Source organism: Micromonospora sp. NPDC053740 (assembly GCF_040677775.1).
Lineage (GTDB): Bacteria > Actinomycetota > Actinomycetes > Mycobacteriales > Micromonosporaceae > Micromonospora > Micromonospora alfalfae.
Genome location: NZ_JBFASO010000002.1, coordinates 543048 through 654579, shown reverse-complemented (window position 1 = coordinate 654579; position 111532 = coordinate 543048). Strand labels below are relative to the sequence as shown.

The following is a 111532-nucleotide window of genomic DNA, read 5'->3' as shown; positions in this document are numbered from 1 at the left end:
AGCACGCCCAGCCCGGCGGCGATCAACGTCAGCGGGGTGCCCTGGCCGAGGAAATTCAGCACCCGGGCGACCCAGTACGCGGCGGCCGGCCGGTGCCCGTCGGCCCAGTCGGCGACCGCCCGGTCCAACCCGAAGAGCTGCTCGGCGGCGAGCGCCACAGTCAATCCGGCCAGGCCGACCAGCAGGAGCGCGTCGAACCACCAGCCGGCCGGGCGGACGGGCCGTAGCCGCAGGTCACGTCGTACCGCTGTGGGTTTGAGCACGCGACCACGCTACCGGCCCGACGCGACGCCGGGGTGTGCGGCGCTGTGGGCCCAACCACGATCAGGAGCGGATGCGGGGGCGACCAGTCATGCTTGTGCCCGTGCGGATCACCTCTGCCCTCGTGGACCCGGCGCTGCTCGACCTGCCCTGGTCGACACCGCTGGAGGAGTGGCCTGCCCAACACCTGGTGGCGCTGCCGCAGGGCATCTCCCGGCACATCGTCCGGTTCGTCCGGTTGGGCGACTACGTGTACGCGTTCAAGGAGACCCGCGAGAGGATCGCCGAGCGGGAGTACGACCTGCTCCGGGCCCTGGAGCGGATCGACTTCCCCTCGGTCGAGGCGGTCGCTGTCGTCGCCGACCGGCAGACCGAGGACGGGGAGCCGCTCGAATCGGTGCTGATCACCCGGCACCTGCAGTTCTCGCTGCCGTACCGGGCGCTCTTCTCGCACACCCTTCGGCCGGAGACGATGAGCAGGCTGCTCGACGCGCTCGCCGCCCTGATCGTGCGGATGCACCTGACCGGCTTCTTCTGGGGCGACTGCTCGCTGTCGAACACGCTGTTCCGGCGGGACGCGGGCGCCTTCGCCGCCTACCTGGTCGACGCGGAGACGGGTGCCCTGCACAACAAGCTCTCCAACGGCCAACGCGGTGAGGACCTGGAGATCGCCCGGGTGAACATCTTCGGTGAGGCGCTGGACCTGCAGGCCGCCGGCCTGCTGCACGAGTCCATCGACCCGGAGGTGGTGTGCGAGGAGGTCGTGCAGCGCTACGAGCGGCTCTGGCACGAGATCACCTATGAGCAGGCGATCGAGCGGGAGGCCCGGCACGACATCGAGGGCCGGATCCGCCGCCTCAACGAGCTGGGCTTCGACGTCGCCGAGGTGGCCATGTCGTCAATCGACGACGGGCGGTTCCTGGTCCGGCCGAAGGTCGTCGACGCCGGCTACCACACCCGCCGGCTGCTGCGGCTGACCGGACTGGACGCCGAGGAGAACCAGGCCCGCAAGCTGCTCAACGACCTGGACGCCTACCGCGCGGAGAGCGACCTGATCGACGAGCAGCAGGCCGCCCACCGCTGGCTCACCGAGGTCTTCGAGCCGGTGGTCCGGGCCGTCCCCGCGCACCTGCGCCGCAAGCTGGAGCCGCAGGAGCTGTTCGCCCAGATCATCGAGCACAAGTGGCTGCTCTCCGAGCAGGCCGGTCGGGACGTCGGGATGCGCCACGCGGTCCAGTCGTACCTGTCCGATGTGCTGGTGCACCGCCCCGACGAGCAGGCCGTCCTCGGCGTGGAAGTCCCCAGCCTGAGCTGAGACCCAGACTGGTTTCTGGGCGTCACTCCACCCAGGAGCCTGCGCGTAGCACCCGCACCACGTTCAGGTCGTCGTCGAGCACCACCAGGTCGGCGCGGAGGCCCACCTGGAGGGACCCGACCCGGTCGCCCAGGCCGATGGCCCGCGCCGGGGTGGTGGCCACCATCCGTGCGGCGTCGGCGATCGGGATTCCGGCGTTCACCGCGTGCCGCAGCGCGGCGTCCATGGTCAGTGTGCTGCCGGCGATAGCGCCGTCGCGGGCGAGTCGGGCCACCCCGTCGGCGACGGTGACGGCCTGGCCACCCAACTCGTACTCGCCGTCGGGCATTCCGGCGGCGGCCATCGCGTCGGTGATCAGCGCGGCCCGGTCCGGCCCTGCTGTCGCCGTGACGTAGGTCAGCATGCCGTCGTGCAGGTGCACCCCGTCGGCGACCAGCTCGCAGATCACGGTGGGCGCGTCGAGCAGGGCCACCACCGGGCCCGGCTCGCGGTGGTGCACCGGGCGCATCCCGTTGAACAGGTGGGTGCCGACGCTGGCGCCGGCGGCGACCGCGGCGCAGGTCTGCTCGTACGTGGCGTCGGTGTGGCCCACAGCGGCCACCACCCGCCGCGCGGTGAGCAGCTTGATCGCCTCCAGCGCGCCGTCACGCTCCGGGGCGAGGGTGACCATCCGGATCGCGCCCCGGCCCAGCTCGATCAGCTCGGTCAGCTCGTCGGTCGACGGGTCACGCAGGTACTCCGGGTTCTGTGCGCCGCAGCGGGCCGCCGACAGGTACGGGCCTTCGAAGTGGACTCCCGCCAACACGCCCTCCTCGACCAACGGGGCGAACGCCTCGGTGGCCGTACGCATCAGCGGAAAAGGCGCGCTGACCAGGCTGGCCAGCAGGGTGGTGGTGCCGTGGGCGAGGTGGAAGTCGGCCGCCTTGCGGGCCTCGTCGGCGTCCCCGGTGGTGAAGGTGTGCCCGCCACCGCCGTGCGTGTGCATGTCGACGAAGCCGGGCAGGATCCAGTGCCCGTCGCGCACCGACGGATACTCGGCCACCGCTGTGATCCGATCACCGTCCCACTCGACGCAGCCCTGTCGGACGACTCCGGTCGGGGTCACCACTCGGCCGTTCACCCGTACGGTCATCGCTTCTCCTGATGGTCACGGACACCCACGGCGTCCAGGGCGAGCAGAGCGGCACCGAGACAACCGGCCTCGTCGCCGAGGGCTGCCGCGACCAGTTGCGGCTCCCTGTGGAAGGTCATCCGTTCGTGCAGCGCCGCCCGCAGCGGGGTCAGCAGCCGGTCCCCGGCCTGGGCCAGGCCGCCGCCGAGCACCATCGTCGCCACGTCGAACAGCGCCTGCCCGCTGGCGAGGCCATCGGCGAGCGCCTCGATCGCCTCCTGCCAGACCTGGCCGGCGAGCGGTTCGCCGGCCGCGGCCCGTTCGGCCACCTCGGCAGCCGTCACCGGGGCGTCCGCGGTGTCGCCAGCGAGGTCGGCGTAGCGGCGGCCGATCGCGGCGGCTGACGCGACCGCCTCCAGGCAGCCGGGGCGGCCGCAGCCGCAGCGCGGACCGTCGGGCCGGACCAGGATGTGGCCGATCTCCCCGGCGGCACCGTGGGCCCCCACCGCGGCCGTGCCGTCCACGACGTGCGCGGCGGCGATGCCAGTGCCGATGGCCACGAACAGCACGTGCCCGGTGCCGCGGCCGGCACCCAGGCGGGCCTCGGCGAGACCACCGACACGCACGTCGTGGCCGAGCGCCGTCGGCAGGCCGAGCCGCCGCACCGTCAGGTCCCGCAGGGGTACGTCCCGGAAGCCCACGTTCGCCGACCAGACCGCGACGCCACGCGCCTCGTCGACCACCCCGGGCACGGCGATGCCGACCGCGATCGGGGTGAGCCCGTCGGCGCGGGCCTTGTCGGCCAGCCCACCGGCCACGTCGAGGATGGTGCCGACCACGGCGGCCGGGCCGCGCGCGGCGTCGGTGGGGTGCCGTTCGGTGCGCACCACGACGCCGTCCGGTCGGACCAGCGCGCACTTCATGCCGGTGCCGCCGACGTCAAGCGCAACGACAACCTGGCCGTCGCTCACGGCGCCATCTCGGTTCGCGACTGCGGCGCTCGCAACCCCGGCTCACTCCTCGCGCTCACGCCAACACCACGGACCGGGTGAGGTGGCGGGGCGCGTCCGGGTCGAGGCCCCGGCTGGTGGCCAGCGCGACAGCGAAGCGTTGGGCCAGGATGAGGTCGGCCATCGGATCGACCGGGGTACGGCCGGCGGACCAGCTGCCCAGCACCGTGCGCCAGCCGTGCGTGCGGCTGTGCACGAAGGCCGCGCCGGTGGCGGCCACATCCTCGGGTAGCCCGTCGGGCAGCTCACCGAACGCCCAGACCAGCCGGCCCGGCGCGGCGACCGAGATGGGCCCGTGCCGGTAGTCCATCGCCGGGTACGCCTCGGCCCAGAACGTGGCCGCCTCGCGGCACTTCAGCGCCGCTTCCTGGGCCAGCCCGACAGTCCACCCCCGACCGAGGAAGGTGACCTGCCCGATGGTGGCCGGGTCGATCGGCAGCGGGGATCGCACCGCCACCTCGGCGTCGGCGGCGAGCGCTGTCACCGGGTCGCCGAGCTGGGCCCGGAGCAGGGCCAGCGCTGTGGTCGCGAAGCGGGTCTGCACCACCGACCGTTCGTCGGCGAAGGGCAGGGCCACGGTGGCCGTGGCCAGCGCGACCGCCGGGGACGCCGGATCACCGACGATGACGGTGGTAGGTGTCTGCCCGCGCAGCGCGGCGAGCAGCTCCAACACCTCGGTGGTGGTGCCGGAACGGGTGATCGCGATCAGCCGGTCGTAGCGGCGGCCGGCGGGAAACTCGGACGCCTGGAACGCGTCGGTCTCACCCTGGCCGGCCTGTTCGCGGCGGGTCGCGTACGCCATCGCCATGAACCACGACGTGCCGCAACCGACGACGGCGACCCGCTCCCCGGGGCGCGGCAGGTCACCGCGTACCACCTCGACCAGCCCGGCCGCCTCCCGCCAGCAGTCGGGTTGGCTCGCGATCTCCGCGTCCACGTACGCCATGGGAAACTCCTCGCAGGGCCGATCGGTGCGCAATACGGCTCGTTAGACCCGCATTTCGCGCGTTATTCTGCGCGAACGCAGGTGACCATGGCAACCGGCCGACCGATCGCGCAGGTCAGTCTTTTGCGCCAGCCTAGTTTCGCGCACTAGTGTGCACGCAATCAATCACCGTCCGTGCAGTTGCTGGGAGGGCCCCCGCGGTGGACCGGTACGCCAGATGGAACGCCCTGCTCGAAATGCTGACCGACAACGGCCGGGTCAGCGTCGAGGCGGCAGCCGAGCGGCTGGACGTCTCCCAGGCCACCATCCGGCGTGACTTCGACCAGCTCGCGCAGCAGCAAATGATCACGAGGACCCGGGGCGGCGCGGTCGCCAACGGCGTGTCGTACGACCTGCCTCTGCGCTACAAGACGGCCAAGCACTCGGCCGAGAAGCAGCGGATCGGGGCGGCCGCCGCCGCGCTCGTCACGCCGGGCACAGTGGTCGGCCTGAACGGCGGCACCACCAGCACCGAGGTGGCCAGGGCGCTCGCCGTGCGACCAGATCTGAACACCAGCGCCGAGGGTGCCCAGCTCACAGTGGTGACGAACGCGCTGAACATCGCCAACGAGCTGCTGGTCCGATCCCGGATGAAGGTGGTGGTGGCCGGCGGCGTGGTGCGCCCGAAGTCGTTCGAGCTGGTCGGCCCGCTGGGCGGGGCGCTGCTGCGCGAGGTCACCCTGGACATCGCCCTGCTCGGCGTGGACGCGATCGACCCGCAGCTCGGCGCCGCCGCCCACCACGAGGGGGAGGCGGCGATGAACAACCTGATGGTGGCCCGCGCCAAGCGCGTGGTGATCATCGCGGACTCGTCCAAGCTGGGCGGTCACGCCTTCGCCCGGATCTGCCCGGTCGAGCGGGTGGAGACGCTGGTGACCGACTCCGGTGCCCCGCCGGAGGTGGTGGACGCGTTCCGCGCTGCCGGCGTGCAGGTCATCTGCGCCTGAGTGGTCACGTTCCGTCGATGAACTAGCCCGATCGGCGCGTCGATGCATACCGCGTATTGCGCGCCGCTGCATACCGCGTATGGTGTCGGCTGTCACGCCCACCCATCGGGGGAGGTGCAGCTTGCCAGCTGTCCTGGAGATCGAAGGTCTACGTAAGACGTACAAGAGTCGTCGACGCGGCACCCGCAACGCGCTCGACGGCTTCGACATGCGGGTCGACGCGGGGCAGGTGCACGGCTTCCTTGGCCCCAACGGGTCCGGCAAGACCACCACGCTGCGTACCCTGCTCGGCCTGATCCGACCCGACGGCGGCCGGATGGCGCTGCTCGGGCACGAGGTTCCCGACGCGCTGCCCACTGTCGCCGGTCAGGTCGGCGCGATCGTGGAGAGCCCGCAGTTCTTTCCGCACTTCACGGCCCGGGACACGCTGTCCCTGCTCGCGGGGGCGGGCGAGGTGCCGGCCGTCCGGGTCGACGAGGTGCTGGAACTGGTCGGGCTACGCGACCGGTCCGGCGAGCGGGTCAAGACGTACTCGTTGGGCATGAAGCAGCGGCTCGCCGTGGCCTCGGCCCTGCTGAAGAACCCGAAGCTGCTCATCCTCGACGAGCCGGCCAACGGCCTCGACCCGGGCGGCATCCGGGAGATGCGCACGCTGATGCGCACCCTCGCCGAATCCGGAATGACAGTGGTGCTGTCCAGCCACATCCTCGGTGAGATCCAGCTGATCTGCGACTCGGTCACCATCATCTCGCTCGGCCGCCGGGTCGCGTTCGGCCCGGTCGACGAGGTGCTCGCGCAGCACTCGTCCGGCGCGGTCCGGATCCGGCTGGAGGCGGTCAGCGACCTGCCGCTGGCCACCGAGACGCTTACCCAGGCCGGGATCCGGGTCACCGGTCACCCGGACCACCTGATGCTGGCCGGCGTCGACAAGCCGGCGTCGGTGACCCGGCTGCTCGCCGAGAAGAACCTCTACGTCAGTGAGTTGGCGCCGATCGCCGTCGACCTGGAGAGCGTCTTCCTCGAACTGACCGCCACCGCGCCGGTACCCGGGCAGCACCGGCAGGTCGACGAGTCCATGAAGGTCGGTGGGACGGGTCAGCCCGGCCCCGCCGGAGGAGGGTGGGGCGCGTGAGCCTCTTTCGTACCGAGCTGCGCCGGCTCAGCAAGCGGCGTTTCACCCGATACATGACACTGCTCGGCCTGCTGGTGCTGGCCGCGGTGGTGGTCGGGGTGTTCTTCACCAACCAGAAGATCGACGCCGGCCAGCTCGCCCAGGCCGAGCGTCAGGCCGACCAGCAGTACCAGGAGCAGGTGCGCTGGAGCGAGCAGGAGCGCGCCGCGTGTGAGCAGGCCAAGACGGCCGGCACGGCGACCGACGGCCGGTACCCGGACGACTGCTCGATGATTACGGCCCCGTCCCGGGACCAGATCGAGGCGAGTTGGTTCCTGCCGTCGACGTTCGACTTCAAGGAGACGTTCGCCGAGACCCTGATCCCGTTCGCGGCGATCCTCGCCCTGGTCGGGTTCGTCATCGGCGCGTCCTTCGTCGGCGCCGAGTGGAGCACCGGCGGCATGATGAACCTGCTGCTCTGGCGGCCGAAGCGGCTCACCGTGCTGCTCACCAAGCTGGCCGCGCTGCTCACCGGCATCCTGGCGGTGACGCTTCCAGCCGCGGTGCTGTGGTTCGCCGGGTTCTGGGCGGTCGCCAACTTCCGGGGCAGCACCGAGAAGATGACCTCGGGGGTCTGGCAGTCGTTCCTGCTGACCGGTGTACGCGGGGTGGTGCTGGTGTTGGTGCTCACCACCATCGGCTTCGCCCTCGCCTCGCTGGGTCGGCACACCGCGATGGCCCTCGGCGGCGTGGTGGCGGTGATGGTGGTCGGCCAGTTCGGCCTGGGCATCCTGTTGTCCATGGCGAGCGTGCGGTTCGCCGAGGCCTGGCTGTTGCCGACCTACGCGCTGGCCTGGATGACGAAGACGGTCACCTTGCAGGACTGGAACTCCTGCAACGCGACCTACTACGGGGAGTGCAAGCCGGCCACGATGGACATCACCTGGCAGCAGTCCTCGATCCTGCTCTCGGTCGGGGTGGTGGTGGTCCTCGGGGCGGCGCTCTGGGCGATGCGTCGCCGCGACATCTCCTGACCCCAATGCTCGACGCGAAGGCCCCTGGCTCAGGCCGGGGGCCTTCGTGCGTGCGTGGGCGCAACCATCCGCCTCAAGTGGGTCCTTTGCTCTGCTTCCACCCGAGCGACAGTGCGACCCAGGCAGCGTTGCCTGGGTTGAAGCAGAGCAAAGGTGGCCTGTGGCTACCCTTCCGCGACCTTCGCGCTGCCAGCCGCGCCGGCTGGTGCGACCCAGGTCGTCCCTGGCTAGGCTGAGTGCCATGTCCGCCGACGCCGCCCCGGCCACGCCCGAGCCGTCCACTGACGCTCGTCGAGGTGATGTCGAGGGCACTGTCGGGCCGGCGGTCCCGACTCCGCGGCCGGTGCCGCCAATCGAGACCACAGGTGATCCCGAACCGGACGATGGAGCGGGCGTTGAGCCCAGCGGCCCGGCAGCCGGGCTGACCGAACGGGAGCGGGCGATCCTCGCCTTCGAGCAGCAGTGGTGGCGGCACGCCGGTGCCAAGGAGCAGGCCGTCCGGGACACCTTCGGGATCTCCTCGACCCGGTACTACCAACTGCTCAACGGCCTGCTGGACAATCCGGCCGCCCTCGCCGCCGACCCCGTGCTGATCAGCCGACTCCGCCGGTTGCGCTCGTCGCGCGCCCGCAACCGCCGCCGCTGAACACCCCTCACCCTCACCCCTCACCCCTCACCCCGCCGAGCCCTCGCCCCCGCGATCTTGCACTTCCTGTCGTCGTTTCGCGGCTTTTGAGCACCTGTGTCGGGGCACGAAGTGCAAGATCGCCGGGTCAGGCGGCGCAGCCGCATGCAGGCTTGCCAGGCGGGCAGGCGGGTAGGCGGGAGGCGCCTCGAGGTCGCTTGCGACCTCGGGCCCAGGAAGGGAGCGGGTTATGACGTCAACGAACCAGAGCGGCAGAGGACAGCAGGCCCGCCAGGAGGCCTCGCGCGTCGGCCAGCAGGCCACGCAGGCCGGGGGTCAGGTTGCCCACACCGCAGCTGAGCAGGGCGGGCAGGTGGCCGCAGAGGCGCGGCGGCAGGCCCAGCAGTTGACAGGTGAGGCCACTGGACAGCTTCGAGATCAGGCGCAGACACAGCAGCGGCGGGCCGCCACGGGCCTGCGTGATTTGGGCCAGAACCTCAGTTCGATGGCCGAACGGGACGGCGATTCCGGGCTGGCCGGTCAAGTGGTGCGCAAGGCGGCCGACGCCGCCCAGCAGGCCGCCGGTTGGCTCGATGAGCGCGAACCCGGCGAGGTGCTCGACGAGGTTCGCAGGTACGCGCGGCACCATCCGACGACGTTCCTCGCGGGAGCGGCGGTAGCCGGGCTGCTGGTCGGACGGCTCACACGTGGCCTGACCGCGCCGGCCTCGGGTAACGGTCAGGGTGCCAGCGCGTCCGGTGCTCCGTCATCGGCGCAGGGCACACCGGCGGGCGGCGATCAGCAGCCGTACGTGGGGACGGCACGGGCGCAGAACGTTTCGCCCGCTGGCGAACCAGCGCGGAACCTGCCCGGCGGGGTGGCACCGTGAGCGCCCCGGAGAAGGAGCGGACCCAGGCCTCTGTCGGCGAGCTGATCGGCGATGTGACCCGGGACATGTCCACCCTGGTGCGCAAGGAGGTCGAGCTGGCCAAGGCCGAGCTGCGCGAGGAGGTCAGCCAGGCGGGCAAGGCCGGCGGTATGTTCGGCGGTGCCGGGCTGGCCGGGTTCCTGGCGGTCCTCTTCGTGTCGTACGCCCTCTGGTGGGGGCTGTCCAACACGATGGACCAGGGGTGGGCGGCGCTGATCGTCGCGGTCCTCTGGGCCGCCGTGGCCGGTGGCCTCTTCATCAACGCCCGGACCCAGCTGAAGCGGGCACGCGCGGTACTGCCCCGGACGAAGCAGACTGCCCGGGAGCTGCCGGACGCCCTGCGGGGTCGGTGAACGAGTCGGGAGGGAACAGGTCATGTCCAGTGATCCGGATCAGATCCGGCGGGAGATCGAGACCACCCGCAACGAGTTGAGCAGTGACGTCGACGCGCTGACCGACAAGGTCAATCCGCGTCGGATCGCCGGTGACCGCGTCGGGCAGGCCCGCGGGGCGTTCACCCGAGCGAAGGAGAAGATGATGGGCAGCTCGAACCACCTGGGCCAGGAGGCTGGCCAACGGATGTCGTACGCGGCCGGTTCGGTACGCGACGAAACCCGTTCACTCGGGCAGCACTCCCGCGAGCAGGCTCAGGGCAACCCGATGGCCGCCGGCCTGGTCGCGTTCGGAGTCGGTCTGCTGGCCGCCTCCCTGATCCCGCCGAGCGGACGTGAGCGGCAACTCGCCGGACGCGCGCGGAACATGGTGAGTGAGCACTCCGGTGAGCTGCGCGAGCAGGCGAGCCAGGTTGGCCACCAGATGCAGGACAACCTGCGGGAGCCTGCGCAGCAGGCGGCGCAGTCGGTCCGGTCCAGCGCCCAGCAGGGCGTGTCCGCGGTACGCGACCAGGGCCGTTCGGCGGCCGGTCAGGTGCAGGGAGAAACGCATGCGGCCGTCGACGACCTTCGACAGCGCTGACCCGACCGGTGTGCCGGGGCCGGCGCCGGTGATGCGGGTGCGCTCCGCGTCCGCGCCGGCCCCGGGCCGGCCGGTCAACGAGGATCTGGTCTTCCGGTTCGGCCCGCTGGTCGGTGTCCTGGACGGCGCCACGGTGCCGGACGGCTTCGACACCGGCTGCGTGCACGGGCCCGAGTGGTACGTCCGGCACCTGGCGGCCCGGATCGGCGTCGCCGAGGCGGTGCGCCCGGCCGCCCGGCTCACCAGCAACCTGGCCGCGGCCATCCTCGCGGTGCGCGCCGACCACGGCGGGCAGTGCGACCTCGACCACCCGGGCACCCCGTCCAGCACTGTGTGCCTGCTGCGGGACTGCGGCGACCAGGTCGACTACCTGGTGCTCTGCGACAGCCCGCTGGTCCTCGACATCGGCGGGCAGGTCAGCGTGGTCACCGACAACCGGCTGGACGCGGCGATGGCGGAGCTGCGGGAGACCGTGGCGCTCGTGCCGGGCGGCGCGGCGGACCCGGTCACCCGGTTCCGGCATGCCGTGGGTGTGCAGCGGGAGCGGATGAACCGCACCCACGGCTACTGGGTGGCGGCCTCCGACCCGGACGCGGCCTTCCACGCGGTCACCGGGACCGCGCCCCGGCGTGGTCCGGGGGCGCTACGGCGGGCGGCGCTGCTCAGTGACGGCGCGTCCAGCGCGGTGGAGCAGTTCGCGCTCACCGACTGGGCTGGTCTGCTCGATCTGCTGAGCGCCGACGGTCCGGGCGCGTTGATCGACCGGGTGCGGGACGCCGAGCGCGACCACCCCGACCGACTGCGCCGACACAAGTCGACCGACGACGCCTCGGTGGTGTTCTGCGAGTTCGGGTAGGCGTTTGGGCCGTTGACACCCGGTCGGGTGACAACGGAGCGTGATGTGGAACACCCAATCCGCCCGACCGGCCGGTACCGCTGTCCGGACCGCCAGTGGATGGCCAATGGGGTGGACTTCGGCCGATGAGGGCGGCAGACTGCGGCACGTGGCGGGTGCGGTCCGGCTGGAGCCGGTGGACGAACGGAACCTGGAGCCGTTGCTCTCCGTAGCGGCTGCGGAGGCGGAGCCGGGTGATGTGATGCCCCCGGTCGAGGCGCCCGCCGGCTGGTCGCTCGCCCGTCGCGAGGCGTTCCGCGAATTCCACCGGGCGAGCTTCGGCGGGCTGGACGGCCCGACCGGTTCGCAGATGTACGCCATCCTCGTCGGCGGCGAGGTGATGGGCATGGTCCGGATGACGCGCTGTGACGAGCCGCGAACTGTGGAGACCGGGATGTGGCTCGGCCGGTCGGCGCGCGGGCAGGGAATCGGGGCGGCCGCCCTCCGGGAACTGCTGAACGCCGCCGCTCGGGCGGGCATGCGGGCAGTGGTGGCCGAGACGACCCCGGACAACATCGGCGCTGTGGCGGTCCTACAGAAGTGCGGCGCGAAACTGCGCGAGGACGACGGCAAGGTACGCGCCGAGATCTGCCTCGATTCGACGCCGCCCGCCTTCTGAGCTTGCCGGCGGGGCCGGCGGCGACCACAGGGATCGCCGCCGACCGCCTGGGTCAGGCCGGCAGCCGAACGATGTCGTAGTCGGTGCTCGGCGTGGACTCCACGTCGAACCGGCCGTTCACCACGTACAACGCGGAGCCGAGCAGGTCGCCGGTGGCCGGCGAACGCAGCTGCGGGCCGGTGATCTCCCGCTGCACCACGCCGGCTGTGTAGCCGGCGTTCATCCGGACCACTGCGACGACGTTGGTCAGGTTCCGGATCACGTAGAGGGTGTGACCGCGCAGCACCAGCCCGTCGGCGCGCTCCACCGAGTAGCCACCGAGGTCGACGAGTCGGCTCCCGCCGGTACGCGGGTCGACGCGCACCAACTGGCCGGACAGCATCTGCGCGACCAGCAGATCGCCGTCCGGCAGCGCCACGATCCCGTTGTGGTAGACGTCCGGGGTGGCGGCCGGACCGCTGAGTTGCAGCACCCGGACGGCGGTGGGGGCCGGAAGTCGGCCACCTGGGCCGAGGGGCACCACGTAGAGCACCTGGCGTGCGGAATCCGTGAAGTAGACCGCCCGTTGGGTGATCACCAGGTCGTTGACGTAGCTGCCCGGCACATCGGTGAACTGGTAGTGGGCAAGCTTGGCACCGGTGTCGGCGTCGTACACGCTCGCGCCGCCGCCGGAGAAGTCGGCGGTCCAGAGCCGGCCGCGCGGGTCGAGCTTGATGCCCGCCTTGTCGGTGCCCGGTGTGCCGGGGATCAGCACCGAGCCGTGACCGGTGCGTAAGTCGCCGCGCCACACCGCGCCATCCAGGATGGAACTCACGAACACAGTGGTGCCCCGACCGATCGTCAACCCTTCCGGGGTGAACCCGTTCGGCAGCGCGATCCGGGTGGGGAAGGGCTTCGCTGGATGAGCCGCCGCCGGTGCGCCGACCGAGACCAGTGTCGCCGCCGCCAGCAGGGGGACGAGGAGGAGTGAGAGCCGCTTACGCAAGGAACACCACCTGACGTCGCAGTGGATGACTCCACTGAGGAATGTGACGTACTAGGAACGCCCTGGCCGCGACGAAAGGTTGTGCTGGTGTGATCACTCCCGGTTGGCGGCGTACGCGGACAGCCAGGCGACCTGGGCCGGGTCCAGCGACGGTCGTACCCGGGCCCGTGCGGCCGACACGTGCTCGGCGGTGACAGTGGCGGCGGCGAGCGACTCCCGCATGGCGGCCAGCGCCGCCTCGCGGACCAGCGCGGCGCAGTCCGCGGCGGAGAAGCCGGTCAGCTCGTCGCCGAGGGCGGACAGATCGACGTCAGGCGCCAACGGCACCTGTCGGGACGAGGCCCGCAGGATCTCCGCGCGGGCCGGCCCGTCCGGCGGTGGCACGTAGACAAGCCGCTCCAACCGGCCCGGCCGCAGCAGCGCGGGGTCGATCAGGTCCGGCCGGTTCGTCGCGCCGACCACCACCACGTTGCGCAGCGTCTCCACACCGTCCAGCTCGGTGAGCAGGGCGGCGACCACCCGATCCGTGGTGCCACCGTCGGTGGCCTGGCCGCGGACCGGCGCGAGCGCGTCCACCTCGTCCAGGAAGATCAGGGTGGGGGCCGCCTCCCGGGCCCGACGGAACAACTCGCGGACCGCGCGTTCGCTCTCACCGACCCACTTGGAGAGCAGCTCCGCGCCCTTCACCGACAGCACGTTGGCCCGCCCCGACCCGGCCAGCGCGGTGACGAGGTAGGTCTTGCCGCAGCCCGGCGGCCCGTAGAGCAGCACGCCGCGCGGCGGCTGCACGCCGAGCCGGGCGAAGGTGTCCGGGTAGGTCAGCGGCCACAGCACCGACTCGGTGAGCGTCTGTTTGACCTCGTCCAGGCCACCCACGTCGTCCAGGGTCACCGAGGCCAGATCCAGTGTCGACGCCGCCATCGTGGTGGGCCGGACCACCTCCCGGGCGGCGGTGAAGTCGGCCATCGACACCGTCGGCGTCTCGGCGGACTTCTGCCGCAACGCCGCGCGTACCCCGGCCTCCCGGACCAGTGCTGCCAGGTCCGCCGCGACGAACCCGGGGGTACGCGCGGCCACCTCGTCCAGCCGGACGTCGTCGGCCAGCGGCACCTGCCGGGTCAGCACGGTGAGCTGTTCGCGGCGCAGCGCCTGATCCGGGAGTGGGACGCTGATCCGCAGCGACAGCAGGTCGGGCGCGCGCAGTACGGGGTCTACCGCCTCCGGTCGGCCGGTGGTGCAGACCACTGCGACTCCAGCGCGGATGCTCTCCGCGAGCACCTGACGGAACACCGTCGCCACCGGACCGGGATCGTCAGCGGGTGCGAGCGCCTCGACGTCGGTGAACAGCAGTACGGCAGGCCCTTCGGCCCGGGCCGCCGCTGCCGCGACGCGTAACCGCTCGGCGGCGGCCTGGCTGGCCAACGCGGCCACCTCGGGCGCCCAGAGCGGGTGAACACGGGCACCGACCCGGGCGGCCACGGCCCGGACCAGCGCCGACTTCCCGGACCCCGCCGGGCCGACGAGCAACACCCCCAACGAGATCGTGGTGCCGAGTCGACCCAGCACCTCCCGGTGGTGGAAGCCGAGGTCCAGCAGCTCGGTCAACTCCTCGGCCTGGGCCCGCAGCCCGGGCAGCTCGTCCACGTCGGGCGCGTCCTCCGCCGCAACGGCGTCGGCGCTCGTACCCGGCCGGGCCGACGCGGCGCCGGCCGGGGCGGGCCCGCCGTGGGTCGTCGTACCGTGTTCCCACGCGACCGAAGTGCCCATGGTGACCAGCGCGCCGGCCGCCGGCTCGACAGCGACAACGCTGAGCAGGGTGCTGGTCCAGGCGAAACCGACGGTGTTGGCGAGGCTGTGTCGCGCCGCCTCGACCAGGCTGCGGACCGAGGCGTCCGGCAGCACGTCCTGCGGCAGCAGCGACACGTCGTCGCCTGCGGTGAGCACCTTGCCCAGCAGGGCGAGCCGGAGCATCTCCGGGCTGACCGCCGCGACGACCCCCACCGGCCCGGCCAGGACGACCCGGCTCGCCGACACCAACGGCACCGGGCTCACCCACACCTGACCGCCGTCGCGCAGACCCAGGTTGCCCAACGTCAGGTCGTCGGCGTACAGCAGGGCGCTGCTCGCGCCCGGCCCGGCCGCCGCCGCGATCCCGGCCGTCTCCCGGCGGCCGACAAGGCGGACCGGGTCGCCGGGGCGCAGCCCCAGCGCTGTCAGCGCCTCCGGGTGCAGGCGCACGATGCCCCGTCGGGCGTCCAGCGCCGCCGGCCGCAGGCTCGCCGTCAAGGTCAGGTCGGGTTGCGCCACTGCCCGACCGTAGCCGCCGGCAGCCAGCCCTGCCGGTCAGCGCCGCGGATCGAGCTCGTCCAACAGCGTCGGGTCGCTTCGGATCAGCTCGGCCAACCGGGCCGCCGGGTCCGGCGTCAACCCGTCCGGACCGGGTGCCCAGGCGGGCACCGTCCGACCGGAGAGCGGCCAGGCCGGCGGGGGTTCCACAGGCGTCGGCGGGGGAACCGGCCCGACCGTGACGGCAGGCCCGTCCCAGGAGACCCGCATCGGGTACGTCCGCCCGGCGTGCTCCACCTGCACGGTCACCGCCAGCCCAGGGTAGGCCCCGACGACCTGGCGGACCACCTCGGCCACCTCCTCGACCGGGCCCCATCCGGCCACCTCGCTCGGCGTCTCCACCCCCGCGTGCCGGCCCGACCGGGCGTTGCGGGTGTCGCCGCCGAGGCCGGGCGGGCTCGACGGTGCGGTGGTGTCGTCACGGTCGGCGGCCCGACGACGCGACGCCTCCTCACGTCGGGCCAGCCGGGCCAGCGTCTCGTCCAGGTCGCCCCTCACCAGATCACCTCTTCCCGCCACGGCCGGAGCTGGTCGGCTCAGGCCCTCCTGTCCCGGGTAGCGCGGTCCAGCGCGCGGTCCAGGACGACAAGTAGTGCGTCCCGCACCGAGAGCCGGTCGCGGGCATCGAACTGCACCAGAGGTACATGATCACCGATCGCCAGCGCCCAACGGATCTCGCCGAGCTCCAGGGCCAGTCGCCCGTCGAACGCGTTGACTCCGACGACGAACGGCAGCCCGGCCCGCTCGAAGAAGTCGATGGCCGGGAAGCAGTCGTCCAGCCGGGCGCTGTCCACCACCACCAGCGCACCGAGCGCTCCCCGGGCCAGGTCGTCCCACATGAAGCCGAACCGGGTCTGCCCCGGCGTGCCGAACAGGTACAGCTTCAGGCTGCGGTCGATCGTCACGCAGCCGAAATCCATCGCCACCGTGGTGGTGGTCTTGGTGGACCGGGCACCCGGGTCGTCCACGCCGATCCCGGCGGTGGTCATCTCGGCCTCGGTGGTCAGCGGCGCGATCTCGGAGATCGCACCAACGGTGGTCGTCTTGCCCACCCCGAACCCACCCGCCACCAGAATCTTGACCGGGATCGGCGGTGCGGTCGGCTTCCCTGACGAAGGCATCGAGCCGGCACCGGACGAGGGCCGGTACGGAGGCGGCGCTGTCGGCGGTGGGCCGGCCCGCCCGACTATCGGCCCGGTGCCCGGGGACATGCCGTAACGGGCGGCGGCGCTGTTCGCGGCGACCCCGCCGAGCGGGGCGACCGGCCATTCAGGAGATCGCACGGAGTCCATCAATCACTCGCAGGATGAGATCGGGGTCGACAGCGTCGTCGGTGTCGGTCACGTGCACGTCCAGGTGCCCGGCGGCGCGTAGATCGCCGACCAGGACCCGCGTCACGCCGAAGTGCAGGCGGGCGCGAGCCGAGATCTCGGCCACCGAGATCGGCTCGACGCAGAGCGCGATGATCGTCTGAAGTTCCGGTGCCAGCAGGGCGCCGGGTGGGCCGGCCCACCAGCCGCTGTCCATGCGGGCTGTCACCTGGGTCTCCAGCCCGATCGCCGGGTCGGCACCCGCAACCCGCCCGGAGGTGAGCACGAACGGACGGGGACCGGCCGGCTGGTCCCCGTCCGGCTCCGGCTCGGGCAGCGCCGGTGTCGCCGCCGGGCCCACCCCGGACGGGGGTGACGTGCGCAGGTACGGCCGGATCCGAACCCTCGGATCCGGGTCCGGATCCTCGCCGGCGACGTCGGGGGTCACTGCTGAACGGCGTTCTTCAACTCGACGATCAGTCGCGGGGTCAGGGCGCCACCGGCCCGCCCGGCGAAGAGCGTCATCTCGTACGCGACGGTGCCCAGGTTCGCCGAACGGTCGGCGACCACCCCGAGCACGGAACCGCTGCTGATCGCGCTGATCAGCAGGTAACCGTCGGCCATGTCGACGATCACCCGGTTCAGGCCGCCGAGGGCGTACCAACTGGCGGCCCCACCGGCGAGGCTGGTCATCCCGGACACGACGGCGGCCAACCGCTCCGCGTTGGATCGGTCCTTGATCGCCGACATGGCCATCAGCAGACCGTCCGAGGAGACCGCGATCGCCTCCAGGACCCCGGCGGTGCTGGACGTGAAGGAGTCCAGCAGCCAGTTGAACGTACGGGCCTCCGGGCTGAGGTCCCCATTGGCGCCGGGCTGACTCTGGTCGACATTGTCGTGCAGGAAGGGGCTGGTCACCGTGATGATCCTTCTTCGTTCCGGTGGTCGGGGCTGACTTCGCGGAGAGCGCGGGCGACGCCCGCCTCGAACTCGCTGATGAGGTCGCGTACCTCGGCCGGGTCACCGAGGTCGGTGCTGGGCGGTTGGCAGGCCGGGATGGCGGTGAGGTTCGCTCCCGGCACCCGTCGGCTCAACGTGGGCCGCTCCGGTGCGGCATCGGTCGAGCCACCACCACGCGGCACCGTGGGGCCGGCGCCTCCCGGGGTGCTGGGCAGGTCGACGGTCGTGCCCAAGTCCACCACGGCCGCCCCGGCGCCGGCCGACGGGTCGCTGGCAGTCCGTGTCGACGCGCCGTCGAGGCCCGGTGCCACGTGCAGCTCGGCGCGGCGTACACCGGCTTGGAAGGCCTCGACCAGCGCGCGGGCGGCAGCGGGGTCCGCGCCGGTGGCGTCCACCGGCCGGGTTGTCGGGGCGGCGGCGTGCAGCGTCGCCCCGGGCACCCGCTGCCGCACCCGTGGCCCGCCCGGCTTGCCCACCGGTTCCGGGCTCTGGGGTTCGGGAGCGGCCTGCTCCGGCTGGCCCCGACCGAACGCGTTCCAGGACGGGCCGGCGTCCAGGCTGAGGGTGGCCCGGCTCAGCAGGTCCGAGTCGAAGCGGGCCGGCGCGGCGACGGCCACCGCGCTGGGCCGCGCTTCGAGCTCGGGGCTGGGCGTCGCCGTCGTACGCCGGTCCCGATCCGGCACCGCGGCGCGGGCCACCGTGGCCCCGGCGCGGTCGGCGCGGCGCAGCACCAGCGACGTCGACGGGATCTCCAACTGCGCGGTGACCCCTCCGCCGCCGGTGGCGGCCAGGGCGACCTGCCAGCCGTGTCGACGGGCCAACCGGCCCACCACGAAGAGACCGAGCACCTCGGTCGGGGCCAGGTCGAGCCGTTCCCGGCGGGTGAGCCGGGCGTTCTCCGCAGCCAGGCGTTGCTCGCTCATGCCGATGCCGTGGTCCACCACTGTGAGGCGTGCCCCGAGGCCGGACGTCTCGGCGGCCACCAGCACCCGGGTGTGCGGCGGGGAGAAGACTGTGGCGTTCTCCATCAGCTCGGCCAGCGCCAGGACGAGGTCACCGACCACCGCCGGGGCGGCCGAGACGCCGACCGGAACCTGCACCTCCACCCGGGTGTAGTCCTCGATCTCGCCGAGCGCCAACCGGACCACGTCGGCCAGCGGCACCGGCGCCGTGTGCGCGTCGGCGCCGGCCGAGCCGGAGAGCACCACGAGGCTGCCGGCGTTGCGCCGCAACCGGCTGGAGATGTGGTCGAGCCGGTACAGGTGCTCCAGGCGGCCCGGGTCGGCCTCCTGCTGCTCCAGCCGGTCGATGAGCGCGATCTGCCGACCCACCAGGTTCTGCGTACGCCGTCCGACGTGGCCGAACATCTGCGCCACGTTGCGTCGGCCGGCGACCTGCCGCTCGACCAGTTGCGCAGCGGTGTTCTGCACCCGGTCGAAGGCCCGCGCCAGATCGCCGATCTCGTCGTTGGCGCGGATGTCCACCGGCTCCAACCGGACCGCTTGAGGTCTCTCCGCCTCGTCGTCGGTGACCCGGACCAGCTCCGCCTCGGCGACCCGGGCGACCCGGTCGGCCGAGCGGGTGAGTCGGGTCAGCGGTCGGGCCACCGTCCGTGCCACCGCCACGCTGAGCAGCACCACCAGCGTCAGGATCAACGCCGCAGCGGCACCGACCAGGTACGCGGCGGTCAGCGCGCGCCGCTGCTCGGCGGTCACCTCGGCGAGCACGTCGGCGACAAGCTTCTTCTCGACGAACTGACCGAGCCGGATCATCGTGCGGACGGCTGGGAAGAGCGCCTCCATCGGCACGTTGCGGACCGCGGCGGCCGGATCCCGGGCGCTCCTGACCAGGAAGTCGGGGCTGGTACGCGCGGCCACGGCGGCGTCGTTGAGCTGGGCTACCTTGAGCTGCTCGGGCGTGATCAGGCTACGGAAGCGCGAGTTGTCGACCATGAGCGCGGCGATGCACGCCACGTACCCGGCGGTGGTGTCCGGGGTGCCGATCGCCTTTACCAGCAGGCTCAGGGTGGCGCAGGTGCCCAGGCCCTCGTCGGAGCGGAGCAGCCCGTCGAGGGCGAGCACCTGACGGCCCGGCAACGTGTCGGTGTCCACCCCGACCACCAGCCGCAGCGACTCGATGATCCCCTTGTTGACCGGGCCGAACGCGTCCATGACCTGACCCGGGTTGGCGGCCCGGGCCAGGACGGCCGTGCGCAGCTCGACGAGGCTGGACACGCCGTCGAGGGCGTCGTCGACCTGCTCGGTCAGCGCGTCACTCCGCGCCGCCCGCAGGTCGGCCACCCGATCGTCCACGTCCGCGGACTTACGGACCAGCTCACTGCGTTCGACCCGGCCGAGCAGGAAACCGACGGAGAGGATGCGTTCCTGCTGGAGGTCCTGAACGAGGCTGCCGACCCGGCTGGCGAGCCGGACCCGTTCGGCGGTGTCGCCGGCCCGCTGTGCCGCGGCGACCCGGTCGAGCATCACCGGCACGGCCAGGCCGACCATGCTGAGCAGCGGAATCACCACGAGCAGCGCGAGCTTGCCGCGGATCCGGAGCCTACCGAGCAGCATCGAATGCCCCCCACTGTGCGATCTCCGGGTCCTGGGCCGCGCCGACCGGTTGCAGCGCACGCGGCTCGTCGGCCGGCGGTTGCCACGGGTCGCGCAGCGGCGGGGTGTCGGGACTCTCCGCGTGGGTCGCGGCCAGGGCGGCCCGCCGTTGTGCCCGGCGACCAGCGGCGACCAGCAGCGCGGCGAGCCAGCTCAGCAGCAGGACGGCGATGACACCCGCCCCGGCGGTCAGCCAGCGGTCCCCGTCGAGCCGATCGATGCGCTCGGCGAGCAGGGAGTCCAGTTCGGTGAGGATGACCGGCTGAAGTTGGCGGGCGGAGCGCTGCGAGCTGACCGCGGCGGCACTCAACTGGCCCGGGTCGACCACGCCGGTCTCCTTGTCCGGCAGGGAGTACCCGGCGAGCGCCTCCACCGAACGCTGGTAGGTGTCCAGCGGGGTCAGCACGTTGGCGCCGAGGTCGGTGCTCTCCGAGCCGTCCACGGCCGAGCGCAGGTTGTCGACGAGGTCCGCGGCGGGGGCCAGGGCGGAAACCCGCAGACCGGTCAGCTCCAGCAGGCCGCGCGGCTGCTCGGCGGCCGGGCGGCGGGAGACGAGCGTGGCCAGGTCGGCCAGCCGACCGGCGCCAACCACGGCCTCGGGCAGTTCCTGGCCGGCGCTGTCCTGGAGGAAGAACGAGTCGGCCTCGGGGTCACGGACCAGCCCGGAACTCTCCCGGACCTTCCGGTGCAGGGCCAGCAGCAGGTCGGAGACCTCGCCGTATGCGGTGTAGGCGGCCTCGGGGTCGGTGGCGCTGCGGCCGCGCAGCGCCTCCAGCTTGGCGCGTACGCCGGCCCAACGTTCCTGGCTGAGCAGCTCCCCGCCGATGCGGGCGTCCACAGCGGCGACCTTCTCGACCGCCCCGTTCAACGCGTCCCGGGCGACAGGGCGACCGTTGACCGCGTTGGACTGGGCCTCCACGAGGGCGTCGGTGACCGCCGCCAGCGCGGTGAGGTACTGCACGCCGAGCCGTTCCCGGGCGGCGAGGTCCCGGTCGTCGGTGACCTGCCGCCAGTTCGACGTGACGAGCAGGCCCAAGGGTGCCAGCAGTGCTCCGATGAGCAGCAGGGGCAGCAGCCGGCCCAGCGTGGACGGCCGTCGACGGGCCCGCGGCGCGGGGGTTGTCATGTGTGTCTCCTCCGGCGTGGGGCGCTGATCGGCGCGGCGTCGGGCTGGCCGACAAGTCCCGTGCACCGGACCGGAAAACTAATCGAACCCCCGCCTGGTCAGACCTCACTCGGCGAGTCAGGTTCGCGTCACTTCGAGCCATGTCACCATTTGTCCGCGTTACCGCCACGCTCTGTGTCCGCTGTGGGTGTGACATGGAGGGATCGATGTGGATATCTGCGGAAGATCGGAATTCACGGGATCCGAACTCAACTCGCTGTGCCGCGTCGGACGGTGCGCGCTCGCACCCCACCGCGCACCGATCGGAGCAACCGGACGGACGTACGGCGGATCTCAGCCAACGCTCAGGCTGCGGGCCGTACCGTGTGCCGCATGACATCGCCGTCGCCGGCCGCGTGGTTCCGGCGTGCCCTGCCCACCCGCCGCCGGGCGATCACCACCGCGGTGGTCGTCGTGCTGCTGGCCTCCGCCGTGACCTGGGCGGTGTGGCCACAGGGACCGGGCGTACGCACCGAGAGCGCGATGCTCACCGTCCGCTCCGGACCGTCCGGTGACCAACCGGTGGACCTGGACACCACCCTTTACCTGCCGGACGACGCCTCGTCCGATCGGAAGGTGCCGGCGGTGCTGCTGGCGCACGGGTTCGGCGGCACGAAGGAATCGGTGCGCTCCGACGCGGAGGAGTTCGCCGGGCGCGGCTACGCGGTTCTCACCTGGACGGCGCGGGGTTTCGGTCGCAGCGGCGGTGAGATCCACCTGGACAACCCGGACTACGAGGTACGCGACGCTGAGCGCCTGCTGGACTGGCTGGCCACGCGGCCGGAGGTACGCACCGACGCGGCCGGCGACCCGAAGGTCGGTGTGGTCGGCGGCTCGTACGGCGGCGGGTTGGCCCTGCTGTTGGCCGCCCAGGACCGTCGGGTCGACGCGATCGTACCCATGATCACTTGGAACGACCTGTCCCGCGCGTTCCTGCCGGAGAGCACCGGCGGAGCGCCGACCGAGGGCGTGTTCAAGAAGGGCTGGGCCGGCCTCTTCTTCGGCGGCGGCGGAAACGTGGGCTCCGGCCCGGCTGGGCTCTCCGGCGCGACCGCCGCCCAGCCACAGGGCGCACCGGCGTCGGCCGGCCCGCCCAGCCCCGGGCCGGGCGCCGGCCCCGGCACCGGTCCCGGTGGCGCCCCGGCCGGTGCCGCCGACCCGTCCTGCGGTCGGTTCGCCGCCGACGTGTGCGCCGCCTACCTCCGGATCGCCACCACCGGCCAGGCCGATCAGGCCGCCGTGGACCTGCTGCGCCGCTCCAGCCCGGCCGGCGTGCTGGACCGGATCAAGGCCCCCACCCTGCTGGTGCAGGGCGAGGCGGACACCCTCTTCCCGCTCGGTGAGGCGGACGCCAACGCCAAGGGCATCGCCGCCACCGGCACCCCGGTACGGGTCGCCTGGTTCACCGGCGGGCACGACGGTGGCAGCGGACCCCGGTCGGACTCCGACCGGGTGAAGTTCCTGACCGTCCAGTGGCTGGACCACTACGTGAAGGGCGAGGGCGACGCCCCCGGAGACGACTTCACCTGGTCGCGGATCGCCGGCTTCGACGCCCTCGACCGGGGCCTCGTCGCCACCGGGTTCCGCCGCGCCGACTACCCGGGCCTGGCCGGCAACGCCCGCCGGGAGGTGACTGTCGCCGGCCCGGCACAGCCGATCGCGAACCCGCCGAACGGCAACCCGGCCGCCATCTCCTCCATCCCGTTCGCGGGCGGGCTCGCCTCGCTGCTGGACGGCGTGGCCGGTGACGTACCCGGCCAGCACGCCCAGTTCGAGTCCACCCCGCTGACCGAGGCCGTGGACGTGGCCGGTTCGCCCACCGTCACAGTGCGGGCAGCGTCGCCGACCGGCGAGGCGGTGCTCTTCGTCAAGCTCTACGACGTCGACCCGGACGGGGCGGCCACCCTGCCGAACGGCCTGGTCGCCCCGATCCGACTCACCGGCCTCCCGCAGCAGGTGCAGGACGCCCGCCCGGTCACCGTGACGCTGCCCGGGATCGTCCGCCGGGTGGAGGCCGGGCACCGGCTGCGACTGGTGGTGGCCACCTCCGACCAGGCGTACACCACACCGGCCACGCCGACCGTCTACACGGTGGCCGTGGACGGTGCGGTCAGCCTGCCCACCGTCAGCGGTGAGCCCATCCCCACCGCGGCCACGATCTGGCGCTGGGTGCTCGCCGGCCTGCTCGCCGCCATCGTGATCGGGCTCGTCGTGGTCGTCGCTCTGGTCCGCCGCCGGCACCGCCGCCAGGACCGGTCGGTGCATCCGGAGTACGCGGACACACCGCTGGCCGTGCGCGCTCTGCGCAAGGAGTACGCGGACGGCTTCGTCGCCGTGTCGAACGTGGACTTCGAGGTGCACCCCGGTCAGGTAGTGGGTCTGCTCGGGCCGAACGGCGCCGGCAAGACCACCACCCTGCGGGTGCTGATGGGGCTGACCCAGCCGACCGCCGGGGAGATCTACGTCTTCGGTCGTCGGCTGGTGCCCGGCTCACCGGTGCTGTCCCGGATCGGGGCGCTGGTGGAGGGGCCGGGCTTCCTGCCGCACCTGTCGGGTCTCGACAACCTGAAGGCGTACTGGCGGGCCACCGGGCGGCCGTGGGAGGACGCACAGTTCGACGCGGCGCTGGAGATCGCCGGGTTGGGCGACTCGGTGCACCGGAGGATCAAGAACTACAGCCACGGGATGCGCCAGCGGCTCGCCATCGCCCAGGCCATGCTCGGTCTCCCCGAACTGCTGGTGTTGGACGAGCCGACCGACGGGCTCGACCCGCCACAGATCGCCGAGATGCGCCGGGTGCTCCAGCGGTACGCCACCGACGGCCGGGCGGTGCTGGTCTCCAGCCACCTGCTGGCCGAGGTGGAGCAGACGTGCACACACGCGGTGGTGGTGAACAAGGGCCGGATCGTGGCGTCCGGGCCGGTGGAGGAGATCGTGGGCGAGTCGCCGAGCGTGCTCTTCGACGTCACCGACCCGGTGGCGGCGCGGGCGGTGCTGGACCGGCTGCACGGGGTCCGTGTGTTGCCGGAGAGCGACGGCCAACTGGTGGTCGACACCAACGGCACGGCCCGCAGCGAGGTGGTGGCGGAGCTGGTGCGCGCCGGCATCGGAGTGGACCGGGTGGTGCCTCGGCGGCGCCTGGAGGACGCGTTCCTCGCCCTGGTGGGCGAGAACTCTCGGGGAAGCGGTGACCGGTGATGGCTGTTACTGACGCGGGTGAGGCCCGTGGCTACCGGCCGTCGGCCACCATGCCGTTCGCGGCGGAGTTCCGTCGGCAGGCGTCCCGGCGACGGACCCAGTTGGCTCTCGGGTTCATGGTGTTGCTGCCACTGATCATCCTGATCGCGTTCCAGTTCGACTCGGGCGGTGACGACGACAACGGTCGCAACGAGTTCGCCAGCCTGGTCGAGCTGGCCACCTCGGGCGGGCTCAACTTCACCCTGTTCTCGATCTTCGTGTCGGCGTCGTTCCTGCTGGTGGTGGTCGTCGCGCTGTTCTGCGGCGACACGGTGGCCAGCGAGGCGAGCTGGGGCAGCCTGCGGTACCTGCTGGCGATCCCGGTGCCCCGGGCGCGGTTGTTGACTGTGAAGCTGGTGGTCGCGCTCGCGTACTCGGGACTGGCCCTGCTGCTGTTGGCCGGCACCGCGTTGCTGGCCGGCACCCTGCGCTACGGCTGGTCGCCGCTGCGCAGCACCGTCGCCGCCGAGCTGGAACCCACCGAGGGGTTGCTGCGGTTGCTGGCCGTGCTGGGCTACCTGGCTGTCGTACTGCTGGTGGTGGCCGGCCTGGCGTTCCTGCTGTCGGTGATCACGGACGCCGCGCTGGGCGCTGTCGGTGGCGCGGTTCTGCTCTGGATCCTGTCCAGCATCCTGGACCAGATCACCGCCCTGGGCGCGCTGCGCGACTTCCTGCCCACCCACTTCAGCACCGCCTGGCTGGGTCTGCTGTCGACTCCGGTGCAGACCGACGACGTGGTGCGCGGCTGCATCTCGGCGATCAGTTACGCGACGCTGTTCTGGGGTTTGGCGTTCTGGCGCTTCACCCGCAAGGACATCACGTCCTAGCGGATCGGCTCACAGCCGGCTGTCGGGCGGGCTCACCGACGACGGCACCGCGCTCGGCGCCGGCGGCGGGGCCGGCCGGGACGGCACCGGCGTGGACGGGTCGGCCTTCTTCCAGGCGCTGACGCCGATCCGGCCGGTGTTGCCGAGGTCGATCGGCCCGTCCGGGTCGACCTCTTCGGCCGGCTGCCCGGCGGCCGGCGCCACAGTCAGGAACTCGCCGTTGGTGGCGACCACCGTCGAGTCGGTGACCAGGTTGCGCCAGAGCACCACGGCGGTGGCCCGCTCCCCGGCGGCGAGGGTGACCTGCCGGGGTGGTTGGTCGAAGCCCGAGGTGATCTCCTTGGCGCCGTTGACCACCCGCAGCATGATCGGCTCGCGTTCCTCGTCGAACACATGCAGGACCGGATAGCCGTTGAGCTGGTAGGGGTGCTCGCCGCAGTTGACCAGCTCGATGCCGAGGGCGCGCAGGCCCGAGGCGGCGTCCCCGCCGGTCGCCCGGATCCGGACGCCGGTCGGCGGGCACTCGGCCGTCGGCTCGGTGCTGGCGGTCGGGCCCGCCTCCGCCCTCGACGCGGGGGGCGGTTGGCCCGGGTCTCCGGACTGGCCGCGATGGTCGCGGGTGCAGCCGGCAAGCACGAGAGCCATCGCGACAGTCGCTGTGATGCGTCGCTGTGCTGCCGTGTCGCGGGAGATCATCTGTTGATCCTCGCCCACCTGCGCAACACACCACCGCCCAGCCCCGGCCTCGCCGGCTCTCTCTGCGCCGCCACACGAACTGGTGCGGAACCCCTCCCGGTATCCCTTTGGAGCTGAATCGTTTGCGACATCACGGGGGAGGGGTGCGGGCAGCCCTGGTTCACACCGTTTTCAGGAGGGATTTTCCCACCAGCAAGGAACTTATGATTTTCGATGCCCACGTGCCCCAGGATCGATGGGACCCATTCACTCTCCTCGATGGAGGTGCCATGAACGTCTCTCGGCTCGGCGGGCCGACCCTGTCCCTGTTCCGCATCGTGATCGGCCTGCTGTTCACGTTGCACGGACTGTCCTCGGTGTTCGGGTTGTTCGGCGGCAACCCGATGACTGGTAAGGCGGTACCGCTCGGCACCTGGCCGGGCTGGTGGGCTGCCTTGATTCAACTGGTCTGCGGCGTACTGGTGCTGGTCGGGTTCTTCACCAGACCCGCCGCGCTGCTCGCCTCCGGCTCGATGGCGTACGCCTACTTCGTTGTGCATCAGCCGGACGCTCTGCTGCCGCTGCACAACGGAGGCGAGCGGGCAGCGCTCTTCTGCTGGGCGTTCCTGCTGGTCGCGGCTCTCGGTCCGGGTGCCTGGGCGCTCGACACGCTGCTCGCGCGTCGCCGCGACATTCAGTCCGCGCCGGTGGCGTCGATGGCCGAAAGCAGCTCGATCGTCGTCTGACCGCACCCGTACCGCGTCGCCGGGGCCTCGACGAGGCGGCCCCGGCGACGCGCCGGCCAGAAATCGCCCCCCGCAGTGCTCCGCGAGGGCCGCGCGCCGGCTCCCGGCGCTGCGCTGATGTCGTAAACGATTCAGCTCCACAGCGTGCGCGAGTGGCAGGTCTCACCCGCCCCGCGGCCGTGACCGGCGGCGACGCGGCGTAAGGGCCGAAGCGAAAGGGTCAGGCCGGCGGGCGGTGGGTGAGGACCGCGTCCAGCAGGCCGGGGTAGAGCTTGTCCAGCTCGTCCCTGCGGAGCCGGACCAGTCGACTGGTGCCGGCGGCCCGGGTCCGGGTCAGGCCCGCCTCGCGCAGCACCTTGAGGTGGTGACTGCGGGTCGCCTTGGAGACGCCGAAGTCGAAGCTGCCGCAGGCGGCCTCGCCGCCCTCGGCGAGCGCCCGGACGATCTGCAGCCGCACGTCGTCGGCGAGTGCGGCAAGCACGTTGGTCACCGGGACAGCGGTCAGGTCGGGTTCGTGCGGCTCCATGTGACCAGTGTAACCCTTGTTCGACAATGATCGAACAACACCCTAATGTCGGTGCCGTTGGTTCGACGATACTCGAACATTGGAGTTGCTGATGCGATCCCGCGCCACCGCGTACCCACTGGTCGCCGTGCTCGGTTGGGGCGTGATGTTCCCGATCCTGGCCAGCGCGCTCAACCGGGTCGACCCGCTCAACCTGACCACAGCGCGCTACCTGCTGGCCGCCGTCGTCCTGGTCGCCATCCTGTTGCTCCGCGAGGGTGCCGGCGCGTTTCGGCACGGAGGTCGGGCGCTGGAGGTGGTGGTGCTCGGAGTGGTCGGCTTCGCGGGCTTCAACCTGCTCACCAACCTGGCGCTCGAACACGCAGCCCCGCAGCAGATCTCGCTCTTCGTGGCCACCACGCCGGTGATCACCCAACTCGTGCGCTGGGCCCGCGACGGCGTACGCCCGAAGCCGCTGCTGCTGGCCCTCTCCCTGGTGGCGCTCCTCGGAGTCGGACTGGTGATCACCCGCGGCAGCCTGGCCGGGCTCGGCCAGTTCGGGCTCGGCGGGCTGATGATGGTCGGCGCGGTGCTGGGCTGGGGCATCTACACCCACGGTGCCAGCCGGTTCGGCGAATGGTCCCCGCTGCGCTTCACCACCCTCACCGCGCTCGCTGGCACCGCCGCCATGCTCGTCCTGAGCATCGGCGCCGACGCCGTCGGCTGGCAACACGCGCCGGCCGCCGCCGACCTCGCGGCGGTCGCCCCGCAGTTGGCGTACGCCGTGCTGGTGGGCGCGGTGATCGCGGTCCTGGCCTGGAACACCGGCGTACAGCGACTCGGCGCCGCCAACGCGGCGCTGTTCATGAACCTGGTCCCGGTGACCACCTTCGCTGTGCAGATCGCCCGCGGCTACCGCCCCGAGCCCGTCGAACTGGTCGGGGCTGCCATCACGATCGCCGCCCTGATCGCCGCGAACCTCGCTGCCCGGCCCCGGACCACGCCGCTGCCCCGACCGACAGCTGTGACGGACCCGATCGCGGTTACCGACCCCGTGGCCGTGAGCGGCCGCTGACCCACTTCCTGGGATCTGCCCTGGAGGCCGCGCCCAGCTTTGCCTAGACTCGACCCCACAACTGAATACCTCATCCAGAGGGGCTGAGGGATACGGCCCGACGACGCCCCGGCAACCACCCCGCGCGCTCACCGCTGAGCGACCCGCGGGGCAGGTGCCAATTCCGTCCCCGCCGCACCGTGCGATGCGGGGAAAGATGAGAGGACTCTCGACATGACGTCGACGCTCGTCACCTCCGGCATCGACACCGCCGCCAGCCCCGCCCGCGCCCTGGTCTGCCGTGCCTGCTCGGCCCGCTACCCGCTCGTCGCCCAGCACGCCTGTTACGAGTGTTTCGGCCCGCTGGAAGTCGACTACGACACGGCCGCGCTGGCCACCGTCACCCGCGAGCAGATCGAGGCCGGCCCGAACAACATCTGGCGGTACGCCGCCCTGCTCCCCGCCGGTCAGGACCCGGCCAGCCGGGTCACCCTCGACCCGGGGCTGACTCCGCTGGTGGCGGCCCCGCACCTCGCCGCCGAGCTGGGCATCACCGCGCCGCTCTGGGTCAAGGACGACAGCGCCAACCCCACCCACTCGTTCAAGGACCGGGTCGTCTCGGTGGCGCTCACCGCCGCCAAGGCGCTCGGGTTCACCCGGTTCGCCTGCGCGTCGACCGGCAACCTGGCCAACTCGGTGGCCGCCCACGCGGCCCGCGCCGGGGCGCCCTCGGTGGTCTTCATCCCCAGTGACCTGGAGCAGGGCAAGGTCATCACCACCGCCGTCTACGGCGGCGAACTGGTCGCGATCGACGGCTCGTACGACGACGTCAACAGGCTCTGCGGTGAACTGGTGGAGACCGACGAATTCGAGGACACCGCGTTCGTCAACGTGAACGTCCGGCCGTACTACGCGGAGGGCTCCAAGACCCTCGGCTACGAGGTGGCCGAGCAGCTCGGCTGGCGGATCCCGGCGCAGGTGGTCATCCCGATGGCCAGCGGCGAGCTGCTCACCAAGATTGACAAGGCGTTCTCCGAGCTGGTGGAGATCGGCCTGGTCGAGGCGCCCGCCGACGGCTGGAAGGTCTTCGGCGCGCAGTCCGCCGGCTGCAACCCGATCGCCGTCGCCCTGCACGCCGAGACCGACACGATCGTCCCGGTCAAGCCCACCGGCATCGCCAAGTCGCTGAACATCGGCGACCCGGCGGCCGGCCTCTACGCCCTGGAAGCGGTCCGCCGCACCGGCGGGTGGATGGAGTACGTCGACGACGACGAGATCCGCGCCGGCATCCGCGATCTGGCCCGCACCACAGGGGTCTTCGCCGAAACCGCGGGTGGGGTCACGGTGGCCGTGCTGCGCAAGCTGGTCGAGTCCGGTCGGCTCGACCCGACGGCCGAGACCGTCGTGTTCAACACCGGCGAGGGCCTGAAGACCATCGACGCGGTGGCCGGCCAGGTCGGCCCGACCCACCACATCAAGCCCTCGCTGCGCGCCGCTCGCGACGCCGGTCTCCTCGGCTGACCCGGGCGGCCAAGTGGATCAGTCGGTAACTGGGTTTTCGCTGTGAGTGTGGAAAACCCGCCGCTACGGACTTGACGGCAGGAACCGGACGGCGCAAGATGCTCCGTGCGGGAGGGCATTTCGCCGAAGACTTTTGAAGTTCTTGCGACCCAACGCCGGAGGCGTTGTGCGAGTGTCCCTCCCGACCAACGTTCGATCGGGCCAGCGAGTAATTCGCTGGCCCGATCGCTTTTGTACCGTGCACGCTCACCGGCATGAGCATCACCATCGCGTCGTTCGACGGCGCCGACCGGGCCTCCGTCGACGAGGCGTACCGGATCGGGTCGGCGGCCAACGACGCCGATCTCCCGGACTTCCCGCCCTTCTGCCGGCGCCGCTTCGACGCGCTGTTCCACACTCCGATGCCCGGCACCCTGTCGCTCTGGGCGCTGGCCCGACTGGATGGCGTCCCGGCCGGCTACCTTCAACTGGACCTGCCGCAGCTCGACAACACCGACAACGCCACCGCCGAGCTGCAGGTGCATCCGCAGCTGCGGCGCCGGGGCGTCGGCCGGGCCCTGCACGAGTACGGGCTGCGCCTGCTCCGCGAGCACGGCCGCAAGCGGGTGGTGGCGATGGCCGTCTCCGCGCTGCCCGACGGGCCGCCCCGAAGTGTGGCCGGTGACGCGTTCGCCGCCGCGACAGGCGCCCAGCCCGCACTCACCGAGGTGCGTCGCCGGCTCGACGTCGGCGAGATCGACCGGGCCGCCCTGCGCGCGGCGCTCGCCGAGGCCCAACCGCGAGCCGAGGGCTATCACTCGGTCTGCTGGCAGGGCTCCACCCCGCAGGAGTACGTGGCGGACATCGCCTACCTGGACGGCCGGTTGCTCATGGACGCGCCAATGGGCGACGTGCAGTGGGAGCCGGAGCAGGTGGACGCCGAGCGCATCCGCGGCAACGAACGGGCACTGGACGCCCGGGGCCGGCGGCGCTACCACCTCGGGATGCGGCACGAGGCGTCCGGCCGGCTGGTCGCCTGGACGCTGCTGGACCTGGGCGCCACCGTCGACTGGCACGCGTTCCAGCAGATCACCATCGTCGACCCGGCCCACCGTGGGCACCGGCTCGGCCTCATCGCCAAGGCGGAGAACCTGCACCACCTGCTCACCCACGAGCCGGCGGTACGGGTGATCGACACCTTCAACGCGGCCAGCAACAGCTACATGGTGGCGATCAACGAACAGCTCGGCTTCCGCCCGGTGGACTCCTGGACCGACTGGCAGCTCACCCTCTGACCGGGATCGGCGCTACTGCTCGTGGACCTGACTCAGGCATGCGTCGCTGCCGGGCATTCGCGCTACTGCTCGTGGACCTGACTCAGGCATGCGTCGCTGCCGGGCATTCGCGCTACTGCTCGCGGACCTGACTCAGGCATGATGGCGGGCATGACGGAGACCCCGCATCCCCTGTACGACAGGCACGCCGACACCCTCAACCGTGCGCTGACCGCGATCACGGAGCGGGGTTACTGGTCCGCCTATCCCGAATCCCCCAGCCCTCGGGTCTACGGCGAGACCGCCGCCGCCGACGGAAAGGCCGCCTTCGAGGCGTACCTCGGTGGTGATTTTCCGCTCGACCAGCCTGGCAGCGGCGCTCGGGTCGCCACCGAGACGAGCCCGTTCGGGGTGGAGCTGGCGGTGCGCTACCCGCACGCCGGCCCCGGCGAGCTGGTCAGCGCCGCCTCCGCCGCGCTGCCGGCGTGGCGCGACGCCGGCCCGCAGGCCCGGGTGGGCGTCTGCCTGGAGATCCTCGACCGGCTGCACAAGCACATCTTCGAGCTGGCCAACGCGGTGCAGTTCACCAGCGGGCAGGCGTTCGTGATGGCCTTCCAGGCCGGTGGCGCGCACGCGTTGGACCGGGCGCTGGAAGCGCTGGCGTACGCGTACGCCGAGATGACCCGACACCCGGGCACGGCGGGCTGGGAGAAGGCCGCCGGCAAGGGTGACCCGCTGCGGATGACCAAGACGTTCCACGTGGTGCCGCGTGGGGTGGCGCTGGTGATCGGCTGCAACACCTTCCCGACCTGGAACTCGTACCCCGGGCTGTTCGCCTCGCTGGTGACCGGCAACCCGGTGATCGTCAAGCCGCACCCGCGCGCGGTGCTGCCGCTGGCCATCACAGTGAAGTACGCCCGGGAGGTGCTCGCCGAGGCCGGGTTCGACCCGAACCTGATCATGCTGGCGGCCGAGGCGCCCGGCGAGAAACTCGCCAGCGACCTGGCCCTGCATCGCGCCGTCAAGATCGTCGACTTCACCGGCTCCACGGAGTACGGCGACTGGCTGGAGACGCACGCGCGGCAGGCATCGGTCTACACCGAGAAGGCCGGCCTCAACACAGTCGTCATCGACTCCACCGACGACTTCGCCGGCCTGTGCCGCAACCTCGGGTTCACGCTGACCCTCTACAGCGGGCAGATGTGCACCACCTCACAGAACATCCTCATCCCGGCCGGGGGCATCGAGACCGACCAGGGGCACAAGAGCTTCGACGAGGTGGCCGGCGGCATCGCCGCCGCCGTCGGCAAGCTCACCGCGGACCCGGCCCGAGGCGTGGAGCTGACCGGCGCCATCGTCAACGACGGGGTGCTGGAGCGTCTGGCCGAGGTGACGAAGGTCGGCGAGCCGGTGCTGGAGTCGCGGACCGTGGCCCACCCGTCGTATGCCGACGCTGTGGTGCGTACCCCGACGATCGTGAAGCTGAGCGCGGACGACACGGAGACGTACGGCCGGGAATGGTTCGGGCCGATCTCGTTCGCCATCGCGACCGACTCCACAGCGCACAGCCTGGAGCTGCTGCGCCGGACCGTCGGCGAGAAGGGCGCGCTCACCGCCGGGGTCTACTCGACCGACGAGGCCGTGCTGGACGCGGCCGAGGCGGTGGCTGTCGAGGTCGGGGTGCACCTGTCCTGCAACCTCACCGGCGGTGTCTTCGTCAACCAGTCGGCGGCGTTCTCCGACTTCCACGGCAGCGGAGCCAACGCGGCGGCCAACTCGGCGCTGACCGACGGGGCTTATGTGGCCAACCGGTTCCGGATCGTTCAGTCTCGGCGTCACGTGTAGTGGTTGCGGTGGGGGTTTCCGGGGCAGCCCGACCCGCTCCGGGCGGTCAGGCTTGATCCCTGCGCGGGTCGGGCTGCCCCGGAAACCCTTTGTGGGCACGCCGGTGGCGTCGCTGCCGGCTTCTTAAGGGCATCAGAGTGGCTCTGCCTGGGGAATTAGTTCTCTGTTAGGCGGGTCGGCGCATCTGTAGCTCGTTCAGGGCTGGGATGTTCGGGTGGGGGACCCGTACGCCGGTGTCCTTGAAGCCCAGGCGCTGGTAGGCGCGGTAGGCGCGGTCGTTGCCGACCACCACCTCCAGCAGCAACTCCGGTCGGCCGCAGGCCCGGGACCAGGCGGCCACCCCGTCGACCAGCTCGCCGAGCAGGCCACTGCCACGCCAGGCCGGCGTGACGTACACGGCGTAGATCACGGTCAGCCCTGGTTCGTTCGGGTGGGTCGTGCCACCGGCGTGCCCGACCAGCCGGCCGCCCGGGTCGGCGATGAACTGCGCGTTGCGGGAACCAGCCGAGGTGTACGCGACGCGCGCGGCGTACTCGTTGTGCGGTCGGGCCGCCGCGTCCGCCAGGGTCTCCAGGAAGGCCAACGGCGCGTCGGCCAGCATCTCCAGGCGCAGCGCCCGCATCCGGGCGGCGTCCTCCGGCCGGACCCGGCGGATCTCCGCGAGCCGCAGGGCCGGCGAGCCCATGTCGGTGGTCATGTCCGCATGCCTATCACAGGGCAGGGACGGCGTTTCGCGAGCTGGGCCCGATCCCGGCACGTCGGGGGATGCCTCCCTCCAATCGCAATGACGCTGGCGAATCCGGTGGCTCACGAGCCCTGCCGGTCAGCGCGGTCGGGACGCCCCGAAGTGTGTCTGATTTGTGGCCGTGCGCGGTCGTCACTCCTCGTGTAGCGTGCGATTTCGGTCACCTGCTTCAATGGCGGTCATCGATCGCTGAGTCGGTGGTCCGGGGCGCCCGGCCGTGCCGTGCGCCGAGTCAGGCAACGCCGCGCAGAGTGAGGGAAGTGCACCGTGGCACAGGGCTCCGTGAAGTGGTTCAACGCCGAAAAGGGCTACGGCTTCATCGCCGTCGACGGCGGTCAGGACGTGTTCGTCCACTTCTCCGCGATCGAGATGGACGGCTACAAGGCGCTGGACGACGGTCAGCGGGTCGAGTTCGAGATCACCCAGGGCCAGAAGGGCCCACAGGCGGAGCACGTGCGCGTCATCGGCTGAGCTTCCTGGCCGATCGGCCCGCGAGTCGGGGCTGCGGCAGGGGCACGCAGCCGGGAAGATCGTGAACCGTTCCAGCCGATGCTGAGGAGCGTTCATGACTGACCAGCCACCCCCGCCCACTCCGCCCTCCGGGTCGGGGGAGCCGGACCCGTCCTCGCCCTCCGGCCCCGCCGGTCCGCCGCCCGGCTGGGGGCCGGGCATGCCCCCGGCCGGCCCGCCCTCCGGCCCCGCCGGTCCGCAGCCCGGCTGGGATCCCGCGCAGGGCGCCTGGGGTGTGGCCCCGCCACCGCAGGGCTGGGCGTTCCCGCCCACCGGGGGCTACCCGCCCGGGTCGGGTCCCTACGGCGGGCAGCCGGGGTACCCGGGGCCGCCGGTCGGCTGGTACCCGCCGGGTTACGGGTTCGATCCGAACGACGCCCTGGTCACGCCGCCCGGTGCCGGTGTCGAGGGCTGGTTCAACCGGTGCGGGGGAGCGCTGCGCCGGGGCTGGCGGCAGTTGGTGCCGATCATGCTGCTCACCCAGGTGCTGCCGGCGGCGGTGCTCTCGGTGGTCTCCCTCGGGCTGGACCCGTCGGCGAAGTGGGCCGCCCAGGCCGAATCGACGTCGGCCCCCACCCTGCCGGACAATTTCGCCGCCGAACTGCTGAGTCTCCTGGTCCTGCTGGTCGGCGGCAGCCTGGTGGTCGGGTTGGTGCAGTCTGTCGGGTGGGCCGCCGGCACCTGGGTGATCACCAAGCAGGCGGCCGGTCAGCCGGCCAGCCTGGAGTCTGCGCTGCGCTACGGCCTGCGTCGGGCGCTCGGGCTGTGGGGCTGGACCCTGTTGGTCAGTCTGCTCATCGGCGTCGGTGTCTGTTTCTGCCTGCTGCCGGGCATCTACCTTGCCTTCGCGCTGAGCATGGCCGGCCCGGTCTATCTCTTCGAACGGCACAACCCGATCGGTCGATCGTTCCGGATGTTCCACGACCGACTCGGCCTGCTGCTCGGACGGGTGGCCCTGGTGGCCGTGGCGGTGATCGTCGGCACCCTGATCCCCGGTGGCCTGGAAGGGTTCGGCACCTCCACGCTCGGAACGGATCCGTTCTCCTCGGCAGGTACCGCCGCCGTGGCGGTGGTGGTGATCGGGATCACCGCCGTGCTGGCCCTGCCGGCCCACCTCGCGCAGATGATCGGTCTGCTGGTGACGTACGCCGAGCAGCGCGCCCATGAGGGGCCGGTAAACACCGCTGGACTGGCCGCGGAACTCGGCTGAGCGGCGGCATCGTGCTTGCACTCGGCAGGTGAGAGTGCTAAACAAGTCATTGGCACTCGCATACCGTGAGTGCCAATGGTCGGGACGGTGGGGCCAGGTTGCACCGGCGTGGAGACGCCGGGGCGGCACATGGCCGGTCGTCGCGGGCTATCCGGCCCGGCCGAAGGACGTCGTCGTCGCCAGGTGGCGACGTCCCAAGGTGCGTACACCAGGCGGCCCATCCGGGGCACACATCTCGGGTGGCCCGTGAGTGTCCAGGAGGACAACGCCGTATGGCCAAGATGATCGCGTTCGACGAAGAGGCGCGCCGCGGCCTCGAGCGGGGCATGAACCAGCTCGCCGACGCCGTAAAGGTGACCCTCGGCCCCAAGGGCCGCAACGTCGTGCTCGAGAAGAAGTGGGGTGCCCCCACCATCACCAACGATGGTGTGAGCATCGCCAAGGAGATCGAGCTCGAGGACCCGTACGAGAAGATCGGCGCTGAGCTGGTCAAGGAGGTCGCCAAGAAGACCGACGACGTTGCCGGTGACGGCACGACGACGGCGACCGTCCTGGCCCAGGCCCTGGTTCGCGAGGGCCTGCGCAACGTGGCCGCTGGCGCCAACCCGATGGCCCTGAAGCGGGGCATCGAGGCTGCTGTCGCGAGCGTCTCGGAGGAGCTGTCCAAGCTCGCCAAGGACGTCGAGACCAAGGAGCAGATCGCCTCCACCGCCTCCATCTCCGCTGGCGACAGCACCGTCGGCGAGATCATCGCCGAGGCGATGGACAAGGTCGGCAAGGAAGGCGTCATCACCGTCGAGGAGAGCAACACCTTCGGGCTGGAGCTGGAGCTCACCGAGGGTATGCGCTTCGACAAGGGCTACATCTCGGCCTACTTCATGACCGACCCGGAGCGTATGGAGGCCGTCTTCGACGACCCGTACATCCTGATCGCCAACAGCAAGATCTCGTCGGTGAAGGACCTGCTCCCGATCCTGGAGAAGGTCATGCAGTCGGGCAAGCCGCTGCTGATCATCGCCGAGGACCTGGAGGGCGAGGCCCTCGCCACCCTGGTGGTCAACAAGGTCCGTGGCACCTTCAAGTCGGTCGCCGTCAAGGCGCCGGGCTTCGGTGACCGCCGCAAGGCCATGCTGACCGACATCGCCATCCTCGCCGGTGGCCAGGTCATCAGCGAGGAGGTCGGCCTCAAGCTCGACGCCGCCAGCCTCGACATGCTGGGCCGCGCCCGCAAGGTCGTGGTGACCAAGGACGAGACCACCATCGTCGACGGTGCCGGTGACGCCGAGCAGATCCAGGGCCGGGTCAACCAGATCCGGGCCGAGATCGACAAGAGCGACTCCGACTACGACCGCGAGAAGCTGCAGGAGCGGCTGGCCAAGCTGGCCGGCGGCGTTGCGGTGATCAAGGTCGGCGCGGCCACCGAGGTCGAGCTCAAGGAGCGCAAGCACCGCATCGAGGACGCCGTTCGCAACGCGAAGGCCGCCGTCGAGGAGGGCATCGTCCCGGGTGGTGGCGTCGCGCTGGTTCAGGCCGGCAAGACCGCCTTCGACAAGCTCGACCTGGTCGGCGACGAGGCGACCGGTGCGAACATCGTCAAGGTCGCGCTCGACGCCCCGCTGCGGCAGATCGCCGTCAACGCCGGCCTTGAGGGCGGCGTCGTGGTGGAGAAGGTCCGTAACCTCGAAGCGGGTCACGGTCTGAACGCCGCCAACGGCGAGTACGTCGACCTGCTGGCCGCGGGCATCATCGACCCGGCCAAGGTGACGCGTTCGGCGCTGCAGAACGCCGCTTCCATCGCGGCGCTCTTCCTCACCACCGAGGCCGTTGTCGCGGACAAGCCGGAGAAGAACCCGGCTGCCCCGGCTGGCCCGGGTGGCGGGGACATGGACTTCTGAGTCCAGTCCGACACCGAACGGGGCGGGCCGCTGACGCGGTCCGCCCCGTTCGTCGTCAGGTCGGTAGTGGGCGCTGGTTGCGCCGTTTCTGCGCCCGGTTGTACGGCGGAAGCAGCTGGATCGGCGCGTCCACCATCTCCTGCGGCTCCTCGGCCGCCGACGGCTCACCGTCGGTGGTCATCTCGGCCAGTTGCTCGGCGTCGCCGTAGTCGAGCCTGTCGAACGGCAGTTGGCCGGGGAGTTCACCCACCGGTTTCCAGGTGATCGGCGGGCCGTCCTCGGTCTGGTTGTCATCCGCGGTCATGGCTGCCTCCTCTACCGAAACGGTAGGGGGCGTCGATGGCCGGTGCGGGCGAATGGATCTATGTCCTGTTTGCCCCGGTTACGCCCTGGGCAGGGTTCGCCGGTACAGGAAGAAGACCCGCTCGATCCACGCACCCGCGCTGCCCGAATAGAACGGCACAGGCCCTACCCAGCCGATCTGTGCCCGATCCAGCCCCGCCGCCCGCTGGTCGCGCAGGCAGCGCCGCAACAGCACCCCACCGATGCCCGAGCCCTCCGCGGCCGGCGCGGTGCCCATCGGCCCGAACCAACTCGGCCGGGACGACCCGTACGCGGCGAAGCCGAGCACCTCGCCGTCCCGCTCCGCCAGGTGGCAACCGGCGTCGGCGCGCCCGACCGACCCGGCCAGCTCTCCGTCCCACGTTCCGCCGAAGGTGGACCTGGCGAACGCGACAAGCGCCGGCAGATCCGCCGGCTCCGCCCGGCGTACCGTGACGCCCTGATCGGCCAGCCGCCGCTCCGTCGCCTCCGTGGACCGCAGTGCCGGCGACCCGTCGTACGACAGGTCCGCTGTCATGTTCCATGCGGTCCGGTCCTGCTGGTAGCTGAGCGCGAGGGCGGCGCAGACGGCCGGCGTGTAGCGGACGTCGATTCCCGGCCACGCGTAGTACGGCGGGTTTCCGGCCAGCAGCACCTCGGTCACCCCACGCTCGGCGAGCACCCGCTCGGCCCGCTGGAGCAGTGCCCGGCCGACGCCCCGACGCCGCTGGTCCGGAAGGACAGCGACCAGGTCCACGTGCCCGATCCCCGGCTCGGTCGATGACACCGAACAGATCAGCACCCCCACCAGGTCCGCACCTCGGTACGCGCCGAGCCCGACCACCGGCCGGTCGGTGGTGGCCCGGGTCCAGAGCACGTCCACTATGGAAGCCGCTTCGGCGGAGTCCTCGGGCAGGTCGAGCGACTGCTGGCAGAGCTGTACGACGCTGGTGACCAGGTCGGCGGTCAGCTCGGTGACGGTGATCTCGGCGTCCATGGTCGCCGACCCTAGATCACCGAATGTCGTGTCGCACCCCCGGCACGGCGCTTCAGTAAGGAGACCTGCCTATTGCTGGGCGGCCTGAACGGCGGCGTAGGCGTCGACCTCGCCGGCGCCGGTGACGTTCGACGGTGCGCCGCAGGCGTCGGACGGGCTGTCGGAGCGATAGGTCGGCGTCGCCGCAGTGGCGGTGTCCCGGAGGATCTGCCGGGTCCGGGTCACGTCACCGACAAGCGCCGGGTTCGCCGACCACATCAGCGCGACCACGCCGGCCACCTGCGGGGTCGCCATCGACGTGCCGTCCAGCGCGGCGTACGTGCCGCCCGGCATGGCCGACACCACCCCCACCCCCGGTGCCAGCACGTCCGGTTTACCCGAGCCACCCGGCACCGGCCCGCGCGAGGAGAACTCGGCGACCCGCCGCTTGGCGTCCACCGCGCCCACTGTCAGCACGTCCGGGTACGGGGCGGGCGGATCGTCGATCGACGCGCACCACGGGCCGGTGTTGCCGGCCGCAGCGACAACGAAGATCCCGGCGGCGTCGAGGGCCGCGGTGGCCGGCCGCAGAACGCGCTGGTCGCAACCCTCGATGGGCGGGCAACCCCACGAGTTGGTCAGCACCTGCGGGGCGCGCTCCGGACGGCCGTCGGTGAACGGGTCACCGCCGGCCGGGAAGGGCGCCAACATGAACTGGAGACAGTCCAGGTAGTGCGCGGGGCTGCCGAGGTTGCGGTCCAGGTTGACGCAGCCCACCCACTGCGCGTCCGGCGCCACCCCGATGCCGTCCCGCCCGACCGCGCTGCCCACCGTGTGGGTGCCGTGCCCGCCCTGGTCGGTCGGGCTCCGGGTGTCGTTCCACGGGTCGTACCAGGAGTCGTCCCCACCACGGAACCCGGCCCGTAACGCCGGATGGGTGCCGTCCACCCCCGAGTCGGAGCTGCCGACCACGATGCCCGTGCCGGTGGCCCGGAGCTGGGACCACACCCGGTCGGCGCCGATCTGGCGGATGTTCCACTGCGGGCCGGTGGGCTTGGGCAGGGCGCCCCGGCTCTGCCCGGCCGGGGCCGGCAGTGGCCGCAGGCGCTGGCTGACCAGCACCCGCGCCACCTCCGGTCGGCGGGCGATCCAGGCCCGCACCGCCGGGCCGCCGTCCACCTCGACCGCGTTGACCAGGTAGTACGACACCGGGTCGAGGCGCAGCCGGTTCAACCCCCGGAGCAGGCTGCCCTGGCTCTGCTCGGCGGTCGTCACCAGCCGCCGGTAGACCTCCGCCGCGCGGGCGTCCCGCCCGGCCCGACCCGGCGCGGCGGCCGGCAGACCGCTCAGGTCGGCCTGCGTACGCAGCACCACGAACAGCCGCTCGCCGTACAGGCCCGGCTGGCCGGGGCCGAGGTCGACAGCCCCGAACGCCACCAGCAGCGCCACTGCCGCCACCGCGGCGACCCGCCTGTTCGGGGTGCGTGCCGTCGGCCGGGCGAGCAGCACCGCGTACCCGATGGCGACCAGTACCGCGACGGCGAGCCCGACGCCGGCGGCGGCCGCCACCCAGAACGGGACGTCCCGGGTGCCGACCAGCAGCAGGCTGATCTCTTCCGGGTCGGTGAAGGCCAGCGGGCCGAGCGCGGCGAGGCCCACGAGCCAGCCGGTCGCCGTTCGGCCGGCGCGGGTGGCCTCGGCCGGATCGGCGTCGGGCCGCCAGGTCGCCGCCCAGAGCGCGGCCAGCGCGAAACCCACCGGCGGCACTGTCAGCAGCGCGGGCAACTGCGCGCCGGACTGGCCGGTCCCGGCCGCGAGCAGCAGCAGCGCCACCCCGGCGACCAGGCCGCCGACCAGCACCAGCCGTGCCGGCCGGGGCGGTCGCCCAACCGCGAACGCGGCCCAGAAGGGGGCATCCAGCACAGTCGCGGCGAGCACCCCGAGCGCGGCGGCCGCCAGCAGCGCGAGCGCGGTCTCCAGGAGACCGCCGAGCGCGCCCAGCCAGGCCCACGGCAGCAGCAGCGCCAACCCGGCGGCGACCGCGAGCAGCGGCACCGGGCCGGGCGACCCCCGCCGCAGCCCGACCAGCTGCGGACCCCCGCCGACCGTCGCGGCGGTGTCGGCGTTCGGCCCCGGGTTGCTGGCGGCCCCGGCGCGGGCGGTGTCGGCGTTGGGCCCGGGGTTGCCGACGGTTCCGGCGTGGGCGGTGTCGGCGTTGGGCCCGGGGTTGCCGGCGGCTTCGGCGCGGGCGGTGTCGGCGTTGGGCCCGGGGTTGCCGGCGGCTTCGGCGTTCAGGGGCGCGCCAGCGACGGCCGTCGACGCGGTGGCGTCGGGCGCGGTGCCGACATGCGAACGAGACGCTCGTCGCATCGACCAGCGCACGGTGAGCGCGCTGAGCAGCGCCGCGCCGGCCAGCGCGGCGAGATACGCCTCGTGGTGCACCTGCGGCACGACCCGCAGCAGTGTGAGCACGCCGAGCGCGAGTGCCCCGATCAGCCAGGCCCGCCCAGTGGCCCGGACCGCGCCCGATCGGGGCAGGAGGGCCAGCAGCAGGGCGGGCGTACCGGCCAGCACGACGGTGGCCAGGCCGAGCACCGGCCAGAGCCAGCCGAGCCGGTCCCGCCCGAAGCCCAGCAGCACCTGATCGGTGAGCCAGCCACCGGTCTGGGTGCCCACTGTGACCGCGACCGTCCAGCAGCCGACCAGCACTGCCGCGACCACCGGCCACGGGGAATTGCGAGCGCTGACTCCGGGGTGCCCAGGCTGACCTTGCATTCCGAGAACCTTACGACCACGGTGAACCGTTTCGAACCGACTGCCTCATCGAAGAGTTGAGGAGATCTTGGACAGTTTCCGTTAACCACTAACGGAAACTGTCCAAATCTCCGATTTCTGCTGGCCGTTGATCAGATCAAGCGGCTCGCGTCGACGGCAGCGGGACGTCATCGTCGGCGAGACGTGAAGGTCGCCCGGCGCGGGCGGCAAATGTCGACACGGTGGCCCGACGGTTACGGTGGACAGGTGCGTGACCCCAATATCTCCCGATCCGTCGCCGGTCAGCTCTCACCGGTCCGCCGTGCGTCCGACCTGCGTCGACTGCGTGCCGAGCGCTTCGACGTGCTGGTCATCGGGGGCGGGGTGACCGGAGCCGGTGCCGCCCTGGACGCGGCGTCCCGTGGCCTGAAGGTGGCGCTGGTCGAGGCGCGTGATCTTGCCGCCGGGACGTCCAGCCGCTCCAGCAAGCTCATCCACGGTGGCCTGCGTTACCTGGAGCAGTTGGAGTTCCACCTGGTCCACGAGGCGCTCACCGAGCGCGGCCTGCTGGCCACCCGGCTCGCGCCGCATCTGGTCCGCCCGGTGCCGATCATGGTGCCGCTGCCGGCTGGACGGGGCCTGCGGGATCTGCCGGCCCGGGTCTTCCGCCGCTCGTACTACGGCGCCGGAGTGGCCGCGTACGACGCCTTCGCCGGGGTCTTCGGCGGAGGGCGGGGCATGCCCCTGCACCGTCACCTGACCCGGGAGGGTGCCCGGCGGATCTTCCCGAGTCTGCGGGCCGACGCGCTGGCCGGTGCGATCCGCTACTACGACGGGCAGGTCGACGACGCCCGGCTGGTGGTCACCCTGGCCCGCACCGCTGCCAGCCTCGGCGCCACTGTGGTGAGCAGTGCCCGCGCCGTCGGGTTGATCCGGCAGGCGCGCGAGGTGACCGGCGTCCGCGTCCGGGACCTGGAGGCGCCGCCGGGGTCGCCGGACGCGGAGTTCGAGGTGCAGGCCCGCACCGTCATCGCCGCGACCGGCGTGTGGAGCGACGACATGTCCCGGATGCTCAACGACGTTGGCCTGCGGCCCGGCGTTCGGGTGCGCGCCTCCAAGGGGGTGCACCTGGTGGTGCCCCGCTCGGCGATCACCGGTGAGACGGGGCTCATCCTGCGTACGGCGAGTTCGGTGCTCTTCGTCATCCCGTGGGGCGGGCACTGGATCATCGGCACCACTGACACCGACTGGCGACTGGACCGTTCCCACCCGGCCGCCTCGGCCCGCGACATCGACTACCTCCTTCAGCAGGTGAACACAGTGCTGGAACGGCCGCTCACCACCGCCGACATCGAGGGGGTGTACGCGGGGCTGCGGCCGCTGCTGGCCGGCGAGGCCGACTCGACCTCGAAGCTTTCCCGTGAGCACGCGGTCTTCGAGCCGATGCTCGGGCTGCTGCTGGTAGCCGGCGGCAAGTACACGACGTACCGGGTGATGGCGTCCGACGTGGTCGACCGGGCCGCTCGCCGACTCGGTGGCGCTCGCTCGTCGCGCACCGCCGACCTGCCGCTGCTCGGCGCCGACGGGTACCCGGCCATGTGGCGGGACCGGGCCGACCTGGCACGCCGGCACGGTGTGCCGGTGGGCGTGGTGGAGCACCTGCTGGAGCGGTACGGCACCCTCACCCTGGACCTGCTGGCGCTGGTCGACGCCGATCCTCTGCTGGCGTCCCCGCTGGCTGGTGCTCCGGAGTATCTGGCGGCGGAGGTCGCGTACGCGGCGCGGGCCGAGGGCGCGCTGCACCTGGAGGACGTGTTGACCCGGCGGACCCGGATCTCGTTCGAGACCAGCCACCGGGGGCTGGAGTCGGCGGAGCACACCGCCGAGTTGATGGGCGCGGTGCTCGGTTGGGACGCGGCCACCCGGGCACGCGAGGTCGAGCACTACCGGGCCCGGGTGGAGGCGGAGCGGCAGTCCCAGTTGATGCCGGACGACGCGGCGGCGGACGCTGCCCGCCTCGGCGCTCCGGACGTCCGGGGTTACGCGGCCGACCGGGGCGACGACGATCAGGCGGAGCTGCGCCCGTCCGCTCGATGACGAATTGCGACGTTACCGATGGGTAACCATCGATACCGGCCCGGATGGTGGTTTCGGACGCTACCTACGGTGGGGTAGGTTTCCGCGCGTGCTACCCCGCGCGCGCCCTCGCCTGCTCGTAACCCTGCTCGCCGTCGCGCTCGTCGGCGCCCTGACCGGGTGCTCCCTCTTCGAGGACGACAAGCCGAGCACCCCGGTGGCGCAACCGACAGCCGGCACGGCCGGTGGCGGATCGCAGTTGGAGATCCCCACCACTGTCGCCGCCGGTCAGGTCAGCCTGCTCCAGCGGCTCGGCGAAGACGGGCCGATGCGCACCCTGAGCGTGGAGCGCAACGGCGCGTGGCAGTGCGTCGACTGCGCCGGCGACGGCGTGACCTCCCGGGGCACCCTCGCACCGGAGTTGACCGAACGGCTCCAGGTGCTGCTCGCCAACCCGAGGCTGGCCGACGAGACCGATCAGGCCCGGCGGTACCGGACGACCTGTATCGACGCGCTGACGTCCAGCCTCATCACCTCCACCGGGCTGATCACCTCGCAGGACTGCCCGGGTGAGGAGCTCACGCCGGTCGCCGGGGAGATCCTGCTGCTGCTCACCCAGGCGACCCCGGCCGAGGTCAAGGGCTGACCACAGCCGGTCAGAGCACCTTGCCCGGGTTGAGCAGGCCGGCCGGGTCGAGCGCCGACTTGATCGCCTGATGCACCCGGACACCGACCGGCCCGATTTCCCGGGCCAGCCAGTCCCGCTTGAGCAGCCCCACCCCGTGCTCGCCGGTGCACGTGCCGCCCAGGTCCAGGCCGAGCCGCATGATCTCGTCGAAGGCCCGTCGGCCCCGCTGCACGCTCGCCGGGTCGGCCCGGTCGACCACGATGTTCGGGTGCATGTTGCCGTCCCCGGCGTGCCCCACCACGCCGATCGGCACCTCACACTCGGCCGCGATCCGGGCGACTCCGTCCAGGAGCGCGGCGAGCGCGCCGCGCGGCACCGCCACATCGTCGATCACCAGACCGCCGTTGCCGCCCGGGTAGGCGTCCGCCGCGAACTTCTCCATCGCCGGGTGGGCCAGCCGGCGAGCCTGGAGCAGAGCCGCCGCCTCCACCGCGTCGGTGGCCGCGTAGACCTCGTCGGCGCCGACGGCCTCGCACACCTCGGCCAGCGCTGCCAGGTCGTCCGCCGCCCGGGAGCCGGTGTCGACGGCGGCCAGCAACAGGGCCTGCGCGTCGGTCCGCAACCCCATCGGCTGGTACGCCTCGATCGCCCGCAGGTGGGTCTGGTCCAGCAACTCCAGCAGGCTGGGGGTGAGCCCGCGAGCCGCGATCTCGGCCACCGCCGCGCCGGCCGTGGCGGTGGATCCGAAGACCGCCACCAGCGTCAGCGAGTCGGCTGGGGCGGGCCGCAGCGCGACGGTCACCTCGGTGATCACGCCGAGGGTGCCCTCCGAACCGACGAACAGTCGGGTCAGGTCGTAGCCGGCCACCCCCTTCGCCGTACGCCGGCCGGTGCGCAGCACCTCGCCGGAGGCGAGCACCACCTCCAGGCCGAGCACGTACTCGGTGGTCACTCCGTACTTCACACAGCACATGCCGCCGGCGTTGGTGGCCACGTTGCCGCCGATGGTGGACGACTCCCAGGAGCCGGGGTCCGGCGGGTACCAGAGGCCCTGTTTGGCCACCGCCCCGGCCAGCGCCGCGTTGACCACCCCCGGCTGGACCACGGCGATCCGGCTCACCGGATCGATCTCCCGGATCTCGTTCATCGCGACGGTGCTGAGCACCACCGCGCCGTCCACCGCGTTCGCCGCGCCGGCCAGCCCGGTCCGCGCGCCCTGCGGCACCACCGGTACGCCGTGCCGCGCCGCCGCCTGGATCACGGCGACCACCTGCTCGGTGTCGCGTGGGCGGGTCACCACGAACGGGACGCCCGCGGCGCACAGGTCGGCCTCGTCGCGCTGGTGCATGCGCAGCAGGTCCGGGTCGGTGAGCACGGCGTCGTCACCGAGCGCGGCGCGCAGGTCGTCGAGGAGCGCGGTGGAAGCCATGCAGCCGAGGCTAAGGCGTGTGTCAAAGCCCATGGCCGGCCTGCGGCGGGCCCAGACGACGACCGGTCGCGTTGGGAATCGGCCCGGATACGACACCGGTATCCGGGCCGATTCCCGCCTTGCCGGACCGCCGCCTGGACTCCGCCTCGGCTCGACCGAGGCTTTGACACACGCCTTGGGTCGCCGACCGGCGATCATCAACATGATCGACTGGGCGGGATAACTTGGGCACCATGCTCTACCTGGACCGGCCGGCCTGGCCGTGGCGCGGTCGGCTCTGGTCGCACCTGATCAGTGACGTCTCGTACGCCGAGCTGCACGCCTTCGCCGAGGCGCTGGGTGCGCCCCGGCGCGGCTTCGACAGGGACCACTACGACATTCCGGCCGACCGGTTCGCGGCGGCGGTGTGGCTCGGTGCCCAGGTGGTGCCGAGCCGGGAGCTGGTCCGGTTGCTCCGCGCCGCCGACCTGCGTCGGCCGAAGCACCTGGTCAACGGGCGTTCCCCGGTGACCCGGTGAGGGTGGCCAGCTCCCGGCGCACATTGTCCCGGGCGGGCTCCTCCCACCGGCTCGCCAGCCGTGGCGACCGGAACAGCGCGGGCAGCGACAGTAGGCCGGTCAACACGGCGGCCCGCCCAACCCGGAAGGCCGGCTCCGGCACATGGGCGTACTCCCGGCGGATCGCCGCCGCGTAACGCTCGTAGCGGGCCGGCGGCGCGGCCAGCACGGACAGGTCCGCATCGCAGAGCAGCACGCCGTCCCGGTCGCCCGGTGCCACAGCGTGCCCGGCGGTGAGCAGCACCAGCCGGCGCACCTCGGACACAGTGGGCGCCGGCACCCCGAGCCCGGTGAGCATGTTCTCGGCCAGCGCGGCGCTGTCCCGTTCGTTGGCGTCGCCGGCGGCCCGGGGGTCGTAGACCGCGTCGTGGAACCAGGCCGCCAGCCGGATCGCGTCGGCCCGAGTGGCCAGGTCGGCGTGCTGGTCCACCACATCGAGCACCGCCGTCAGGTGGGCCAGCGTGTGGTAGTGCCGGTGCGGCTCCCGCCACCGGACGATCAACTGCTCGCCGACCCGGGTGGTACCCGGATCGGGTCTCGCGCCGGCACCCCGGGCCGCCGCCCGCCATCGGTCCAACAGATCAACCACCGCCCGAGTTTGCCGCATCCTCCCTCGACGCGCCCGAAGGGAGGGTTCAGCGGGCCCACCACGGGTAGTCGCGCCCATGGCCGTGGCCCGGGACAAGCGACAGCCGGTGGTGCGCCGTACCGCGCTGCGCGACGGTTTGGTGGACATCGACGGCGCGCGGATCGCCGAGGCCACCGAACAGCTGCGCCACCGCAGCCGGGCCACCCTGCACGATCGGCTGCACCGGGTACGGATGGCCGGCGGACTCGCCGTGCAGGCCGGGCTGGCCGCCGGGCTCGCGTACCTGATCTCGCACAAGGTGCTCGGCAACCCGCAACCGGTCTTCGCGCCGATCTCCGCGGTCGGCACCCTTGCCGCGTCGGTCGGTCAGCGGTTCCGCCGGACGGTGGAGCTGATCGTCGGGGTGGGGGTCGGGGTGGCCGTCGGTGACCTCCTGATCTACCTGCTCGGCACCGGGGCGTGGCAGCTCGGCCTGGTGGTCACAGTGGCGATCCTGCTCACCATCTTCGCCGGAGCGAGCGTGGCCATCGTCATCCAGGCGGCGGCCACGGCGGTGCTGATCGTGACGCTGAGCCCGTCGACCCAGAACCTGGAGATCCCCCGCTTCGTCGACGCGTTCCTCGGCGGTGGGATCGCGCTGCTGGTCACGGCTGTGTTGCTGCCACTGAACCCGCTCCGAGTGATCAACCGGGCCGCCCGCCCCGCCCTGGACCTGCTCGCCGCCCAGCTCGACGCCACAGCCGACGGGCTGCGCAACCGGGACCGCGCCACCATCCAGGGCGCACTGGAGAGGCTGCGCAACAACAAGGAGGAGTTGGCCACGTTGGGCGAGGCCATCGAGGGAGCGAAGGAGACGGCCACCCTCTCGCCGGCTCGCTGGCACCGCCGCGACGAACTGACCCACTACGCCGAGGCGGCCGACCCGATCGACCGGGCGATGCGCAACAGCGGCACGCTGATCCGCCGGTCCGTCACGTTGGTCGAGGACGAGGAACCGGTGCCCGATCCGATGCCGGACGCGATCGGTCACCTCGCCGAGTCGGTCCGGCTGCTCAAGCACGAGTTCGCCGCCGGTGAGGAGCCGGAGAAGGCCCGGGAACGGTCGCTGCGGGCGGTCAGCGAGGCCGGCCGGGCGTACGGCGACGGGGTGGGCTTCTCCGGCAGCGTGGTGATCGCCCAGATCCGCACCACAGCGAGCGATCTGCTGGTCGCCTCCGGGATCGAGCAGGAGGAGGCTAACCGGTGGATCCGCACCGCCTTCGGTGAGCAGGAGCGCCCGGTCGGTGAGCCCGCCGAGCCCGGCGAGGCACCGAAGCCACCCACCGCCCCGCCGGTCGGCTGAGCGGCGACCATCGCCGCGCGGCCTCAGCCCAACTCGGCCAGGGCCGCGAGCAACCGGTCCACCTGAGCGGCGGTGCTGCCCAGCCCGATGCTGGCACGCAGCGCGGTGGGCGGCAGGTCCCGACGGCCGGTACGACCCGCCGCCTCGCCGAGCAGACGCCGGGCCAGCGGGTGGGCGCAGAACAACCCGTCCCGTACGCCGATGTGGTGCTCGGCGGCCAGCCGCGTGGCCACCTCGGTGGAGTCCCGGCCGGCGACCACGAACGAGACGATGCCGACCCGGGGGGCGTCCGGGCCGAAGGTGCGCAGCTCGACGACGTGCGGCAGGGCGGCGAGGCCGGCCCGTAGCCGGGTCAGCAGGGCCTGCTCGTGGGCGGCCAGCGCGCCCTGGTCCGCCTCGTCGAGCGCCCTGCACACCGCCGCCAGCGCAACCGCTCCGAGCAGGTTCGGGGTGCCGCCCTCGTGGCGGGCCGGGCCGGTCGCCCAGGTCACGTCGTGGGTGGCCGGCCCGACGTGGCTGGTGGCCCCGCCACCGGCCAGGTAGGGCGGGGCGGCGTCCAGCCAGTCGGCCCGACCGATCAGCACGCCCGCGCCGAACGGCGCGTACAGCTTGTGGCCGGACACGGCCAGGTAGTCGACGTCGAGCGCGAGCAGGTCGACCGGGGCGTGCGGGGCGAGCTGCGCGGCGTCGAGCACGATCCGGGCACCGTGCCGGTGGGCCACCCGCGCCAGTTCGGCGACCGGCCACCGCTCACCTGTCACGTTGCTCGCACCGGTCACCGCCACCAGCACCGGCAACGCCGGGCTGCTGCCCCGGCGCAGCTCGGTGAGGGCGGCGGCGAGATCGCGTACCGCCCCGTCGCTGTCGCTGGGCACCGGCAGCCGCACCGACCCGCGCGGCCAGGGCAGCAGGTTGGCATGGTGTTCGGAGGCGAACGTGACAACAGTGGTGCCGGCCGGCACGGCCCGCGCCAGCAGGTTGAGCGCGTCGGTGGTGTTGCGGGTGAAGATCACATGATCGTCGGCGCGAGCGCCGAAGTGGTCGCCGATCGTCTGCCTTGCCTGCTCGTACGCGAGGGTGCAACGCCGCGACAGCGCTCCCGCTCCGCGATGCACGCTGGCGTACCAGGGCAGCAGCTCGGCCACCGCGTCGGCGGCGGCCCGCGCGCACGGCGCACTGGCCGCGTAGTCCAGGTTGATCTCGCCGGGCACGCCGAGGACGTCGAGCGGCGCGGACGGCACCGACGGCACGGTGGGCAGCGAGGAGACGAGTGTGACGGACACGCCGGAACCTCCGGGGTCAGGGACCCCGGGTGTGACATCGGGACGGGGTCCGCGCTTGCCCAGCACACCGATCGGGCTGGGCCCGGTCATCACCCGGGGCACCCCACCGCGAACTCGACGAGGGTTGCCGGCCAGCAAGCCGGGGCTTGACGCTGGCGCTCGTGACCTGCCGGCAGCATAGCTGCTACCGATGCGACCGAACCAGCCGGCGGCGGATGGCTACGCTGACCGCATGGCCGACACCCCGCCCGGTTCACCGCTGCCGCCGTCGCCCGCCGACCCGCCTGCGCCAGCCGTCCCGCCCATGGGTGAGACGCCCCGGATGCCGCTGCGCCGACTGGGCTGGCGGCGGTTCCTGGCGCTGGCCGGGGTGGTGCTGTTGATCGCGGCGTGCGCGGTCTTCATGGTCTTCACGCTCGGCCAGTCGCTCGGTGTGCAGGCCCTGCTGGTCGGGGTGCTCGCCGCCATCCTGCCGGTGCCGGTGCTGGTCGCCTGCTTCCTCTGGCTGGACCGGTACGAACCGGAGCCGTTGAAGTATCTGATCTTCTGCTTCGCCTGGGGGGCGTTCGTCTCCACCGCCGCCTCGCTCACGGTCAACGACTTCGCGGCCAATCGCTTCGCCGACTGGGGTCTGCCCTCCGCGCTCACCGGGGTGCTGGTGGCACCGTTCATCGAGGAGCTGACCAAGGCGCTGGGCCCGATCCTGCTGCTGGTGTTCCGCCGCCGCGAGTGGTCCGGTATCACCGACGGCCTGGTCTACTGCGGGCTCTCCGCGGTCGGTTTCGCGATGGTGGAGAACATCCTCTACCTGGGCGGGTTGGGGTACGCGGCCGGCGCCGACCGGTACGGCCCGGCCACCGGCATCCAGCAGGTCATCGCGATCTTCATTCTGCGGATCCTGCTGTTCGGGTTCGCCCATCCCCTTTTCACCTCGATGACCGGTGTGGGGTTGGGTATCGCCTCCCGGACGGCGGACCGGCGCATCCGGGTGCTCGCCCCGATCGCCGGTCTGCTGCTGGCGATGATGCTGCACGGCACGTGGAACCTGCTGCCCACGCTGACCCAGGCCACCGGCGAAGCCATGATCATGCTGTACGGCTTCCTGGGGCTCATGGTGCCGGTCTTCTTCGGCACCGTGGGGCTGGCGCTGTGGCTGCGCGCCTGGGAGGGGCGGCTCACCGAGCGGGTCCTGCCCGACTACGTACGCGCCGGCTGGCTCAGCCCGCCCGAGGTGGCAGCCCTGAGCAGTCTCGGCCGACGGCACGCCGCCCGCAGTTGGGCGCGGCGGGTGGCCGGCGACGCCGGGGTGCGGGCGATGCGGGGTTACCAGTCCGCCGCGACCCGGCTGGCCCTGCTGCGCGACGGGGCGCTGCGTGGCCTGGACCGCAAACCCGCCGACCAGGAGCGGACCGCCCGGGAGGAGCGGGAGCTGCTGGAGGCGATCACCCATTACCGGTCGTTCTTCGTGGGTCGGGACCCGCAGGCCCCGGCGGGGGTCTGGGACGGCAGCCGCTACCACCTGCGCTTCCCGGACGGCACGCAGCGCGCGGTGGACGCGCCGGACGAGCCGGTGGTGCCGATCCCGGTGGTGCTGGCTCCCGCCCCGGCTCCGGTGGGGTACGCCCCGCCCGGCTGGCCCGCCCTGCGCCCGGCGTCGCCCTGGCCGCCGACGCACCAGTGAGAGCTACGGCTGACGGCTGACCAGGAGTGCGGCTCAGGTCATCAGCGAGGTGAGGAAGTCACCGAGGCCCTGGAACATCGCGATCAGCGCGGCCCCGACCGCCCGGAACATCTGCGCGGCGCCGTCCGGCCGAAAGGCCATGAAGTAGATCAGGAACGCGACACTGCCCCAGGTCAACAGCTTCTTCACGAATACCGGCATCGTCCCTCCCCAGGGCCACGGTCGCCGGATGGCTTCCCGTCGTGCGGCTGGGCAAACGGTGCGCGACGGGGCCTGGTGGCCGGGGGAGGTGCGTCAGAGGTAGAGGCCGGTCGAGTCGTTCTCGATCCGCTCGGCGGCCACGGCGTGTACGTCCCGCTCCCGCAGCAGCACGTAACCGCGGCCGTGCAACTCGACCTCGGAGCGCTCGTCCGGGTCGAAGAGCACCCGGTCGCCGGAGACGATGGCGCGGACGTTCGGCCCCACGCCTACCGCTGTGGCCCAGGCGAGGCGCTTGCCGACGGCGGCGGTCGCCGGGATGACGATGCCAGCGGTGGAGCGGCGTTCGCCCTCGCTGCCCTCCATCCGCACCAGCACGCGGTCGTGCAGCAGGCGGATCGGCAGGCCGGCGTCGAGATCGTTGTCGGCGGTCACGTCGCAGACGCTACCGTGTGGCCGATGGTGCCCGGCCGGTGGTTACGCCGGAGGTGGTCGGGGCATTGTGTGGCGGAACCGCCCTACGGTGTCGGGAACGGACGTATGCTGTCCGACCTGTCGCCGTCGGCGGGCCGGGTTTTCTGCCAGGAGGTGCGCTTGAGCCGCTTCGAGCGGGTACGCGGGCGGCTTCGCCGCGCCTACCAGTCACGACAGGCGTCGGCGCGCGCCGACGAGGGCGTCTCCAGTGATGCGTTGAACGACACGTCGGAGGCGGCCCGGGTGGCGTCGCCGGCCGTGCCGGGGCCGACCGCGCCGGCGAGCGCCACTGTCTACGGCGCGGAACCTCCGGTGGACCTGCACAGCTCCACCTCCAGCCGGGACGACGCCGACGTCCCGCACGGGCTGCGGATCGCCGCCGCGTGGTGTTGGAGACTGATCGTGATCGGCGTGGTGGCCTGGGCGCTGCTGCGGATCGTCGGCACGGTCAAGATCGTGATCATTCCGCTGGCTATCGCGCTGCTGCTCTCCGCCCTGCTCGCCCCGGCGGTGGGCTGGTTGCTGCGGATCCGGTTCCCCCGGTCGCTGGCGACGGCGGTGGTGCTTGTCGGCGGTCTGGCAGCGGTGATCGGCACGCTGACGCTTGTGGTCAACGAGTTCATTCGCGGCGTACCGGAGCTGAGCGAGAAGTCGTCGGAGGGCGTCCGGCAGATCCAGAACTGGCTGAAGACGGGCCCGCTGCATCTCTCCGACACCCAACTCGACAGGTACATCGACGAGGCGCAGGCCTGGATCAACAACAACACCTCAAGGTTCACCAGCGGCGCGCTGAGCACCGCCGCGACCCTGGCCGAGGTGCTGACCGGCACGCTGCTGGTGCTCTTCGCGACGTTCTTCTTCCTGCGCGACGGCAACCGGATCTGGCGCTTCCTGGTCCGGCTGCTGCCGGTGGCCGCCCGCTGGAAGGTCGACGACGCGGGCCGCGCCTCCTGGCAGACGCTTGTCGCCTACGTCCGCGCGACAGTGCTGGTCGCGTTCATCGACGCGGTCGGCATCGGCATCTTCCTGGTCGCCTTCGACATCCCGTTCGCCTTCCCGCTGGCCGCACTGGTCTTCCTCGGCGCGTTCATCCCGATCGTCGGTGCGGCGCTCTCCGGCGGCGTGGCGGTGCTGGTGGCCCTGGTCGACAGCGGCCCGGTCACCGCGCTGATCATCCTGGGCGCGGTGATCGGCGTGCAGCAGATCGAGGGGCATGTCCTCCAACCGCTGATCATGGGCCGGGCGGTCGCCCTCCACCCGCTCGCCGTGATCATCGGTATCGCCGCCGGTGTCGTACTCGCCGGCATCACCGGCGCGCTGGTCTCCGTGCCGCTCATCGCGGTGCTGAACACCGCGGTCCGCCGGCTTGCCGCCCGCAGGGTCCCGGACACTCCGCCCGACGCGGTGGTCGTCGCCTCCCAGGCCCCCTAGACCCGCGAGATCGCGCAGGATCAAGGAAAGAGTGGCCTCCCGACCGCGGGAGACCACTCTTTCCTTGTTTGAGCGCGATCTTGGGCCGGCCCGAGCGGCGCGGGTGCGGCGCGGTGTGGGTGCGGCACGGCGCGGGTCAGGACTTGGCCAGGCGTTCCAGCGCGCCCCGGGCCACCTCGGGGCGGGTCGTGTACCAGAACGGGGGCAGCGAGCGGCGCAGGAACGGCCCGTACCCTCGGGCCGTCTCCAGCCGGGAGTCGAGCACCGCTACCACTCCCTTGTCGCCGGTCGCCCGGATCAGCCGGCCCACGCCCTGCGCCAGCCGCACCGCCGCGATCGGCACGCTGACCGCCGCGAAGCCGGAGCCGCCGCCCGCGTCCACTGCCGCCGCGCGGGCCGCCGCCAGCGGTTCGTCCGGGCGGGGGAAGGGCAGCCTGTCGATGACGACGAGCTGGCAGGCGTCACCCGGCACATCCACCCCCTGCCAGAGCGACATCACCCCGAACAGGCAGCTGGCGCGCTCCTCGCGGAAGCGGCGCACCAGCAGCGGCAGCGCCTCCTCACCCTGGAGCAACACCGGCAGGTCGGTCCGCGCGCGCAACAGCTCCGCCGCCTGCTGCGCGGCCCGCCGGGAGGAGAAGAGCCCCAGAGTACGACCACCGAGCGCCTCGACCAGCCCGAGCAGCTCCTCCCCGGCCGCCTCGGGCAACCCGGAGACGCTGGGGCGGGGGAGGTGCGCGGCGACGTACAGGATGCCCTGCCGGGCGTAGTCGAACGGCGAACCGACGTCGAGTGACCGCCACCCTGGGCCTTCGGTGGCCGGGACGACGGCGTTCGGTGTGGCGTCGCCGGCGACGCGACGGCCCGGTGCCTCGGCAGCCGGCCGGCCGGGGCCGGTGCGGGCGGCCAGTGCGGCAGCGGCGGGGGTCGGCGGGGCGGGCGGCGGCGCGTCCAGCCCGAGGGCGCGGGCGACGGTGTCGAACCGGCCGCCCAGCGCCAGGGTCGCCGAGGTGGCCACGACGGTGCGTTCGTCGTACAGGTGGGTGGCGAGGGTGCCGGCCACCGACAGCGGCGCGACCACAAGCGCTCGGCGGTTGCCGCTGTCGTTCTTCTCCACCCAGGCCACGTCGTGGTCGCCCTCCTCCAGTAGCCGCTGCGCGGTGGTGGAGAGCTCGTCCAGGGCGGCCTTGGCCTGCTGCTTGCGGACCGGGTCGGGATCGTCGGACTTGATGTCGCCGATCGCGTCCAGGGCGGAGCGGGTCGCCGCGTCGAGCAGCGTGCACGCCTCCCGCAGTGGCGTCGGCAGCCCCGCGGTGATCCGCCCGGCCGGTGCCTCGGCCAGCCCGACCGCCAGGGCGTCGCCGGCGGCGGTGAGCGCCTCGGCGGTCTCCGGGCGCAGCAGCGTACGGGCCCGCCGGGTGGTCCGGTCGATCAGCTCCGGCACCAGCTCCGCCTGGGCGGCGGAGGAGACCCGGTCGGCCAGCTCGTGCGCCTCGTCGACGATGAGCAACTTGTGCGGCGGCACGATGTGCCGGTCGGCGAGCATGTCGACAGCGAGCAGGCTGTGGTTGGTCACCACGATGTCGGCCTCCCGGGCGCGGGCCCGCGACGCCTCGGCGAAGCACTCCTGCCCGAACGGGCAACGGGCCGCGCCGACGCACTCGCGGGCCGGCATCGACACCAGCCGCCAGGCCTGGTCGTCGACGCCCGGGTCCAGTTCGTCCCGGTCGCCGGTGGCGGTCTTCTCGGCCCAGTCGCGCAGCCGCTCGACCTGCTTGCCCAGCCGGCCCGCCTCACCGAGCCACTTCGTCCCGCCGCCGGGGCGCGCCGCGGGTGCGTCGAAGAGGGTGTCCTCCGGCTCCTCCTCGGTGGAGTTGTCCAGTCGGGCGAGGCAGAGATAGTGATGGCGGCCCTTGAGCACGGCGAAGGTGGGCCGACGGCCGAGCACCGGCTCGACCGCGTCGGCGAGCCGGGGCAGGTCGTGGTCGACCAGTTGGGACTGCAACGCCAGGGTGGCAGTGGAGACCACCACCGGGCCGTCCACAGTGAGCGCCGGCGCGAGGTACGCCAGCGACTTGCCGGTCCCGGTGCCCGCCTGCACGAGCAGATGCTCGCCGCCGGCCACGCACTCCTCGATTGCCGTGGTCATCTGAAGTTGGCCGGGGCGCTCAGCGCCGCCGGGCACCGCGCCGACCGCCGCCGCCAGCAGCTCGGTGCCACTGGGCCGGGCACCCCGCCGCCGGCCCTTGGCACGGGCCGACGGGGTGGCGGAACCGGTGGCGGTGCGGGGCGGAGTCACCGTGCGACGGTACCCGGCGCCGCCGACACCGACCGCGCCCATCCGCCGCGTGGCGCGATGCCGACCGGCGCGGTCGTTGCGGCCGACCCCGTCCGGTTACGGCCGCGCTACGACGCGTTGGGCTGTATCGGTTAGGGTGCGAATCATGCCGAGCGACATGGTCCGCGTGATCTACCGCAAGTACGACGGCAGCGCCCACCGCGACTACCCGGCCCGCCGGCTCACCGAGGACGATCTCGGCGTCTGGCTCGGCGTGCCCGAGGGCACCGAGTCGGTCTACCACGGCCGGCCGTCGGTGGAGAAGATCCCGTTCGTGCTGTTGGTGCCACACCGCGCCTGGTGGACGGGCATGTTCAACCCCCCGCCCCGCACCAGCGAGGTCTACTGCGACATCACGACCCCGGCCCACTGGGAGTCCGACGACACCGTCCACCTGATCGACCTGGACCTGGACGTCGTCAGGCGTCGGGCCACCGGCCTGGTGGAGCTGCTCGACGAGGACGAGTTCGCCGAGCACCGGGCCCGGTTCGGCTACCCGGACGACGTGGTTGCCGAGGCCGAAGCCGCGGCACAGCGGCTGTTGGGGGCCCTGGGTGACGGCACCGAGCCGTTCGCCACCGCGTACCGCAAGTGGTTGGCTCTGGTGGTCTGAGGCCGCACGCCCGCCCGCGCCGGCTCACCAGCGCGGCGGCCAGCCGTCCGCCGCCGCCAGCGGTGGCAGGTCGGTCAGCTTCTCCGGGTTGAGCTGGTTGTAGATCGCGGTGATCCGGCCCTGGTCGACAGCGAACGCGGTGACCAGGCGGATCGGTCGCCCGTCGCTGTGCGTCGTCTCCAGTTGCAGGCCGAGAACGCCGTCGACGAGCACCGGCCGAGCCAGCACCCGGTCGGTGTACCTGCCGGTCCGGCCGAACAGGCCGAGCGTGAGGCGAGCCACGGAGTCCGCGCCGAGCACCGGCCAGCGGGCGGCCGGGAAGTGCCCGCCCGAGTCGCCGACGAAGACCACGTCCGGCGCGAGCACCTGAAGCAGTTGGTCCAGTTCGCCGGACTCGGTGGCGGCGACGAACGCCTCGAGCACCCGGCGTTGCTCGGCCGGGTCGGCGGTGTGCCGGGGTACGTCCGGCGAGGTGACCGCCCGTCGGGCCCGGGAGGCGAGCTGCCGGGCCGCCACCTCGGTGGTGCCGAGCACCCCCGCGACCTGCGCGAACGGCAGCGCGAACACGTCGTGCAGAACGAGAGCGACCCGTTGCTCCGGCGCGAGCCGCTCCAGCACCACCAGCAGCGCCGTGCCGACCTCGTCGGTGCGCACCGCCCGCTCCGCCGGGTCTGGCGCGTAGCCGTCGGCCGGCGGCCGGCCGCCCAACTGGCTCACCACCGGCTCCGGCAGCCACTGCCCCGGGTACGCCTCCCGGCGGACCCGGGCCGAGCGGAGCACGTCCAGGCAGATCCGAGCGCAGGTGGTGGTCAGCCACGCGGACAGGTCCCGGATCTCGGCGCGGGCCGCCGGGTCGGCCAGCGCCCCGGCGTAGCGCAGCCAGGTCTCCTGCACCGCGTCCTCCGCCTCGCTGCGGCTGCCCAACATCCGGTGGGCCACCGCGAGCAGCCGGCCCCGCTCGGCCTCGAACTCCGTCGCCAGCTCCCGCACGACCCACCACCCCTTCCGGTCGGCGTTCCCGGCCTACATCCTCCCGCCGAGGGGCCGCGCCGGCAGCCCCGAAACGGCCCGGCCGGCCGATGCTGTCGGTGGGGTGGGGACCGCGTGGTGCCGGGCAGCGGGTCGGGTCCAGGAGGTGACTCTCGGCGGGCGGAACGGCGGTGGGTGGGCGATGATCCGTGCATGAGCGCACCCCAGCAAGGGCAGATCGTGGCGCCGGACGGCGGTTCCGTGCGGGACCTGCTGCGCGTCACCGCGCCGGTGGATCTCGGCGCGATCGATCCGCGGTCCATGCCCGGCCTGCCGGAGCCTGCGGGCCGCGGCGAGCACCGTAAGACCTGGGCGCGGGAGCAGGTGGAGCTGGTCGGCGAGGAGTTGGGCCGGCAGCAGGAGATGCTCTTCGCGATGGCCAAGACCGGGTCGGAACGGCCGGCGCACCGAGTGCTGCTGGTGCTCCAGGCAATGGACTGCGGCGGCAAGGACGGCACGATCAAGCGGGTGGCCGGCGCGATGAACCCGCTGGGCCTGCACATCCGCTCGTTCGGGCCGCCGACCCGCCAGGAGCTGCGGCACGACTTCCTCTGGCGGATTCGCCGGGAGCTGCCACCGCCCGGGTACGTGGGGATGTTCAACCGTTCGCACTACGAGGACGTGTTGATCGCCCGGGTCGGCTCGCTGGTGCCGGAGACGACCTGGCGAGCCCGCTATTACGAGATCAACTCGTTCGAGCGGGAGCTGGCCGAGGGCGGCGGCGTCACCCTGATCAAGGTGATGCTGCACATCTCGTACGCCGAGCAGGGCAAGCGCCTGATGGAGCGGCTCACCGACCCGCGCAAGCACTGGAAGTACAACCCCTCCGACATCGACTCGCGAGGGCACTGGGACGACTACCAGGCCGCGTACGCAGAGGCCCTGGGCCGGTGCGACACGGACGCCGCGCCCTGGTTCGTGGTGCCGGCGGACCGCAAGTGGTACCGGGACTGGGCAGTGGCCCACCTGCTGCGTGAGACGTTCGACACGCTCGAACTGGGGTATCCGGCTGCCGATTTCGACGTGTCGCGGGAGCGCAAGCGCCTGTTGGCTGGGGGAGTGGGTGCGGGTGGGGCGGCCGAGATGAACGGCAGGTGAACGACCGGTGAATGGTGCCTGGCCAGGGGTGGGCCGGCGAATTCCCGGTTCTGCCGTTTTCTAGCATTCACCGAGCGGGCGCTCTCGGGCACCGCCACCCTTCCACCGACGCGACGAGGTCTGTGCTGTGAAGTTTTCCTTCCGCCCCACCGAGGGCGCCTTCTACGAGCTCTTCACCAGGGCCGCGCAGAACCTGGTCCGGGGCACCGCGCTGCTCAACGAGCTGGCCCTGCCCGGCGTGGACGTGCAGTCCGTCAGCGAGCGGCTGACCGAGGTCGAGCACGACAGCGACCAGATCACCCACGATCTGTACAAGAAGATCAACTCGACCTTCATCACCCCGTTCGACAGGGAGGACATCTACCGGCTCGGCTCGCTGCTGGACGACGTGATGGACCACCTGGAAGCGGTCGGCGACCTGCTCTACCTGTACGGGCTGACCGAGCTTCCGGCGCTCCCCCGCGAGCTGCACGAGATGGTCAACGTGCTCGACCAGCAGGCCAAGCTGACCGCCGACGCGATGCCCCGGCTCAAGTCGATGAAGGATCTCGAGGACTACTGGATCGAGTGCAACCGGCTGGAGAACGAGGGCGACCGGATCAACCGGCAGCTGCTCGTCCGGCTCTTCTCCGGTGAGTACGACGCGTTGACGGTGCTGAAGATGAAGGAGGTCGCCGACGAGCTGGAGGCCGCCTGCGACGCCTTCGAGCACGTGGCCAACACCGTCGAGACCATCGCCGTCAAGGAGTCCTGAGCCGGTGTCCCCTGAACTCATCGCCGTGTTGGCGGTGATCGCGGTGGCCTTGGCGTTCGACTACACCAACGGCTTCCACGACGCCGCCAACGCGATCGCCACAAGCGTCTCCACGCGGGCACTGACACCTCGGATCGCCCTCGGGCTCGCCGCTGTCGGCAACTTCGTCGGCGCCCACTTCGGCGCCGGCGTGGCCAAGACCGTCGGCGACGGTCTGGTCACCCTCCCCACCGGCGTGAACAGCCTCGGGGTGGTCTTCGCCGGGGTGCTCGGGGCGATCGCCTGGAACCTGATCACCTGGTACTTCGGTCTGCCGTCGTCGTCCTCGCACGCGCTCTTCGGCGGCCTGGTCGGCGCGACCCTGCTGTCCACCGGCGGCATCGTGCAGTGGGGCAACATCGGCGAGAAGGTGCTGCTGCCGATGGTGCTGTCGCCGATCGTCGGCCTCACCCTCGGTTACCTGCTGATGCTGGCGATCCTGTGGCTGTTCCGGAAGGGGCAGCCGGGCAAGCTCAACCGGGGCTTCCGCTGGGCGCAGACCGCCTCGGCGGCCGCCATGTCGGTAGGCCACGGCATGCAGGACGCCGCCAAGACCATGGGCATCGTGGTGCTGGCGCTCTACACCGGTGGTTTCCAGGAGAGCAAGACGCACATCCCGGGCTGGGTCTTCTGGACCTCGGCGACGATGCTCGCCCTCGGCACGTACGCCGGCGGCTGGCGGATCATCCGTACCCTCGGACGAAAGATCATCGATCTGGGGCCGCCGGAGGGCTTCGCCGCCGAGACCGTCGCCAGCGCGGTGCTCTACTTCAACGCCCTGGTGCTGAAGGCGCCGATCTCCACCACCCACACGATCACCTCGGCGATCATGGGTGTGGGCGCGACAAAGCGGCTCTCCGCCGTCCGCTGGAACGTGGCCGGCAACATCGTGCTCGCCTGGATCATCACGTTCCCGGCCGCCGCGCTGATCGCGTGCGTCACGTACCTGGTGGTCCGCCCGCTCTTCGGCTGAGTTTCCGGACGGGCCCCTGGCTACGGCGAGACCGTGGCCGGGGGCCCTTTCGCCGTTCAGACGTAGCGCACGCCGATCTGCTCGCGGACCGTGTCCAGCAGTGTCATCACCTCAAGGGTCGTGGCATGCGGCACCACAGGGCTCTCGGTCAGGCCGGCCGCCAGGCAGCGCTGCACCTCGATCGCCTCGTACTGGTAGCCGTTGCCGGCCCCGTCGGCGACGATCGTCTCCGGCTCCGCGCCGGCCCGGTGCACTGTCACCGAACCCGGCCGGAAGAACGGCTCCGGCAGGTCGATCCGCCCCGTGGTGCCGGTGATCGAGGCGGTCTGCCCGCTCAACCCGACCATGCCGCAGCTCAGGGTCGCCAGCGCGCCGGTGTCGTAGCCGAACAGCATGCCGGTGTTCTCGTCAGTGCCCTCCGGCCCGAGCTGCGCCCAGGACCTGATGTGCTGCGGCACCCCGAGCAGCAGGTGGGCCAGGCTGATCGGGTAGATCCCCAGGTCGAGCAGGGCGCCCCCGCCCAGCGCCGCGTTGCGCATCCGGTGCTCCGGCGGGAACGGCCCGGCCACCCCGAAGTCGGCCCGGAGGCCGGTCACGGTGCCGATCGCCCCGTCCGCGATGAGCTCGACGACCCGCAGGATCATCGGATTCAGCCGCATCCACATGGCCTCCATCAGGAAGACCCCGGCCGCGCGGGCAGTCTGCACCAACTCCGTGCTGGTGGCCAGGTCGAGCGTGAACGGCTTCTCCAACAGCACCGCCCGCCCGGCGGTGAGGCAGGTCATCGCCGCCTCGTAGTGCGCGGAGTGTGGCGTCGCCACGTAGATCGCGTCCACCTCCGGGTCGGCGGCCAACTCCACCCAGGAGCCGTAGGCGCGCTTCGCGCCGTACGTGTCGGCGAAGCGCCGCGCGCTCTCCACGGCGCGGGAACCGACAGCCACCAACTCGGCGTCCGGCACCAGCCGGAGGTCTTCGGCGAAACGGCTGGCGATGTGGCCGGTGGCCAGGATGCCCCAACGAGTCATGCCGGAACGCTAACCGAGCCAGGTGAACCGCCCGCTGCCCGGTCGCCAGCCAGTTCATCCGGCGGGACCCGGAGCGTTCCTGGCCGCCTCGGCGTGAGTCGCGCCCCGCCGTGAGCCGCGCTCCGCCGGGCGACCACCCGCACCTACGCCCTTTGCTCTGCTTCAACCGACGCAACAGTGACCGGACATCCTTGTTGCCTGGATTGAAGCAGAGCAAAGGCGGCGTGGGGGCGATGCGGGCGAGCCGGCGCCGGCTGGTCGGGGAACTAGGCTCGCGGCATGACGATCGACAGTGACGGTTTCGCCGCCCCGGCCGCCCTGGTCGAGCACGCCCGCCGGTTCCAGGCCGAGGGCGGCACCCCGGCGACGCCGCGGGTCGCGGCCACCGTGCTGCTGCTGCGTCCGACCGACACCGACTTCGAGGTGTACGTCATCCGCCGGGTCGCCGCGATGACCTTCGGCGGGATGTACGCCTTCCCCGGCGGCGGGGTGGACCGCTCCGACTCGGAGGCGCACCTGGACTGGGCCGGCCCGACCCCCACCGAGTGGGCGGACCGGCTCGGGGTGGCCCCGCAGGCCGCGCAGGCGGTGGTCTGCGCCGCCGCCCGGGAGGTCTTCGAGGAGGCCGGCGTACTGCTCGCCGGTCCGAACCGGGAAACCGTTGTGGGCGACGTCAGCGGCGACGACTGGGAGGCGGCCCGGCAGGACCTGGAGGGGCGACGGCTGGGCTTCGCGGCGCTGCTCGCCGACCGTCAGCTCACCCTCCGGTCGGACCTGCTGCTGCCGTGGAGCCGGTGGATCACTCCCGAGTTCGAGCCGCGCCGCTTCGACACGTACTTCTTCATCGCCCTGCTGCCGGCGGGCCAGCGGACCCGCGACGTCTCCGGCGAGGCCGACCACACGCTGTGGATCCGGCCGGCGGACGCGCTGGCCCGCGCGCAGGCCGGCGAGCTGACCATGTTGCCACCGACAGTGGTCACGCTGGCCCAGGTGGCGGCGGCCGGCGACCTGGCCGGGGTGGCGCGGGCGGCGGCCGATCGAGACGCGGCCACGCCGGTCACCCCGCGCCTGGACCTGCCCCCGGACGGCGAACCCCGCTTCGTCCTGGGCTGACCACCGCCCCGAGCCTGACCCCGCCCGCGCCTGCCCGCCCGGAGCGCGCCCGTACCCGCGCCTGCCTGCGCCTCCCGCCGCCACCGCCACTGCCACCGCCACCGCAAGATCGTGCTCGATCCAGGAAGTAGTGGCGTCGTTGCGGGGAGGAGGCCACTACTTCCACGTTCCAGCGCGATCTTGGAGGCGCGCGACGGCGTTGGTGGCGGGGTGAGGCGGGGCCGGACATGGCACCGGCGCCCACGCCGGGAGGGCGGGGCGCCGGTGACCGGACGTGGTCGGCTCAGCCGAAGCGGCCGGTGATGTAGTCCTCGGTCTTCTTCACGCTCGGGTTGCTGAAGATCTTCTGGGTGTTGTCGTACTCGATCAGCCGGCCCGGGTCGCCGGTCTTCTCGATCGAGAAGAAGGCGGTCCGGTCCGACACCCGGGCGGCCTGCTGCATGTTGTGCGTCACGATGATGATCGTGAACTTGTCCTTGAGCTGGAACATCAGGTCCTCGATCGCCAGCGTGGAGATCGGGTCCAGGGCGGAGCACGGTTCGTCCATCAGGACGACCTGCGGCTCGACCGCGATGGTCCGGGCGATGCAGAGCCGCTGCTGCTGACCGCCGGAGAGGCCCGCGCCGGGCTTGCCCAGCCGGTCCTTGACCTCGCCCCACAGGTTCGCGGCGCGCAGGGCCTTCTCGGCCGCATCCTCCAGGATCGACTTCTTGCGGACCCCGTTGAGCTTCAGCCCGGCCACCACGTTCTCGAAGATGCTCATGGTGGGGAACGGGTTCGGCCGCTGGAAGACCATGCCGATGGTGCGCCGGACCGCTGTGACGTCCACGTCCCGGTCGTAGATGTCCTGGTCGTCGATGGTCAGGCTGCCCTCGACCCGGGCCCCCGGCAGCACCTCGTGCATCCGGTTGATCGACCGCAGGAACGTCGACTTGCCGCAGCCGGACGGCCCGATGAGAGCGGTGACCGTCTTCGGCTCGACAGTCAGGTTGATGTTCTCGATCGCTTTGAAGCCGCCGTAGTACGCGGTGACGTTCGAGGCGGATACGCGCTTGGCCATTGTGGTACCTCCGGGGTTCATCGGCTGAGCCTGTTGCGACGGGCCAGCAGCTTCGCCGCGATCGTCAGGATGAGCACGAGGGCGACCAGGGTGAGTGCCGCGGTCCACGCCCGTGCCGGTGCGTACTTCGACGCGTCGCCGGCCTGCTGGTAGACGAAGAGGGACAGCGACGACTGGTTGTTCTCGAAGGGGTTGGTGTTGATCGCGGCGCCACCGCCGGCGACCAGCAGCACCGGCGCGGTCTCACCGGCCGCGCGGGCGATGGCGAGCATGACGCCGGTGACGATGCCGGGCAGCGCCGTCGGCAGCACCACCCGCAGGATGGTCTTCCACTTGGGTACGCCGAGCGCGTACGCGCCCTCGCGCAGTGGCGCCGGTACGAGGCGGAGCATCTCCTCGGTGGACCGGACGATGGTGGGCAGCATGAGCACGCTCAGCGCGAGCGCGGCGGCGAAGCCGGAGAAGCTGGGCCGACCGTCGTTGAACCACGGCGACACGATCAGCACCCAGAACGCCAGCACGAAGAGGCCGGAGACGATCGACGGGATGCCGGTCATCACGTCCACGAAGAACCGGATCGCGAAGGCGAACTTGCCCCGCCCGTACTCGACGATGTAGATCGCGCAGAGAACGCCGAGCGGGACGGTGATCAGTGTGGCGATGCCGACCTGCTCCAGCGTGCCGACGATCGCGTGGTACGCGCCGCCGTTGGCGTCCCGGGCCCCGATGTTGTTCATCGAGGTCTGGAAGAAGTTGACGTCCAGTCGGTCGGCGCCCTTGCTGACCAGCGTCCAGACCACCGACACGAGCGGCAGCACCGCCAGCACGAAGGCGGAGTGGATCAGTGCGCTCCAGGTGCGGTTGCGGGCCGATCGGCGCCCCTCGACCGCGTTGGCGGCGGCGAAGAGCCCGACCAGGTAGAGGATCGCGGCGAGGACGACCACGAGGACCGGGCCGCCGATGCTGGTGCCGTAGACGATCACGGCGGAGAGTGCCAGGGCCGCCACGGCGATGGCCGGGGCGGCGTACCAGGGCAGCCGCTTGGCCCGCAGCGAGTCGGGCTGGGCCGGCGGCCGGGTGCGGTGGGAGGTGGCGGTTGTGGTCATGCGGCCGACTCCGTGAACTCCCGGCGGCGGTAGATGATCGCCCGCGCCGTGATGTTGACGATCAGCGTGATGGTGAACAGCACCAGACCGGAGGCGATGAGCGCGCCCCGGCCGGTCTCGTTCGCCTCGCCGAACGCGTTGGCGATGTTGGCGGCGATGGTGTTGCCGCCGTTCTGGATCAGGTTGAACGAGATGCCGAAGGTGATACCGAGGGTCAGCGCCAGGGCGATGGTCTCGCCGAGCGCCCGGCCGAGGCCGAGCATCATCGCGGCGATGATGCCGGGACGGCCGTAGGGCAGCACCGCGGTGCGGAGCATCTCCCAGCGGGTGGCGCCCAGGGCGAGGGCGGCTTCCTCGTTCGCCGTCGGCGTCTGGAGGAACACCTCGCGGGAGAGCGAGGTGATGATCGGCAGCACCATGATCGCGAGCACCAGGGCACCGAGCATGACGGACGCCCCGAACGGGCCGTCGCCACCGAAGAGCGGGATCCAGCCGAAGTGCTCGTTCAGCCAGACCGAGAAGTCCCGGACGGGGCTGCTGAAGACGTCCCGCCCCCAGAGGCCGAAGACCACGCTCGGTACGGCGGCCAGCAGGTCGACCAGGAAGCCGAGCGCGGTGCCCAACCGGCGCGGCGCGTAGTGCGAGAGGTAGAGCGCGATGCCGAGCGCGACCGGCACCGCGATGAGCAGCGCGAGCGCCGAGCTGAGCACGGTGCCGAAGGCGAGCGCACCGATGCCGAACTTCGGCTCTGTCTCGTTGGGGGACCAGCCCTCGTAGGACCAGAAGTTCTCGGTGTTGGCGCGTAGGGCCGGCACCGCCTTGGCGACCAGGAAGATCGCGATGGCGGCGATGATGACCAGAACTGCGGTGCCGGCGGCCAGGGTGAGGCCGCGGAAGGCCCGCTCGGCGCCGAACCTACGGCTGCGCGGCAGCGCGCCGCCGCCGCCCAGCCCGGTGCCGCCCGGGGAACGGGTGCTGACTGGTGCCTCGGCCACACGCGCCGAGGCACCGGCGGGCCACTCGTGACTCTGCGTCACGCGCGTCCCGCCGGTGCCGGCGTCGGCCGAGCGGTGAGGGGTTTCACCCATCTGCTCGCTCGATTCGGTTGCGGAGGTGTGGAATCGGGTCAGGAGAGGTTCTTGACCGCGGTCTCGACCTTGGTGCGGACCGTCTCCGGCAGCGGGGCGTAGCCCAGCTCGGTGAGAGAGGCCTGGCCCTCGGCGCTGGCGGCGTGGCCCAGCAGGCCCTTGACCAGCTTCAGCTTGTCGGCCGCGAGGCCCTTGCTGCAGACGATCTCGTACGTGGCCAGGACGATCGGGTACGCCCCGGCCTCCTTGGTGTTGTAGTCGATCTTCAGCTTGAGGTCGTCGCCCTGACCCTCGACGGCAGCGCCGGCGATGGTCTTGCCGGCCGCCTCGGCGGTCAGCGCGGCGAACTCGCCGTTGCCGTTGCCGATCTTCGACATCTTCAGACCGGCGTTCTCGGCGAACGACCACTCCATGTAGCCGATGGCGCCGTCCGCGCCCTTGACCTTGCTGGCCACGCCGTCCGAGCCCTTGGCGCCGGTGCCGCCCGGGGCCTTCCACGCCTTGGCGTTGCCCAGGGTCCAGTCGCTCTCAGCGGTCTTCGAGAGGTACTTGGTGAAGTTGTCGGTGGTGCCCGACTCGTCCGAGCGGTGGACGGTCTGGATCGTGGTCGCCGGGAGCTTGGCCTCCGGGTTGTCGGCCTTGATCGTGGCGTCGTCCCACTTGGTGACCTTGCCGGCGAAGATCTTCGCCAGGGTGGCCGGCTTGAGCTGGAGGTTGTCCACACCGCTGACGTTGTAGGCGACGGCCACCGGGCCGATCACCATCGGCAGGTGGATGGCCTTGCCACCGACGCACTTGGCGTCCGCCTGCGGCTGCTCCTCCGGCTTGAGCGCGGAGTCGGAACCGGCGAAGTCGGCGGTCCCGGCGATGAACGCCTGGATGCCGGCGCCCGAGCCCGAAGCCTCGTAGTTGATCGTGGTGCCCTGGCACTTCTGCTGGTACGCCTTGATCCACTCGGCCATGGCGTTCTTCTGCGCCGACGAGCCCTGGGCGTTCAGCGTGCCGGTAGCGCAGTCGACCGCGGCGGCCGAGCCCGAAGCACTCGCGCCGGAGGCGGGCTCGTTGTTGTCCGAGCCGCATGCACTGAGGCCGAGCGTCGCGGCAAGAGCGAGGCAGGCAATAGTGCCGTACCGCTGGAGCTTCACCTGAGGGGTTTCCCTTCGCGTCTGACTTGGCGCCCCGATCCCGGGGCCCGAGGACCGGCACTGACCGGCTGACACGAAAGTTAGAAGTGCCAGGTAGCCGGTTCGCCGGTCGCAAGTGAACGCAAGGTGAACACGTACGGCCCCTGAGGTGACCGCTTGCCGAGGGTGAGTTGTCCGTTAAGTGAACCCGGGTACACCTGTCGGAAGTATGGGTATATTTCCGGTTCGGCGTTATCCCGCCGATGCTCGGCCGTTACCCACCGGTGACGCGGTCGGAGCGACGGCCGCAGCTCAGCCCAGGTGGTAGTTGATGTGCGCGGACCACCGGGCGAAGCCCAGCCGCTCGTAGAGAGCGACGGCCCCGGTGTTCGAGTCGTCCACGAAGAGCATCACCCGGTCGAGGCCACGCTTGTCCCGCAGGTGTGCCAACCCGGCAGTGGTCAGGGCCCGGCCGAGACCGCCACCGTGCGCGGTCGGCTCCACCCCCAGGACGTACACCTCGCCGATCCGGGCCGACCCCGGCCGCTCGTGCACCTTGGTCCAGTGGAAGCCGAGCAGCCGGCCGGTGGCGGTCTCCTCGGCGAGCAGGAAACCGGCCGGGTCGAACCACGGCTCGGCGAGGCGGACCCGCAGGTCGTCCGACGTCCACCGGCCCTGTTCGGGGTGCTCGGCGAAGGCCCGTGCGTTGAGGGCCAACCAGGCCGCGTCGTCAGCCCCGGGCCGGAACGCGCGCAGCGCCACACCGTCGGGCAGGCGCGGCTCACCCAGCGGGGCGGCCAACGGCCGGCGCAACTGCCAGAGCACCCGGGCGCGGGTGAAGCCGAGGTCGACGGCGAGCGCGGCGGCCGAGGGGTGGTCGCCGTGCGCCCACGCCCGCAGCGGTCCGGTGGCCGAGGCGAGTACGCCCCGGGCGAGCGCCCGCCCGGTGCCCCGCCGCCGGTACGCGGGGTGCACCACGAGCTCCACCCCGATCCCGCCGACCGGGTCGCTGGTGTCCAGATGTGCGTACCCGGTGAGGGCACCGTCGTCGGCGCGGGCGATCAGATGCACGGCGGGGGCGTCGGGATCGCGCAGCCGCAGCAGGACGTGTTCGTCGAGCGGGTCCGCTCCGTCCGTGTCACCTGCGGCGCTGGCGAGGGCGAGTACGTCGGCGATCTCCGCCGGCGCCAGTTGGTCGCTCCGGGTCACCTGGTCGCTGGTCGGCTCCGCGCTGCTCATCCCGCCACCGTATCCGTTGCCTGTGGTTACGCCCGGAGCGTCGCCGTAAAGCCGCGGCTCACGTCGGGTCGGTGGGGAGTGCCTCCAGCTCGAACCGGGCCGTCAGGTCGGGCAGGATCCGGCGCAGCGCCTCCATCGTGCCCTGCCGGTCCCCACCGGCGTCGTGCAGCAGCACCACCGAGCCCGGTTCGGCCTGGCTCAGCACCGTCGCGGTGATCTTGCTGGCGCCGGGTAGCTCCCAGTCCGACGGATCCACCGACCAGTGCAGCGGGGTCATGCCGAGCTGCCGCGCCACCGACACCACCGGGTACGTCCAGGCTCCGCCCGGCTGGCGGTACCAGACGATCGGCGCGTTCGGCACCGCCGCCCGGATCGCCGCGTTGGTGCGCAGGAGGTCGGAGCGGATGGCGTCGGCCGACCGGGCGCCCAGGCCGACGTCGTGGTGCCAGGAGTGGTTGCACAGGGTGTGCCCGGCGTCCACGATCGACTGGACCAGGTCGGGGTGGTTCTGCGCGTTCTCGCCGACCACGCAGAACGTGGCGTGCACGTCGTATTCGCGCAGGAGGGCGAGGACCTGCGGCGTGTAGCGCGGGTCCGGCCCGTCGTCGAAGGTCAGCGCGAGCCGCGGGGTGCCGGTGGTGGCGTGCGCGCCGAACAGGTTGTCGTCTCCGGCGTCCCGTCCGGACCCGTCCTGGCCGGCCTCGGCTGGGCCGGTCTCGGTCGCGCTTGCGCTGGCGCTCGGGGCTCCGTTCGGCTCGCCAACGCTGGGTTGGTCGGCGTAGTGCGGTCCGTCGGCGCTCGTTGTGACACCGGTGGAGTGCCGAGGCGTCTGGTCGGGGACGAGGCTGCGGCCCAGCACGTACGCGGAGCCGAGCAGCCCCGCCACCACAAGCGTCACGATCCCCGCCGCCCGCGCGGTCGAGTTGCCCCGCATCACGACTTCCGCCTGGCTTGCCGGTCACGCCGGCCCGTCGCCCCCGTGTTCAGTGCGCGCACCGTCGCCCCTTTCTCCGACAAACCCGGCAGTCAGAATAGAACTGCCAAGCCGCGCAAAAAGGGCATATGGGAAATCGCCCGGAGTGGTCTCCGGATCAGACAGACACTGGCGTGTGCTCAGCCTCGGGGAGCGACCGCGACGGCGGAACGACGAACTTGTAGCCGACCTGGCGGACGGTGCCGATCATCGACTCGTACTCCGAGCCGAGCTTGGCGCGCAGTCGCCGGACGTGCACGTCGACGGTGCGGGTGCCGCCGAAGTAGTCGTAGCCCCAGACCTCGCGCAGGAGCTGGTCCCGGGTGAACACCCGGCCCGGGTGCTGGGCCAGGAACTTCAGCAGCTCGAACTCCTTGTAGGTGAGGTCGAGCGGACGGCCCTTCAGCTTGGCCGCGTAGGTGTCCGGGTCGATGGTCAACTCGCCGGCCCGGATCGAGCCACCCGCGCCAGCTGTCGCGTTGCTGAGCCGGCCCACCGCCAGCCGCAGCCGTGCCTCGACCTCGGCGGGGCCGGCTGAGGCGAGGATGACGTCGTCGACGCCCCAGTCGGCGTTGAGTGCGATCAGGCCGGCCTCGGTCACCACCGCGACCAACGGCACGCCGAGCCCGGTGGCGTGCAACATCCGGCAGGTCGCCCGGGCCTCGCTCAACTCCGATCGGGCATCCACCATCACCGCGTCCGGGCTGGGGCCCGCGACCAGGGTGCGAACATCACGCGGCGCGGTGCGGACCGAGTGCGGCAGCAGGTCGAGCGCCGGCAGCACAGCCGACGGTTCTCCTGCGCGCGCGGTCACCAGCAGCAGGATCTCCACGATCACCTCCGTCCCGGCGGCGCGAGGCCGCACGCGACCAGTCGCACTCATCAAGGAGTGCGCTGAGAAATTGCGTGGTCCCGGCGTCGCTGACGGGCGGGTAACGCGTTGAGCCTAACCGATCGCCTCGGCCGCGCCGTCGGGCCATTTCCTGTTTGTCTAGCTTGCCCCTGATCGTGGCGCGGATTTTAACGTCGCTGAAACCCGTGACCACCGCGTCGGGCCGCCGGTCTGGCACGATCGGGTCGTGTTTCCCTCCACCTCGCCCGAGGCCGGCCGCGAATCGTGGCCCGCTGGGCCCCAGCCGGGTCAGGCCGCCGCAGCGACGCGCGGCCAACCGCCCGCGCCGCGTACCGGTCCGGCCACCACCGACGGCGACCGCCGCGAACGGGGTGGGCCGCGCCGGGCCCGTCGCGCCGGCGAGCCGGCCCGCCGATCCGAAGACGAGATCGACGAGCCGGAAGAGGAGGTCGTTCCTCCGGTCGCGGTGCACCGTCAACTGGCGCTGACCATCGCCGGCTTCGCCGCGCTGCTCGGTGTCGGCCTGGTGCTCGGCGCGCAGACGTCGGGCCCCGGTCACCGGCTGCCGTTCGCCTTCATCATCTTCGGCGTCCAACTTCTGTTCGTGCTGGCCTGGACGATGGCCATGCGACCGCCCGCGCTGTTGGTGGTCGCCGGGATCAGCGCCGCTGTCGCGGCGTTCGTCGACATCGCCGCGGTGCAGACCGACGTCGCCGGCCTGGCGCCGCTGGGCTACCTGGCCGCCGGTGGGTTCCTCGCCGCGGTGCTCGGTCAACTGGTCCGTCGGGTCGACCGGGTCCGGGTCACCGACTCCCTCGGCTCCACACTGCTCATCGTGGTCGGGGTGGTGGCCTTCGGCACCCTGATCGTGCTCAGCCGGATCCCGGCCGGCACTCAGGCGATCACCGTCTGCCTGACCGCGAGCGGTGTCGCGCTCACCGTCGCCCGGCTCACCGACGCCGTACTGCCCTGGCCCCGGCTCGCACCGCAGGTGCCCCGGGGCGCCGCCGGCGTGGTGGCCGGCGCGATGGTCGGCACGCTGACCAGCGCCCTGCTCGGCAGCTATCTGGTGGCTCCCTTCACGCCGACCCGGGCCGCCATGATCGGCTTGGTTGCGGCGGTCACCGCCGTCCTCTCCGACCTCGCCGTGGGGTACGCGGAGGCGGGCCGGTTGATGGCCGGCGAACCGCCCACCATGTGGGTGGCCCGGCACATGCAGGGCCCACTCGGCGGCTTTGCCCTGGCGGCGCCCACCGCGTACGCCATGTGCATGCTCTTCCTCTGAGTCGCGGTTGAGCGCTGAGCCGGTCGGGTAACTACTGGTGCGCCGCCCTGCGGCGTCGGTACGAACGACCCGTCGCGGTGCGACGGGCGGAGACAGGAGGCGGCGTGGCGCAGGACTATCCGGTGGACCAGGCGCGACCCCGACGGCGTGGCCGCAAGCTGCTCATCGGGCTGTTCGTGCTGCTCCTGCTGCTGGCGGGGTTGCTGGTGGTCGCCGACCGGGTCGCGGTCGGTGTCGCCGAGCGGATGATCGGCGACCGCGTACAACAGGAGATCGCCAAGCAGGGCGCGCAGTCCGCCGCACCCGAGGTGGAGGTGGGCGGCACTCCGTTCCTCACCCAGGTGCTGGATGGCCGTTACCAGCGGATCACCATCAACCTGCGGGACGTGCAGGCCTCGGTCGAGGGCGACGCCGTTCGGCTGCCGGTGCTCGATGTGACGGCCCGCGACGTTCGAGCCTCGCTGGACACCCTGCGCACCGGCCAGGGTGACATCGTGGCGGACACCGTCAACGGTGCCGGCACGATCAGCTACGAGAGTCTGGCCGCGCTGCTCAACCGCCCGGGTCTCACCCTCGGCGAGCAGAACGGCAAGCTCACCGTCAAGGCTCCGGCCGACATCCTCGGTCAGAAGCTCACCATCAGCGGCACCGCCGACGTCACAGTCGCCGACAACGGCGCTGTCGCCCTGCGGTTCAACGACCTGGACGCCGCGGGTCTGCCGAACCTCCCGCTCGCTCGGGCCTTCCTGAGCAACTACGCCAAGAGCATCTCCATCGACGTTCCCCTGCCGGAGTTGCCGTTCCAGCTTGCGGTCCGGGAGGTCCGTCCACTGCCGGAAGGGCTGGCGGTCACCGCCGACGCCAAGAACGTGCCGATCAACTCCGCTGGCTGACGCCGGAGGCGCTGTGGGACGCCGAGATCCTCGGCGATCCCGGCGATTCCCGGATGGTGGTCGGCCCAGTGGCAGCACGGTCACTGGCTGGTAGGCTCCCTGGCCATGGGGACCCACCTCACCAAACGGCGCGCGGTCGACCTGTGTCGCGTGGCCACCTGCCTGTGTCGCCCCGTCATCTGACGGCGGGGCTGTCTCCGGCCGCCTGACGGCGGCCACCGGCACAGGGTTCTCGCACCCTCCGGTTATCCCACCGAACGCCCGGCAGCGGCGCCGTCGCACGAACCCGTGATCCCGTCCTTCCGCTGGGTCCCGCGCGTGGTGCGACAGTTACACACATCGATTCGCGCGCGTTGGCTCACCATCCATCCTCACCAGGGAGTGATTCGATGAGTCGCGACACCGCACTCGTTTCGGCCGAGTGGGCCGAGAAGAACCTCGACGCCCCGGGCGTCGTCTTCGTCGAGGTCGACGAGGACACCTCGGCCTACGAGACCGGCCACATCGCCGGTGCCATCAAGATTGACTGGAGGACCGACCTCCAGGACCAGGTCCGCCGGGACTTCGTCAACAAGACGCAGTTCGAGGCGCTGCTCTCCGAGCGGGGCATCAGCAACGACGACACCGTCATCCTGTACGGCGGCAACAACAACTGGTTCGCCGCGTACGCCTACTGGTACTTCAAGCTCTACGGCCACCGTGACGTGAAGCTGCTCGACGGCGGCCGCAAGAAGTGGGAACTGGACGCCCGCCCGCTCGTCACCGACGCGGTGTCCCGCCCGGCGACCCAGTACGTCGCGCAGGAACCGGACACCTCCATCCGGGCCTTCCGCGACGAGGTCGTCGCCGCGATCGGCACCAAGAACCTTGTCGACGTGCGCAGCCCCGACGAGTTCGCCGGTCGCCTCCTCGCCCCCGCCCACCTGCCGCAGGAGCAGGCGCAGCGGGCCGGTCACATCCCCACCGCTATCAGCGTGCCGTGGTCCAAGGCGGCCAACGAGGACGGCACCTTCCGGTCCGACGACGAGCTGCGCAGGATCTACGGCGACGCGGGGCTCGACGACGGCAAGGAGACCATCGCGTACTGCCGGATCGGTGAGCGCTCGTCGCACACCTGGTTCGTGCTCCAGGAGCTGCTGGGTCACCGCAACGTCAAGAACTACGACGGCTCCTGGACCGAGTACGGCTCGCTGGTCGGTGTGCCGGTCGCGCTCGGCGACGAACCCGGGGAGGCGTGATCATGACTCTTCCCACCGCCGCGGGTTGCGCCGCACCGGACCAGGCCGCGCCGCTACCGGCCAGCCTGGACCTGGAGAAGGAAACCGTCATCACCGGCATCGTCCGGTCCGCCGAGGCCGAGCCGGTGCCGGGCGCGTACGTCCGGCTGCTCGACTCGACCGGTGAGTTCACCGCCGAGGTGGTCACCTCGGCCGCCGGGCAGTTCCGGTTCTTCGCCGCGCCGGGTTCCTGGACGCTGCGGGCGTTGTCCCGGCACGGCAACGGCGACACCGCTGTCACTGCCGGCCGAGGCGTCAACGAGGTGGCCGTCACCGTCGCCTGACCCACTGCTCTGATCGACCGGGGCCGGTCACCCTCCCGGGGGTGGCTGGCCCCGGTCGTTTCTTCGCAGCGTGCCGGAGCGGGTGCCGAAATCCATCGGCGTGCGTCACTATCTACTGGTGAATTTCAGGGATGAAAGCGGCGGGTCCGACGAAGCGGTCCCCATCGTCCTCTGCGTGGGCACTGACATGTCGCTGCGGGAGCGGGTGCTGAGCCAACTCGACGGGCACGCCCCGGTGCTCAGCTGTTCCGATCTGACCGAGCTGCGCGAGCTGTTGTCGTCGCCGACGGGTCCGGTGCCGGTCAGTCCCACGGTCCTTCCGCTCGCCGGGGCGCGGGGCCTGGTGAAGTGGGGTGAACTGGTCGTCGACCGGGCCGGACACCGGGTCACCTGGCGCGGGGAGGTGCTCCCGCTGACCCCCACCGAACGGGAGTTGCTCACAGTGCTCATCGGCCCACCGCTGGTGGTGTGGAGCTACGAACGCCTCTGCGCCTCTGCGTTGGGTGGCGCGGAGACCGCGGCGCTGCAATCCACAGTCAGGCGGCTTCGTCGCAGGCTGCGGGGCCTGCCGGGCGGACCGCAGGTGCACACGGTGCGGGGCGTCGGCTACCGGCTCGACCCGCCGCCCCGGCTCAACGACCACTGACCCGCAGTCGCTCCGTCGGGCCGACCGCCTCCGCCGCCGGCCCGGCGGCGGGCACGTGACACCATTGCCGGGTGAGCGGTGCTGTGCAGACGGGTTGGGCCTCTTCGGCCGGCCCCGCCGCGCCGACACCGGCCCGGTCGCGGCGGCGTTGGCTGCTGGCGGTGACAGTGGCCTGGGCGGTGCTGCTGGCCGGGCTCACCTGGACATCGGTGCGGGACGACCCGCCGACCGTGCGTGAACAGCGTTCCCTCGATCAGGCCGGCCCGGTTGTCGACCGGGCGGTCGGCGAGTTGGCTCGCGCGGCCGGTGCGGGCGGTCTGCTGGAACTGAGCCCGGCACGGATCGCGTCCGGCTGCCGGGTCACCCCGTTCGCCGACGGGGCGAGGTTGCGGCGCGAGGTCGGGGTGCTCGCTGCCGCCGGTGACGAGAAGGCAGTGCTGGCCGGCATCGCCGAGCGGCTGCCGGCGAGCTGGCGGGCCGGGGTCGGGCCCGGGGTGGACGGTCCCGAGCTGCGCGCCGACGCCGGAGAGTTCGTGGCCGTCGAGGGCCGGCCGACAGTCGATGGCCGGGTGCGACTGGTCGTCGACACCGGTTGCCGGCCGGTCGGCGCCGGCTACACGTCGGCTCCGGCCACCACCGCCGGCCCGGAGACCGCAGCGCTGACCGCCGCACTGAGGGCCCTTGACCGGCCGGGCGACACCGCGCCGGAGCTGGTCACCGCGCCCTGCCCGGGCGGCGGGCTCGCCCGTACCTCGTGGTCCGCGAACGGTCCCGGCCCGGCGGCCTCGACTGCCGCGCTCGCCCCGCTGGCCGGCAACGCCCCACTGCTTGACCAACCCCCGGTGTACGCGTACCGCAGCGGTGCCGTCACGGTGCTGGCCGAGATCGGCCCGGACGCCACCCGACTGACAGCCACCGTCGGCTGCCCGAGCTGAGCCGGGCCGCCCGCGCGGGTCAGCCGCCGTCCGGCTGGTCCTCCGGGTCCCGGCTGCGGCCCAACGCGTCGACCATGCCCCACCGGCCGGGGATGTCCAGCAGCTCGACCCGGCCCATCCCCGGTGGCACCGCCGGATCGATGATCAGGTGTTCGCCCTGCGGCTCCAACCCCAGCATCACCCGCAGCAGCAGCAGCGGGGTGCCTGTCGACCAGGCCTGCGGGCTGCACGCGGTCGGGTACTCCACCGGGTAGTCGGTGAGGTCGCGGGCGTAGCCGGCGAACGCCTCCGGCAGCCGACCCTCGAAGTACTGGGACGCGGCCAGCATGGTGTCGCAGATCAGCCCGGCCTCCTCCCGGAAGCCGTACCGCCACAACCCCCAGGCGATGATCGAGTTGTCGAACGGCCAGACGGTGCCCACGTGGTAGCCGATCGGGTTGTACCGCCCCTCGTCCGCGGCGAGCGTCCGCACCCCCCAGCCGGAGAACAGTCGTGGCCCGAGGAGGTGCTCGACCACCTTGCCGGCGCGCGACTCGTCCACGATGCCGCTCCACAGCAGGTGCCCGATGTTCGAGGTCAGCGCGTCCACCTGCCGGCCGTCGGCGTCCAACGCGAGCGCGTAGTACCCGCGGTCGGCGATCCAGAAGTCTCTGTCGAACCGCCGTTTGAGGTCGGCGGCCTGCCGCTCCAACTCGTCGGCGAACTCCGGATCGTTCCAGAAGGTCCGGGCCAGCCGGGCGGCCCGGATCTTCGCGTCGTACGCGTAGCCCTGCAACTCGCAGGTGGCCCGGGGAAAGCCGGGCAGCTCACCGTCGGCGTACGAGATGGCGTCCCAGGAGTCCTTCCAGCACTGGTTCTGCAGGCCGGTCTCCGGGTTGCGGGTCTGGTACCAGAGGTAGCCGGTGCCGAGCAGGTCACCGTAGGTGTCGATCCATTCCAGCGCCCTGCGGACCTGCGACTCCAGCTTGCGGACGAGTGCCGCGTCACCGGTCCACAGCTCGTACTCGTCGATCAGGATGATGAACAGGGGCGTCGAGTCGGCCGACCCGTAGTACGGCGAGTGTGGCTGCTCCTCGAAGCCGGCGGTCTCCCCGTACCGCAGCTCGTGCAGGATCTTGCCGGGTTCCTCGTCCCGGAAGTCGTCCACCCGCTGCCCCTGAAGTCCGGCCAGCATCAGGATGGTCGGCGGGACCAGCTCCGGCAGGAACGGCAGCACCTGCAACGAGGTGATGATGCTGTCCCTGCCGAACAGGGTCATGAACCAGGGGAGCCCTGCGGCGATCAGCCGTACGCCCAGGGCGATCGACTCGTAGCGCAGCGCGGCCAGGTCGTTGAGGCTGCGCCGGTACGCCCCGGCCAGCGGCTCGCAGTCGCAGCCGAGCTTCGGCGCCCTGTCGATCAGCTCCTGCTGCTCGGCCCGGATGACGTCCGCGCTGCGGCTGCCGCCGTACGGGAGGGTGGCCCGGATGTCCTCGCCCCGGGCCCCGTAGACGACGCTTGACACGTGCAGCCTGGTGGTCCAGCTGTCGTTGCGGGCCACCCGGATCCGGAAGGTCATCCCGGTCTCGTCGACCTGCGCCGGAGCGGTGCTGCTGACCACCATCTCCCGGTGGAACGCCTCCCGTCGGTAGGTCAGCCGCAGCTCGTTCTCGGCGACCGTGACAGTGGTCCGGCCCCGCTTCTGCCGAGAGTTCTTGATCTCGAACAGGTCGGCGAAGTCGGCCCCGACCTCGATCCGGAGGGTGCACTCGACCTCCGCGCCGAGGTGGTTCAGCACTGTCAGCTCCTCCTCGAAGCTGCCCACTATCGCCCGGCTGCGGATCACCGACGCCTTGGCGTCCAGATAGTGCGTGGGCTCACCGGGGGCGAGGAAGAACTTGGTGCGGTACGACTGGGCATCGTCGACGGAGAGGGCGTGCAGCCGCTGCCCGTCCAGGGTGAGCACCCAGGTGGACAGGAAGCGGGTGTCGAAGGAGAACAGCCCGGTGGGGAAGTCGTAGGACGGTTCGATGTCCCCACGCCGGTCGCTGACCAGGAAGGTGTTGCCGTCCAGAATGCTGACGAGGTCCTTCACCGCAGTCGTCCGGCTGCTCGGCGGGCCGTTTCGCGGGGGTCACGGGTGCCGGGCGGGTCCGGGAAGAACCGGCGGAAGGCGAGGAAGAGCACCACGTTCCCGCTGAACGTGCTCTCGTTGCGCAGCACTGCGGCGACCCCCTGGGCCTCGCCGCTGATCAGCCGGTCGAAGAGGGCGGCGCTGCTGTACCAGATCGCGTCGGCCGGGCCACGCCCCCGGCTGACCTGCACCGACCCGGGCCGCATCCGGACCCGCCAGTGCTCGGTGCGGTGGTCCTCGCCGAGGTCGATCTGGAGGGTGCCGTCGGCCAGGCCGCCCAGAACCTCGGCGGCGCGCGACGGCAGTGCCTCGAAGAACCTCTCCGCCGCCTCGGTCACATCCGAATCGTAGGCAGCCGTCCGAGATGTCGGGTCGGTATCGGCACTCCGCTCGGATCGACCCACCGCAGCCGTGCGGTCAGTAGACGAGTGCCTGCGCGCCCTCGGCCATGGCCTCCTCGACGAAGACCGCGGCACCGGCGATCCGGACCCCGGGGAGTACGTCGTCCGGGCCGATCTCCCGTCGGGCCGCGCACTGCGTGCAGGCGGTCACCCGGCCGCTGGTCAGGATGACGTGCAACAACTCGGCAAGGGGTGCCGAGTGCGGCAGGTCGAACTGCTGGGCGCGACCGGGCAGCGCGAACCAGGTGGACTCACCGGTCAGCCAGAGCGAGACGTCCACCCCTGCCGCTACCGCCGTCGCGGCGACTGTGAATGCCTGCGCGCACCGCTCCGGGGCGTCCGCCCCTGCGGTGGCCTTGACGACGAGAGTGCGGGCCATGTGACCCAGCATAGGATGGCCGGGATGGTTACCGAGATCGGGTTTGTCAGCCTGCTTGTCGCTGGCCTGGGCGGGCTCGCCGGTGGCCTGGTCTACCTTGCCGTACGCATTTCGAGAGGACGCTGGTGAGCGCGAGGAGTGAGCCGGGTCTGCGAGCCCCGCAGTCGCGAACGGAGATGGCCCAGTGAGCGAGAACCCGCTGCAGCCGCCGTGGCTGAACGCGCCGCCGGTCGAGGAGTACCCGTTCGAGGAGAGCCACGACCTGCGGGTCGGGCCGAAGCTGCACCCCGCGCTGGATGCCCTGCTGCCGTACATCGGTCTGTGGCGCGGTCGGGGCAAGGGCGGTTTCCCCACCATCGAGGATTTCGACTACGCGCAGGAGATCCGGATCAGCCATGACGGCCGGCCGTTCCTGCACTACGAGTCGCGTGCCTGGATCCTCGACGAGCAGAGCAAGCCGGTCCGTCCGGCCGGCCGCGAGGTGGGCTGGTGGCGACCGGTGCTGGTGGATGGGCGGGCGACCGACGAGCTGGAGGCGTTGCTGACCACCCCGACCGGGGTGATGGAGCTGCACCTGGGCAAGCGCACCGGCACGCAGCTCGAGTTCGCCACCGACGCGGTGATCCGGACTCCGACCGCCAAGGAGGTCACCGGCGGGCACCGGCTCTTCGGCATCGTCGAGGGCGCGCTGCTCTACGCCCAGGAGATGGCCGCCATGGGGCACGGGCTCAGTCCGCACCTCTCCGCCCGACTCGTCCGGGTCGGCGGCTGACGCTCAGTCGACGGGGAAGCCCAGCAGGGCCTGTAGGGCGGGAGTGCGCGGGCAGCGAGCCCGTCGTACCCCGTCCAGCGTGTGCACCTCGGCGGCGCCGCGCAGTGACGAGGTGAACCACACGCCGTCCGCCGCGTGCAGGTCGGCCGGGCTGACCATCCGTTCGGTGGCGCTCAGGCCCAGGTCGCTCGCGTGGGCGAGCAGCCAGGCCGCTGTGGTGCCGGCGAGGATGCCGGTGCTGGCGGCCGGCACCGCGCAGAGCGTGTGGTCGGTGAGCCACACCACATTGGCTGTGGGGCCCTCCAGCGCGTACCCGTCGGAGGAGACCCAGAGCACGTCGTCGACGCCCTCCCGGCGGGCCCAGCGGCGGGCGGCGCTGTTCACCGCGTACGACGTGGACTTGATGCCGGCCGGCAGCCAGGTGAGCCCGCTGCGGGCGGCGGCGGGCAGCCCCAGCGGCAGGGTGGCCACACTGATGCCGTCCCGCCGGGCGGCCCGGGAGACCGCTGGCACCGGGGCCAGCGTGGCGTAGATCGTGGGCGGACCGCCGGCCTCCGGGCCGCGGGTGCAGACCAACCGGAGTGCCCCCTCCACAGCCGCTGGCCAGCCTGCCCGCACCTGGTCCAGCAGGTCGATCAGCGCGGTGGTGGGGGGCAGGGGCAGCTCGACGGCGGTGGCCGCCGTGGCCAGGCGGGCCAGGTGTTCGTCGCGCAGCCACGGCTGGCCGTCGCGCAGGTGCATGGTCTCGAAGAGGCCGTCGCCGTGCAGCACGCCGAGGTCGTCACCGCGGAGCACCGGGTCGTCGGGCGGCACTGGGCCACGCCCCAGGACGGCGATCCGCGCGGTCGGGTCGGCCGGGTTCTTCTCGACGGACGACCTCACCATGACCGTCGAGCGTAGCGGTGATCGATCGCCGGGCGGGGAACAGCCTGCTGGCCGAACTATGATCGGACGGTGTCCGAATCCTCCCTCGCGGAAATGCTGCGGTCCCGTGGGCTGCGGCTGACGGCCCAGCGGCAGCTCGTCCTCCAGGCGGTGCTCGATCTGGGCCACGCCACCCCGGAGCAGGTGCACACCGCGGTCCGGGAGGTCGCCGCCGGCGTCAACATCACCACCATCTACCGCACGCTTGAGCTGCTGGAACGGCTCGGTCTGGTCACCCACACGCACCTGTCGCACGGCTCACCGACCTATCACGCCGCCGGTGAACACCAACACGTCCACCTGGTCTGCCGGGAGTGTGGCGCGATCGACGAGATCGATCCGGAGCTGCTCCGCCCCCTCGCCGACCAGTTGGCCGCGCAGCGCGGGTTCCGGGTGGACATCGGGCACGTGTCACTCTTCGGCGTCTGCGTACGCTGCGAGAACGGGGACGAAAAATGATCGACATCGCGGGCGCGGTGGCCGTCGAGAGCATCGACGAGGCCAGCCGTGACCAGCCGGATCCGGCGCACGTCGCGGCCGGGGTGCGAGGGGTGGCCGCGCACTACGGCGACCCGCTGCGCGAGCAGCGCACCCTCGACACCGCTGTGGGTCTGGTCGACCGGTCGCACCGAGGGATCATCGCGGTGCCCGGGGAAGAGCGGGCCAGTTGGCTGCACACTGTCACCTCGCAGCACCTGAACGCGCTGGCCGCCGGTGAGGGCACCGAGTTGCTGGTGCTGTCGCCGCACGGCCACGTCGAGCAGCACGCCATGGTCGCCGAGGACGGCGAGACCGCCTGGCTCGACACCGAGCCCGGCGCGACCCAGGGCCTGCTGACCTACCTGGAGAAGATGCGGTTCTTCAGCAAGGTCGAACCACGCGACGCCACGGCCGAGCGCGCGCTGTTGTCGCTGGTCGGGCCGGAGGCCGTGGAGGCGCTCGGCACGCTCGGCGTGACCGGGCTCGCCGCACCGGACGTGGTCGCGGTGCCGGGTCCGAAGTTCCCGCACGGTGCCGTGCCACCGCGGGCGAGCGCCCGGTACGACGTACGGCCGCTGCCGATCGGCGGCTGGGCCCGACGTGGCCCGCTCGGGGTGGACCTGCTGGTGCCCCGGTCGGCGATGGACCAGGTGGTGGCGGAGCTGCGCGGCGCCGGGGTGCCGGTCGCCGGGCTGTGGGCGTACGAGGCGATCCGGGTGGCAGCCCGGCAGCCCCGGGTCGGGGTGGACACCGACCACCGGACCATTCCGGCCGAGGTCGACCTGATCGCCCCGGCGGTGCACCTGGACAAGGGTTGCTACCGGGGGCAGGAGACGGTGGCGCGGGTGCACAACATGGGCCGACCGCCGCGTCGCCTCGTACTGCTGCATCTGGACGGGGTGACCACCGATCAGCCGCCGGTGGCCGGTACGCCGGTGACGCTCGACGGCCGGGCGGTCGGCTTCGTCGGCACCGCCGTGCTGCACCACGAGCTGGGCCAGGTCGCTCTCGCCGTGCTGAAGCGGAACGTCCCGGACGACGCCGCGTTGCTGATCGGTGAGACCGCGGCGGCGATCGACCCGTCCTGAGCGGGCCGTCTAGGATCGCCGGCATGACGACAGGGACGTTGATCACGGTGGCCCCGACCGGCGCTGAGTCGGCCAAGGCGGAGGTGCCGGCGCTGCCGGTGACCCTCGACGAGTTGCTGCTCACCGCCAAGGAGTGCGAGGCGCTCGGCGCCGCCGTGATCCACGTCCACATCCGCGACGACGAGGCCCGGCCGACGCTCGACCCGGTGCGGCTGGCCGACACCGTGGCGGCGCTGCGGGAGAGCACCGACCTGATCGTGCAGCTCTCCTCCGGTGGCGCGGTGACCGACCCGGAGGCGGCCCGGCTCGCCGTGCTCGACGCCCGTCCGGACATGGCCTCCTGCACCATGGGCACCGTCAACTTCGGCGACGACGTCTTCCTCAACCGTTGGGAGTTCATCGTCGACCTGCACACCCGGATGCAGGAACGCGGAATCGTGCCGGAGTACGAGATCTTCGACCTCGGTCACCTGTCCGCGTTGCAGCGGTTGCTCGCTAAGTACGGGCTGCCGGCCGGCGGGCACGTGCACGTCGACTTCGTGATGGGTGTGCCGGGCGGGATGCCGGGCACCACCGAGACCCTTGTCGCGGCCCACCGGATGCTGCGCGACCTGCCCGAGGGCACCACCTTCTCGGCCACCGGCGTCGGCCGGAGCACCATCGCGGTGCTGCTGGCCTCGCTGTCGACCGGCGGGCACCTGCGGGTCGGCATGGAGGACACCGTGACGTACGCGAAGGGACGCCCGGTGGAGTCCAACATGCAGTTGGTCGCCCGCGCTGTGGGTTTCGCCCAGCTCGCTCAGCGCCCGCCGCTGACCACCACCGAGGCCCGCGAACTGCTCGGGCTGTAAGGCCGGGTCTGTCCCGCGCCCCTGTCACCCGGGCGGTGGACCTCCTGGTCACCCCGCTGCCGGGCACCCCCGGACCGTCGGTACCGTCCAGCGCGTGACGAAGACGTACGAGGGCGGCGCGCCGCTCGCCGAGGTGGTCCGGTCCGGGTTCGTGGAGGGTGCGCACCGCGGCTCGGTGGTGGTGCTGGACGCCGCCGGTGTCGCTGTGGCGTCCGCCGGCGACGTGACCTCGCCGATCTTCCCCAGGTCGGCCAGCAAGCCGATGCAGGCGATCGGGATGCTCCGGGCCGGCCTGGCCCTTACCGACCCGGCCGACGTGGCGCTGGTCTCGGCGAGCCACGCCGGCGAGGAATTCCACCTGGCCCGGGTCGGTGCGCTGTTGGAGCGCGCCGGGTTGGACGCGTCGGCGCTGCACTGCCCGCCCGATTTGCCGGTGGGGGCCGCGGCCCGGGAGGCGGTCCTTCGGGCCGGTGGCCGCCCGAGCCGGGTGCAGATGAACTGCTCCGGTAAGCACGGCGGGATGCTGTTGACCTGTGAGGCCGCCGGTTGGTCCCGGGAGGGCTACTGGCGGCCGGAGCACCCGCTTCAGCAGCGGCTGCGGGCCGCCATCGAGGAGTTCACCGGCGAGCAGGCGGCGGCGGTGGGGGTCGACGGTTGCGGCGCCCCGGTCCTCGCGGTGTCGCTGGCCGGTCTGGCCGGGGCGTACCTGCGGCTGGTCGACGCCGAGCCCGGCTCGGTGCCGCGCACGGTGGCCGACGCGATGCGGGCGCACCCGGAGATCGTGGGTGGCACCCAGGCCGACGACACCCGTCTGATGCGCGGTGTCCCGGGACTGCTGGCCAAGGTCGGTGCCGAGGGTGTGATCGCCGTGGCGCTGCCGGGCGTCGGCGCCGTCGCACTGAAGATCGACGACGGCGCCGACCGGGCCCGGATGCCGGTGCTGGTCTCCGCGCTGCGCCGGCTCGGCGTGGACGCTCCGGTGTTGACCGAGTACGCCGAGGCGCCGCTCTTCGGTGGCGGGGTCCCGGTCGGGGCGGTTCGCCCGCTCTGGTGAGACCAGCGGCGGTGGTGGCTAGCCCAGGAAGTCGAGCAGCGCGGCGTTGACCGGCTCCGGACGCTCCAGCGGCAGTAGGTGCGCGGCGTCCGGCACGTCCGGCAGTCGTACCGCGCCGGGGACCTCGGCGGCGATCCGGTCGGCGAGCCGACTGATGTCCGGCACGTCCGCGGCGCCGGCGGTGACCAGGACGGGGATCTTCAGCTCACCGAGGCGACCGATCGCCGGTGGCGTCAGCTCTCCCACCTCGACCGCGCCGAGCGCCAGCTCCGCGGCGAGGGCACGCTGGTCCATCTCCTGCGCGAACGCGATCAGCTCGCTGTCGACGTCCTCCGGCTGGCGTCGCGGGCCGACCACCCAGAACCGCACCTCACCGGCCGCGCCGGCGACGAAGTCGTCCGGGTCGACCTCGCCGACCAGGTCGTCCCAGAGGTCGTTCGCCTCGTCGGACCACTCGTTGCCGGAGACCGCCGTGTCGAACAGCGCGAGCGCGCTCACCCGGTCGGGGTGGGCCAGCGCGGTGTCGATGGCGACCGCCCCGCCGAAGGAGCAGCCGACCAGGGCGGCCCGGGGCAGGTCGAGCGCGTCCAACAGCCCGACCACGTCGTCGTGGTGCGTGAACGGGGTCGGCGGGAGCTCCGAGTCGCCGTAGCCGCGTAGGTCGGGGACGATCACCCGGTGTCGGGCGGCCAGCGCTGCCACCTGCCCGCGCCACATCCGCCGGTCGGCGATTCCGGCGTGCAGCAGGACGACTGGCGAACCGGTGCCGGCCTCGTCGTACGCGATGCTTGCTCCATTGACTGTGATCTTGTGCACGGACGGACCGTACGGAGCGGCCGGGCGGCACGCAAACGGGATCCTGAGACCTTGCTAACTATGGTTAGCGTTTTGCTTGCAAGAGCTAGCGCTGGCGGTTAGCGTCGCTGCCATGGCCACACCCAAGGACCTTCCCGACGTCGGCGGGTTCATCCGCGATCTGCGGCGTAACGCCAAGATCTCGCTTCGGCAGCTCGCCGAGCAGGCGGGGGTCAGCAACCCGTACCTCAGCCAGATCGAGCGCGGCCTGCGCAAGCCCAGCGCCGAGGTGCTCCAGCAACTGGCGAGCGCGTTGCGGGTCTCCACGCCGGCGATGTACCTGCGCGCCGGTCTGCTCGATGACAAGGAAGGCCACGGGGTGCTCGCCGCCATCGCCGTGGACGCCGACCTGACGATGGCGCAGAAGCAGTCGCTCAGTCAGATCTACGAGACGTTCCGCCGGGAGAACACCCGGCTGGCCGAGGCCCAGGCCGGAGCCGAGGCGGCGCAGGCCGACCAGCCCGCCAGCCAGACTGCGGACCAGCCCGCCAGCCAGCCCGCGGACCAGCCCGCCAGCCAGCCCGCGGACCAGCCCGCCAGCCAGGCCGCGGACCAGCCCGCCAGCCAGGCCGCGGACCAGCCCGCCAGCCAGGCCGCGGACCTGGCAAATGTGGCAGCGACCGGCCCCACCACCGTCGGCGGCACCCCGACCGAGGCCGTGCTCGAGTCGGTCGCCGTCACCGAGGCGGGCACCGCCCCCGCCCCGGGCAGCACCAGCATCCCCCAGAAGAAGAAGGCCGCCGAGGCGGCCGAAGAGGAGACGTCATGAGCGAGCCGAAGACCAACCGCATCCCCGCCCCGATCTACGCCGCAGCCGGTGCCGGTGAGCTGGCCATCGAGCAGCTGCGCAAGCTGCCGGCCGTCGTCGGTGTCCTCAGCACCCGGGTCGTCGCCGACCTGGGTGGCCGGGCCGTGCTGACCGGCTTCGAGCTGAAGCAGAAGGCCACCGAGACGCTGCGCACCGCCAACGAGACCGCCGACCTGGCGAAGCTGCGTGAGGTGGCCGACATCGACAAGCTGCGCGCCGCCGCGACCCGCAACGCCGCCCTGGTGGTCGCGGGCGCCCAGGTCGCCCAGGAGCGCGCGTTCGCCGCGTACGGCGCGCTGGTCGCCCGGGGCGAGCGGGTCGTCGGTGCCGGCGTGCTGGAAGCCGCCGACACGGTCAACGCCGACATCGAGGCCACCGAGTCCGTGACGCCGGCCACCGCCGCCACCCCCACCGCTGCGGCCCCCGTCGCCGCGCCGACGCCGGCCGACGTGGCCGAGATCGCCGAGGCCAAGCCGGCCGCGGTCAAGAAGGTCGCCCGCGCGCCGAAGGCCGCCAAGCCGGCCGAGACCCCGTCGGCGAAGCTCCCCCGGGCCACCAAGCGGACCCGTCCGGCAGCCGAGTAGCTCGTCGGGTCGACGACCCCGGCGGCGTCCTTGTCGGACGTAGCCGGGGTCGTGGACATAAACTGGCCGACATGGCCAACGCCGCGCCGATCTTCGCCTTTGCCGTCCGTGACGTGATCGAGCTGATCCTGCTCGTCTTCGCGCTGATCGTTCAGGGCGTCGCCCTGGTGCACGCCGTCACGCAGCGCTCCGACGCCTTCCCCGCCATCGGCACGCTCCCCAAGGGCGGCTGGATCGCCATCCTGGCGGTCTGCCTCGCGCTCACCCTGCTCGGGTTCGGTCCGATCAGCCTCTTCGGACTCGTCGGCATCGCCGCCGGTCTGATCTATCTGCTCGACGTCCGGGTCGGTCTGCGCGACCTGAGTGACGGCAAAGGGTTCTGGTGAGAGGTTTTCGCTGGCCGCCCCCACCCGACAGCGGGCCCCGCACCTGGGGGCCCGGGCCGGGTGGGCCGCGTACCGGCCGGCCGGCGCTGCCGGAGCCGGAGACCGAGCTGGTCACCACCCCGCACGGCGTACGGCTGGAGCGGCTGGTCACCGGCACCGGTGATCCGGCCACCGTGTTCGCGCACGGGCTGGGCAACGGCATCGCCACCACCCGCCCGTTCGGCAGTGGGGTGAACGGCCGCAAGGTGTTCTTCCAGTTCCGCGGGCACGGCCGTTCCGAAGCCCCGGACGGGCCGTGGGACTACCTGGACCTGGCCCGGGATCTGCGGGCGATCGCCGACCTCGGCGGCGCCAGCCGGGCGTTCGGCGCGAGCCTCGGCGCGGGTGCCCTCTGCCGACTCCTCGTGGAGAGCCCGGAGCGTTTCGACAAGCTGGTCTTCTTCCTGCCGGCGGTCCTCGACGAGCCACGCGGGCCGCTCGCCCGGGAGCGCATCACCGACCTGCTGGAGGCGGTGGAGAGCGGGGACGCCTCGGCGGTCGCCGACATCGTCACGCTGGAGTTGCCCCCGGCGGTGCGCAACACCCCGGCCGGCTGGGCCTACCTACGACAACGGCTCGACCAGCTGCTCCGCGACGGTCTGGCCGACGGTCTGGCCACGTTCACCGACCAGACTCCGCTGCGCCAGATCGGTGACCTGACGGCGGTCACCGCGCCGGCGCTGGTGATCGGTTGCGCGGGCGACGACCTGCACCCGGTCGACGTCGCCGAGCGGCTCGCCGTCGCGCTGCCGCAGGCCACCCTGCACGTGTACGACCGGCCCGGCGTGCTCTGGTCGGAACGCGCCGATCTGCGGGATCGCATCTCCGGCTTCCTGAACGAGTAACCTGCCCTGTCATGGGCGTCACACAGCACGGCCGGACGCACCGGCTGGATCTTGCCGACCCGACACTGCGCGAATGGACCTGCACGGTCCTGCACTCCGATGCGGAGCAGGGCATCGTGCTCGACCGTTCGGCGTTCTACCCGGGCGGCGGTGGTCAACCACCCGACCACGGCGTGCTGCTCTGGCAGGGCGTGCAGACCCGGATCGTCGGCACCCGCAAGGGCGACGACCCCTACCTGATTCCCGCCGAGGGTGACCCGCTGCCGCCGGTCGGCACCGCTGTCGTCGGTGCGTTGGAGGACGAGCGCCGCACCCGGCTGATGCGTACCCACTCCGGGCTGCACGTGCTCTGCGGTGTGGTGTTCCGCGACTTCGGCGCGTTGGTGACCGGAAACTCGATGGAACCGGGCGAGGCCCGGATGGACTTCAACCTCCCCGAGGTGCCCCCGGACTTCAAGAGCCGCATCGAGGAGCTGGTGAACGCCGAGGTGGCCGCCGACCGCTCGGTCGCCACCCGGGTGCTGCCGCGCACCGAGGCGCTGGCCCTGCCGGACATCATCCGTACCCAGTCCAACCTCATCCCGCCGGATGAGCAGGAGGTCCGGATCGTCGACATCGTCGGGCTGGACGTGCAGGCCGACGGTGGCACCCACGTCGCCTCCACCGCCCAGATCGGCAAGGTCCAGGTGGTCAAGGTGGAGAGCAAGGGCCGCGCCAACCGCCGGGTCCGGGTCCGACTGGTCGACTAGATCGAGTCCCGAATTCGGACGTCGGTTGTCAGGTATTCCTGACAACGTCGCAGGCATGACACAACCGCTCACAGGAAAGATCGCGCTCGTCGCCGGTGCCACCCGTGGTGCCGGACGACAGATCGCCGTTCAGCTCGGCGCGGCCGGTGCCACTGTCTACGCCACCGGTCGCAGCTCCCGGGCCGGCCGCTCCGAGATGGACCGACCGGAGACCATCGAGGAGACCGCCGAGCTGGTCAGCGCGGCCGGCGGCACCGGCATCGCCGTTCAGGTCGACCACCTGGTGCCCGAGCAGGTCCGCGACCTGGTCGCCCGGATCGACGCCGAGCAGGGGCAACTCGACGTGCTGGTGAACGACATCTGGGGCGGCGACCCACTGGTCACCTGGGACAAGCCGGTCTGGGAGCAGCCGCTCGACGCCGGTTTCCGTACGCTGCGACTGGCTGTCGACACGCACATCATCACCAGCCACTTCGCGTTGCCGCTGCTGATCCGCAAGCCCGGCGGCCTGGTGGTGGAGATGGGCGACGGCACCAAGGCGTACAACGACGAGAACTACCGGCTGTCGGTCTTCTACGACCTGGCCAAGGTCTCGGTCAACCGGCTCGCCTTCAGTCAGGCGCACGAGCTGAAGCCGCACGGCTGCACGGCCGTGGCGCTCACTCCCGGCTGGATCCGCTCCGAGGCGATGCTGGAGCACTTCGGCGTGACCGAGGAGAACTGGCGCGACGGCGCCGCCACCGACCCGAACTTCCTCATCTCGGAGACCCCGGCCTTCGTCGGCCGGGCGGTGGCCGCGCTCGCCGCCGACGAGGAGAAGGCCCGCTGGAGCGGCAGATCCGTCGACGCCGGCACGCTGTCCAAGGTGTACGGCTTCACCGACCTCGACGGCAGCCAACCCGAGGGTTTCCGCTACATCACCGAGGTGGTCGACGCGGGCAAGCCGGCGGACGTCACCGGCTACCGGTAGAGCGCGGAGAGCCGGTCGGCGCTCTCCGCGAACAACCGCCGCAGCTCGGGTGGGTCGAGGACCTCCACCTCGGGGCCGAGCCCCAGCAGTTGGCGGTACGCCACCGGGACCGACTCGACGGGCAGCCGGGCCACCACCCAGCCCTGCCCGTCGGGTGGGCCGGCGGCGGCGACCAGTTCGTCGTACACGAAGGGGGCATCGACCAGGTGCCGGAGCTGGCGCAGACCGGCGGGGCTCAGCCGGACGACGACCTCGGCCCGCAGCATGGTCCGCAGGAACGACCCGGCCTGCTCGCGCCAGTGCCCGGCCAGGTCGAAGCCCTCGTCGCGGTCGAAGTGCTCGTCGCCCACCTCGACCCCGGTGACCCGGTCCACCCGGTAGGTGCGCACGTTCTCGCCGACCCGGCCGATCAGGTACCAGACCGCGCTCTTGAGGACCAGGCCGTACGGCTGGACCCGGCGGGTCACCTCCCGGTCGCCGCGTCGGTAGCGCAACTCCACCACCCGGTCTCCCCAGACCGCCCGCGCCAGGTCGGGCAGCCAGAGCGGTGGCGCTGTCTCCCGGAACCAGCCCGGCACGTCCAGGTGGAACCGCTGCCCGGCGCGGGCCGGCGCGTCGCGTAGGGCGGGTGGCAGCGCGGCGAGCACCTTCAGTTCGGCCGACGCGACAGCGTCGGCGAGTCCCATCTCGCCGGCCGGCCCGGGCAGCCCGGCGAGGAAGAGCGCCTCCGCCTCGTCCCGGGTCAGCCCGGTCAACCGGGTGCGGTACCCACCGAGCAGGCGGTAACCCCCGGCCCGCCCCCGGTCGGCGTAGACCGGCACGCCCGCCGCGGAGAGCGCCAGGACGTCCCGGTAGACGGTCCGCTCGGACACCTCCAGCTCCCGCGCCAGCTCGCTCGCGGTCATCGACCCGCGCGACTGCAACAGCAACAGCAACGAGATCAGTCGGGACGCGCGCATCCGCCCATCCTGCCCGGTGCCGCTCACCGCCCGCCGGGCGTCAGCAACCCCCTGTCGTACGCGGTGGCCACAGCGGCAGCCCGGTCGTTGACCCCGAGCTTGGCGTACAGGTGCAGCAGATGCGTCTTGACGGTGGCCTCACTGATGAACAGGCGGGCCGCCGCCTCCCGGTTGGAGGCACCCCGGGCCACCAGCGTGAGCACTTCCAGCTCCCGTTGACTGAGCGGCTCCTCGGCGGGAGCGCGCAGCCGGCCCATCAGCCGGCCGGCGACGCTCGGCGCGAGCACCGACTCGCCCCGGGCCGCGGCCCGGACCGCCCGGACCAGATCCTCCCGAGGGGTGTCCTTGAGCAGGTAGCCTGTCGCACCGGCCTCGATCGCCGGCAGCACGTCGGCGTCCGTGTCGTAGGTGGTCAGCACCAGCACCCGGGCGGCGCTGCCGGCGCGGGCCAGCCTGCCGATGGCTGTCACCCCGTCCATTCCGGGCATCCGGAGGTCCATCAGCACCACGTCCGGCCGCAGCGTCGCTACCAGGGCCAACGCCTCCGACCCGTCCGCTGCCTCGCCCACCACCTCGAAATCGCTGTCGCCGGTGAACATCCCCCGCAGGCCGTCCCGCACGACCGGGTGGTCGTCGACGATCAGCAGCCGTATCGGGGCGGTCAACAGGCACCTCCGGGTAGCGCGGGGACGGACGCCGAGATGGCGGTGCCGCCGCCCGGCTCGGACTCGACTGCCAACTCACCGCCGACCCGGGTGACCCGCTGCCGCATGGCGGTCAGCCCGTACCCGCCGCCCGGCTCGCGGGAGGCCGGCCGGTCGGTGATGTCGAAGCCGGCCCCGTCGTCGCGCACATCGAGCGTGACCACGTCCGCCATGTACGACAGGGTCAGCCCGACCCGCGACGCGGCGGCGTGCCGGGCGACATTGGACAACGCCTCCTGGGCGGCCCGGAGCAGGGTCACCTCGACCTCAGGGTGCAGCGGGCGGGGTGTGCCGGTGGTGGCCACGTCGGCTCGTACCCCGTTGAGGGCCGACCAGCGCCCGCCCAACTCCACCAGGGCATCCGGTAGCCGGGCCGTCTCCAACGGTTCCGGACGGACCGCCTGTACCGAGCGGCGGGCCTCGGTGAGGCTCTCCCGGGCCAGTGCGAGCGCGTTGTCAACGTGCCGGCGCCAGTCTGCGGACCGGTCGCGGGTCTGCTCGGCCGCCTCCAACTGGGTGATGATGCCGGTCAACCCCTGGGCCAGGGTGTCGTGGATCTCCCGTGCCATCCGTTGCCGCTCGTCCAGCACCCCGGCCTCCCGGGCCTGGGTGAGCAGTTGGGCGTGCAACCCGGCGTTCTCACTGACCGTCTCGGTGAGTTGGCGGTTGGCCTCGCCGAGTTCCGCCACCAACCGCTTGCGTTTGGCGTTCTCCTGTTCGGCGACAATCGCGAACCAGCTCGCCGAGCCGGCCACCACCAGGTTGAACAGCACCAGCACCAGCCAGAGCGGCCAGTGCGACATCACCACCGACAGACCACCGCCCTGCGACGTGGCGACGAGGGTGGCCGTGGTGACCACGCCGACGACCCGCCAGCGCCCGTGCAGCACCGGAAAGGCATGGATGTAGCCGATCCAGGCGAAGAAGCCGTACCACGGACTGGCGGCCACCAGTGCGGCGGCGAACGTGAGCAGCCCGGCGTAGTAGATCGCCATCAGCCCGCGCCGGCTCTGCCAGCCGGGGTGCACTGTGACGAACCAGGCGACCCAGCATCCGGCCGACACGGCGAGAGCGAGGGTGGGCAGCGCGCCGAGATGGTCAGGCGCCGGTGCGACGAGGGCCAGCAGGGTACCCAGGGTCAGCCCGCCGAAGGGGAAGATGCGATAGAGAGTCGCCTCGTGCTCTCGCCAACTGGTCAGACGGTCGTGCCCACCGTCGCAGGTCATCGCATCTCGCTCACTCCCAGCGGAACAATTTCGCCGCGCCGGCGCCGGCCGCCACGGCGATCGCCGCCATTATCCCCAGGTGCAGCGGCTGCGGCGGGGTGCCGGTCCAGGCGTCGAGGAGCGCCTGCACCCCCGGTGGCGTGTAGTCGCCGATCCGCGCCACAAAGTCCGGGAGCAGGAAGCGGGGCAGGTAGACCCCGCCGAAGAACATGATGACCAGGAAGAGCGGCACGGCCAGGGCCTGTGCCGCCTTCGTCGTCCGGGCCACAGCGGCGACCAGCAGGCCGAGCGCCAGCAGGGCGGCCGTGCCGAGGATGAACGCCAGCGTGAAGCCAAGCGGGTGTCGGGGGAACGGCACCCCGAACGCGAGCCGGGCGACGAGGATGAGCAGCAACGCGCTGGCCAGGATCCCGGCCAGGGCCAGCACCAGTTGGGCGGCGAGCAGAGCGGCCGGGTGCGCCGGGGTGGTCGCCAGCCGACGCAGCACGCCGCGTTCCCGGTAGGTGGCCAGCACGGCGGGCAGGATGTTCACCCCGACCATGGCGAGGGTGACCACCAGCAGCGACGGGGCGAAGTAGCTGACGAAGGTCTGCCCGTCGAAGGTCGGATCCGGCTTGCGCAGCGAGGGGACCAACCCGAGCACCACCAGGATCAGTGTGGGCAGCCCGATCGTGGTGAGAAGCGTCGGCAGGTCCCGCAGGTAGAGGCGCGCCTCGGTTCTCAGGATGTTGCGGAAGGCGTGCATGCTGGCTTCCTCTCAGTTGGCGGGCCGGTGCCCGGTCAGCTCGACGAAGGCATCGTCGAGGGTGGACTGCTCCAGCCGCAGGTCGGCGGCGACGATCTGGTGGCGGGCGAGCACCGAGGTGACGGCGTGCAGCAACTCACCGGTGCCGGTCACCACCACCTGGCTGCCGGTTCGCTGCACGGCGGACACCTCGGGCAGATCGGCGAGGAGTCGGTCGTCGATCGGAGTCGAGGGCCGGAACCGGATCCGCTGCTCCGGAGCCACCGCCGACACCAGGCCCGCCGGGCTGTCCAGGGCGACCACCCGACCCCTGTCGATCACCGCGACCCGGTCGCAGAGCCGCTCGGCCTCCTCCATGAAGTGGGTGACCAGCACGATCGTCACCCCGCTGTCGCGGACCTGTTCGATGAGGCCCCAGGTGTCCCGGCGGGCCTGCGGGTCCAGCCCGGTGGTCAGCTCGTCGAGGATCGCGATCTCCGGGTTGCCCACCAGTGCCAGCGCGATGGAGAGTCGCTGCTTCTGACCGCCGGAGAGCTTCTTGTACGCGGTGTTCCGTTTGTCGCCGAGGCCCAGCTTGTCGATCAGCTCTGCCGGGTCGGCCGGGTTGCGGTAGAACGAGGCGTACAACTCCAGTGCCTCGGCCACCCGCAACCGGTCCGGCAGTTGGCTCTCCTGGAGTTGCACACCGACCCGCTGGCGTAGCTGGGCCGCGTCCCTGCGGGGGTCGAGCCCGAGGACCGACACCCCGCCCCCGTCGGGGACACGCAGCCCGGCGACGCACTCCACTGTGGTGGTCTTGCCGGCGCCGTTCGGGCCGAGGACGCCGAAGATCTCCCCGGCCTCCACGGTGAGCGACACGTCGTCCACCGCCACCAGGTCGCCGTACCGCTTCTTCAGGTGGGTCACCTCGATGACCGGCATCGTGCCGCCTTCCGCCGCCGCTGACTTCGTACCCCTCAAGCCTTGTCGGGGCGGCCCGTCGGCGAATCGACCGGTCAGCGACGAACCCTGGCGTCCCCGGTGGATCACCGCTGTCCGCCAACCGGTTGATGTGTACGTGGTGAGGGGCTGCTAGCGCTCCGCCCGGCGGATCCGGTCACGGCTGGTTAGGCTGCTCGATCGTGGATGCCAGCAGAATCGCCAGCCCGGTGACCGGGGTCGTCGGACGCTTCCTCTCCGGGGCGGGGCTGCTCCTGCGCGGGTTGGGCCTCTACGTCCGCAGCCCGGGGCTGATGCTGCTCGGCATCGTGCCGGCGCTGATCTCCGGCGTGCTGTTCCTGGCCGCGCTCGCCACGCTGGTGTACTTCGTGGACGATCTCGCCGCGCTTGTCACCCCGTTCGCCGACGACTGGTCGAGCACCGGCCGCAGCCTGGTCCGGGTGATCGCCGGGTTGGCCTTCCTGGGGCTCGGCGGCCTGCTCGGCGTGCTCACCTTCACCGCTGTCACTCTGGTCATCGGCGACCCGTTCTACGAGAAGATCTCCGAGCAGGTCGAACAGCGGTACGGCGGCACGCCGGGCGCTGTGGAGGTGCCCTTCTGGTCATCGCTGCGCCGCAGCCTCGCCGACTCGGTACGCCTGGTGGCGCTCACGGCGTTGGTCGGCATCCCGCTCTTCGTCGCCGGCTTCATCCCGGTGGTCGGCCAGACGGTTGTCCCGGTCATCGGGGCGGCAGTGGGCGGCTGGTTCCTCGCCGTGGAGCTGGTGGGTGCACCGTTCTACCGACGGGGGATGCGGCTGCCGCAGCGCCGGACGATCCTGAAGGCCGACCGACCCACGGCGCTCGGCTTCGGCGTGGCCGTCTTCCTCTGCTTCCTGATTCCGCTCGGCGCCGTACTGATCATGCCGGCCGCCGTCGCCGGGGCCACGTTGCTGGCCCGCCGCTCGATGGGCCAGCCGATCGACGGCCCGCTGTCCGCGCCGCCTGCCGGCCAGCCCGTCGAAAGGAGCTAGCCGTGGAGATCACCCTGGTCGAGGGGGACATCACCACCCAGCGGGTGGACGCCATAGTGAATGCCGCGAACTCGTCACTGCTCGGCGGCGGCGGAGTCGACGGGGCCATCCACCGGCGCGGCGGCCCCGCCATCCTCGCGGAGTGCCGGGCGCTGCGGGCGTCCCGCTACGGCCGAGGGTTGCCGACCGGGCAGGCGGTGGCGACCACGGCCGGCGAGCTGCCGGCCCGCTGGGTGATCCACACGGTCGGGCCGGTCTGGTCGGCCGGCGAGGACCGCTCGGCGCTGTTGCGCGACTGCTACGCCAACAGCCTGCGGGTGGCCGACGAGGTGGGTGCTGGCACTGTGGCCTTTCCGTTGATCTCCGCCGGCATCTACGGCTGGCCCGTCGACGACGCTGTCGGTCAGGCGCTGGCGGTGCTGCGCTCGGCCGCGTCAGCCACCGTCACCGAGGCCCGCCTGGTGCTGTTCGGGGCGGACACCCACGCCACTGCCCGGCGCGTTCTCGACACCGTCTGAGTTTGCCAACAGCCTGTTGGTAACATGTCGACATGATGTCGATAACCCACGTGGGCGGGCGCTGATGTTCCTCGCTATTCGTGAGCTGAACTTCGCCCGGTTGCGGTTCGCTCTGATGGGCGCGGTGATCGCGCTGATCGCCGTGCTGATGGTGATGCTGTCCGGGCTGTCGGTCGGGCTGGTCCGCGACGGTGTGTCCGGGCTGCAGAACCTGCCGGTCACATCCTTCGCCTTCACGCACGACGTGCAGCGTGACTCCGCCTTCTCCCGCAGCGTCGTGGACCTGTCGGCGGTGGACGAGTGGGCTTCCCAGCCGGGCGTCGCCGACGCGGCGCCGTTCGGCAACACCCTGGTCAACACCCGTACCGATCGAGGAACAGAGATCGACCTGGCCCTGTTCGGAGTGCAGTCCGACTCGTTCCTGTCGCCAGCGGTCAGCCAGGGTGAGCGACTGGGCACCGCGGACGGCATCGTGGTGAGCCCCACCGCGCTGGACGCGGGACTGCAACTGGGCGACACGGTCACCATCGACCGGCTGGGCACGCGACTGCGGGTTGTCGGCGTCACCGAGCAGCAGGACACCTTCGGGCACGTGGACGTGGCGTACGTGCCGCTGGCGGCGTGGCAGGCCATCAAGTCCGGCAGCGCCCCCGGCGCAGCGCTGCCGCAGCGCGCCGCAACGGAGATCACGGCGGTGGCGGTGCGCGCGGCCGGCGGGAAGTCCGTCGACCTGGCCGCGGGGGACACCGCGGCGGGCACCGAGAGCCTGACCTTGAAGGAGTCCTACGGCGCCTCGCCGGGATACACCGCCGAGACGACGACACTGCAACTGATCCAGGGATTCCTGTACGCGATCTCGGCGCTGGTCGCCGGCGCGTTCTTCGCGGTGTGGGCGATCCAGCGCAAGCCCGAGGTGGCCGTCCTGCGGGCCCTGGGCGCCTCGACCGGCTGGGTGCTGCGCGACGCGCTGACGCAGGCGCTCGTGCTGTTGGCGGCGGCAGTGGCCATCGGCGTGGGGGTCGGCCTCGCGCTCGGCGCCCTCATCACCGGCAGCGGCATCCCGTTCGCGCTGAGCATGCCGAGCATCTCCGCAGCCGGGGTCGGCCTCGTCGTCCTCGGCCTGGTCGGAGCCGGCGCGGCGGTCATCCGCATCACCTCTGTCGACCCGGCCACCGCTCTGGGAGGAAACCGATGAGCAGCCGTTCCGCTCCGACCGCTTCGACCACACCCACCGACGACGCACCCGAGCAGCTCGGGTTGGTGATGCGTGCGGTGTCCCTGCGGCACGGCAACGCCGCCGAGACCGTGCAGGCGCTCGACAACGTCGATCTGACGGTGCGACCCGGTGAACTCGCCGCAGTCGTTGGTCCGTCCGGTGCGGGCAAGTCCAGCCTGCTCGCCGTCGCCGGTGGCCTGGCCCGGCCCGACCACGGCACCGTCACCGTGGCCGGTCAGGACATGACAGTGCCGAGCCGCCGCACACGCACTGAGCTGCGCCGCCAGCACGTGGGGTTCGTGTTCCAGTCGGGCAACCTGCTGCCCGCGTTGACCGCCGCCGACCAGTTGCGGCTGCCCCTGCGGCTGGGGCCGCGGTCGCAGCGGTCCGGCCGTGACCCGCTGGAGCTGCTCGCGGACGTCGGCATGGCGGACAAGGCCGACCGGCGCCCCCACCAGTTGTCGGGTGGCGAACGCCAGCGCGTCGGGATCGCCCGGGCACTGGTCACCGAGCCCAGCGTGCTGTTGGTCGACGAACCGACGGCGGCGCTGGACCGGGCACGCAGCCACGAGATCGTGCGACTGCTGGCCCACGAGGCCCGGCAGCGGTCGGTCGCGGTGGTCATGGTCACTCACGACCACGATGTGCTGCAGTACTGTGACACCGTTTACGAGATGGTCGACGGCAAGCTGGCGGCCAGCAGCTGACCACGACGGCAGGGTGCGGGCGCAGGACCAGGTAGGTCACGCCCGTCCGGAACAAGGGGAGGTGGCGTGCCGAAGATCCAGGCCGCGACCGTCGCCGAGCACCGGGCTTCCCAACGCGCGGCGCTGCTCGACGCGGCCCGCACCCTGCTGTCGGAACACCCCGAGCAGATCCCCGGCCTGGCCGAGGTCGCCCAGCACGCCGGCCTGGCCCGCTCCAGCGTCTATTCGTACTTCAAGTCTCGTGCCGACATGTTCGACGCCCTCGTCACCGAGACGTTCCCCCGCTGGTCGGCCTACGTCGAGAAGCGCATGGACGCTGCCGGCACGCCCGGGCAGAAGATTCAGGCGTACGTGGACAGCAACCTGCAACTGGTTGCCCGAGGCGACCACGCCCTGGCCCGCGCGCTCGCGTCAGCCGGCAGCAGCGAGGCACTCGCCAGCTCCAGCCGACTCATGCACGACCGCCTGGAAGCCCCGCTGCGCGCCGCGCTCACCGACCACGGCTCATCCGACCCGGTCCGGGTGGCCGAACTGGTGCAGTCGATCGTCTACGCGCTGAGCCGGATGATCGAGGGAGGGCTCGCGCTGGCCAAGGCGACCAGCCTCGCCCGCGAACTCCTCAGCCCGTACCTCGACCGCGACAGCGGCTGAGGCTCCGGCCCGCTGGTCTGGTCAGGTCAGCTCCGCCAGGCAGGACCACTCGGCTGCCACCGGGCGGTAGCCCAGTCGGGCGTTGATCGCCAGCATCGGCGCGTTCGCCTCGTCGTTCGAGGTGTACGCGACGCGTACGCCGTTCGCGGCGGCCCGGTGCAGCGCCGCCGTCTTGGCCAGCCGGGCCAGCCCTCGTCCCCGGTACGCAGGGACGCTGCCGGTGAAGTCCGACCACATCCGGTCCCCGTCCCGCTTCACCAGGCTGAACGCGGCCACCTCCCCGTCGACCTCGACGGCGGTGCTGGCCTCCTTGTCCAGGCCGAGGTTGTCCCAGACGTCGTACAGCCAGTTCTCGTAGCCAATCGAGTCGACCGGTACGTCGCCCGGCTCATCCAGCGCCGCGACCACGTCCGCCGTGTAGAGCCGGTGCGGGTCGATTTCCGCGATCGGACGCAGCCGTACGCCTGGCGCCGGGTCGGGCAGCGCGGGTGCCGGATTCAGGTCGAGCGCCGAGAAGCGCAGCTCGCGACTGGGCTCGTAGCCGTGCTGACTGGCGAACGGCAGCGCCTCCGGCTGGGCGAAGGCGCGGAGCCGGTGGACCCCCAGCGGGGCGAGGTGACCCGTGGCGGTCGTCAGCAGCGCGGTGCCGATGCCGCGCCGCCGGTGCTCGGGGTGCACGTGCAGCAGGGAGATGTCACCGAAACCCGCCGTAGAGGTCGAAGCGTTGCGTTGCGCCGTCACCCATCCGACGGTCTGGGCATCGACCTCGGCCACGAAGGCGGCCCAGTCCCTGCCCGGTACCGGCTCGGCGATCATCTTCCGGGTCGACTCGACCCCGCGCACCAGGTACGGGTAGACGGCCGCCCGCAGGGCCACCACGCCCGGTGCGTCGTCCGGCCGCGCCTCACGTATCCGCATGTCAGGCCCCTATCGGTACGGCCGCGACGGCCTCGACCTCGACGAGTTGGTGGAGACAGCTGAGCAGTGCGACAGGATCTGGCATGTCGGCGAGGCTAACCAGGATCGCCTGACCCGAGCGACGCATTAACCGCCTGGCGCGGTCAGGCGGAGGCGCGACGGATCAGCTCGGTGGGGAGCATGACCGCCTGCTCGATGCTCTCCCCGGCGGCCAGCCGGAGCAGTTGGCGGGTCATCCGGCGGCCGAGTTCCACGATCGGCTGCCGGACGGTGGTCAGCGGCGGCTCGGTGTAGGCGGCGGTCTCGATGTCGTCGAAGCCGACCACCGCCACGTCGTCGGGCACCCGCCGACCGGCCTCGCGCAGCGTCCGCAGAGCGGCGTGCGCCATCAGGTCGGAGGCGGCGAAGACGCCGTCGAGGTCGGGATGCTCGGCGAGCAGGCGGCGCATCGCCGCCGACCCGGACTCCCGGGTGAAGTCACCGATGGCGATCAGCTCGGGCAGCCCCGCGTCGGCGACAGTGCTGCGGTAACCGCTGAGCCGTTCGATCCCGGCGACCATGTCCTGTGGCCCGGCGATTGTCGCGATCCGTCGACGACCGCTGTCGATCATGTGCCGGACGGCCGCTGTCACCCCGGCCACGTGGTCGACGTCGACGTACGGGACGGGCACGTCGCCGAGCGGCCGGCCGCTGACCACCACCGGGATGCCGAGTCGGGCCAGCGTGCCGGGCAGCGGGTCGGCACCGTGCAGCGACGCGAAGAGCACGCCGTCGACGTGCCGGCCGGTGGTGTACCGCTCGACCCGGTGGTGCCCGGCCGGTGAGCCGGCGAGCATCAGCACCAGTTGCTTGTCGGCTGCCTCCAACTCCTGGCTGACGCCCCGGATGATGCCGGGAAAGACCTGGTCGTCGGAGAAGACCCGGGTGGCCGCCTCCGGCATGACCAGGGCGATCGAGTCGGTGCGCTGGGTGACCAGGCTGCGGGCCGCCAGGTTGGGGACGTACCCCAACTCGGCGACCGCCCGGGTGACCGCCTCGCGGATCGGTTCGGCGACGGTGGTGGACCCGTTGACCACACGGGAAACGGTGGCGCGGGACACCCCGGCCCGCGCTGCCACCGCTTCGAGCGTCGGCCGCTGCGCCGTCGTCATCGCGCTTTCCCCCGCTCGTCACAGCCCGTTCCGGGAGATCACCTCCTGGTACCACCGGGCGCTGGCCTTCGGTGTGCGCCGCTGGGTCAGGTAGTCGACGTGCACGATCCCGAACCGCTTGCGGTAACCCTCCGCCCACTCGAAGTTGTCCAGGAATGACCATACGAGATAACCGCGCAGGTCCACGCCCCGGGAGATCGCCTCGTGCGCCGCGCGGAGGTGCCCGTCGAGGTAGGCGATGCGATCGGCGTCGATCACCTGCGTCGGGCCGTCGGGCGAGTCGGCGCCGGGCTTGTCGGGGAACGCCGCACCGTTCTCGGTGATCAGCAGCGGCACACCGGGATAGTCGGCGGCGATCCGCTCCAGCAGCCGGGTGAGCCCGGCCGGTTCGATCATCCAACCCATGTCGGTGAGCGGCCCGGCCGGCGGCAGGAAGTGCACAGCGCCCTCGGTGCCCGGATACGCGCCGTTGCCTGCGCCGTCGGGCCGACCGGCCACGTAACTCGGGGCGTAGTAGTTGATGCCGAGCAGGTCGATCGGGGCGGCGATCACCTTCTCGTCGCCGTCGCGGATGAACGTCGGCTCGACGATCCGGGCCACGTGCTCCCGGACGTCGTCCGGGTAGCCGCCGGCCAGCAGCGGGTCGAGGAAGATCCGGTTGTGCAGGCCGTCTACCAGGCGTACCGCGGCAGCGTCGGCAGCGCTCTGCGGGTCGGCCGGGCGTACGTCGGCCGGGTTGACAGTGACGCCCACGCTGCGTGCGCCGGCCGCGCGCAACGCCCGCGCCGCCAGACCGTGCCCCAACAGCAGATGGTGTACGGCGGTGAAGGCCGCCGCCGGATCCCGCTCACCCGGAGCGTGCAGGCCGTTGGCGTAACCCAGGTAGGCCGAGCACCACGGCTCGTTGAGCGTGGTCCACACGTCGATCCGGTCGCCGAGGCGGGCGTACACCGCCGTGGCGTAGGTGGCGAAGTGCTCGGCGGTGTCCCGGTTGGTCCAGCCACCCCGGTCGCCGAGGGCCTGCGGCAGATCCCAGTGGTAGAGGGTGACGATCGGGTCGATTCCCCGATCGAGCAGTGTGTCGGTGAGCCGGTCGTAGAAGTCCAGCCCACGGGGGTTGGCCGGGCCGGTGCCGTCGGGCTGGATCCGCGGCCAGGCGACGGAGAACCGGTACGCCCGCAGACCCAGCTCGGCCATCAGCGCCACGTCGTCGGCGTACCGGTGGTAGTGGTCGCAGGCGACGTCGCCGGTGTGGCCCTGGTACACCTTGCCGGGCGTACGGCTGAAGGTGTCCCAGATGGACGGTCCGCGACCGTCGTCGCGGGCCGCACCCTCGATCTGGTACGCGGCGGTGGCCGCCCCCCAGAGGAAGTGTTCGGGAAACCGGATCTCGTTGCTGGACCGGTTGGTTGGCTCGCTCCGCTCGTTCACGCCTTGACCGCACCTTCCATGATTCCGCCGATGATCTGCCGGCCGAACAACACGAAGACCAGTAGCAGGGGCAGCGTCGCGATGGCCGTTCCGGTGAACACCTGCGACATGTCCTGGTAGTACCCGTCCGACAGCGCTCGTAGGGACAGCTGCACCGTCGGATTCGCCGGATCGTTCAGTACAGCGTACGGCCAGAGGAAGTCGTTCCAGGTGGTCATGAAGGTGAGCAGGCCGAGGACGGCGGCGGCCGGGCGCAGCGCGGGCAGCACGACGTGCCACCAGATCCGGGCGGTGCCACAACCGTCCATCCGGGCGGCCTCGATCAGCTCGTCAGTGACCGCCTGGCCGGCGTACTGCCGCATCATGAACACTCCGAACCCGGTGACCAGCACCGGGACGATGACTGCGGGCAGCCGGTCGTTCCACTGCAGCTTGGTCATGAGCAGGTAGAGCGGGATCACGCCGAGCTGGGTCGGCACCATCATGGTCGCGATGATCACCAGCAGCATCGCGTTGCGGCCACGGAACCTGAGCTTGGCGAAGGCGAACCCGGCCAGGCTGGAGAAGAACACCACGGACACGGTGACAGTGGTGGCCACGATCGCCGAGTTGATCAGACCGGTCAGGAAGTACGCGTCGGGGTTGTCGAACAGCCGGGCGATGTTGGCGCCCAGGTTGCCGCCGGGCGTGACCGGGGGTGGCAGTTGGCCCATCGCGTCGTTGCTGCGGCTGGCGACGACGAACATCCACCAGATCGGAAAGACCGACAGGCCGGCGGCGACGACCAGGGCGAGGTAGGTGAGCGGGCTGGCCCGCCAGAGTCGGCTCATCGTGCCGCTCCCTTCTGCGGTCGGTCCCCGCCGAGGCGGCGCAGGAGCAGCACGTTGACGGCCGCGACGATCGCGATGAGCGCGAAGAGCAGCCAGGCCACCGCCGAGCCGTACCCGAAGTTGTAGTGCGGGGCGAAGGCGTTCTCGAACATGTACATGGTCAGCGTCTGCGACTCGCGCAGCGGTCCGCCGCGGATCGGGTTGGTGCCGGAGTTGAACATCCGGGGCTCGGTGAAGAGTTGCAGGCCGCCGATGGTGGCGATGATGGTGCAGAAGATGATCGTCGGCTTGAGCAGCGGCACGGTGACCGACCAGAACTGCCGGGCCCGGCCGGCGCCGTCGATCGCCGCGGCCTCGTACAGGTCGCGGGGGATGGCCTGCATCGCGGCCAGCAGGATCAGCGCGTTGTAGCCGGTCCACCGCCAGTCGACCATCGCGGAGATGGCCACCCAGGAGGCGAACCGGTTGGACTTCCAGCCGATGGCGTCCACCCCGACCAGGTCGAGCATCCAGTTGATCATCCCGAACTCGCGGCCGAAGAGCACCCCGAAGACGATCGCCACCGCGGCCGTGGAGGTCACGTTGGGGACGAGCACCGCCATCCGCCAGCCGGTGCGGGCGCGCAGGCCCCGGTTGAGGAGGTTGGCCAGCCAGAGCGCGGCGAGCAACTGCGGCACCGTGGAGATCACGAAGATGCCCAGCGTGTTCACCAGCGCGTGCCAGAAGTCCGCGTCGGCCAGCAGCCGGGTGTAGTTCTCCGCCCCGACGAAGGGGTGGTCGGCTCCGAGCAGGTCCCAGTCGTGCAGCGAGACCCAGAAGGTGTACGCCAGCGGGTACGCCCCGAAGATGCCGAAGATCAGGAAGAACGGGGCGACGTAGAGGTACGGCGAGTACCGGGTGTCGAGCCGGCTGAGCCGGCCTGGCGAACGCTGGGGCGCCGGTGCCACCGGCGGGCGGGCGTCGAGCTGGACGGTCATGCCCGGGAACTCCTTTCCGCACTGCGGGCGGAACTCCGGTCGTCGGAGCCCGCCCGCCCGCACGCTGGTTGGGCTACTTGGCGGCGGCCTTCTTCGCGTTGGTCACCGCGTCGGTCCAGCCCTGCGTGGGGCTGCGCTGACCCAGCTCCACGGTCCGTACGGCGTTCTCCACCTCGGTCCGTACGGCCTGGTTCTTCGGGCCCATGTAGACCGGCTTCAGGCTTCTCGCGCCGGTGCCGAAGATGGCGCCGACCGGTGCCCCCGAGAAGTACGCGTTGGTCGCGCCGGTGATCGCCGGGTCGTCGAGCGCCTGCGGCGAGGAGGGCAGCGGACCCTTGGCCTTGAACGCCCCGATCTGCCCCTTGGCGCTGGTCAGGAACTTGGCCAGCTTGATCGCCTCGGCCTGGTGCTTGCTCTGCTTGGGCACGGCGAGGTGCGACCCACCCCAGTTGCCGCCGTTGCCGGGCACCCGGGCGATGTCCCACTTGCCCTGGGCGCCAGTGCCGGCGTTGGCCTCGATGACGCCGGTCATCCAGGCGGGGCAGGCGATGGTGGCGAACTTCGACTGCTTGAAGGCGGAGACCCACTCCTCCGACCAGGAGCCGTACTTGCCGGAGAGGCCCGAGTCAACGATGTCCGTTGTGGTGTCCCACGCCTGCCGCACGGCCGGGTTGCTGTCCACGACCAGTTTCTCGCTGGTGTCGTAGTAGCTGTAGCCGGAGGTGTTGCCGGCGGTCTGCAACAGGATGGTGTTGAAGGTGTTCGTCGCTCCGTCGAGGAAGGACGCGCCGGTCTTCGCGGCGACGAACTTCTCGCCGGTGGCGATGTAGTCCGGCCAGGTGGGCCAGAGTTTCGAGACCGCCTCCCGCTCGGTGGGCAGGCCGGCCTTCTGGAAGAGGTCCTTGCGGTAGCACATGGCGATGCCGCCGACGTCGGTGCCGAGGCCGATGAGCTGCTTGCCGTCGGAGGTCAGACCGGCGTTCCACTTCCACTCGAGGAAGTTGCCCTTGAGGTCGGCGGCGCCGTGGTCCAGCAGGTTGACGAAGTTGCCGGGATTGGCCTTGTACTCGACAAGCAGGCCCTCCTCGATGGCCACCACGTCGCCGGCGCCCCGGCCGGCGGCGAGCCACTGGGTGAGCTTCGGCGAGTACTCGTCGAGGTTGGTGCCGGTACCGCGCTCGACGACCTTCACGCCGGGGTTCGCGGTCATGTACTCCTGGTAGAGCTGCTCGTAGCCGAACTGGCCGAATACGTCGACGGTCAGGGTGACCGGTCCGTCGCCCGGCTCGTCACCGCCGCCGCAGCCAGCGGTGACGAGCAGGGCGGTGGCGGCGACGAGGGCCACTGCGGCGAGGCGGCGGCGCGGGATGACAGCCATTGGTTATCGACCTCTCTCAAGGCGGGCGGGGTGATGGCAGATGGCTAAGAGAGCGCTCTCACGACACTGTGGTGGGTCACCAACGCACTGTCAAGAGAGCGCTCTCTCAGCGTTGCGTTCCCGTGATGAACGCTCGCCGGGGCGGCGTCGCCCGGTAGACGGGGATGCCCCAACATCGACGAGGGCGCCACCCCCGCCGGGGTGACGCCCTCGTTCGTTGTCGGTCGGTCAGCCGGTGCGCAGACCGTCCAACAGGGTGCGGTCACCGGCGACGTCCAGCGTCTCGAAGCTCACCCGACCCCAGAGCGCCAGCAGCAGGTCGCTCGCGGTGCCGCTGACCTGGGCGCGGGCGTGGTGATCGTCGTGGTCGAAGATGGTCGCGGTGTCGAGCAGCGCCACCCCCTCGCCGCGCAACCGCAGATACCACTCCTGGGCCGCATCGGTAGCGCAGAGCTGCACGACCCCGTGCCAGGTACCCGGAACCTGCCGCCGGCCCGCCGGGAGCCAGGTGTCCAGCACCTCGCTCACCCCGTCGGCCGCGAGCTTCGCCTCCACCGGATCGCCAGCCGCGATGGCGAGCTGGGCGTCCCAGCGGTGCACAGCCGTCTCGTGCGCCATCCGACGCGGCCAGAAGCCGGCCTTCTTCGGCTGCGGAGCCCAGTTCCAGGCCGGTGCCTCGGGATCGAGCCCGTCGAAGACGGTCATCACCCGGTCGTAACCCTGCTGCCACAACTGGAGCGCGTTCACGCCCGAGTCAGCCTCGATCTTCTCCCGCCGAGGCGGTTGGCCGGTCTGGCCGGAACCGGCGAACGACGAAACCCAGTGGTAGAGGCCGGCCATGTGCAGTGTGAGGTCGTTGACCGTCCAGCCCGGACAGGACAGCACCGGTGTCTCCGGCGGCGCCTCGGCCACCGCTGCCGCGAAAGCCGGACCCTCCGTCCGGAGCGCCCCGATCCAGAAATCCTTGCTGCCCTGCAGTCTGCTCATCGCCATCCTCCCGGGGGTGCCGGGCGACCAGTGGGTGCCACGGCTACTTGTCAGCCTAAGGTGAAGGGCGTGCCAGACGCCTCCGCCCAGCCGACAACCGACGCCGATCGTGCCATCCCCGGTCCACTCGCCGGCTACACCACCCTCCGAACGGGTGGGCCGGCCGAGCGGATCGTGGCCGCCGGCAGTGCCGACGAGCTCGTCCACGCGGTACGCGCCGCGGCGGAGCCGGTCCTGATCCTGGCCGGGGGCAGCAACGTGGTGATCGGCGACGCCGGCTTCCCCGGCACCGTCGTGCTGGTGCGCTCCCGTGGCATGCGGGTCATCGCCGAGGACGCCACCTCGGTCACCGTACGGGTCGACGCCGGCGAGCCCTGGGACGACCTGGTCGCCGCCACTGTCGCCAACGGCTGGGCCGGGCTCGAATGCCTGTCCGGCATCCCCGGCTCGACCGGTGCCACCCCGATCCAGAACGTCGGCGCGTACGGCCAGGAGGTCGCCGAGACGATCACCGGCGTCGAGGTGTACGACCGGGTTGAGGGCACCCGCCAGGTCATCCCCGCAGCCGAATGCGGCTTCGCCTACCGGGGCAGCATCTTCAAGTACATGGACCGCTGGGTGGTGCTCTCGGTCGACTTCCGACTCGCCAGGTCCCCGCTCTCCGGGCCGGTGCGCTACGCGGAACTGGCCCGAGCCCTCGGTGTCGAGGTGGGCGAGCAGGTGCCGCTGGCCGACGCCCGAGCGGTGGTGCTGCGGCTGCGGGCGGGCAAAGGGATGGTGCTCGACGCCACCGACCCGGACACTCGCTCGGTCGGCTCCTTCTTCACCAACCCGGTGCTCGACCGCGCGACGTACGAACAGCTCCTGGAACGCTCCGCCGAGCTGGGCGACCCGCCCGCCTGGCCCGGAGCGGACGGCCTGGTCAAGGTGAGCGCCGCCTGGCTGATCGACAAGGCCGGCTTCGCCAAGGGCCACCCCGGCGAGGGTGGAGTGGCCATCTCCAGCAAGCACACACTGGCCCTTACCAACCGCAGCGGCACCGCCCACACCAGCGACCTGCTCACCCTGGCCCGCACCATCAGCGATCAGGTCCACGCCCGCTTCGGCGTAACCCTGCACCCCGAACCAGTCCTCATCAACTGCACCCTCTAACCCCACCCCACCCCACCCCACCCCTGCCCCATCCCTGCCCCCGCGATCTTGCAGTTTCTGCGGGGACATAACGGCCACAACAGGGGCGAATCAACGACCGAAAGTGCAAGATCGGCGTGGTGGGCATGGTGGGCATGGTGGGCATGGTGGGCGTGGGGCCTGTGGGGTGGGGTGGGTTAGGGGAGGGGCCAGGGGAGGGTTAGTTCGCCCTGGCGCCAGCGGGTGGGGTTGCCGAGGATGGGCCAGCCCGTTTCGCGGAGGCGGGTCACCGCGTGCAGCCAGCGTTGGCGGGGGCCGAAGGTGGCGTACGGGGCGGCGGCCTGCCAGGCGTCGTCCAGGGCGCGGATCAGCCCGTGCACCGGCTCACCGGGAACGTTGCGGTGGATCAGTGCCTTGGGTAGTCGCTCGGCCAGTTCGGCGGGGCTGCCCAGCGTGGTGAGCTTCGCGGCCAGGGTCAGCGTCTGCGGGCCGTCGGCGTCGATCAGCAGCCAACTGGCGAGCCGCCCCAACTCGTCACACGTGCCCTCGACGAGCACTCCGCCGGGGGCGAGCGCGGCGATCATCGTCTGCCAGGCTTCGGCCACCTCGCTCTCGTCGTACTGTCGCAGCACGTTGAACGCGCGGACCAGCACCGGCCGGAGCCCGGCCAACTCGAACCCACCCCTGGCGAACGTCAGCCCGGGTGGGTCGGCGGCCGGCGCTGCGGCGGCCACCCGGGCGGCGTCGATCTCCAACCCGACCAGCCGTACGTCCGGACGGACCCCGGCGGCCAGTCGAGCGCGCAACTCCACAGCGGTCACCGGGGTGGCGCCGTAGCCGAGGTCGACGACCAGCGGGTCGTCCGCCGCCAACAGCCGGTCGGCGCAGGTGGCGACGATCCAGTTGTCCACCCGACGGAGCCGGTTCGGGTTCGTCGTGCCGCGCGTGACCACGCCGAACGGCCGCCGCCGCGCCGCGGGGCTCATGTCGACCTCAAGGTCAATCTCCGTTCGCGACTGCGGGCTCGCAAACCCGGCTCACTTCTCGCGCAGCACTGCTAGGGCCTGTTTCATAAGAACTGGCCGGCCTCCGGCGGGCCCGGACGACGACCGGCGGCGTTGCGGTTTGGTCCGGATACGACACCGGTATCCGGACCAAACCGCGCCTTGCCGGGTCGCCGCCCGGACTCCGCCTCGGCTCGACCGCCCTCATAAAACAGGCCCTAGACCCGGTGCACCTTGTGCTGGGCGGCCTGTGCCCGGGGCCGGACCACCAGCCGGTCGATGTTGACGTGCTCGGGACGGGTGGCGCACCAGGCGATGCAGTCGGCGACGTCCTCGGCGACCAGTGGCCCCGGCACCCCTGCGTAGACGGCGGCTGCCCGTTCCGCGTCGCCCTCGAAGCGGACGAGCCCGAACTCGTCGGTCTTCACCATGCCCGGGTCGATCTCGATGACTCGCAGCGGCCGGCCACACAGCTCCAGGCGGAGCGTGCCGGCGATGGCGGTCTGCGCGTGCTTCGCGGCGGTGTAGCCGCCCCCACCCTCGTACACGGTCAGGCCGGCAGTGGAGGAGACCACCACGATGGTGCCGGAGCCGGAGGCTTCCAGCGCCGGCAGCAGCGCCTGGGTGACCCGCAGGGTGCCGAGTACGTTCACGTCGTACATCCACTGCCAGTCGGCGACCGAGCCGGACTCCACCGGGTCCAGCCCGCGCGCTCCGCCGGCGTTGTTGACCAGGAGCGTGACCGGCCCGGGTGCCTGGGCGGCGGCCTCGGCGAGCCGGGCCACCGACTCGTCCGAGGTGATGTCGCAGGTGACGGCGGTGGCCTGCCCGCCGGCGGCGGTGATCTCGGCGACCAGGTCGGTGAGCCGTTCGGCGCGGCGGGCGGCGGCGAGCACGTGGAACCCCTCGGCGGCGAGCCGGCGGGCGGTGGCCGCGCCGATCCCGCTGGACGCTCCGGTGACGATGGCGACTGAGGTCATCAGGCCATTGTCACAGCGGGCGTCCGACCCGCCCCGAGCGGGCGTACGGCGGCCATTGGCGGGCGTTCGGTGATGAGGTCCGTCACGCCGGGGGGCCGCGCCGGGGAATTTCCGACGCCCGATGGGGAAGATGACATCCGGCGTACAGGTTGACCGAGAAGCGCCGGTCGTGCGAGACGGCATCAACCGTGAAGAAGGAGCGGATGTGGCGGATATGCACACCGGTGTCGGGCGTCAGCGAGGTGCCCAGCCGTGGCCCCGGCCGCGCCGCATCGCCACCCTGTCGGTACACACCTCCCCCCTGCACCAGCCCGGCACGGGTGATGCCGGCGGAATGAACGTCTACATCCTCGAAGTGGCTCGGCGTCTCGCCGAGGCCAACGTGGAGGTGGAGATCTTCACCCGGGCCACCGCCGGTGACCTTCCCCCGGTGGTCGAGATGGCGCCCGGAGTGCAGGTTCGGCACATCACCTCCGGCCCCCTGGAGGGCCTCACCAAGGAGGAGCTGCCCGGTCAGCTCTGCGCCTTCACCGCGGGGGTGCTGCGCGCCGAGGCGTCCCGTCCGCCCGGCCACTACGACCTGATCCACTCCCACTACTGGCTCTCCGGCCAGGTCGGCTGGCTGGCCAAGGAGCGCTGGGGGGTGCCGCTGGTGCACACCGCGCACACCCTGGCGAAGGTCAAGAACGCCCAGCTCGCGGCCGGTGACCGGCCGGAGCCCAAGGCCCGGGTCATCGGCGAGGAACAGGTGGTCGCCGAGGCGGACCGGTTGGTCGCCAACACCCGGTTCGAGGCCAGCGACCTACTCGACCGGTACGACGCCGATCCGACCCGGGTGTCCGTCGTGCAGCCGGGTGTCGACCTGGCCCGGTTCCGGCCCGCGCCGGGCGACAGGTCCGCGGCGGCTCGCCAGACCCGTCGCCGGCTGGGACTTCCAGTCGACGGGTACGTGGTTGCCTTCGTCGGTCGGATCCAGCCGCTCAAGGCCCCCGACGTGCTGATCCGCGCGATCGCCGCGTTGCGTGAGCGCGATCCGGCGTTGGCCGATCAGGTGACGGTGGTGATCTGCGGCGGGCCCAGCGGCAGTGGGCTGGATCGGCCGACCGCCCTGATCGAGTTGGCCGCCAAGCTCGGGGTCAGCGACGGGGTGCGGTTCCTGCCGCCGCTCACCGGGGACGACCTTCCGGCCCTGTTCCGGGCGGCGGACCTGGTCGCGGTGCCGTCGCACAACGAATCGTTCGGGCTGGTCGCCCTGGAGGCGCAGGCCTGCGGTACGCCGGTGCTGGCCGCCGCCGTCGGAGGGCTGGTCACCGCCGTCCGGGACCAGGTCAGTGGGGTGCTGATCGACGGTCACGACCCGGTCGACTGGGCCCGTGCGATGGCTGACCTGCTGCCGAACCGGGCGCTGCGCTCGGTGCTGGCCCGAGGCGCCGAGCAGCACGCCCGGCACTTCTCCTGGGACCGTACGGTCGCCGGTCTGCTCGGGGTCTACGGCGAGGCGATCGCCGGGCACCGTGCCCGGCTCGCGGCCGACCTGGCGGGTGGCCCGGCGCTCTCCTGTTCCTGGTGACCCGGGGGCAGCCCGTCGTCACCCGGTGCGCGAGCCGGGTCGGTCGTAGAGTGGGTCCGGTGAGCCCGAAGAGCGATCTTGCGACCCTGATCGAGTCGGTCTGTGCCGAGCGGGACCTGGCCTGGGAGTCGACCGGCCCCGGCTCGTACGCGGTGACGCTGCCGGGCACCCACAAGCTCAAGACGATCTGCAACCTGATCGTCGGCGAGCACGCGCTGCGGATCGAAGCGTTCGTGATGCGTCAGCCGGACGAGCGCCGCGAGGAGCTGTGGGCCTGGCTGTTGCAGCGCAACGCCCGGATGTACGGGGTCTCCTTCTCCACCGACGCGGTCGGCGACGTGTACCTGACCGGTCGGGTCAACCCGGCCGGCGTGGACGCCGACGAGTTGGATCGACTGTTCGGCGCGGTGCTCACGTACGCCGACGAGTCGTTCGACACGATGCTGGAGATCGGCTTCGGCAGTTCGATCCGGCGGGAGTACGAGTGGCGGGTGAAGCGGGGCGAGTCGACAGCCAACCTGGCCGCCTTCGCCCACCTCTTCGAGCCCTCCGGCGCCGGCCCCGACCCGACCTGATCCCGGGCCCGCGCGCCGGCAAGCGGTGCCCGCGCCCGCGCCGCCCCCGCGCCCGCCCCCGCCGGAAGATCGTGCTCGAACCAGGAAGTAGTGGTGTCGCCGACGCGGCGATGCCACTCGATCCTGGATCCAGCACGACCATGGCGAGTTGACTGTGGTTCGGAGTGCTCCTGACGGGTATGCCGCACCGCGCGGTGCGGCAAGGGACCCCCGCGCGCCGATGACGGAGTGCCAAGGAGCGGAGCGTCCCATGGCTCAGCGGAACAGCTCAGGTCGCGGCGCGACTGCGACCAGGACCAAGCGACAGGCCGGCAACCAGACGCCGGGAACCCCCGGAGTCTCCGAGTCGGAGATTTCCCGGATGCGGGTGGACGACATCCGCGGGCAGTTGCGCAAACGCGGGGTCTCCGGGATCTCCGCACTGCGCAAGCCGGAGCTGGTGAAACAGTTGGTGCGCTCGATGCGGGCCGGCGCGGGTCGGAGCAGCACCGGCCCGTCGGGCCGGGCCGCCGGCACCAGGGCGTCGGCGGGTCGTGCCGCCGCCACCAAGAAGTCGGCGGCCAGGCCGGCGTCGAGCCGCGCGAAGGCCGCGCCGGCGAACAAGAGCGCGCCCGCGAAGCGGGCCGCCGCAACGAAGGCGACCGCCGGGCGGAAGTCGACGGCGGCGGCGAAGAGGGCGCCGGCGAAGAAGGCGACCGCCGCGAAGAGGACCACAGCGGCGACGTCGACGGCCGCCCGCAAGACCACGGCCGCGAGCAGGACCACCGCCGCCCGGAAGACCACCGCCGCCCGGAAGACCGCGGCGGCGCGGAAGACCACGGCGACGGCGCGTAAGACGGCGACGGCGCGTACGGCACCCGCGCGGAAGGCGCCGGCGAAGAAGGCACCGGCGCGGCCGGCGGCGAAGCGCGCGACACCGGCCAGGAGTGCGGCGGCGAAGCGCGCGACACCGGCGAAGAGCACGGCGGCGAAGCGTACGACGGCGAAGCGCACAGCACCGGCGAAGAGCACGGCGGCGAAGCGCACGTTGACGCCGTCGACCGGTGGCGCGATGGCGGCCGGCGGGATCCGGACCGGACGGGGTACAGGGCGGTCGGTCCGCAGTTCGCAGGTGATCTCGTCGATCAGTGACCGACCGGAGCGGCCGGGACGGAGTTTGATCACGGCGAACCACGAGGTGATCCAGCGGTGGGCCCGGGAACGCGGGGCCAGGCCGGCGACCATCGCCGGCACCGAGCGGGATGGCCGGGCGGGTGTGTTGACCTTCAACATTCCCGGATACCGGGAAAGCAGCCGGATTCGCGAGATCACCTGGGATGAGTGGTTCTACACGTTTGACCTGCGGCGGCTGAACCTGATTTATCAGGAGCAGTTGCGGAACGGCCGCCAGAGCAGCTTCTTCCGGACCGAGTCACCCGATCGGGAAGACGGTTGAGGTGTTTGCGGGAATGGCCGACGGGTACCCGGCTGTTGCCAACGGACGAGGCCGGAGCAGCGGATACTCGCCAGTTGTGACCGGCGAGACAGCCGTTCTGGGTTGAATCCAGAATCCGGGCGAACTAGCTTTATTGCACCGCGCCACGTTTGGAAACGTTCGGGGGAGCGGCGGATCGATCAGATCCGCGCACCAGACGAGGCGCGAGGGGACGGGTGGAATAACCGTTGGGGGACGGTTCCCACCTGTTTGGACCGGCGGCGTGAGCGGGCGATGCTTACGGGGGTGAGTGTTGCCCGCCGCCGCCGGCCCCGCCGGCGAGCGCCCACCACGACCTCAGGGACGTGGTGGGCGCTTTGCGTCGGTTAGCCGACCGGTACGCGGTCTGCGGGGGTCGTCGGCTCCGGGTCGGCGACCCGGCGCAGGGCGGCGACGTGCCGCTCCCGGGGTGGCCCGGCGAGCAGGTGTCCGAGCGCGGCCAGCAGACC

The 111532-nt window shown here is 71.8% G+C and carries 111 protein-coding genes, 1 pseudogene and 2 riboswitches (2 of these 114 only partly in view); of the genes and pseudogenes, 58 read left to right on the top strand and 54 right to left on the bottom strand.

Features of this window, described 5'->3' with window-relative positions; all coding sequences use genetic code 11:
* Positions 1-233 carry the beginning of a phosphatase PAP2 family protein gene (locus AB0K35_RS07670; RefSeq protein WP_238667170.1) on the bottom strand. Its footprint begins 505 nt before the window's first position, so only the first 233 of its 738 coding nucleotides appear in the window; its start codon is at positions 231-233; its stop codon lies beyond the left edge, outside the window.
* A 119-nt stretch (positions 234-352) separates the two neighbouring features.
* On the opposite strand from AB0K35_RS07670, the gene AB0K35_RS07665 reads away from it, so the two are divergent.
* Entirely contained in the window at positions 353-1576 is a 1224-nt protein-coding gene (locus AB0K35_RS07665) for a DUF4032 domain-containing protein (protein WP_238667043.1), read from the top strand.
* Between the two features lie 22 nt (positions 1577-1598).
* Here AB0K35_RS07665 and nagA read toward each other — a convergent pair whose 3' ends face one another.
* From nagA to AB0K35_RS07650, 3 genes are read right to left on the bottom strand one after another with little or no spacing between them, the layout of a single operon-like run.
* A complete protein-coding gene (gene nagA, locus AB0K35_RS07660; RefSeq protein ID WP_238667042.1) occupies positions 1599-2708 on the bottom strand; it encodes an N-acetylglucosamine-6-phosphate deacetylase in 1110 nt (369 codons plus the stop codon).
* On the bottom strand, positions 2705-3658 hold the full coding sequence (locus AB0K35_RS07655; protein ID WP_363884270.1) for an ROK family protein: 954 nt from the start codon (positions 3656-3658) through the stop codon (positions 2705-2707). Before AB0K35_RS07655 ends, nagA begins: the two co-directional genes overlap by 4 nt.
* 55 nt (positions 3659-3713) lie before the next feature.
* Positions 3714-4643, bottom strand: a complete 930-nt coding sequence (locus tag AB0K35_RS07650) for a sugar isomerase (RefSeq protein ID WP_238667041.1) — start codon at positions 4641-4643, stop codon at positions 3714-3716.
* A 200-nt stretch (positions 4644-4843) separates the two neighbouring features.
* On the opposite strand from AB0K35_RS07650, the gene AB0K35_RS07645 reads away from it, so the two are divergent.
* The 4 genes from AB0K35_RS07645 (at position 4844) to AB0K35_RS07630 (ending at position 8420) form a co-directional block, all read left to right on the top strand.
* Entirely contained in the window at positions 4844-5629 is a 786-nt protein-coding gene (locus tag AB0K35_RS07645) for a DeoR/GlpR family DNA-binding transcription regulator (RefSeq protein ID WP_238667040.1), read from the top strand.
* 121 nt (positions 5630-5750) lie between these two features.
* Positions 5751-6761: an ATP-binding cassette domain-containing protein gene (locus tag AB0K35_RS07640; RefSeq protein ID WP_274525180.1), complete on the top strand. Its 1011-nt coding sequence runs from the start codon at positions 5751-5753 to the stop codon at positions 6759-6761.
* The gene (locus tag AB0K35_RS07635) at positions 6758-7774 is read left to right on the top strand and encodes an ABC transporter permease subunit (protein WP_238667039.1); all 1017 of its coding nucleotides are present in this window, start codon (positions 6758-6760) and stop codon (positions 7772-7774) included. Before AB0K35_RS07640 ends, AB0K35_RS07635 begins: the two co-directional genes overlap by 4 nt.
* Before the next feature lie 241 nt (positions 7775-8015).
* Positions 8016-8420 carry a DUF3263 domain-containing protein gene (locus AB0K35_RS07630; protein ID WP_238667038.1) on the top strand — a complete coding sequence of 135 codons (405 nt, stop codon included), beginning with the start codon at positions 8016-8018 and terminating at the stop codon, positions 8418-8420.
* 235 nt (positions 8421-8655) lie between these two features.
* Here the strand turns inward: AB0K35_RS07630 and AB0K35_RS07625 are convergent, their stop codons facing one another.
* Positions 8656-9048 carry a hypothetical protein gene (locus tag AB0K35_RS07625; RefSeq protein WP_363884267.1) on the bottom strand — a complete coding sequence of 131 codons (393 nt, stop codon included), beginning with the start codon at positions 9046-9048 and terminating at the stop codon, positions 8656-8658.
* Positions 9049-9284: 236 nt separating this feature from the next.
* Between AB0K35_RS07625 and AB0K35_RS07620 the strand changes: the two genes are divergently transcribed.
* From AB0K35_RS07620 to AB0K35_RS07605, 4 genes are all read left to right on the top strand, one after another.
* Positions 9285-9680: a phage holin family protein gene (locus AB0K35_RS07620; RefSeq protein WP_238667036.1), complete on the top strand. Its 396-nt coding sequence runs from the start codon at positions 9285-9287 to the stop codon at positions 9678-9680.
* A 22-nt stretch (positions 9681-9702) separates the two neighbouring features.
* The gene (locus AB0K35_RS07615) at positions 9703-10302 is read left to right on the top strand and encodes a DUF3618 domain-containing protein (protein WP_238667035.1); all 600 of its coding nucleotides are present in this window, start codon (positions 9703-9705) and stop codon (positions 10300-10302) included.
* Positions 10271-11158 (top strand): hypothetical protein, encoded by an 888-nt coding sequence (locus AB0K35_RS07610; RefSeq protein ID WP_363884264.1) that lies wholly within the window; start codon positions 10271-10273, stop codon positions 11156-11158. Before AB0K35_RS07615 ends, AB0K35_RS07610 begins: the two co-directional genes overlap by 32 nt.
* Before the next feature lie 148 nt (positions 11159-11306).
* A complete protein-coding gene (locus tag AB0K35_RS07605) occupies positions 11307-11816 on the top strand; it encodes a GNAT family N-acetyltransferase (protein ID WP_238667033.1) in 510 nt (169 codons plus the stop codon).
* A gap of 52 nt (positions 11817-11868) precedes the next feature.
* On the opposite strand, the gene AB0K35_RS07600 is transcribed toward AB0K35_RS07605, so the two are convergent.
* The 8 genes from AB0K35_RS07600 to AB0K35_RS07565 all read right to left on the bottom strand — a co-directional run bounded on the left by AB0K35_RS07600 (position 11869) and on the right by AB0K35_RS07565 (position 21155).
* Positions 11869-12801: a superoxide dismutase gene (locus tag AB0K35_RS07600; RefSeq protein ID WP_238667032.1), complete on the bottom strand. Its 933-nt coding sequence runs from the start codon at positions 12799-12801 to the stop codon at positions 11869-11871.
* Between the two features lie 93 nt (positions 12802-12894).
* Positions 12895-15108, bottom strand: a complete 2214-nt coding sequence (locus AB0K35_RS07595) for an AAA family ATPase (protein WP_363884262.1) — start codon at positions 15106-15108, stop codon at positions 12895-12897.
* A gap of 36 nt (positions 15109-15144) precedes the next feature.
* On the bottom strand, positions 15145-15645 hold the full coding sequence (locus tag AB0K35_RS07590; protein ID WP_238667030.1) for a hypothetical protein: 501 nt from the start codon (positions 15643-15645) through the stop codon (positions 15145-15147).
* A 38-nt stretch (positions 15646-15683) separates the two neighbouring features.
* Positions 15684-16439, bottom strand: coding sequence for an ATP/GTP-binding protein (locus tag AB0K35_RS07585; RefSeq protein WP_238667029.1), 756 nt, complete (start codon positions 16437-16439; stop codon positions 15684-15686).
* Entirely contained in the window at positions 16417-16905 is a 489-nt protein-coding gene (locus tag AB0K35_RS07580) for a DUF742 domain-containing protein (protein ID WP_363884259.1), read from the bottom strand. The genes AB0K35_RS07585 and AB0K35_RS07580 overlap by 23 nt, the downstream gene beginning before the upstream one ends.
* A complete protein-coding gene (locus AB0K35_RS07575) occupies positions 16902-17375 on the bottom strand; it encodes a roadblock/LC7 domain-containing protein (protein ID WP_238667027.1) in 474 nt (157 codons plus the stop codon). Before AB0K35_RS07575 ends, AB0K35_RS07580 begins: the two co-directional genes overlap by 4 nt.
* Positions 17372-19990: a nitrate- and nitrite sensing domain-containing protein gene (locus AB0K35_RS07570; RefSeq protein WP_363884256.1), complete on the bottom strand. Its 2619-nt coding sequence runs from the start codon at positions 19988-19990 to the stop codon at positions 17372-17374. The genes AB0K35_RS07575 and AB0K35_RS07570 overlap by 4 nt, the downstream gene beginning before the upstream one ends.
* Entirely contained in the window at positions 19977-21155 is a 1179-nt protein-coding gene (locus tag AB0K35_RS07565; protein ID WP_238667025.1) for a hypothetical protein, read from the bottom strand. The genes AB0K35_RS07570 and AB0K35_RS07565 overlap by 14 nt, the downstream gene beginning before the upstream one ends.
* A gap of 372 nt (positions 21156-21527) precedes the next feature.
* Between AB0K35_RS07565 and AB0K35_RS07560 the strand changes: the two genes are divergently transcribed.
* Together AB0K35_RS07560 and AB0K35_RS07555 are read left to right on the top strand one after the other, a co-directional pair.
* Entirely contained in the window at positions 21528-24392 is a 2865-nt protein-coding gene (locus AB0K35_RS07560; protein ID WP_363884254.1) for an alpha/beta fold hydrolase, read from the top strand.
* Positions 24392-25258 carry an ABC transporter permease subunit gene (locus tag AB0K35_RS07555; protein ID WP_357367481.1) on the top strand — a complete coding sequence of 289 codons (867 nt, stop codon included), beginning with the start codon at positions 24392-24394 and terminating at the stop codon, positions 25256-25258. The genes AB0K35_RS07560 and AB0K35_RS07555 overlap by 1 nt, the downstream gene beginning before the upstream one ends.
* A 9-nt stretch (positions 25259-25267) precedes the next feature.
* On the opposite strand, the gene AB0K35_RS07550 is transcribed toward AB0K35_RS07555, so the two are convergent.
* Positions 25268-25954, bottom strand: coding sequence for a DUF4232 domain-containing protein (locus tag AB0K35_RS07550; protein WP_363884251.1), 687 nt, complete (start codon positions 25952-25954; stop codon positions 25268-25270).
* A 269-nt stretch (positions 25955-26223) separates the two neighbouring features.
* Between AB0K35_RS07550 and AB0K35_RS07545 the strand changes: the two genes are divergently transcribed.
* Positions 26224-26679, top strand: a complete 456-nt coding sequence (locus tag AB0K35_RS07545; RefSeq protein WP_238667021.1) for a DoxX family protein — start codon at positions 26224-26226, stop codon at positions 26677-26679.
* 220 nt (positions 26680-26899) lie between these two features.
* On the opposite strand, the gene AB0K35_RS07540 is transcribed toward AB0K35_RS07545, so the two are convergent.
* The gene (locus AB0K35_RS07540) at positions 26900-27205 is read right to left on the bottom strand and encodes a metalloregulator ArsR/SmtB family transcription factor (protein WP_363884249.1); all 306 of its coding nucleotides are present in this window, start codon (positions 27203-27205) and stop codon (positions 26900-26902) included.
* 91 nt (positions 27206-27296) lie between these two features.
* Here AB0K35_RS07540 and AB0K35_RS07535 point away from each other — a divergent pair, with 91 nt between their 5' ends.
* The 4 genes from AB0K35_RS07535 (at position 27297) to paaN (ending at position 32857) form a co-directional block, all read left to right on the top strand.
* The gene (locus tag AB0K35_RS07535; protein WP_238667019.1) at positions 27297-28259 is read left to right on the top strand and encodes a DMT family transporter; all 963 of its coding nucleotides are present in this window, start codon (positions 27297-27299) and stop codon (positions 28257-28259) included.
* A 67-nt stretch (positions 28260-28326) separates the two neighbouring features.
* A riboswitch (SAM riboswitch) is annotated at positions 28327-28462 on the top strand.
* Between the two features lie 10 nt (positions 28463-28472).
* A complete protein-coding gene (gene thrC / locus AB0K35_RS07530; RefSeq protein ID WP_238667018.1) occupies positions 28473-29759 on the top strand; it encodes a threonine synthase in 1287 nt (428 codons plus the stop codon).
* Between the two features lie 254 nt (positions 29760-30013).
* Positions 30014-31033, top strand: coding sequence for a GNAT family N-acetyltransferase (locus AB0K35_RS07525; RefSeq protein ID WP_363884246.1), 1020 nt, complete (start codon positions 30014-30016; stop codon positions 31031-31033).
* A 150-nt stretch (positions 31034-31183) separates the two neighbouring features.
* Entirely contained in the window at positions 31184-32857 is a 1674-nt protein-coding gene (paaN, locus tag AB0K35_RS07520) for a phenylacetic acid degradation protein PaaN (protein WP_363884244.1), read from the top strand.
* 166 nt (positions 32858-33023) lie between these two features.
* Here paaN and AB0K35_RS07515 read toward each other — a convergent pair whose 3' ends face one another.
* On the bottom strand, positions 33024-33554 hold the full coding sequence (locus tag AB0K35_RS07515; protein WP_238667015.1) for a GNAT family N-acetyltransferase: 531 nt from the start codon (positions 33552-33554) through the stop codon (positions 33024-33026).
* A 315-nt stretch (positions 33555-33869) separates the two neighbouring features.
* Here AB0K35_RS07515 and AB0K35_RS07510 point away from each other — a divergent pair, with 315 nt between their 5' ends.
* The 3 genes from AB0K35_RS07510 to groL all read left to right on the top strand — a co-directional run bounded on the left by AB0K35_RS07510 (position 33870) and on the right by groL (position 37217).
* On the top strand, positions 33870-34073 hold the full coding sequence (locus tag AB0K35_RS07510) for a cold-shock protein (RefSeq protein WP_091402914.1): 204 nt from the start codon (positions 33870-33872) through the stop codon (positions 34071-34073).
* Between the two features lie 94 nt (positions 34074-34167).
* Complete coding sequence (locus AB0K35_RS07505) at positions 34168-35322, top strand: hypothetical protein (protein ID WP_363884242.1); 1155 nt, start codon at positions 34168-34170, stop codon at positions 35320-35322.
* A gap of 272 nt (positions 35323-35594) precedes the next feature.
* The gene (groL, locus tag AB0K35_RS07500; protein WP_088950420.1) at positions 35595-37217 is read left to right on the top strand and encodes a chaperonin GroEL; all 1623 of its coding nucleotides are present in this window, start codon (positions 35595-35597) and stop codon (positions 37215-37217) included.
* Positions 37218-37272: 55 nt separating this feature from the next.
* Here the strand turns inward: groL and AB0K35_RS07495 are convergent, their stop codons facing one another.
* From AB0K35_RS07495 to AB0K35_RS07485, 3 genes are all read right to left on the bottom strand, one after another.
* On the bottom strand, positions 37273-37521 hold the full coding sequence (locus AB0K35_RS07495) for a hypothetical protein (protein ID WP_238667013.1): 249 nt from the start codon (positions 37519-37521) through the stop codon (positions 37273-37275).
* Positions 37522-37599: 78 nt separating this feature from the next.
* Positions 37600-38535 (bottom strand): GNAT family N-acetyltransferase, encoded by a 936-nt coding sequence (locus AB0K35_RS07490; protein WP_363884239.1) that lies wholly within the window; start codon positions 38533-38535, stop codon positions 37600-37602.
* A gap of 69 nt (positions 38536-38604) precedes the next feature.
* A complete protein-coding gene (locus tag AB0K35_RS07485; protein ID WP_363884237.1) occupies positions 38605-41289 on the bottom strand; it encodes a S8 family serine peptidase in 2685 nt (894 codons plus the stop codon).
* Between the two features lie 261 nt (positions 41290-41550).
* On the opposite strand from AB0K35_RS07485, the gene AB0K35_RS07480 reads away from it, so the two are divergent.
* Complete coding sequence (locus AB0K35_RS07480) at positions 41551-43365, top strand: glycerol-3-phosphate dehydrogenase/oxidase (protein WP_357367510.1); 1815 nt, start codon at positions 41551-41553, stop codon at positions 43363-43365.
* A gap of 88 nt (positions 43366-43453) precedes the next feature.
* Entirely contained in the window at positions 43454-43990 is a 537-nt protein-coding gene (locus tag AB0K35_RS07475) for a hypothetical protein (protein ID WP_363884235.1), read from the top strand.
* 10 nt (positions 43991-44000) lie between these two features.
* Here AB0K35_RS07475 and AB0K35_RS07470 read toward each other — a convergent pair whose 3' ends face one another.
* Positions 44001-45401, bottom strand: a complete 1401-nt coding sequence (locus tag AB0K35_RS07470) for an FAD-linked oxidase C-terminal domain-containing protein (protein ID WP_363884233.1) — start codon at positions 45399-45401, stop codon at positions 44001-44003.
* Positions 45402-45634: 233 nt separating this feature from the next.
* On the opposite strand from AB0K35_RS07470, the gene AB0K35_RS07465 reads away from it, so the two are divergent.
* Entirely contained in the window at positions 45635-45919 is a 285-nt protein-coding gene (locus AB0K35_RS07465; protein WP_363884231.1) for a DUF4031 domain-containing protein, read from the top strand.
* On the opposite strand, the gene AB0K35_RS07460 is transcribed toward AB0K35_RS07465, so the two are convergent.
* A complete protein-coding gene (locus AB0K35_RS07460; RefSeq protein ID WP_363884229.1) occupies positions 45891-46547 on the bottom strand; it encodes a metal-dependent phosphohydrolase in 657 nt (218 codons plus the stop codon). The two genes, AB0K35_RS07465 and AB0K35_RS07460, sit on opposite strands and share 29 nt — an antisense overlap.
* Positions 46548-46686: 139 nt before the next feature.
* Here AB0K35_RS07460 and AB0K35_RS07455 point away from each other — a divergent pair, with 139 nt between their 5' ends.
* Positions 46687-47889, top strand: coding sequence for an FUSC family protein (locus AB0K35_RS07455; RefSeq protein WP_238667166.1), 1203 nt, complete (start codon positions 46687-46689; stop codon positions 47887-47889).
* Between the two features lie 23 nt (positions 47890-47912).
* On the opposite strand, the gene AB0K35_RS07450 is transcribed toward AB0K35_RS07455, so the two are convergent.
* Positions 47913-49172 (bottom strand): aminotransferase class V-fold PLP-dependent enzyme, encoded by a 1260-nt coding sequence (locus AB0K35_RS07450; RefSeq protein WP_238667006.1) that lies wholly within the window; start codon positions 49170-49172, stop codon positions 47913-47915.
* Positions 49173-49218: 46 nt separating this feature from the next.
* Positions 49219-49339, bottom strand: a riboswitch (SAM riboswitch).
* Positions 49340-49362: 23 nt separating this feature from the next.
* Here AB0K35_RS07450 and AB0K35_RS07445 point away from each other — a divergent pair.
* On the top strand, positions 49363-50853 hold the full coding sequence (locus AB0K35_RS07445; protein WP_238667005.1) for a PrsW family intramembrane metalloprotease: 1491 nt from the start codon (positions 49363-49365) through the stop codon (positions 50851-50853).
* 33 nt (positions 50854-50886) lie between these two features.
* Here the strand turns inward: AB0K35_RS07445 and AB0K35_RS07440 are convergent, their stop codons facing one another.
* A complete protein-coding gene (locus AB0K35_RS07440; RefSeq protein ID WP_238667004.1) occupies positions 50887-51054 on the bottom strand; it encodes a hypothetical protein in 168 nt (55 codons plus the stop codon).
* 93 nt (positions 51055-51147) lie between these two features.
* Entirely contained in the window at positions 51148-51486 is a 339-nt protein-coding gene (locus AB0K35_RS07435) for a co-chaperone GroES (protein WP_091402887.1), read from the bottom strand.
* A gap of 105 nt (positions 51487-51591) precedes the next feature.
* On the opposite strand from AB0K35_RS07435, the gene AB0K35_RS07430 reads away from it, so the two are divergent.
* Positions 51592-52956, top strand: coding sequence for an AI-2E family transporter (locus tag AB0K35_RS07430; protein ID WP_363884226.1), 1365 nt, complete (start codon positions 51592-51594; stop codon positions 52954-52956).
* A gap of 136 nt (positions 52957-53092) precedes the next feature.
* On the opposite strand, the gene AB0K35_RS07425 is transcribed toward AB0K35_RS07430, so the two are convergent.
* A complete protein-coding gene (locus AB0K35_RS07425; RefSeq protein WP_238667002.1) occupies positions 53093-55297 on the bottom strand; it encodes an ATP-dependent DNA helicase in 2205 nt (734 codons plus the stop codon).
* Positions 55298-55400: 103 nt separating this feature from the next.
* Between AB0K35_RS07425 and AB0K35_RS07420 the strand changes: the two genes are divergently transcribed.
* Positions 55401-55907, top strand: coding sequence for a DUF402 domain-containing protein (locus AB0K35_RS07420; RefSeq protein ID WP_357279879.1), 507 nt, complete (start codon positions 55401-55403; stop codon positions 55905-55907).
* 24 nt (positions 55908-55931) lie between these two features.
* Here the strand turns inward: AB0K35_RS07420 and sigJ are convergent, their stop codons facing one another.
* Positions 55932-56897, bottom strand: a complete 966-nt coding sequence (gene sigJ, locus AB0K35_RS07415; RefSeq protein ID WP_238667000.1) for an RNA polymerase sigma factor SigJ — start codon at positions 56895-56897, stop codon at positions 55932-55934.
* A 192-nt stretch (positions 56898-57089) separates the two neighbouring features.
* On the opposite strand from sigJ, the gene AB0K35_RS07410 reads away from it, so the two are divergent.
* From AB0K35_RS07410 to AB0K35_RS07400, 3 genes are all read left to right on the top strand, one after another.
* Entirely contained in the window at positions 57090-58034 is a 945-nt protein-coding gene (locus tag AB0K35_RS07410) for a PPK2 family polyphosphate kinase (RefSeq protein WP_363884223.1), read from the top strand.
* A 127-nt stretch (positions 58035-58161) separates the two neighbouring features.
* Positions 58162-58788 (top strand): DUF47 family protein, encoded by a 627-nt coding sequence (locus AB0K35_RS07405; RefSeq protein WP_053655020.1) that lies wholly within the window; start codon positions 58162-58164, stop codon positions 58786-58788.
* A 4-nt stretch (positions 58789-58792) separates the two neighbouring features.
* Entirely contained in the window at positions 58793-59800 is a 1008-nt protein-coding gene (locus tag AB0K35_RS07400; RefSeq protein WP_238666998.1) for an inorganic phosphate transporter, read from the top strand.
* Positions 59801-59856: 56 nt separating this feature from the next.
* Here AB0K35_RS07400 and AB0K35_RS07395 read toward each other — a convergent pair whose 3' ends face one another.
* Entirely contained in the window at positions 59857-60825 is a 969-nt protein-coding gene (locus tag AB0K35_RS07395) for a Gfo/Idh/MocA family oxidoreductase (RefSeq protein ID WP_238666997.1), read from the bottom strand.
* A gap of 279 nt (positions 60826-61104) precedes the next feature.
* On the opposite strand from AB0K35_RS07395, the gene AB0K35_RS07390 reads away from it, so the two are divergent.
* On the top strand, positions 61105-61938 hold the full coding sequence (locus AB0K35_RS07390) for an NUDIX domain-containing protein (protein ID WP_238666996.1): 834 nt from the start codon (positions 61105-61107) through the stop codon (positions 61936-61938).
* A gap of 283 nt (positions 61939-62221) precedes the next feature.
* On the opposite strand, the gene pstB is transcribed toward AB0K35_RS07390, so the two are convergent.
* The 7 genes from pstB to AB0K35_RS07355 all read right to left on the bottom strand — a co-directional run bounded on the left by pstB (position 62222) and on the right by AB0K35_RS07355 (position 69366).
* The gene (pstB, locus tag AB0K35_RS07385; RefSeq protein ID WP_112584183.1) at positions 62222-62998 is read right to left on the bottom strand and encodes a phosphate ABC transporter ATP-binding protein PstB; all 777 of its coding nucleotides are present in this window, start codon (positions 62996-62998) and stop codon (positions 62222-62224) included.
* Positions 62999-63015: 17 nt separating this feature from the next.
* Entirely contained in the window at positions 63016-64104 is a 1089-nt protein-coding gene (pstA, locus tag AB0K35_RS07380) for a phosphate ABC transporter permease PstA (protein WP_238666995.1), read from the bottom strand.
* Entirely contained in the window at positions 64101-65192 is a 1092-nt protein-coding gene (gene pstC / locus AB0K35_RS07375; RefSeq protein WP_238666994.1) for a phosphate ABC transporter permease subunit PstC, read from the bottom strand. The genes pstA and pstC overlap by 4 nt, the downstream gene beginning before the upstream one ends.
* Before the next feature lie 38 nt (positions 65193-65230).
* Positions 65231-66337: a phosphate ABC transporter substrate-binding protein PstS gene (gene pstS / locus AB0K35_RS07370; protein WP_238666993.1), complete on the bottom strand. Its 1107-nt coding sequence runs from the start codon at positions 66335-66337 to the stop codon at positions 65231-65233.
* Between the two features lie 291 nt (positions 66338-66628).
* On the bottom strand, positions 66629-67555 hold the full coding sequence (gene mshD, locus AB0K35_RS07365; RefSeq protein WP_363884219.1) for a mycothiol synthase: 927 nt from the start codon (positions 67553-67555) through the stop codon (positions 66629-66631).
* Between the two features lie 58 nt (positions 67556-67613).
* Positions 67614-68489 carry a polysaccharide deacetylase family protein gene (locus AB0K35_RS07360; protein ID WP_238666991.1) on the bottom strand — a complete coding sequence of 292 codons (876 nt, stop codon included), beginning with the start codon at positions 68487-68489 and terminating at the stop codon, positions 67614-67616.
* A gap of 157 nt (positions 68490-68646) precedes the next feature.
* Positions 68647-69366 (bottom strand): response regulator transcription factor, encoded by a 720-nt coding sequence (locus AB0K35_RS07355; RefSeq protein WP_238667165.1) that lies wholly within the window; start codon positions 69364-69366, stop codon positions 68647-68649.
* 241 nt (positions 69367-69607) lie between these two features.
* Here AB0K35_RS07355 and AB0K35_RS07350 point away from each other — a divergent pair, with 241 nt between their 5' ends.
* From AB0K35_RS07350 to AB0K35_RS07320, 7 genes are all read left to right on the top strand, one after another.
* Positions 69608-70666, top strand: a complete 1059-nt coding sequence (locus tag AB0K35_RS07350; RefSeq protein ID WP_363884216.1) for a hypothetical protein — start codon at positions 69608-69610, stop codon at positions 70664-70666.
* A 104-nt stretch (positions 70667-70770) separates the two neighbouring features.
* The gene (locus AB0K35_RS07345) at positions 70771-71559 is read left to right on the top strand and encodes a DUF2993 domain-containing protein (RefSeq protein ID WP_238666989.1); all 789 of its coding nucleotides are present in this window, start codon (positions 70771-70773) and stop codon (positions 71557-71559) included.
* 105 nt (positions 71560-71664) lie between these two features.
* The gene (locus AB0K35_RS07340) at positions 71665-71742 is read left to right on the top strand and encodes an Ms5788A family Cys-rich leader peptide (protein WP_310503780.1); all 78 of its coding nucleotides are present in this window, start codon (positions 71665-71667) and stop codon (positions 71740-71742) included.
* A 206-nt stretch (positions 71743-71948) separates the two neighbouring features.
* Positions 71949-72797: a sulfurtransferase gene (locus AB0K35_RS07335; RefSeq protein WP_363884214.1), complete on the top strand. Its 849-nt coding sequence runs from the start codon at positions 71949-71951 to the stop codon at positions 72795-72797.
* Positions 72798-72799: 2 nt separating this feature from the next.
* Positions 72800-73120, top strand: coding sequence for a DUF1416 domain-containing protein (locus AB0K35_RS07330; RefSeq protein WP_091402852.1), 321 nt, complete (start codon positions 72800-72802; stop codon positions 73118-73120).
* Between the two features lie 187 nt (positions 73121-73307).
* A complete protein-coding gene (locus AB0K35_RS07325; RefSeq protein ID WP_363884505.1) occupies positions 73308-73766 on the top strand; it encodes a winged helix-turn-helix domain-containing protein in 459 nt (152 codons plus the stop codon).
* A 71-nt stretch (positions 73767-73837) separates the two neighbouring features.
* Positions 73838-74701 carry a hypothetical protein gene (locus AB0K35_RS07320; RefSeq protein ID WP_363884212.1) on the top strand — a complete coding sequence of 288 codons (864 nt, stop codon included), beginning with the start codon at positions 73838-73840 and terminating at the stop codon, positions 74699-74701.
* A gap of 19 nt (positions 74702-74720) precedes the next feature.
* Here AB0K35_RS07320 and AB0K35_RS07315 read toward each other — a convergent pair whose 3' ends face one another.
* The 3 genes from AB0K35_RS07315 to AB0K35_RS07305 form a co-directional block, all read right to left on the bottom strand.
* Entirely contained in the window at positions 74721-76775 is a 2055-nt protein-coding gene (locus tag AB0K35_RS07315; protein ID WP_363884210.1) for a glycogen debranching N-terminal domain-containing protein, read from the bottom strand.
* Positions 76772-77152, bottom strand: coding sequence for an SCP2 sterol-binding domain-containing protein (locus AB0K35_RS07310; RefSeq protein WP_238666985.1), 381 nt, complete (start codon positions 77150-77152; stop codon positions 76772-76774). The genes AB0K35_RS07315 and AB0K35_RS07310 overlap by 4 nt, the downstream gene beginning before the upstream one ends.
* 79 nt (positions 77153-77231) lie before the next feature.
* Positions 77232-77606: a DsrE family protein gene (locus tag AB0K35_RS07305; RefSeq protein ID WP_238666984.1), complete on the bottom strand. Its 375-nt coding sequence runs from the start codon at positions 77604-77606 to the stop codon at positions 77232-77234.
* Positions 77607-77618: 12 nt separating this feature from the next.
* Between AB0K35_RS07305 and mtfM the strand changes: the two genes are divergently transcribed.
* Positions 77619-77723 (top strand): small membrane protein MtfM, encoded by a 105-nt coding sequence (gene mtfM / locus AB0K35_RS07300; protein WP_030327764.1) that lies wholly within the window; start codon positions 77619-77621, stop codon positions 77721-77723.
* Positions 77724-77778: 55 nt separating this feature from the next.
* Positions 77779-78366: an FABP family protein gene (locus AB0K35_RS07295; protein WP_091402847.1), complete on the top strand. Its 588-nt coding sequence runs from the start codon at positions 77779-77781 to the stop codon at positions 78364-78366.
* A 3-nt stretch (positions 78367-78369) separates the two neighbouring features.
* Here AB0K35_RS07295 and AB0K35_RS07290 read toward each other — a convergent pair whose 3' ends face one another.
* Positions 78370-79251, bottom strand: a complete 882-nt coding sequence (locus AB0K35_RS07290) for an aminotransferase class IV (protein WP_363884207.1) — start codon at positions 79249-79251, stop codon at positions 78370-78372.
* A gap of 69 nt (positions 79252-79320) precedes the next feature.
* On the opposite strand from AB0K35_RS07290, the gene AB0K35_RS07285 reads away from it, so the two are divergent.
* The 4 genes from AB0K35_RS07285 to AB0K35_RS07270 all read left to right on the top strand — a co-directional run bounded on the left by AB0K35_RS07285 (position 79321) and on the right by AB0K35_RS07270 (position 82763).
* Positions 79321-79749, top strand: a complete 429-nt coding sequence (locus AB0K35_RS07285; RefSeq protein ID WP_238666982.1) for a Fur family transcriptional regulator — start codon at positions 79321-79323, stop codon at positions 79747-79749.
* Positions 79746-80858 carry a folate-binding protein gene (locus AB0K35_RS07280; RefSeq protein ID WP_363884204.1) on the top strand — a complete coding sequence of 371 codons (1113 nt, stop codon included), beginning with the start codon at positions 79746-79748 and terminating at the stop codon, positions 80856-80858. The genes AB0K35_RS07285 and AB0K35_RS07280 overlap by 4 nt, the downstream gene beginning before the upstream one ends.
* 23 nt (positions 80859-80881) lie before the next feature.
* Positions 80882-81709, top strand: a complete 828-nt coding sequence (locus tag AB0K35_RS07275) for a 3-keto-5-aminohexanoate cleavage protein (RefSeq protein ID WP_357364267.1) — start codon at positions 80882-80884, stop codon at positions 81707-81709.
* A 94-nt stretch (positions 81710-81803) separates the two neighbouring features.
* Positions 81804-82763, top strand: coding sequence for an asparaginase (locus AB0K35_RS07270; protein WP_363884202.1), 960 nt, complete (start codon positions 81804-81806; stop codon positions 82761-82763).
* Positions 82764-82781: 18 nt separating this feature from the next.
* Here the strand turns inward: AB0K35_RS07270 and AB0K35_RS07265 are convergent, their stop codons facing one another.
* Positions 82782-83579, bottom strand: coding sequence for an alpha/beta hydrolase (locus AB0K35_RS07265; protein WP_363884200.1), 798 nt, complete (start codon positions 83577-83579; stop codon positions 82782-82784).
* A gap of 112 nt (positions 83580-83691) precedes the next feature.
* On the opposite strand from AB0K35_RS07265, the pseudogene AB0K35_RS07260 reads away from it, so the two are divergent.
* The 6 genes and pseudogenes from AB0K35_RS07260 to AB0K35_RS07235 all read left to right on the top strand — a co-directional run.
* Positions 83692-84270: pseudogene (locus tag AB0K35_RS07260) on the top strand (helix-turn-helix domain-containing protein); the annotation flags it as partial.
* 113 nt (positions 84271-84383) lie between these two features.
* Positions 84384-85010, top strand: coding sequence for a hypothetical protein (locus AB0K35_RS07255; protein ID WP_363884198.1), 627 nt, complete (start codon positions 84384-84386; stop codon positions 85008-85010).
* 71 nt (positions 85011-85081) lie between these two features.
* On the top strand, positions 85082-85396 hold the full coding sequence (locus tag AB0K35_RS07250) for a DUF2516 family protein (RefSeq protein WP_238666976.1): 315 nt from the start codon (positions 85082-85084) through the stop codon (positions 85394-85396).
* Positions 85393-86280, top strand: a complete 888-nt coding sequence (locus tag AB0K35_RS07245; protein ID WP_238666975.1) for an alpha/beta hydrolase — start codon at positions 85393-85395, stop codon at positions 86278-86280. Before AB0K35_RS07250 ends, AB0K35_RS07245 begins: the two co-directional genes overlap by 4 nt.
* Before the next feature lie 11 nt (positions 86281-86291).
* The gene (locus AB0K35_RS07240; protein ID WP_238666974.1) at positions 86292-87029 is read left to right on the top strand and encodes an alanyl-tRNA editing protein; all 738 of its coding nucleotides are present in this window, start codon (positions 86292-86294) and stop codon (positions 87027-87029) included.
* Positions 87030-87084: 55 nt separating this feature from the next.
* Entirely contained in the window at positions 87085-87999 is a 915-nt protein-coding gene (locus AB0K35_RS07235) for an SDR family oxidoreductase (RefSeq protein WP_238666973.1), read from the top strand.
* Here the strand turns inward: AB0K35_RS07235 and AB0K35_RS07230 are convergent.
* Genes AB0K35_RS07230 through AB0K35_RS07210 form a run of 5 tightly spaced genes read right to left on the bottom strand, consistent with a single transcriptional unit; the run spans position 87990 to position 92554 of the window.
* Positions 87990-88958 carry a WYL domain-containing protein gene (locus AB0K35_RS07230; protein WP_363884195.1) on the bottom strand — a complete coding sequence of 323 codons (969 nt, stop codon included), beginning with the start codon at positions 88956-88958 and terminating at the stop codon, positions 87990-87992. The genes AB0K35_RS07235 and AB0K35_RS07230 overlap by 10 nt on opposite strands.
* Before the next feature lie 23 nt (positions 88959-88981).
* Positions 88982-89623 (bottom strand): response regulator transcription factor, encoded by a 642-nt coding sequence (locus AB0K35_RS07225; RefSeq protein WP_274525174.1) that lies wholly within the window; start codon positions 89621-89623, stop codon positions 88982-88984.
* Positions 89620-90888, bottom strand: coding sequence for a sensor histidine kinase (locus AB0K35_RS07220; protein ID WP_363884192.1), 1269 nt, complete (start codon positions 90886-90888; stop codon positions 89620-89622). The genes AB0K35_RS07225 and AB0K35_RS07220 overlap by 4 nt, the downstream gene beginning before the upstream one ends.
* A 10-nt stretch (positions 90889-90898) precedes the next feature.
* Positions 90899-91633 (bottom strand): ABC transporter permease, encoded by a 735-nt coding sequence (locus AB0K35_RS07215; RefSeq protein WP_238666970.1) that lies wholly within the window; start codon positions 91631-91633, stop codon positions 90899-90901.
* A gap of 12 nt (positions 91634-91645) precedes the next feature.
* Positions 91646-92554, bottom strand: coding sequence for an ABC transporter ATP-binding protein (locus AB0K35_RS07210; protein ID WP_238666969.1), 909 nt, complete (start codon positions 92552-92554; stop codon positions 91646-91648).
* A 200-nt stretch (positions 92555-92754) separates the two neighbouring features.
* On the opposite strand from AB0K35_RS07210, the gene AB0K35_RS07205 reads away from it, so the two are divergent.
* The 5 genes from AB0K35_RS07205 (at position 92755) to AB0K35_RS07185 (ending at position 96677) form a co-directional block, all read left to right on the top strand.
* Positions 92755-93585, top strand: coding sequence for an EI24 domain-containing protein (locus tag AB0K35_RS07205; RefSeq protein ID WP_357364285.1), 831 nt, complete (start codon positions 92755-92757; stop codon positions 93583-93585).
* Positions 93586-93587: 2 nt separating this feature from the next.
* Entirely contained in the window at positions 93588-94103 is a 516-nt protein-coding gene (locus AB0K35_RS07200; protein WP_363884189.1) for an O-acetyl-ADP-ribose deacetylase, read from the top strand.
* 64 nt (positions 94104-94167) lie between these two features.
* The gene (locus AB0K35_RS07195) at positions 94168-95298 is read left to right on the top strand and encodes an ABC transporter permease (protein WP_363884187.1); all 1131 of its coding nucleotides are present in this window, start codon (positions 94168-94170) and stop codon (positions 95296-95298) included.
* Positions 95295-96026 (top strand): ABC transporter ATP-binding protein, encoded by a 732-nt coding sequence (locus tag AB0K35_RS07190; protein ID WP_363884185.1) that lies wholly within the window; start codon positions 95295-95297, stop codon positions 96024-96026. The genes AB0K35_RS07195 and AB0K35_RS07190 overlap by 4 nt, the downstream gene beginning before the upstream one ends.
* A gap of 66 nt (positions 96027-96092) precedes the next feature.
* Entirely contained in the window at positions 96093-96677 is a 585-nt protein-coding gene (locus AB0K35_RS07185) for a TetR/AcrR family transcriptional regulator (protein ID WP_238666964.1), read from the top strand.
* A 21-nt stretch (positions 96678-96698) separates the two neighbouring features.
* On the opposite strand, the gene AB0K35_RS07180 is transcribed toward AB0K35_RS07185, so the two are convergent.
* The 7 genes from AB0K35_RS07180 to AB0K35_RS07150 form a co-directional block, all read right to left on the bottom strand.
* Entirely contained in the window at positions 96699-97595 is an 897-nt protein-coding gene (locus tag AB0K35_RS07180; RefSeq protein WP_363884182.1) for a GNAT family N-acetyltransferase, read from the bottom strand.
* A gap of 143 nt (positions 97596-97738) precedes the next feature.
* Entirely contained in the window at positions 97739-98746 is a 1008-nt protein-coding gene (locus AB0K35_RS07175; protein WP_112584215.1) for a LacI family DNA-binding transcriptional regulator, read from the bottom strand.
* An 18-nt stretch (positions 98747-98764) separates the two neighbouring features.
* A complete protein-coding gene (locus tag AB0K35_RS07170) occupies positions 98765-100177 on the bottom strand; it encodes a GH1 family beta-glucosidase (RefSeq protein WP_363884180.1) in 1413 nt (470 codons plus the stop codon).
* On the bottom strand, positions 100174-101007 hold the full coding sequence (locus tag AB0K35_RS07165) for a carbohydrate ABC transporter permease (RefSeq protein WP_363884178.1): 834 nt from the start codon (positions 101005-101007) through the stop codon (positions 100174-100176). The genes AB0K35_RS07170 and AB0K35_RS07165 overlap by 4 nt, the downstream gene beginning before the upstream one ends.
* A complete protein-coding gene (locus AB0K35_RS07160) occupies positions 101004-101984 on the bottom strand; it encodes a sugar ABC transporter permease (RefSeq protein ID WP_238666960.1) in 981 nt (326 codons plus the stop codon). The genes AB0K35_RS07165 and AB0K35_RS07160 overlap by 4 nt, the downstream gene beginning before the upstream one ends.
* A 73-nt stretch (positions 101985-102057) precedes the next feature.
* Positions 102058-103362, bottom strand: coding sequence for an extracellular solute-binding protein (locus AB0K35_RS07155; RefSeq protein ID WP_363884176.1), 1305 nt, complete (start codon positions 103360-103362; stop codon positions 102058-102060).
* A 228-nt stretch (positions 103363-103590) separates the two neighbouring features.
* A complete protein-coding gene (locus tag AB0K35_RS07150; RefSeq protein WP_363884174.1) occupies positions 103591-104349 on the bottom strand; it encodes a maleylpyruvate isomerase family mycothiol-dependent enzyme in 759 nt (252 codons plus the stop codon).
* 69 nt (positions 104350-104418) lie between these two features.
* Between AB0K35_RS07150 and AB0K35_RS07145 the strand changes: the two genes are divergently transcribed.
* Positions 104419-105501 (top strand): UDP-N-acetylmuramate dehydrogenase, encoded by a 1083-nt coding sequence (locus tag AB0K35_RS07145; protein WP_363884172.1) that lies wholly within the window; start codon positions 104419-104421, stop codon positions 105499-105501.
* A 176-nt stretch (positions 105502-105677) separates the two neighbouring features.
* Here AB0K35_RS07145 and AB0K35_RS07140 read toward each other — a convergent pair whose 3' ends face one another.
* Entirely contained in the window at positions 105678-106466 is a 789-nt protein-coding gene (locus AB0K35_RS07140; RefSeq protein WP_238666957.1) for a class I SAM-dependent methyltransferase, read from the bottom strand.
* A gap of 236 nt (positions 106467-106702) precedes the next feature.
* Positions 106703-107464, bottom strand: a complete 762-nt coding sequence (locus AB0K35_RS07135) for an SDR family oxidoreductase (RefSeq protein ID WP_238666956.1) — start codon at positions 107462-107464, stop codon at positions 106703-106705.
* Between the two features lie 205 nt (positions 107465-107669).
* On the opposite strand from AB0K35_RS07135, the gene mshA reads away from it, so the two are divergent.
* The 3 genes from mshA to AB0K35_RS07120 all read left to right on the top strand — a co-directional run bounded on the left by mshA (position 107670) and on the right by AB0K35_RS07120 (position 111044).
* The gene (gene mshA / locus AB0K35_RS07130) at positions 107670-109034 is read left to right on the top strand and encodes a D-inositol-3-phosphate glycosyltransferase (protein ID WP_238666955.1); all 1365 of its coding nucleotides are present in this window, start codon (positions 107670-107672) and stop codon (positions 109032-109034) included.
* 59 nt (positions 109035-109093) lie between these two features.
* On the top strand, positions 109094-109609 hold the full coding sequence (locus AB0K35_RS07125; protein ID WP_112605262.1) for a YbjN domain-containing protein: 516 nt from the start codon (positions 109094-109096) through the stop codon (positions 109607-109609).
* A gap of 460 nt (positions 109610-110069) precedes the next feature.
* Positions 110070-111044 carry a hypothetical protein gene (locus AB0K35_RS07120; RefSeq protein WP_363884503.1) on the top strand — a complete coding sequence of 325 codons (975 nt, stop codon included), beginning with the start codon at positions 110070-110072 and terminating at the stop codon, positions 111042-111044.
* Positions 111045-111409: 365 nt separating this feature from the next.
* Here the strand turns inward: AB0K35_RS07120 and AB0K35_RS07115 are convergent, their stop codons facing one another.
* Positions 111410-111532: the 3' end of an MFS transporter gene (locus tag AB0K35_RS07115; protein ID WP_363884169.1), read on the bottom strand. Its footprint extends 1173 nt past the window's final position; 123 of the gene's 1296 nt are visible here — the last part of the coding sequence; the start codon falls outside the window, past its right edge; the stop codon is at positions 111410-111412.

Excerpts from the sequence above, each read along its gene's own strand:
- AB0K35_RS07665 (WP_238667043.1), top strand. The coding sequence starts at position 353 with ATGCTTGTGCCCGTGCGGATCACCTCTGCCCTCGTGGACCCGGCGCTG.
- nagA (WP_238667042.1), bottom strand. The coding sequence starts at position 2,708 with ATGACCGTACGGGTGAACGGCCGAGTGGTGACCCCGACCGGAGTCGTC.
- AB0K35_RS07650 (WP_238667041.1), bottom strand. The coding sequence starts at position 4,643 with ATGGCGTACGTGGACGCGGAGATCGCGAGCCAACCCGACTGCTGGCGG.
- AB0K35_RS07630 (WP_238667038.1), top strand. The coding sequence starts at position 8,016 with ATGTCCGCCGACGCCGCCCCGGCCACGCCCGAGCCGTCCACTGACGCT.
- AB0K35_RS07625 (WP_363884267.1), bottom strand. The coding sequence starts at position 9,048 with ATGGTGCCGCGCGTACCTGCGAACCTCGTCGAGCACCTCGCCGGGTTC.
- AB0K35_RS07615 (WP_238667035.1), top strand. The coding sequence starts at position 9,703 with ATGTCCAGTGATCCGGATCAGATCCGGCGGGAGATCGAGACCACCCGC.
- AB0K35_RS07610 (WP_363884264.1), top strand. The coding sequence starts at position 10,271 with ATGCGGCCGTCGACGACCTTCGACAGCGCTGACCCGACCGGTGTGCCG.
- AB0K35_RS07585 (WP_238667029.1), bottom strand. The coding sequence starts at position 16,439 with ATGGACTCCGTGCGATCTCCTGAATGGCCGGTCGCCCCGCTCGGCGGG.
- AB0K35_RS07570 (WP_363884256.1), bottom strand. The coding sequence starts at position 19,990 with ATGCTGCTCGGTAGGCTCCGGATCCGCGGCAAGCTCGCGCTGCTCGTG.
- AB0K35_RS07565 (WP_238667025.1), bottom strand. The coding sequence starts at position 21,155 with ATGACAACCCCCGCGCCGCGGGCCCGTCGACGGCCGTCCACGCTGGGC.
- AB0K35_RS07560 (WP_363884254.1), top strand. The coding sequence starts at position 21,528 with ATGACATCGCCGTCGCCGGCCGCGTGGTTCCGGCGTGCCCTGCCCACC.
- AB0K35_RS07555 (WP_357367481.1), top strand. The coding sequence starts at position 24,392 with ATGGCTGTTACTGACGCGGGTGAGGCCCGTGGCTACCGGCCGTCGGCC.
- AB0K35_RS07550 (WP_363884251.1), bottom strand. The coding sequence starts at position 25,954 with ATGATCTCCCGCGACACGGCAGCACAGCGACGCATCACAGCGACTGTC.
- AB0K35_RS07545 (WP_238667021.1), top strand. The coding sequence starts at position 26,224 with ATGAACGTCTCTCGGCTCGGCGGGCCGACCCTGTCCCTGTTCCGCATC.
- AB0K35_RS07540 (WP_363884249.1), bottom strand. The coding sequence starts at position 27,205 with ATGGAGCCGCACGAACCCGACCTGACCGCTGTCCCGGTGACCAACGTG.
- AB0K35_RS07535 (WP_238667019.1), top strand. The coding sequence starts at position 27,297 with ATGCGATCCCGCGCCACCGCGTACCCACTGGTCGCCGTGCTCGGTTGG.
- thrC (WP_238667018.1), top strand. The coding sequence starts at position 28,473 with ATGACGTCGACGCTCGTCACCTCCGGCATCGACACCGCCGCCAGCCCC.
- AB0K35_RS07525 (WP_363884246.1), top strand. The coding sequence starts at position 30,014 with ATGAGCATCACCATCGCGTCGTTCGACGGCGCCGACCGGGCCTCCGTC.
- paaN (WP_363884244.1), top strand. The coding sequence starts at position 31,184 with ATGACGGAGACCCCGCATCCCCTGTACGACAGGCACGCCGACACCCTC.
- AB0K35_RS07515 (WP_238667015.1), bottom strand. The coding sequence starts at position 33,554 with ATGACCACCGACATGGGCTCGCCGGCCCTGCGGCTCGCGGAGATCCGC.
- AB0K35_RS07505 (WP_363884242.1), top strand. The coding sequence starts at position 34,168 with ATGACTGACCAGCCACCCCCGCCCACTCCGCCCTCCGGGTCGGGGGAG.
- groL (WP_088950420.1), top strand. The coding sequence starts at position 35,595 with ATGGCCAAGATGATCGCGTTCGACGAAGAGGCGCGCCGCGGCCTCGAG.
- AB0K35_RS07495 (WP_238667013.1), bottom strand. The coding sequence starts at position 37,521 with ATGACCGCGGATGACAACCAGACCGAGGACGGCCCGCCGATCACCTGG.
- AB0K35_RS07490 (WP_363884239.1), bottom strand. The coding sequence starts at position 38,535 with ATGGACGCCGAGATCACCGTCACCGAGCTGACCGCCGACCTGGTCACC.
- AB0K35_RS07485 (WP_363884237.1), bottom strand. The coding sequence starts at position 41,289 with ATGCAAGGTCAGCCTGGGCACCCCGGAGTCAGCGCTCGCAATTCCCCG.
- AB0K35_RS07470 (WP_363884233.1), bottom strand. The coding sequence starts at position 45,401 with ATGGCTTCCACCGCGCTCCTCGACGACCTGCGCGCCGCGCTCGGTGAC.
- AB0K35_RS07465 (WP_363884231.1), top strand. The coding sequence starts at position 45,635 with ATGCTCTACCTGGACCGGCCGGCCTGGCCGTGGCGCGGTCGGCTCTGG.
- AB0K35_RS07445 (WP_238667005.1), top strand. The coding sequence starts at position 49,363 with ATGCGACCGAACCAGCCGGCGGCGGATGGCTACGCTGACCGCATGGCC.
- AB0K35_RS07440 (WP_238667004.1), bottom strand. The coding sequence starts at position 51,054 with ATGCCGGTATTCGTGAAGAAGCTGTTGACCTGGGGCAGTGTCGCGTTC.
- AB0K35_RS07430 (WP_363884226.1), top strand. The coding sequence starts at position 51,592 with ATGCTGTCCGACCTGTCGCCGTCGGCGGGCCGGGTTTTCTGCCAGGAG.
- AB0K35_RS07425 (WP_238667002.1), bottom strand. The coding sequence starts at position 55,297 with ATGGGCGCGGTCGGTGTCGGCGGCGCCGGGTACCGTCGCACGGTGACT.
- AB0K35_RS07420 (WP_357279879.1), top strand. The coding sequence starts at position 55,401 with ATGCCGAGCGACATGGTCCGCGTGATCTACCGCAAGTACGACGGCAGC.
- AB0K35_RS07410 (WP_363884223.1), top strand. The coding sequence starts at position 57,090 with ATGAGCGCACCCCAGCAAGGGCAGATCGTGGCGCCGGACGGCGGTTCC.
- AB0K35_RS07395 (WP_238666997.1), bottom strand. The coding sequence starts at position 60,825 with ATGACTCGTTGGGGCATCCTGGCCACCGGCCACATCGCCAGCCGTTTC.
- AB0K35_RS07390 (WP_238666996.1), top strand. The coding sequence starts at position 61,105 with ATGACGATCGACAGTGACGGTTTCGCCGCCCCGGCCGCCCTGGTCGAG.
- pstB (WP_112584183.1), bottom strand. The coding sequence starts at position 62,998 with ATGGCCAAGCGCGTATCCGCCTCGAACGTCACCGCGTACTACGGCGGC.
- pstA (WP_238666995.1), bottom strand. The coding sequence starts at position 64,104 with ATGACCACAACCGCCACCTCCCACCGCACCCGGCCGCCGGCCCAGCCC.
- pstC (WP_238666994.1), bottom strand. The coding sequence starts at position 65,192 with ATGGGTGAAACCCCTCACCGCTCGGCCGACGCCGGCACCGGCGGGACG.
- mshD (WP_363884219.1), bottom strand. The coding sequence starts at position 67,555 with ATGAGCAGCGCGGAGCCGACCAGCGACCAGGTGACCCGGAGCGACCAA.
- AB0K35_RS07360 (WP_238666991.1), bottom strand. The coding sequence starts at position 68,489 with ATGCGGGGCAACTCGACCGCGCGGGCGGCGGGGATCGTGACGCTTGTG.
- AB0K35_RS07340 (WP_310503780.1), top strand. The coding sequence starts at position 71,665 with ATGGGGACCCACCTCACCAAACGGCGCGCGGTCGACCTGTGTCGCGTG.
- AB0K35_RS07335 (WP_363884214.1), top strand. The coding sequence starts at position 71,949 with ATGAGTCGCGACACCGCACTCGTTTCGGCCGAGTGGGCCGAGAAGAAC.
- AB0K35_RS07330 (WP_091402852.1), top strand. The coding sequence starts at position 72,800 with ATGACTCTTCCCACCGCCGCGGGTTGCGCCGCACCGGACCAGGCCGCG.
- AB0K35_RS07325 (WP_363884505.1), top strand. The coding sequence starts at position 73,308 with ATGTCGCTGCGGGAGCGGGTGCTGAGCCAACTCGACGGGCACGCCCCG.
- AB0K35_RS07305 (WP_238666984.1), bottom strand. The coding sequence starts at position 77,606 with ATGCTGGGTCACATGGCCCGCACTCTCGTCGTCAAGGCCACCGCAGGG.
- mtfM (WP_030327764.1), top strand. The coding sequence starts at position 77,619 with ATGGTTACCGAGATCGGGTTTGTCAGCCTGCTTGTCGCTGGCCTGGGC.
- AB0K35_RS07290 (WP_363884207.1), bottom strand. The coding sequence starts at position 79,251 with ATGGTGAGGTCGTCCGTCGAGAAGAACCCGGCCGACCCGACCGCGCGG.
- AB0K35_RS07280 (WP_363884204.1), top strand. The coding sequence starts at position 79,746 with ATGATCGACATCGCGGGCGCGGTGGCCGTCGAGAGCATCGACGAGGCC.
- AB0K35_RS07275 (WP_357364267.1), top strand. The coding sequence starts at position 80,882 with ATGACGACAGGGACGTTGATCACGGTGGCCCCGACCGGCGCTGAGTCG.
- AB0K35_RS07255 (WP_363884198.1), top strand. The coding sequence starts at position 84,384 with ATGAGCGAGCCGAAGACCAACCGCATCCCCGCCCCGATCTACGCCGCA.
- AB0K35_RS07250 (WP_238666976.1), top strand. The coding sequence starts at position 85,082 with ATGGCCAACGCCGCGCCGATCTTCGCCTTTGCCGTCCGTGACGTGATC.
- AB0K35_RS07240 (WP_238666974.1), top strand. The coding sequence starts at position 86,292 with ATGGGCGTCACACAGCACGGCCGGACGCACCGGCTGGATCTTGCCGAC.
- AB0K35_RS07235 (WP_238666973.1), top strand. The coding sequence starts at position 87,085 with ATGACACAACCGCTCACAGGAAAGATCGCGCTCGTCGCCGGTGCCACC.
- AB0K35_RS07230 (WP_363884195.1), bottom strand. The coding sequence starts at position 88,958 with ATGCGCGCGTCCCGACTGATCTCGTTGCTGTTGCTGTTGCAGTCGCGC.
- AB0K35_RS07220 (WP_363884192.1), bottom strand. The coding sequence starts at position 90,888 with ATGACCTGCGACGGTGGGCACGACCGTCTGACCAGTTGGCGAGAGCAC.
- AB0K35_RS07215 (WP_238666970.1), bottom strand. The coding sequence starts at position 91,633 with ATGCACGCCTTCCGCAACATCCTGAGAACCGAGGCGCGCCTCTACCTG.
- AB0K35_RS07210 (WP_238666969.1), bottom strand. The coding sequence starts at position 92,554 with ATGCCGGTCATCGAGGTGACCCACCTGAAGAAGCGGTACGGCGACCTG.
- AB0K35_RS07195 (WP_363884187.1), top strand. The coding sequence starts at position 94,168 with ATGTTCCTCGCTATTCGTGAGCTGAACTTCGCCCGGTTGCGGTTCGCT.
- AB0K35_RS07190 (WP_363884185.1), top strand. The coding sequence starts at position 95,295 with ATGAGCAGCCGTTCCGCTCCGACCGCTTCGACCACACCCACCGACGAC.
- AB0K35_RS07180 (WP_363884182.1), bottom strand. The coding sequence starts at position 97,595 with ATGCGGATACGTGAGGCGCGGCCGGACGACGCACCGGGCGTGGTGGCC.
- AB0K35_RS07175 (WP_112584215.1), bottom strand. The coding sequence starts at position 98,746 with ATGACGACGGCGCAGCGGCCGACGCTCGAAGCGGTGGCAGCGCGGGCC.
- AB0K35_RS07165 (WP_363884178.1), bottom strand. The coding sequence starts at position 101,007 with ATGAGCCGACTCTGGCGGGCCAGCCCGCTCACCTACCTCGCCCTGGTC.
- AB0K35_RS07160 (WP_238666960.1), bottom strand. The coding sequence starts at position 101,984 with ATGACCGTCCAGCTCGACGCCCGCCCGCCGGTGGCACCGGCGCCCCAG.
- AB0K35_RS07155 (WP_363884176.1), bottom strand. The coding sequence starts at position 103,362 with ATGGCTGTCATCCCGCGCCGCCGCCTCGCCGCAGTGGCCCTCGTCGCC.
- AB0K35_RS07150 (WP_363884174.1), bottom strand. The coding sequence starts at position 104,349 with ATGAGCAGACTGCAGGGCAGCAAGGATTTCTGGATCGGGGCGCTCCGG.
- AB0K35_RS07140 (WP_238666957.1), bottom strand. The coding sequence starts at position 106,466 with ATGAGCCCCGCGGCGCGGCGGCGGCCGTTCGGCGTGGTCACGCGCGGC.
- AB0K35_RS07135 (WP_238666956.1), bottom strand. The coding sequence starts at position 107,464 with ATGACCTCAGTCGCCATCGTCACCGGAGCGTCCAGCGGGATCGGCGCG.
- AB0K35_RS07120 (WP_363884503.1), top strand. The coding sequence starts at position 110,070 with ATGCGGGCCGGCGCGGGTCGGAGCAGCACCGGCCCGTCGGGCCGGGCC.